Raw genomic sequence first — 111937 nt, 5'->3', positions numbered from 1 at the left:
TCGAGCTGGGAGCGGTAGGGTTCGAGGAGCGGATGCATCGGCCGTGGGGGTGTCGGGTAGCTGACAGAGAAATCGTCGCGTGACGGGCATGATAGCGCTCACTCGCAACCGGCATCGAACATCAGGCGTCAGGAGGAGACACGATGAGAACCTTGGTCGATCAACTCGCGCAGTACGCGGCCTATCATCGCGACGCGCGCAACATCGCGACGCATCTCGTCGGCATTCCGATGATCGTCGTCGCGGTGACCGTGCTGCTGTCGCGGCCGGCGTTCGCCGCGTGGGGCGCGCTTGCGCTCACGCCCGCGGCGCTCGTCGCGCTCGCGGCGGCGATCTTCTATCTGCGGCTCGACCTGCGCTTCGGCGCCGCGATGGCCGTGCTGCTCGCGCTGAGCCTCTGGGCCGGCCGCGCGCTCGCCGCGCAGACGACCGCGCTCTGGCTCGGCGCGGGTCTCGGGCTCTTTTTCGTCGGTTGGGTGATCCAGTTCGTCGGCCATTACTTCGAGGGGCGCAAGCCCGCGTTCGTCGACGATCTGGTCGGGCTCATCGTCGGGCCGCTGTTCGTCGTCGCGGAAGTCGCGTTTTTCGTCGGGCTGCGCGGCGAAGTGCGCGACGAGATCGAGCGGCGCGTCGGGACGGTGCGCGCCGGCGCGCGCAATGCGCGCGTCTGATTCGCGTCGATGGCGACGATCTGCATCTACGGCGCGGGCGCGGTCGGCTGCTACATCGGCGGTCGGCTGCTCGCGGGCGGCGCGGACGTCGCGCTGATCGGCCGCGAGCGGATCGGTGCCGAATTGCGCGCGCACGGTCTTGCGCTGTCCGATTATCGCGGCCGTGACGCGCGCGTGCCGCCTTCCGCGATCGCGTTCTCGACCGTCGATGCCGACGCGGATGCGAACGCCAACGCAGACCTTAGCGCCAGCACCAACACCAGCGCCAGCGCCAACACCAGCACCAACGCCAGCGCCAGCGCCAACACCAGCGCCAGCGCCAGCGCCAACACCAACGTTGCCGCGGCCGCCGAGCTCGTGCTCGTGACGGTGAAATCGGCGGCGACCCCTGCCGTCGCCGCCGCGCTCGCGCGCGTCGTGCGGCCTGGCGCGATCGTCGTCAGCTTCCAGAACGGCGTACGCAACGCGGACGCGCTGCGCGCCGCGCTGCCGGGCGCGACCGTGCTCGCCGGCATGGTGCCGTTCAACGTGATCGCGCGCGGCGCGGGCGGTTTTCATCAAGGTTCGGCGGGCGAGCTGCAAGTCGAGGCCGCGCCCGCGCTGCAACGTTTCGCCGGCGCGTTCGAGCGCGCGGGGCTGCCGCTCGTGCCGCGCGCGGACATGCGCGCCGTCCAGTGGGCGAAGCTGCTGCTCAATCTCAACAACGCGATCAACGCGCTCGCGAACCGGCCGCTGAAGGAAGAGCTTGCCGCGCGCGGCTATCGGCGCTGCCTCGCGCTCGCGCAGACGGAGGCGCTGCGGCTGCTGTCGGCGGCGGGAATCCGCCCGGCGCGGCTCACGCCGCTGCCCGCCGCGTGGGTGCCGCGATTCCTGAGCGTGCCGGACGCGTGGTTCGCGCGGCTTGGCCGGCAGATGCTCGAGATCGATCCGCTCGCGCGCTCGTCGATGTCGGACGACCTGGCCGCGGGGCGGGCGACCGAGGTCGACTGGATCAACGGCGAGATCGTGCATCTTGCGCAGCGGCTCGGGCGCGCGGCGCCCGTCAACGCGCGCCTATGCGCGCTCGTGCACGAGGCTGAGCGGGCGCAGGCGCGGCCGGCGTGGGGCGGTGATGCGCTCTATGCCGACTTGCGCGCGGCGGCGCGGGCGGGGTAGCACGGCTACGGCTGCGGCGCAGGACGGGGCGGTGCGAGGACGCTCGCGCGTGGTGCCGCGCGGTTGTCGGAACGCGGCGCTTCGATTGCGTCGCGCCGCGCGGTTCGATGCGGCGATGACCGGCCGCCCGTGATTCGTTCGATCGCCGGTTCGGCGACGGCCGATAGGGCATCGTCGAAGATCGGATGTTGATCGCCGGCGCAGTCGATTTATCATGCTGGCCGACAGGCGACAGGCGACAGGCGACAGGCGACAGGCGACAGGCGACAGGCGACAGGCGACAGGCGACAGGCGACAGGCGACAGGCGACAGGCGACAGCCGGCAGCCGACAGAGTGGAGGCAACAGCCGGTGCTCAATGGTCGACGGCTTCTGGCTCGTCGGCGGCTATCGCATCACGGCCGTCTCGGGCGGATCTCTTGCCGTTCATGCACGCGACCGAGTGCATCGGCCGGGGCGGCCGACGCCACCAACATCAACGCCAACGCCACTTTCGAAGTCGAAGTCCACATCCGCACCAACGCAATCGACACCAACCGCCGCAACGCGCGGCGAGCCGCGCCCGCGTGCCGAATCTCGTAGTCGCCGCATCGACGCCATCGTCGCCGCGCCTCTCGCCTGCGCGACGTCCGCATGCGCGAAGCGCCCGCGGCGATTACCATGACGCGAGCGCGCGCCCGCGCCCCGCGAGCCGATGCGCAGCCGCCCGCCGAGGAGACGACGATGGACCGCACGACGCTCGACGCGTACGACCGCCACGCGGCCGACTACGCACGCGAATGGGCCGAACAACCCGCGCCCGACGACATGTACGCGCTCCTCGAGCACTACTTCGAACCCGGGTCGACCGTCGACATCGGCTGCGGCGCGGGCCGCGACGTCGCGTGGCTCGCGAGCCGCGGCTTCGATGCATGCGGCTACGACGGCAGCGCGTCGCTCGTCGCCGAAGCGCGGCGCGGCCACCCGGCGCTGCGCTTCGAGCAGGCGCTGCTGCCCGCGCTCGCGGGCGTGCCGTCCGGCGCGTTCCGCAACGTGCTATGCGAGACGGTGATCATGCATCTGCCGAGCCAGGACGTCGACGCCGCGCTCGCGCGGCTCGTCGAGCTGCTCGCGCCGGGCGGCACGCTGTATCTGAGCTGGCGCGTGGCGTCGGACGGCGCGCAGCGCGACGGGCGCGGTCGCCTCTACGCGGTCGTCGAGCCCGCGCGCGTGCACGCGGCGCTCGGCGACGCATGCGACGTGCTGTTCGAACAGGAAAAGGTGAGCGAGTCGTCCGGCAAGTGCGTGCGCCGGCTCGTCGTCAGAAAGCGCGCTCGCGCGGCCGGCTGAACGTCGCGTCGTGCGCGCGAACGGCGCAGCGACGCGCGGCCAGGAGCGAAGCGGCGGCGGGCGAGCGCCCGTCCCGGTCTAGTCGCGGTGCGCGGCCGCTTCCCAGTTGACGTCGACGCACAGCACCTGCATGCCTTGCGCGGCGGGCGTCGCGATCGACGCCGTCACGCACAGGTGCGCTTCGTTGATCGACAGATAGGGCGGCGTGAAGTGCACGCGCCCCGGCACGCGCATCGCCTCGATGAAGTACGGCCGCCGTTCCCAGCTCGCGCCTTCCGAATGCAGCAGCGGGCTGAAGCGCTTTGCGCGTTGCGACGCGTGCACGTGCGGCAGCACGTTGTCGCCGATCTGCCGGCCCGACGCGTCGAGCAGGAAGCAGCGCGCGGCCTCCGGCAGTTCGAGCAGTTCCTTCGACGCTTCGGTCAGGTCGCGGCCTTCGCGCAACAGCGCGCTCGCCTGCAGCAGCGCGGCGACGTACGGCGCGAGGCGCGCGTCCTGCGCGCGCGAACGCTCGGCGACGCGCAGCCGCAGCGCGGCCGACAGCGTATCCATGATCGACGCCGCGACCTGCGGCTGCACCGGCTCGACGCTCGGCCCGGCGAAGTACTGCCCTTGCACGAAATCGACGTCGCATTCGAGCGCGATGAGCGCCTCGCGCTCGGTCGTGATCCCGCCCATCAGCACGAGCTGCCCCGATTCGTGCAGCAGCGACACGAGGCCGGGCAGCACGCGCTCGAGGTGCGAATGCTCGCTCGCCTGCGCGAGGATGCCGCGATCGAGCGTGACGATGTCCGGATGCAGGTGCCAGACGCGGTCGATGTTCGAATGCTTCGCGCCGAAGCCGCCGAGCGCGATCAGAAAGCCCGCCTTGCGCAGCCCGTCGACGATCGCCGCGAAGCGCGGCGTCTCGCCGCCCGCCTGCTCGGGCACTTCGAGCACGACGCGCTGCGCAGGCAGGCCGAGCGCCTTCAGGTTCGCGAGGAGCGCGTCGCCGTAGACGGTGTCCATCAGCGCGGCCGGATGCAGGCTCAGGAAGAGCCATTCGTCGTGGCTGTCGAACGTGTGGAAATTGCCGAGATGCAGCGATTCGGCGAGGCGGCCGAGTTCGAGCAGATCGCCGCGGCGCGCGGCCTGCGTGAACACCTCGTGCGACGGCACCTGGTTGCCGTGCGCGTCGTGCGCGCGCAGCGACGCGTGGTAGCCGATCGCGCGGCGATGCGACACCGAGAACACCGGCTGGAACACGCTGAATACGGTGTAGTCGCCGTACAGCACGGTGCGCCGGTTGCCGTCGTCGCCCGCGATCGGGCGCGGCGACTGGAAGCTGGGGGGATCGATGTCGATCATGCTCATGATTCGGCTGCTTGAGAACCGTCAGTTTACCTACAGAATAGGCGAGCAAGAACTGTGCGCAAAAAGGCGCTCCGGCGTGCCGCAGCATCGCGCGCCGAGCGGGGGGCGTGCACCCGTGTGGTGCGCGGCGCTTCGCGATGGCGCGAAAGCCGGGCGCGCGGCCCCTGGGGCGATTCGCGGCGGCGTCGCGATGGGTCGGTGGACGGGCGGCGACGCGCGTCGCGGCGGGTTGCGCTGCGACAATCGGACGCTCGGATGCGTAACGGCTTGTTCGCTCAGAGGTTCGGACGCTCGGACGCGAACGCGTTCGCGGCGCGCCGAAGCGGCCGCGTACCTTTCGCGGCCGTCGCGCGCGCAAACGCCCGCGCGCCGCGCTCCCCGCCGCTCGTGCGCCGTGCGCCGCCTCCGCCATGCCGGTTGCACGTTCGTCGGTCGCGGCGGCGGCCGCGTTCGCGTCACGCGCGCTCGGACGGGTCGGTCTTGCGCCGAGCGGCGCCGCGCACGTCGGGGGACAGTTGCGCGAAGATCCACGCGGACGCGGCGGTGATGATGCCGACGCAGATGAACGTTGCGTGAAACGCGGGCAGCGAGTGCGTCGGCGTGACGCTTCGCATCATGCCGGTGAATGTCGCGAGGAGCGCGCCCGCGACCGTCACGCCGAGACTCATCGACAGCATCTGCACGAGCGAGAACAGGCTGTTGCCGCTGCTCGCGCCGCCCGTGCCGAGATCCTTCAGCGTGAGCGTGTTCATCGCGGTGAACTGCATCGAGTTGAAGCCGCCGAACAGGGCGAGCTGCGCGATCTTGAGCCAGGCCGGCATCGCGTCGCTCATCAGCGCGAAGCTCGCCATCATCAGCCCGACCATGATCGTGTTCGCGAGCAGCACTTTGCGATAGCCGTGCCGCGTGATGAGCACCGTGATGATCCGCTTCGAGAACATCCCCGCGGCCGCGACGGGCAGCATCATCAGGCCCGCTTCGAACGCGCCGTAGCCGAGGCTCACCTGCAGCAGCAGCGGAATCAGATACGGCATCGCGCCGCTGCCGATGCGCGCGAACAGGTTGCCGAGCAGGCCGACGCTGAACGTGTGGATCTTGAAGAGCTCGAGCGAGAAGATCGGCTGCGGCGCGCGCACCGCGTAGAGGCCATACGCGACGAAGCACGCGAGGCTCAGGATCAGCAGCACGAGCACCATCGCGTGCTGCATGCCGAGGTCGGCGAGGCCGTCGAGCGACATCGAGATCGCGATCATCCCGATCGTCAGCAGCAGATAGCCTTTCAGGTCGAAGCGGCCCGCGGCCGGATTGCGCGCGTCGGGCATCGAGTAGAACGTCGCGATGCAGCCCGCGATGCCGACCGGCACGTTGATGAGGAAGATCCAGTGCCACGATGCGATCTTCACGAGCCAGCCGCCGAGCGTCGGCCCGATCAGCGGGCCGATCAGGCCCGGAATCGCGACGAACGACAGTGCGGGCAAATAGCGCTCGGCGGGAAACGTGCGCAGCACGGCGAGCCGTCCGACGGGCAGCAGCATCGCGCCGCCGATGCCCTGGATCACGCGGAACGCGACGAGGAGCGGCAGCGTGCGCGCGTTCGCGCACAGGAGCGAGCCGAGCGTGAAGATCAGGATCGCGCTGAAGAACACGCGGCGCGTGCCGAGCGTATCGGCAAGCCAGCCGGATACCGGGATCATCACGGCCATCGTCAGCGAGTACGCGATCACGACCGACTGCATCCGCAGCGGCGATTCGCCGAGGCTCGCCGCCATCGACGGCAGCGCGGTGTTGACGATCGTCGCGTCGAGGGTCTGCATGAAGAAGCCGGTGGCGACGAGCCACAGCATCACGGTCAGCGATTTTTCGCTCGGGGAGACGGCGGGCGGGGCTTGGAACATGAAAGCGAGGCGCGGCGGGCGCGTTCGGGGCGGGCAGCCGACATTGTAGGGAAAGCCGGCGATGCGTGCAGTAACGGGGGCGGTGCGCGAGATCGCCGCGCCCGTGGCCTTGCACGAAGACGGCCGCGGGCGCGGCGAAGGGCAGCAGCGCGAGCGCGCGCGCGAGCGGCGGGCGATCGCGCCATGGATCGATCGCGCCGTGCCAGCGCGCCGCGTCGAACGACGGCGCGGCGAAGGGCGCCGCCTGCACGCGCGCGAGCGGGCAGTCCCACAGCAGCGCGGCGGCCTCCTCGAGCGTCGCCGTCGTCGCGAGCGCGATCGCATCGCGGCCGCGATAGTTGAGCGCGCCGTCCGCGATCTGCGTGATCCGCGATTCGAGAACGGGCACGCCCCAGTCGAGCGTGCGCTCGGCGACGCTGCCCGCGCGCTTAGCGTCCGCGCGGCGGCGCGCGAGCAGGCGAACCTCGTTCGCGCCGTAATAGCGGCGCTTGCTCGCGCCGTCGGCGCGCGAGCGCAGCAGGCCGCGGCTCACATATATGCGTAGAGGGTCGTCACGCTGACGCCGAGCAGTCGCGCGGCTTCGATCGCGCTCAAGCGGGGCATGCCGGCAGTTCTTCGTGTCGAAGAGCGCACGTTCGGGCGCGGCGCGCGCCGGCGCTCGCGTGGCGGCCGCGCGCCGCGCATGGATGCGCGCATTCGGGATTGAATGCGCGTGCACGCAATTCTAGACTCGTTTGCATGCACACCACGACGAGGCCGCTGCGATGAATCCCCGGCGCGCATTGACGCATCTGTGGCATCTCGCGGACGGCGATCCGGCCGCGCTCGAACGCGTGGATCTCGACGGCGACGATCCGTGCCTGCCGTCGGCGCATCGAATCGGCGCGCTCGCGGCGGCGTCGATCGCGGCGGCGGGGCTTGCCGCCGCCGAATGCGATCGCTTGCGAACGGGGCGCGCACAGCGGGTTCGCGTGTCGGTGCGGCATGCGCTCGCGGCGTTTCGCAGCGAACGGTATCTGCGCGTCGACGGCCGCGCGCCGCCCGAGCCGAGGCATCCCGTCACCGGTTTCTACGAGACGCGCGACGCGCGCTGGATTCAACTGCACGCGAATTTCCCGCATCACCTGCAAGGCGTGCTCGACGTGCTCGGCTGCGGCGGCGAACGCGCGCAGGTCGCGGCCGCGATTCGCGGTTGGGACGGCGACGCGCTCGATGCCGCGCTCGCCGACGCAGGGTGGTGCGCGGCGCTGATACGGTCTCCCGAAGAATGGCGCGCGCACGAGCAGGCGCGGGCGCTCGCGTGTGAGCCGCTCTTCGAGATCGAACGCACGGGCGACGCGCCGCCGCGGCCGATCGGCGCGGGCGCGGCCGGGCAGCCGCTTTCCGGCGTGCGCGCGCTCGATCTGACGCGAATCATCGCGGGGCCGGTCGCGGGGCGCACGCTCGCCGCGCACGGCGCGCAGACGCTCGTTGTCACCGGCCCGCATCTGCCGAACATTCCCGCGTTCGCGATCGACAACGGTCGCGGCAAGCGCGCGGCGTTCGTGGATCTGCGCGACGCGGCGGGCTGCGCGACGCTCGATGCGCTCGCGTCGCAAGCGGACGTGTTCGTGCAGTCGTACCGGCCCGGCGCGCTCGATGCGCGCGGCTTCGGCGCGCGCGATCTCGCGAGGCGGCATCCGGGCATCGTCTGCGTATCGGTGTGCGCATACGGCTACGGCGGCCCGTGGGCGTCGCGTCGCGGCTTCGACAGTCTCGTGCAGTCGGCGAGCGGCATCGCGTGGGTCGAGCGGCAAGCGGCGGGCGGGCGCGTGCCGAGGCCGTTGCCGTGTCAGGCGCTCGATCACGCGACCGGCTATCTCGCCGCGTTCGGCGCGATGACGGCGCTCGCGCGTCGCGCGCGCGAGGGCGGCAGCTGGCACGTGCGCGTGTCGCTCGCGCAGACGGGGCGATGGCTGCAATCGTTCGGCATCGTCGAGGGCGGCGAGCGCATGCGCGACACGACGCTCGACGACGTTCAGGACTGCCTCGACGACGCGCTCGCGTCGCCGTTCGGCGCGGTGTGCGGGGTGCGGCACGCGGAGACGCTGTCGGCGACGCCGCCGCGCTTTTCGCGCGGGCCCGTGCCGCCCGGCAGCGACGCGCCGCGCTGGCTGCCGTGACGCGTGCTTGCGGCGCGCGGCCTACTTGCGCAGCTCGACGACGAAATCGTAATAATCGTTTCGACAGTAAGTGTCGGTGAGCTCGATTGCGCGCTGATCGTGCGTGAAGCCGATCCGCGTGATGAGAAGGAGCGCGTCGTGCGGCGCGATGCCCATCTGCCGCGCGATCTCGTCGGTCGCGTTGACCGCGCGAAAGTGCTGCAGCGCGCGCACGATCGGCGTGCCGCGCTGTTCGAGATAGCTGTACAGCGAATCGCCGATCGCCTGCGGGTCGGGGACGATCGTTGCGGGAAACGTCGAGTTCTCGACCGCCATCACGATGCCGTCCGCGAGCCGCAGGCGCTTCAGGCGCGTGACCGACGCGGCGGGCGACAGCCCGAGCTGGATCACCTCGTCGCGGTTCGCGGGCTGGATCTCGCGCGAAAGCCACGTCGAGCTCGGCGTGAAGCCGCGGCGCTTGAGCATCTCGCTGAAGCTCGACAGCCGCGACAGCGGATCTTCGTAGCGCGGCTGGATGAAGTTGCCCGCGCCTTGCGTGCGCCGGATCAGCCCTTGCTCGACGAGGAGCGCGATCGCCTTGCGCGCGGTGATCCGCGACACGCCGAGCGACTCCGCGAGCAATCGCTCCGACGGCAGCGCTTCGCCCGCGGCCCAGCGGTTGTCGTGAATCGCGTCGCCCAGCTTGCGGGCGAGTTGCAGGTAGAGCGGCGTGTCGTTGTCGGGGTCGGGGCGCAGGTCGGACCAGCGGTCTTCCGTCGATGGCTTCATGGAGTGGACGTAGAAAACAGTGCGGCCATTCTAAGACATCGCGTGCCGCGGTTATACCCGGTTTTTGCGCCGAACGCCGTCCGAGGCCGCGCGAGTCGCTACACTGACGAATCACTCGCGGGCCGCGCGCGACGCGCACCGCATCCGAACCTGTGACGAGGAACGATATGGCCAGCATGCTCGACACCGTCGCGTTGCCCGGAGGAGAACGCATACCGAAGCTCGGGCAGGGCACCTGGGAAATGGGCGAGCGGCCCGCGACGCGCGCGGCCGAAATCGCCGCGCTGCGCGAAGGCGTCGAGCTCGGGATGACGCTCATCGACACCGCGGAAATGTACGGCGACGGCGCGACCGAGACGCTCGTCGGCGAAGCACTCGCCGGCGCGCGCGATGCGCTGTTCATCGTGAGCAAGGTCCTGCCGCATCACGCGAGCCGCGCGGGCGTTGTCGCCGCGTGCGACGCGAGCCTGAAGCGCCTGCGCACGGATCGCGTCGATCTGTATCTGCTGCACTGGCGCGGCGCGATTCCGCTCGCCGAGACGATCGCGGGCTTCGAGGCGCTGCGCGACGCGGGCAAGATCCGCCACTGGGGCGTCAGCAATTTCGACGTCGACGACATGGAAGCGCTCGCCGCCGAGGCGGGCGGCGGCGTCTGCGCGACGAATCAGATCCTCTACAACCTCGCGCGCCGAGGCCCCGAGTTCGATCTGCTGCCGTGGCTCGCGCGCCGCGAGATGCCGGCGATGGCGTACAGCCCGATCGATCACATGCGCCTTCCGAAGCGCACCGCGCTCGACGACATCGCGCGCGGGCGTGGCGTATCGCCGATGCGCGTCGCGCTCGCGTGGGTGCTTAGGCAACCGAACGTTCTGGCGATTCCGAAGGCAGGCAGCGTCGAGCATGTGCGCGACAATCGCGCGGCGCTCGACCTCGCGCTCGACGAAGAGGAGCTCGAGCGGCTCGACGCGCACTTCAAGCCGCCGCGCGGCAAGCGGCCGCTCGAAATGCTGTAGCCGCGCAGCGCACGTCGCGCAGACGCGATCGATGCGGGCGGGCGGCGGCTCGCGCAGTGCGTGGGCCGCGCGGCGCGCCTGACCGATCGGATCGCCCGCCCGCGGGCGGGTAACGGAAAGCTCGTCCGTTGTTGGACGGGTTTTCGTCTCATGGGCCGCACAGCGCCATGTTCGCCGCCGGGGCATGAGCTGTTTCGACGCGGCAGACATCGAGAACTCGTCGACGACGCATGGGGTGCGGCAGGCGCGACCCAACAGATTCTCTACAACATTGCGCGCGCGGATCGGAAATCGACCTGTCGCCGCGGCTCGTGGTGCGTCGGATGTTATCGATGCCGTATCGTCCGATCGACCACGCGCGCCGCGCCTGCCGAAGCGTTCGTTGCTGGACGAGATTGCGTGGGTGCGCCGCGCGCTCATATGGTGCCCGTCCAGCCTGGCGCGTTCGCGGCCACGACGGCGGCAGTGATCGAGCGCGCGCGCGCGAACCGCGCCGTGCTCGATACCGTATCGGGCGATGACGAATGGCGCGCGGCTCGGCGCGCACCTTCGCCCACTGCGCGGCACGTGCGCTCGCGGCGCTTTGACCTGAGCGCCGCCGCAGGTCAGTGGCCGTTCCCGTGGCCGCCGTTGCCGCCGCCGCCATTGCCATGGCCGCCGCTGCTGCCGCCGTTGCCGTTGCCGCCGGCACTGCTGCCACCGTTGCCATGGCCGCCGTTGCTGCTGCCATTGCCGTTGCCAACGCCGTTGGCACCACCATTGCCGGCGCCACCACTGCCGTTGCCATTGCCGTTGCTGCCGCCGTTGCCATGACCGCCACCGTTGCCGGTGCCGCCGTTGCCGTTGCTGCCGCCGTTGCCGTTACCACCGGCACTGCTGCCACCGTTGCCGTGGCCGCCGTTGCTGCCGCCATTGCCGCCACCGTTACCGGTGCCGCCATTGCCGTTGCTGCCGCCGTTGCCGTTACCACCGGCACTGCTGCCACCGTTGCCATGGCCGCCGTTGCTGCCGCCATTGCCGCCACCGTTACCGGTGCCGCCGTTGCCGTTGCTGCCGCCGTTGCCGTTACCACCGGCATTGCTGCCACCGTTGCCGTGACCGCCGTTGCTGCCGCCATTGCCGCCACCGTTACCGGTGCCGCCGTTGCCGTTGCTGCCGCCGTTGCCGTTACCACCGGCATTGCTGCCACCGTTGCCGTGACCGCCGTTGCTGCCGCCATTGCCGCCACCGTTACCGGTACCGCCATTGCCGTTGCTGCCGCCGTTGCCGTTACCACCGGCACTGCTGCCACCGTTGCCATGGCCGCCGTTGCTGCCGCCATTGCCGCCACCGTTACCGGTGCCGCCATTGCCACCATTGCCGGCACCACCACTGCCATTGCCGTTGCTTCCGCCGTTACCGTGACCACCACCGTTGCTAGCGCCGCCACTACCGTTGCCACCGCCATTGCCGCCGCTACCTTGACTGCCACCGCTATTTCCGCCGCCGTTGCCGTGACCCCCACCGCTGTCGCCGCCGCTACCGCCGCTGTGTCCACCATGGCCACTGCTCGACGTGCCGCCGCTCGAAGTGCCTCCACCCGAAGTACCGCCACTCGAAGTGCCGCCGCCCGAAGCACCGCCGTTCGAGGTGCCGCTGCCCGACGCGCCGCCGCTTGAAGTACCGCCACTCGAAGTACCGCCACCCGAAGTACCGCCACTCGAAGTGCCGCTACCCGAAGTGCCGCCGCCCGAAGCACCGCCGTTCGAGGTGCCGCTGCCCGACGTGCCGCCGCTTGAAGTGCCGCCACCCGAAGCGCCGCCACCCGAAGTGCCGCCGTTCGAGGTGCCGCTGCCCGACGTGCCTCCACCCGAAGTACCGCCACCCGAAGTGCCGCCACCCGAAGCACCGCTACCCGAAGCACCGCTACCCGAAGCACCGCTACCCGAAGCACCGCCGTTCGAGGTGCCGCTGCCCGAAGTGCCTCCACCCGAAGTGCCGCCGCCCGAAGCACCGCCGTTCGAGGTGCCGCCGCCCGCAGCACCACCACCCGACGTACCACCACCCGAATGTCCGCCGCCGGCGTTGCCGATGCCCGATGCGTTGCCCGCGGAGTTACCGCTGCCGCGGCCCGTGCCGGTCGTGCCGCCGGAGGTCGAACCTGTCGTCGCGCCGCCCCCGATGCCAGCCGGCCCGACGGCGCCATCCCCGTTGTTTCCATTGCCGCCGCTTCCACGGCCATTGCCCGGGCTGCCGCCGGTTCCGATTCCGTGCTCGCCGTTGCCCCCCGCGCCGTTGGCGAGATGAAGCACGGATTCGCACGCTGCCGGATCGGCGGAGCAGGGCGACGCCAGTTCCGCCGGCGGCATCGCGACGTCCGCATTGGCGGACACATCCGGCGCGCCGGCCTGCGTCGCGTTTTGCGCAACTGGCAACGGCGCGGAAAGCGGCGCGTCGTCGCGTGACTGCGCGGCGCTCGGCCCCGCGGGCATGATTTCTTGCGCGAGCGCATACGAGCCGCAGCAGTACGCGAATGCGGCCGCCGCCAGCAAGGTCGCGCGATAGCATCGGCCCGCCGCGCGGTACGGCTGTTTCGGCTTGTGCATCATGGGTCTCCCGAAGCGCGCGGTCCGTGTTGCCGCGCGGTTTTATGCGTGTGTTGCCCGGGGGCCGGAAGATGCGTTGTCGTTTCAGTGGCCGATCTCGTCCGGACTGGTGCGAGACCAGCCGGCCGCGTCGATCGGCACGCGGGCCCGCCGTGCGCGCCCCTCACTGCGATAACCGTGCCATCGGCCGCTCACGCCCATCGAGCAAGGCGTGGGCGCTTCGCGAACGCGGCGCTGAAACATCGGAGAAGTTGTTTTGTTTCTGAAATGAAACGTCGGGAGGAAGGTCCGCGCGTGGACGCGTCGGCCGCGCGCCGCGAGCGGCGGCGCAGGATCGATGCGATCCGGCAGGCCAGGAACAGCGCGGCGATCCCCCATCCGATCGCGCCGACCCTCTCGCCGATCGCGTCGAGCGGGTGGCGCTCCGCGCCCGGCGGCGAGAGCGTGTGGGCGAGCAGGGAGGCCGCCTGGATGCCGCCGATCGCGCGTGCGCGCGCCGGGGGGCACGACCGTTGTGCTCGCGTCGTGAAGATGCTCGCGCTGCGGATCGCCCGTCTCCCGGCCGCGCGCGCGGCTCATCGGCACGTCGTCCGTCGAGCCGATCGGCGTCATTGCGGCCATGATCCGCGCGGGAAACGGCGGAATCCGGAAGCGCGGCAGGTCCTGGCTCGCCGGTGTGGCGTCGATCGCAAGGAGGCGGGTTTGGTTACAGAATTGAAACCGAGCCGGCCGGCACGGCGGCCGGATACCTGTTCCGGCTAGTCGAAACGAACCGGAGCCGCGGGCGCGCCAAGCGCGCGAAGAAGCGGGCGAAGAAGCCCGCGGATGCGCATGCGTGCCGGCCGAGTCCGCAGCGTCCGGCGCGCGGCGGGGTTATGCCGCCGCGCGATTCTGCGGGATCGCGCGGTTCAGGCCTGCCAGCCCGAGCGGGAACGTTACGGATATCGTGCGCGGTGCGCTTGCGCCGCCTATATCGCAAAACGTGTTGAAAGGTGTCGAAGCGGTCACGCAGCGCGACCGCGGTCAGCGCCGCGCCGAGCGTGGCGGGGAGACGACGCCTCGTCGCGAGGCGGGCGGCGTGAACGCTCCGCCGTGGCCTCGTCGATGCCCGGGCGGCGCGTGCCGAAAAAAAAGCCCGTCCGTTTCCGGACGGGCTTTCGTTTCATGGGCCGCGCGGCGCGATGCCGCCGCCGCACGGCCTCGCAAGCCGGCCGCTCAGCCGCGGCGGACCTGCTTCGCGTTGATGACCGCTTCCGACACGTTCGCCGGCGTCTCCGCGTAGTGCTTGAACTCCATCGTGTAGGTTGCGCGGCCCTGCGTGGCGGAGCGCAGCGACGTCGAATAGCCGAACATCTCGGCGAGCGGCACCTCGGCGCGCACGAGCTTGCCGCCGCCGCCCGCGATGTCCTCCATGCCCTGCACGATGCCGCGCCGGCTCGACAGGTCGCCCATCACGTTACCCATGAAGTCCTCGGGCGTCTCCACCTCGACGGCCATCATCGGCTCGAGCAGCACCGGCTTCGCGCGGCGCATCGCTTCCTTGAACGCCATCGAGCCGGCCATGCGGAACGCGTTCTCGTTCGAGTCGACGTCGTGGTACGAGCCGAACGTCAGGTGCACCTTCACGTCGACGACCGGATAGCCCGCGAGCACGCCGCTCTTCAGCGTCTCCTCGATGCCCTTGTTGACCGCCGGAATGAACTCGCGCGGAATCACGCCGCCCTTGATCTCGTCGAGGAATTCATAGCCCTTGCCGGGGTTCGGCTCGAGCTTGATCACCGCGTGACCGTACTGGCCGCGGCCGCCCGACTGCTTGACGAACTTGCCCTCGACATCCTCGGCGACGGTGCGCACCGTCTCGCGATACGCGACCTGCGGCTTGCCGACCGTGGCTTCCACGCCGAACTCGCGCTTCATCCGGTCGACGATGATTTCGAGATGCAGCTCGCCCATCCCGGAGATGATCGTCTGGCCGGATTCCTCGTCGGTCTGCACGCGGAACGACGGGTCTTCCTGCGCGAGGCGATTGAGCGCGAGGCCCATCTTTTCCTGGTCGGCCTTGGTCTTCGGCTCGACCGCCTGCGAGATCACCGGCTCGGGGAACTCCATCTTCTCGAGGATGATCGGCTTGCCCGGATCGCACAGCGTGTCGCCGGTCGTCGCTTCCTTCAGGCCGACCGCCGCCGCGATGTCGCCCGCGCGCACTTCCTTGATTTCCTTGCGCTCGTTCGCGTGCATCTGCAGGATTCGGCCGAGCCGTTCCTTCTTGTCCTTCGTCGGGTTCAGCACCGTGTCGCCCGATTCGACGACGCCCGAGTACACGCGAAAGAAGATCAACTGGCCGACGAACGGATCAGTCATGATCTTGAACGCGAGCGCGGAGAACGGCTCGTCGTCGCTCGGATGACGCTCCGCTTCGTGGTCGTCGAGATCGTGGCCGAGGATCGCGGGCACGTCGGCGGGCGACGGCAGATAGTCGATCACCGCGTCGAGCATCGCCTGCACGCCCTTGTTCTTGAACGCGCTGCCGCAGAGCATCGGCACGATCTCGTTGGCGATCGTGCGCTGGCGCAGCGCGGCCTTGATTTCTTCCTCGGTCAGCGAATTGTGGTCGGTCAGGTATTTCTCGAGCAGTTCCTCGCTGGCCTCGGCCGCGGCCTCGACCATCTTCTCGCGCCATTCGTGCGCGAGCTCGACGAGGTTCGCCGGGATGTCCTCGTACGTGAACTTGACGCCCTGGCTTTCGTCGTCCCAGACGATCGCCTTCATCTTCACGAGATCGACGACGCCCTGGAAATGCTCTTCCGCGCCGATCGGAATCTGGATCGGCACGGCGACGCCTTTCAGGCGCTCGCCGATCTGCCGCTGCACGCGGAAGAAGTCCGCGCCGACGCGGTCCATCTTGTTGACGAACGCGATGCGCGGCACCTTGTACTTGTTCGCCTGGCGCCAGACGGTTTCGGACTGCGGCTGCACGCCGCCCACCGAGTCGTAGACCATGCACGCGCCGTCGAGCACGCGCATCGAGCGCTCGACTTCGATCGTGAAGTCGACGTGGCCCGGCGTGTCGATGATGTTGATCCGATGCTCGGGATAATTGCCGGCCATGCCTTTCCAGAACGCCGTCGTCGCCGCGGACGTGATCGTGATGCCGCGCTCCTGCTCCTGCTCCATCCAGTCCATCGTGGCCGCCCCGTCGTGAACCTCGCCGATCTTGTGGCTCACGCCGGTATAGAAGAGGATGCGCTCGGTCGTCGTGGTTTTGCCGGCGTCGATGTGAGCGCTGATACCGATGTTGCGATAGCGCTCGATGGGGGTTTTGCGGGGCACGTGAACCTCCTGATGGTTCTGGACGGAAACGGCCCGGCCGGTGCGGCCGGCGCCGTCGCTCTTGCGAGACTTAAAGCATAGCGCTTGCTCGGGGCTTTTGCAGATGCGGGCGATGCATCGGCAATCAAGTCCCGCGCGTCGGCGAACGCTTGAGCGCCTCGTCCGTGCACGAAAACGGCGCGCGCGAAAAAGCCGGCGCGCGGCCGGCTTTCTGTCGTGGCACGGGCGGAGGCGGGCGGCGCGCGTCGCCCGCGTCGGGCGTCACTGCGGCTGCGGCAGCCCGTCGATTTTCATCCCCTGCTTGATGCCCTTCGCGGCGAACCAGCCGCGGCTCATCTCCAGCGCGTAGACGCCGTTGTTGCGCGGGCAATGGTTGTCGGTCGTCTCGGCCTTCATCTCGTCGATGTCGGTGATCGTGCCGTCCGCGCGGATGAACGCGATCGACAGCGGGATCAGCGTGTTCTTCATCCAGAAGCAATGCACGGCGTTCTCGTTGAACACGAACAGCATCCCTTCGTTCGGCGCGAGCTGCGAGCGGTACATGAGGCCCTGCTCGCGATCGGCGTCGTTCGCCGCCACGGCCGCGTCGATCACGTACATGCCGGCGCGCAGCTTCACGCGCGGGAATTCGCTCGGCTGCTTCGCGCCGGGCGGCAACTGCGCGGTCTGCGCGGCCGCGGCGTGCATGCCGCCCGCGGCGAGCGCGAGCGCGATCGGGAAGGCGGCGGCTCGCACGAATCGGGCGAGCGAAGAGCGCGGGGAAAATCGCACGGCTTGGGCTCCTATCGGGAATTCGAGACCCGCATGGTACGCGAAGCGCGGCGTCGCGCGCAGATCACGTGCACGGTGCGAGGCGGGGGAACGGAGACAAAAAGAAAAAGGCAGATCGCCTCGCGGGGATCTGCCTTGCAACGCCGTAAGAACGGCAACGACTTGTTCTTGACTGCGTCTTACAACTTGCTTACTTAGTTCGAAGCAGCAGCCGGGGCTTCAGCAGCGCTGGCTTCCTTCGCCTTCTTCGCGTGCTTCTTGTGTGCGTGCTTCTTGTGGGCCTTCTTAGCCGGAGCCGAAGCAGCTTCAGCCTTCTCAGCCGGAGCCGAAGCAGCGGCCGGAGCCGAAGCTTGCGCGAAAGCAGCCGTTGCGAAGAGACCAGCGACCAGAGCGGCGATCAGTTTGTTCATGTTGTGTTCCTCAGCTTTAGTTAATTAACCAAATGACCCGGCATAGGAGTCATGTCGTCTAACGTGCCATCCACCTTTCGGTTGACAGACGCATCGAGAAAAATCTCTTCGCGCTGCAGGCGGCCGGTTCGCGCAGGTGTCGCTCGAGCGACGGGACCGCGGTTCGGTCGCCAATGCCGGATAGCTGGGAGTGGCATCTGCGTCGTTTAACGCGTCGGGTTCGAAGTCGGTTGACGCGCGGCGAAACGTGTCACCGCATTGTCATCCAGGCCGCTTTGCGCGCTCCCAGGGCGCGCGGGGCGGCAACTCGCGGGTTTCGCCGGGCGCGAGGCCGAGCGCGAACACGTCGAGCGCGCCGATGCCGACTCGGATGAGGCGCAGCGTCGGAAAGCCGATCGCCGCGGTCATTCGCCGCACCTGGCGGTTCTTGCCCTCGGCGATCTCGAGCTCGATCCAGGTCGTCGGGATCGCGGCGCGAAAGCGGATCGGCGGGGTGCGCGGCCAGAGCGCGTCGGGCGGCGCGACGAAACGCGCGCGGCACGGGCGGGTCACGTAGTCGCCGAGATCGACGCCGCGCTCCAGCGCCGCGATCGCGGCCGCGTCCGGCGCGCCCTCGACCTGCGCCCAGTAGCGTTTGACGAGCTTGTGGCGCGGCTCGGCGATCTTCGCCTGCAGCGCGCCGTCGTCGGTGAGCAGAAGGAGCCCTTCGCTGTCGGCGTCGAGGCGGCCCGCCGGGTAGACGCCGGGCGTCTTCACCCAGTCGCCGAGCGACGCGCGGGTTTCGTGCGGAGAGAACTGGCAGATCGTGCCGAACGGTTTGTTGAGGGCGATGAGGCGCATGGGGCAAGGCTCGCGAGGGGACGGGCGGCGCGACGCGGGCCGCGTTCTATGGCAAATGGCGGAATCTTAATGCATAATACGGAACGGCAAGTCTTTTGTCTTATATAAGACTTGCGCGGGTCCCGCGTACCAGTTTCGCGCCGCCTTCCGCCGCGAGAGCGCTAGAATAGCGGCTCGCCTTTGCGGACGCAGGGCCGGCGCCGCGCACGCCCGACCGCGCACAACCAGATACCCACCAGCCCAGCCATATCACTGGAGTCGATCATGCCGTATCAGCACATCAAGGTTCCGGAAGGCGGTGACAAGATCACCGTCAACAAGGATTTCTCGCTCAACGTTTCCGATCAGCCGATCATCCCTTACATCGAGGGCGACGGCACGGGCTTCGACATCACGCCGGTGATGATCAAGGTCGTCGACGCGGCGGTCGAGAAGGCGTACGGCGGCAAGAAGAAGATCCACTGGATGGAGATCTACGCCGGCGAGAAGGCGACGAAGGTCTACGGTCCGGACGTGTGGCTGCCGGAAGAGACGTTGCAGGTGCTCAAGGAGTACGTCGTGTCGATCAAGGGCCCGCTCACGACTCCGGTCGGCGGCGGCATCCGCTCGCTGAACGTCGCGCTGCGCCAGGAGCTCGACCTGTACGTCTGCCTGCGCCCGATCCAGTACTTCAAGGGCGTGCCTTCGCCGGTGCGCGAGCCGGAGAAGACCAACATGGTCATCTTCCGCGAGAACTCGGAAGACATCTACGCCGGCATCGAGTGGGCGGCGGAATCCGAGCAGGCGAAGAAGGTCATCAAGTTCCTGCAGGAAGAGATGGGCGTGAAGAAGATCCGCTTCCCGGAAACGTCGGGCATCGGCATCAAGCCCGTGTCGAAGGAAGGCACCGAGCGTCTCGTGCGCAAGGCGATCCAGTACGCGATCGACAACGATCGCAAGTCGGTCACGCTCGTCCACAAGGGCAACATCATGAAGTTCACGGAAGGCGCGTTCCGTGACTACGGCTACGCGCTCGCGCAGAAGGAATTCGGCGCCGAGCTGATCGACGGCGGCCCGTGGATGAAGTTCAAGAACCCGAAGACGGGCAACGAGATCGTGATCAAGGATTCGATCGCCGACGCGTTCCTGCAGCAGATCCTGCTGCGTCCGGCCGAGTACGACGTGATCGCCACGCTGAACCTGAACGGCGACTACGTCTCCGACGCGCTTGCCGCGCAAGTCGGCGGCATCGGCATCGCGCCGGGCGCGAACCTGTCGGATTCGGTGGCGATGTTCGAAGCGACGCACGGCACGGCGCCGAAGTACGCGGGCAAGGACTACGTGAACCCGGGTTCGGAAATCCTGTCGGCCGAAATGATGCTGCGCCACCTCGGCTGGACCGAGGCGGCCGACGTCATCATCGCCGCGATGGAGAAGTCGATCCATCAAAAGCGCGTCACGTACGACTTCGCACGCCTGATGGAAGGCGCGACGCAAGTGTCGTGCTCGGGCTTCGGTCAGGTGCTGATCGAAAACATGCAGTAAGCGCGTCGGCTTGGCCGATGTCGAACGACACCCCGGCGGGCCGTGTGCCCGCCGGGGTGTTTCGTTTTGGCGCGGCGCTCGCGCGCAACGCACGTAAGCGCCGCACCATGCGCGCGCCGACTGGTGTATCGTCGGAATTTCCGTTTCGGCGACACAGGAGTCGATCGATGTTGCGCAGACATTTTCTTTCCAGCGCGCTGGCCGCGGCCGTCGCGTCGCTCTTCGCGCGCGGCGCACTTGCGGCCGGCGGCGAGATGCACGACATGGGCGGCATGGAAGGCATGGACGACATGCCGGGCATGTCGCCCGCGCCCGCCCGCGCACCGGGCGCGAAGCCGGCGGCGCAGGCGCTCGCGGCCGCCGACGCGCTGCCTGCCGGCGCGCCGCTTGCCGCGTTGCGCGTGCTCGCGAACGAGAGCCGCGAGCCCGGCGTGTTCCGCGCGACGCTCGTCGCGCAGCCCGTCGCGCGCACGCTGTTGCCGGGCGCCGCGCCGACGACGTTCTGGCAATTCGGCGCGGGCGTGCAGGGGCCGGTGGTCGGCCCGCTCATCGACGTGCGCGAAGGCGACGCGGTCGAGCTTCGCTTCGTCAACCGGCTGCCGCAGCCGTCGACGATTCACTGGCACGGGCTGCCCGTGCCGCCCGACCAGGACGGCAATCCGTCCGATCTCGTCGCGCCGGGCGCGACGCGCGTCTATCGCTTCACGCTGCCGACGGGGAGCGCGGGCACGTACTGGTACCACCCGCATCCGCACATGGCGACGGCCGAGCAGGTGTTTCGCGGGCTCGCGGGGCCGTTCGTCGTGCGCGCGGCCGACGATCCGCTCGCCGGCTGGCCCGAGCGGCATCTGTTCATCTCCGATCTGAAGCTTGCACACGACGGAACGATTGCGCCGAACGACATGATGGACTGGATGAACGGCCGCCAAGGCCAGTTCGTGCTCGTCAACGGTGCGCGACGGCCGCGCATTTCGCTCGCCGGCGACGAGCGCTGGCGCGTATGGAACGCGTGCAGCGCGCGCTATCTGCGCATCGGGTTCGACGACGGCCGATCGTTCGCGCACGTCGGCACCGACGGCGGCCTCTTCGACGCGCCGCGCGACGTGACGTCGCTGCTGCTCGCGCCCGGCGAGCGCGTCGAGCTCGTCGTGCGCGCGGGCGATCGCGCGTCGCGCGCAGTGCTGACGGCGCTCGAGTACGACCGCGGCAAGATGTCGATGTCGGATGCCGCGCACGGCAGCCTGCCGCCCGATCCCGCGCTGCCGCTCGCCGACGTCGCGTTCGAGCCCGGCGCGCCGCGTGCGCTGCCCGCGCATTTGCGCGCGGTGCCCTCGCTCGGCGAGCCGGTCGCGCGCAAGGACGTGTCGTTCGGCGAGCAGATGGACATGAACGCGATGATGCGCTCGCCCGCGCACGGCCGACCGGCCGGCATGCGCTTCATGATCAACGGCGCGACGTTCGAGCCGCACCGCGCGACATTGACGAGCCGGCGCGGCGACGTCGAATTGTGGACGATTCGTAACGAAACCGACATGGATCATCCGTTTCATCTGCACGGCACGCAGTTCCAGGTCGTCGAGCGCGAGATCGACGGAAACAAGACGCCGGAGCCCTATCGCGCGTGGCGCGACACGGTGAACGTTCGGCAGGGCGAGCGCGTGCGGATTCTCACGGCGCAGTTCGAGCGCGGCGAGCGGATGTTCCACTGCCATATTCTCGAGCACGAGGATCTCGGGATGATGGGCGTGCTGAAAGTCGTTTGAAATGCGCGGCGACCGAGTTCGGTCATCGAGCGCACATTCTGTTCGTCGTGGCGCTCGAGCGCGCCGCGGGCGGACGAAAAAAAACCCGGCTGGAAGCCGGGTTTTCTATTTTGATCCAGACGGCCCTCAAGCTGCTTGGATGTTCGACGCTTGCTTGCCCTTCGGGCCTTGCACTACCTCGAAGCTGACCTTTTGGCCTTCCTTCAGGGTCTTGAAGCCCTGCATGTTGATCGCCGAGAAATGTGCAAACAGATCTTCGCCGCCTTCGTCGGGCGTGATGAAGCCGAAGCCCTTCGCGTCATTGAACCATTTGACAATACCAGTTGCCATACCTACTTCCCCTGTCACACAGTCGCTACTTACAACGAGCACGCTCGAAAAGCTAAACGACCGGCAAACGCAGCCGTTCCCCCCTCACAAGCTCACCTCGGCCTCTTCCAATAGTCGTAAAGACAAATTGAAAAAAGTGCCAGCTTGATTGTTGGCGCTCTTTATTAGAGTGTCAAGAGAATTTTTAGACGTATACGGGGACGTTGTAAAGAACCCATTTTCAGGGTTTATCCGGCTTTGCTTTGCAGCATCGGAGCGAGCGAGGCGGCTTGAAAAGTCGCATAATCGTCGCATATACCAGGCTCGAGTGACGCGCGGTCGAGGTCGTCCGCGTTGTGGGATACTCGATCCATGCATGGTGCGCGGGCGGCATGCCGCATGCTTGCATATCGAACGGGAGCCGGCACCGCAGCCGGCTCCCGTTCGATATGAGAGGGACGCTGCCGCACGCGGGGAGCCGGGGAGGGCGCCGGCTGGTCAGTCGGTTAATGACAGGATTGCGGGCCTGTCCGAGTTGTTTAGAATGGGTGTATGGCGATTATCCCGGACAAGCAGGACAGCACCGTCCTGGAACGCAAGGAACAGAAGCTCAAGCCACCTTCGATGTACAAGGTGGTGCTCCTGAACGACGACTTCACGCCAATGGAATTCGTCGTGATGATCGTGCAGGAGTATTTCAAGAAAGATCGCGAAACGGCCACACAGATTATGCTGAAGGTGCATCGCGAAGGGCGGGGGGTTTGTGGGGTCTATACGCGAGACATCGCGTCGACCAAAGTCGAGCAAGTCGTTACTCATGCGCGGCAGGCCGGGCATCCGCTGCAGTGCGTGATGGAGGAAGCATGATTGCCCAGGAATTGGAAGTCAGCCTGCACATGGCGTTCATGGAAGCGCGCCAGGCGCGGCATGAGTTCATTACGGTCGAGCATCTGTTGTTGGCCCTGCTGGATAATCCGACGGCAGCCGAGGTGTTGCGCGCGTGTGCGGCGAACATCGAGGATCTGCGTCAGAACCTGCGCAATTTCATCCACGACAACACGCCGACCGTTCCCGGCACCGACGACGTCGACACGCAGCCGACGCTCGGCTTTCAGCGCGTGATCCAGCGCGCGATCATGCACGTGCAGTCGACGTCGAACGGCAAGAAGGAAGTCACGGGCGCGAACGTGCTGGTCGCGATCTTCGGCGAGAAGGATTCTCACGCGGTCTACTATCTGCAGCAGCAGGGCGTGACGCGCCTCGACGTCGTGAACTTCATTTCGCACGGCATCGCGAAGACGAGCAGCAGCGAATCCGCGAAGCCCGCCGACGCGAACGCGGAGGGCGAGGACGCGAGCACGCAGAAGGAAACGCCGCTTGCGCAGTTCACGCAGAACCTGAACCAGATGGCGAAGGACGGCCGCATCGATCCGCTCATCGGGCGCGAATCCGAAGTCGAGCGCGTCGTGCAGGTGCTCTGCCGCCGCCGCAAGAACAATCCGCTCCTCGTCGGCGAGGCGGGCGTCGGCAAGACGGCGATCGCCGAAGGCCTCGCATATCGGATCACGCGCGGCGAGGTGCCGGACATCCTCGCGAACGCGCAGGTGTATTCGCTCGACATGGGCGCGCTCCTCGCGGGCACGAAGTACCGCGGTGATTTCGAGCAGCGTCTGAAGACGGTGCTGAAGGAGCTCAAGGAGCGTCCGCACGCGATCCTCTTCATCGACGAGATCCATACGCTGATCGGCGCGGGCGCCGCGTCGGGCGGCACGCTCGACGCGTCGAACCTGCTGAAGCCGGCGCTGTCGTCGGGCACGCTCAAGTGCATTGGAGCGACGACGTTCACCGAATATCGCGGCATCTTCGAAAAGGATGCGGCGCTGTCGCGGCGCTTCCAGAAGGTCGACGTGACCGAGCCGACCGTCGAGCAGACGGTCGCGATCCTGCGCGGCCTGAAGTCGCGCTTCGAGGAGCATCACGGCGTCAAGTATTCGTCGGGCGCGCTGTCGGCCGCGGCCGAACTGTCGGCGCGCTTCATCACCGACCGTCATCTGCCCGACAAGGCGATCGACGTGATCGACGAAGCGGGCGCCGCGCAGCGCGTGCTGCCGAAGTCGAAGCAGAAGAAGACGATCGGCAAGAGCGAGATCGAGGAAATCATCTCGAAGATCGCGCGCGTCCCGCCGCAGAGCGTGTCGCAGGACGACCGCAGCAAGCTGCAGACGCTCGATCGCGATCTGAAGAGCGTCGTGTTCGGCCAGGACCCGGCGATCGACGCGCTCGCGGCCGCGATCAAGATGGCGCGCGCGGGCCTCGGCAAGCTCGACAAGCCGATCGGCGCGTTCCTGTTCTCCGGCCCGACGGGCGTCGGCAAGACCGAGGTGGCGCGGCAGCTCGCGTTCACGCTCGGCATCGAGCTGATCCGCTTCGACATGTCGGAATACATGGAGCGCCACGCGGTGAGCCGCTTGATCGGCGCGCCGCCGGGCTACGTCGGGTTCGACCAAGGCGGGCTGCTCACCGAGGCCGTCACGAAGAAGCCGCACTGCGTGCTGCTGCTCGACGAGATCGAGAAGGCGCATCCGGACATCTTCAACGTGCTGCTGCAGGTGATGGATCACGGTACGCTGACCGACAACAACGGCCGCAAGGCGGATTTCCGCAACGTCATCATCATCATGACGACGAACGCGGGCGCGGAGTCGATGCAGAAGGCGACGATCGGCTTCACGACGCGTCGCGAAGTCGGCGACGAGATGGCGGACATCAAGCGCCTGTTCACGCCCGAGTTCCGCAACCGGCTCGACGCGACGATCAGCTTCCGTTCGCTCGATGAGGAAATCATCATGCGCGTGGTCGACAAGTTCCTGATCCAGCTCGAGGAGCAGTTGCACGAGAAGAAGGTCGACGCGCTCTTCACCGACTTGCTGCGCAAGCATCTCGCGAAGCACGGCTTCGATCCGCTGATGGGCGCGCGGCCGATGCAGCGGCTGATCCAGGACACGATCCGGCGCGCGCTCGCCGACGAGCTGCTGTTCGGCAAGCTCGTCAACGGCGGCCACGTGACGGTGGACGTCGACGAGAACGACAAGGTGCAGTTGTCGTTCGACAAGACGGCGACGCCGCCCAGCAAGCCGAACGAAGAGGCGATCGAAGTCGAATAACCGCTCGTCCGAACGCTTCGAACAAACGGCGCGGGATGTTTCCCGCGCCGTTTCGTTTTATTTGCGGCAGGAAAAAAGCACGAAAGCAGGAGTTTGGTTTGACACAACAACAACGAACGTTCGACTCGATCGTCGAGCGCGAAAAGGGCCTGCGGCGCGGGCTTTCGTCGGGGCAGATGGCGATGATCGCAATCGGGGGCGCGATCGGGACAGGGCTCTTTCTGGGCAGCGGCTTCGCAATCGGGCTCGCGGGGCCGGGCGTGCTGGTGTCGTATGCGATCGGCGCGCTGATCGCGCTGCTGCTGATGGGCGCGCTCGCGGAAATGACGGTCGCGCACCCGACGTCAGGTTCGTTCGGCGCATATGCGGAGCATTACGTCGGCCCGCTCGCGGGGTTTCTCGTCCGCTACGCGTACTGGTCGGCCGTCGTGTTCGCGGTCGGCACCGAGGTGAGCGCGATCGCCGTCTTCATGAAGTATTGGTATCCCGGCGTGCCCGGCTGGTATTGGGTCATCGGGTTTTCCGCCGCGCTGGTCGCGGTGAACATGACGAGCGTCACGCTCTACGGCGTCGTCGAATACGTGTTCTCGCTGCTGAAGATCGCTGCGATCGTCGCGTTCATCGCGCTCGGCGCGTACTACGTCGCGACCGCGCCCGCTTCGTCCGGCATCGGCTTCGCAAATTACTCGGCGCACGGCGGCTTCTTCCCGAAAGGCTTCTCGGGCGCGTGGGTCGCGGTGATCGTCGCGATCTTCAGCTATATGAGCATCGAAACCGTCGCGATCGCGGCGGGCGAAGCGCGCGATCCGCAGCGCGCGGTGTCGCAGGCGTTCCGTTCGACGGTGTTCCGCCTCGTGCTGTTCTATCTGCTCACGCTCGCGCTGATGCTCGCGATCGTGCCGTGGACGCAGGCGGGCACCGACGAGAGCCCGTTCGTCAAGGTGATGGCCGCGACGAACGTGCCGTATGCGGCGGGCGTCATCAACTTCGTCGTGCTCGTCGCCGCGCTCTCCGCGATGAACAGCCAGCTCTACGTGACGACGCGGATGATGTTCAGCCTGTCGCGCGCGCGGCTTGCGCCGGCGATGTTCGGGCGCGTCGGCGCGAACGGCGTGCCGCTCGCGGCGCTCGTGGTGTCGTCGAGCGGCGTCGCGGTCGCGGCCGTGCTGGTCGCGCTGTATCCGGACACCGCGTTCACGCTGCTGATGGCGATCGCGATGTTCGGCGCGTTGTTCACGTGGCTGATGATCTTCGTTACGCACCTGTACTTTCGCGCGCGTTATCGGGGCCCGGCGCCCGCGTTTCGGATGCGGCTGCATCCGGTGGGCAGCCTGCTCGGCGCGGCGCTCGTCGGCGCGGTGCTCGTGACGACGGCATTTACGCGGGAGTTCAGAATGACGATGATGATCGGCATTGCGTTCGTCGCGCTGCTGACGCTCGCGTATCGGCTGCATTACCGTGCGCGGCACGCTCGCTGACGCGACGCGAAGCGCACGGACGGCGCAATAGCGCGACGCCGGGACCGGGATACGGCGGCGCGGCGTCATGGTGGCGTGGCGGCGTGGCGGCGTGGTGGCGTGGCGGCGGCGCTTGCCGCGTTGCACTTCTGGCGAGAGACGACATGCCGACGAAAGGGAAGACGGGCGAAGCAAGCGATGCCGGTCGCGCGGCGGCCGCCGCGTTCGCGCGTGCGGCAAAGCGCGTCGCGCTGGGGGCGCTCGTGAGTGCCTCGCTCGTCCAGCCGCTGGGCGTCGCGTTTGCATCGGCGTTGCGCGCGTCGTCGAGCAACGCGGCGGTGCCGCTCCTCGACACGACGCCGTGGCTGGCGAGCGTGCAGGCGCCGAAGGCCCCGTTCTTCACGCGCGAGTCGGACGCTGAGGGCGTGTCGTTTCACTTCAGGAACAGCGGCCGCTCCGTGCCGAAAGGCGGTGAGGTGATCGTCAGCGAATCGCCGAACGGTGACATGTGGCTCGGCGCAATGGTGCACGCGACGTACATCGACGACTCGGGCGTCGCGACGTCCGGCTGGCTCGTGCGCTCGCATTTGCGGCAGGTGAGGACGCCGGTGCGCCAGTCCGCGTGGGACGGCCACTGGCGCAGCAGCGCGGGCGCGCGCCGGCTGATCGCGCACGGCGATCGCGTCAGCTATTCGTTCGCGGGCGCGGGCGGCGCGCAGCCGCGCGTCGAGATGCTGATGCGGATGCGGCGCGTGTCGGACGCCGAAGCGACGCTGTCGCGGATGCAGGCGTCGGACGGCATGTGCGATCTCGATGTACGGCGCCTCGGCGATTACCTCGTCGTGACCGCGCGAGATTGTTTCATCCCAGGCGTGAATCCCGAAGGAATCCTGCGCAGACGGCAGTGACGAGCGCGTGCGGCGTACGCGCGCCCGTCAGACGGATGTTCGCGCACCGCGTATACGGGTTAACGCTCTCTTAAGCGAACGTTCCTTAGCATTCGAGTCTCGTGCCGCATCGCGGCGATTGATCTGTTTCGAATTCCTTCGAGAGGCTCGCATGAACAAACTCCCTGCGATCACGCTCGCGTTCTGGGTGATGAAGATCTGCGCGACGACGCTCGGCGAAACCGGCGGCGATTTGCTGTCGATGACGCTCAACGTCGGCTATGCGTATAGTTCGCTGATCCTGTTCTCGTTCTTCATCGTCACGCTCGCCGCGCAACTCGCGACGACGCGCTACCGCCCCGCGATCTACTGGGCGGTGATCGTCGCGACGAGCACGGCCGGCACGACGATGTCCGACTTCATGGACCGCACGCTCGGCCTCGGTTATGCGGCCGGCTCCGGCATTCTGATCGCGATCCTGCTGACGATCTTCGCGGTGTGGCGGCTGCAGGGCGAATCGCTCGCCGTCACCGAGATCCGCACGCGCAAGGTCGAGTTGCTCTACTGGATCGCGATCCTGTTCTCGAACACGCTCGGCACGGCGCTCGGCGATTTTCTCGCCGACAGCTCGGGCCTCGGTTTCGCGGGCGGCGCGTTCCTGATCGGCGGCCTGCTCGCGGTGATCGTGCTCGCCGCGTATTTCACGAACGTATCGAAGGTGTTCCTGTTCTGGGCGGCGTTCGTGCTGACGCGTCCGTTCGGCGCGACGGTCGGCGATCTGCTGACGAAGCCCGTCGCGAAGGGCGGCCTCGGGTTCGGCACTGTCGGCTCGTCGGCGATTCTCGCGGGCGTGCTGATCGCGCTGGTCGTCTATGCGGTGTTCGCCGAAGCGAAGCAGGCGAAGGAGGCGACAGGCGCGCGGCAGTCGCAGCTTGGCTGGAAAGCGCCGGCGCTCGAGGAGTGAGCGGCGCTCAAGCGGCAGTGGAGTAAATGGCGGGAAGCAAGCGCGTGCGGGGGCGGCAACGCCCCCGCACGCGTTTTGTCGTTGCGGCTTCAGCCGCGGCCGGTACTGCCGAAGCCGCCCGCGCCGCGCTCGCTTTGCGCGAAATCGTCGACGAGGTTGAACGTCGCCTGCACGACCGGCACGATCACGAGCTGCGCGAGGCGCTCGAACGGATTCAGCACGAACTCGGTTTGGCCGCGGTTCCACGTCGAGATCATCAGTTCGCCCTGATAGTCGGAATCGATGAGGCCGACGAGGTTGCCGAGCACGATCCCGTGCTTGTGGCCGAGGCCCGAGCGCGGCAGGATCAGCGCCGCATGGCCCGGATCGGCGAGGTGGATCGCGAGGCCCGTCGGCACGAGCGCCGTGTCGCCCGGTTTCAGCGTGACGGGCGCGTCGAGGCAGGCGCGCAGGTCGAGGCCCGCGCTGCCCGTCGTCGCGTATTTCGGCAGGTAATCGCGCATGCGCGCGTCGAGAATCTTCAGGTCGAGTTTCATGCGGCGAAAATCGGTGACGGAGGTAGAGAGAGCACGGCCGCGCGAGGCGGCCGCGGCGATGCGTCAGATGAGGCTTGTATCGGGCAGCCGCTTCGCGATCTCGGCGACGAGCGTATGCGCGAGCGTCATCTTGTCGGCGCGCGGCAGGCGCGTCGTGCCGCCGGCTTCGAACAGCACGACTTCGTTGTCGTCGAGGCCGAACGTGAGCGGCCCGAGATTGCCGATCAGGAGCGGCACGTTCTTGCGCACGCGCTTTTCTTCGCCGTGCACGTCGAGATCGCCGCTCTCCGCCGCGAAGCCGACGCAGTAGGGCGCATCGGGCAGCGCCGCGACGGTCGCGAGGATGTCCGGGTTCTCGACGAACGTGAGCGCCGGCATCTTGTGGTCGGCGGTCTTCTTGATCTTGTGCTCGGCCGGCTGCGCGGCGCGCCAGTCGGCGACCGCGGCGACCGCGACGAACACGTCGGCGTCCGGCACCGCGTTCATCACCGCGTCGTACATCTGCTGCGCGGTCTGCACGTCCTCGCGGTACACGCCCCACGGCGTGGGCAGATGGACGGGGCCCGCGACGAGATGCACGTCGGCGCCCGCTTGCTGCGCGGCGCGCGCGATCGCGAAGCCCATCTTGCCGCTCGAGCGGTTCGTGAGGCCCCGCACCGGATCGAGTGGCTCGAACGTCGGGCCGGCCGTGATCAGCACGCGGCGGTGCGCGAGCACCTTCGACTGGAAGTGCGACACGATCGCCTCGTAGATCGCCTCGGGCTCGAGCATCCGTCCGTCGCCGACTTCGCCGCACGCCTGCGCGCCCGAATCGGGGCCGAGCACCGCGACGCCGTCGTGGCGCAATTGCGCGACGTTGCGCTGCGTCGCCGGGTTCTGCCACATCTGGCGGTTCATCGCGGGCACGACGAGGAGCGGGCAGTCGCGCGCGATGCACAGCGTCGACAGCAGATCGTCGGCGAAGCCGTGCGCGAGCTTCGCGAGGAAATCGGTCGACGCGGGCGCGATCACGATCGCGTCGGCTTCGCGCGACAGATCGATGTGCGCCATGTTGTTCGGCATCCGCGCGTCCCACTGGCTCGAATAGACGGGGCGGCCGGACAGCGCCTGCATCGTGACGGGGGTGATGAACTGCGTCGCGGCGTCGGTCATCACGACCTGCACGGTCGCGCCCGCCTTCGTCAGAAGGCGCGTGAGCTCGGCGATCTTGTAGCAGGCGATGCCGCCCGTCAGGCCGAGGACGAGATGTTTTCCTGCGAGTTCTGCGTGTGCCAACTGAGGCCTCCGAAAGCACGTGGGGCCGGCGAGCGCCGGCCCCTGCGCGAAGTGTATGCGCTCAGCGCGCGCCGCGCACGCGACGCAGCTCGTCGTAGATGAGGAGCACCGCGCCCACCGTGATCGCGGAGTCGGCGAGATTGAACGCGGGCCAGTGCCACGCGCCGACGTGGAAATCGAGGAAGTCGATCACGTGACCGTAGATCAGACGGTCGATCACGTTGCCGAGCGCGCCGCCGAGAATCAGCGCGAGCGACAGGCTGAAGAGGCGCTGATGCCCGTGGCGCTTGAGCAGATAGCAGATCACGAGCGTCGCGCCTACGCCGAGGGCCGTGAACGCCCAGCGCTGCCAGCCGCCGGCGGTCGCGAGAAAGCCGAACGCCGCGCCGCGGTTGTAGATCAGCGTCAGGTTGAAGAACGGCGTGATCTGGTGCATCGCGCCGTACGCGAACGTTTTCAGCACGGCGATCTTCGTCAACTGATCGAACAGGATCACGATGAGCGAGATGCCGAGCCACGGCGCGAGCGCGCCGCCCGAGGATTTCGACAGGGTCTTCGCCATTTACGCAGCGCTCCGGGTTTCGCCGTTTTCGAACAGGTTGGAGAAGCAGCGGCCGCAAAGCGTCGGATGATCGGCGTGCGCGCCGACGTCCTCGCGGTAGTGCCAGCAGCGCTCGCACTTCTGGTACGTCGACGTCGCGACGTCGACGCCTTCCTCGCTTTCCGCGTCGACCTTCGCGACCGTCGCCGCCGACGTGATCAGCACGAACTTCAGATCGTCGCCGAGGCTCGCGAGCGCGTCGTAGCGCGCGCCCGACGCGCGCACTTCGACTTGCGCCTGCAGCGACGAGCCGATGCGGTTCGCGGTGCGCGCTTCCTCGAGCGCCTTCGTCACGTTGCCGCGCACGTCGCGCAGCAGCGACCACTTCGCGACGAGCGCGTCGGCGTTCGCGATTTCCGGATACGCGTAGTAGGTCTCGGTGAAGATCGTGTCGCTTTGCGGCTGGAACACGCGCCACGCTTCCTCGGCCGTAAACGACAGGAACGGCGCGAGCACGCGCAGCAGGCCCTGCGTCACGTGGTAGAGCGCCGTTTGCGCGGAGCGGCGCGCGTTCGAAGCCGGCGCGCTCGTGTACAGGCGGTCCTTCAGCACGTCGAGATAGAAGCCGCCGAGATCTTCGGAGCAGAACGTCTGCAGCTTCGCGACGACCGGGTGGAACTCGTACTTCTCGTAGTGCGCGAGCAGCTCGGTCTGCAACCGCGCGGCGAACGCGACCGCGTAGCGGTCGATCTCGAGCCATTCGCTCGCGGGCAGCGCGTCCTTCGCGAAATCGAAATCCGACAGGTTCGCGAGCAGAAAGCGCAGCGTGTTGCGAACCCGGCGATAGCCTTCCGTCACGCGCTTCAGAATCTCCTCGGAGATCGCGAGCTCGCCCGAATAGTCGGTCGACGCGATCCACAGGCGGATGATTTCCGCGCCGAGGCGGTTCGCGACTTCGTGCGGATCGATGCCGTTGCCGAGCGACTTGCTCATCTTGCGGCCTTCGCCGTCGACGGTGAAGCCGTGCGTGAGCAGGCCCTTGTACGGCGCGCGGCCGTCGAGCATCGACGCGGTCAACAGCGACGAATGGAACCAGCCGCGGTGCTGGTCCGAGCCTTCGAGGTAGAGATCGGCCGGGAACTGCAGTTGATCCTTGTGCGAGCCGCGCAGCACGTGCCAGTGCGTCGTGCCGGAGTCGAACCAGACGTCGAGCGTGTCGCGGTTCTTCTCGTAGAGGTTCGCGTCGTCGCCGATCAACTCGCGCGCGTCGAGCGTCTGCCATGCCTCGATGCCCGCCTGCTCGACGCGCTTGGCGACTTCCTCCAGCAGCTCGAGCGTGCGCGGATGCAGCTCGCCCGTTTCCTTGTGGACGAAGAACGCCATCGGCACGCCCCATTGACGCTGGCGCGACAGCGTCCAGTCCGGGCGGTTCTCGATCATGCTGTGCAGGCGCTGCTTGCCCCACGACGGGTAGAACGCGGTCGCGTCGACCGCGTCGAGCGCGGTCTCGCGCAGCGTCTTGCCGCCGTCGGCCGGCTGCGTGTCCATGCCGGCGAACCACTGCGACGTCGCGCGATAGATGATCGGCGTCTTGTGTCGCCAGCAGTGCATGTAGCTGTGCGAGTAGTGCTCGTTGCGCAGGAGCGAGCCGGCCGCCTTCAGCGCGTCGACGATCTTCGGATTCGCGTCCCAGATCGTGAGGCCGCCGAACAGCGGCAGCGATTCGATGTAGCGGCCGTCGCCCATCACCGGGTTGATGATGTCCGAATCGGTCATGCCGTGCGCCTTGCACGACGTGAAATCCTCGACGCCGTATGCGGGCGACGAGTGGACGATGCCCGTGCCGGTGTCGGTCGTCACGTAGTCGCCGAGATAGACGGGCGACGTGCGCTTGTAGCCCGGATGCGCGGCGGCGAGCGGGTGGTGAAAGCGCAGGTTCGCGAGCTTGTCGCCGCGCGCCGTCGCGATCACGTTGCCCGTCAGGCCGAAGTCCTTCATGCACGCCTCGACGCGTTCCTCGGCGAGGATGAGCAGGCCGCGTTCGGTGTCGACGAGCGCGTAGGCGATCTCCGGATGCAGGTTGAGCGCCTGGTTCGCGGGAATGGTCCACGGCGTCGTGGTCCAGATCACGATCCCGCCGTCGGCGCGCGGCAGCGCGGCCAGGCCGAACGCGCGCGCGGTCTTCTCGGGCTCCGCGAACGCGAACAGCACGTCGATCGTCGGATCGGTGCGGTCCTTGTATTCGACTTCCGCCTCGGCGAGCGCCGAGCCGCAGTCGAAGCACCAGTTCACGGGCTTCAGGCCGCGGTACACGTAGCCCTTCTCGATGATCTTGCCGAGCGCGCGGATTTCCTCCGCCTCGTTCAGGAAGTTCATCGTCTTGTACGGATTGCCCCATTCGCCGAGGACGCCGAGACGCTTGAAGCCCGCCTTCTGCTTCTCGATCTGCTCGGTCGCGTACGCGCGCGCCTTCTCCATCACCTCGGCGGCGGGCAGCGACTTGCCGAACTGCTTCTCGATCTGGATCTCGATCGGCATGCCGTGGCAGTCCCAGCCGGGCACGTACGGCGCGTCGAAGCCCGCCATGTTGCGCGACTTCACGACCATGTCCTTCAGGATCTTGTTGACCGCGTGGCCGAGGTGGATGTCGCCGTTCGCGTACGGCGGGCCGTCGTGCAGGATGAATTTCGGGCGGCCCTCGCTCGCCGCGCGGATCTTGTCGTAGACGCCGCGCGCCTCCCAGTCCTTCACCCATTGCGGCTCGCGCTTCGGGAGGTCGCCACGCATCGGGAACGGCGTGTCGAGCAGGTTGACCGGATACTTGGCCTGCGGTTTCGAATCGGCTTTCTTGTTGCTCATGTCGGGATCGCTGTGAAATCTTGGGGACGCTCGTGCGTCGTGAAATCGGTGAGGCGCGGCGCCGGCTTCGGGCGGCGCGGCGGACGGGGGCGCCCGGTGCGGGCGCGGCGTCGATCAGCTAATTCGGTCGGTGGCGGACGTCGCGAAGCCGGTCGCGCGGCTGCCCGGCGCGCGGCCGTGTTCGGCGAAGTACGCGCGCGTGTCGACGACGTCCTGCGCGATCGCGCGCGCGAGTGTCTCGAGGTCGACGAATTTCGCTTCGTCGCGCAGCTTCTTCAGGAACTCGACGCGAACGAGCTTGCCATATGCGTCGCCGTGCCAGTCGAGCAGGTGCACTTCGAGCAGCACGCGGCCGGAATCGTCGATGGTCGGCCGCACGCCTAGGCTCGCGACGCCCGGCAGCGGCTCGGGCCCGATGCCGTGCACCTGGACGACGAAGATGCCCGACAGCGCCGGGCGCTTGTGCGCGATCGGCAGGTTCAGCGTCGGGAAGCCGAGGTCGCGGCCGAGCTTCAGGCCGTGCGTGACGTGGCCGCTGATCGCGTAACCGTGGCCGAGCGCGCGCGCGGCCGCGTCGAGATCGCCCGCCGCGAGCGCGGCGCGCACGCCGGAGCTCGAGATCCGCGCGCCGTCGGCGTCGGCGAGCGTTTCCATCTGCTCGACCTCGAAGCCGAAGCGCTCGCCCGCCGCCTTCAGCGACGCGAAATTGCCCGCGCGCTTCGCGCCGTAGCAGAAGTCGTCGCCGACCATGATCCAGCGCGTGTGCAGCCCGTGGACGAGCGTGCGCTCGACGAACGCCTCGGGCGACTGGCTCGCGAACGTGTGATTGAAATGCTCGACGACCACGCGCTCGACGCCGTGCTCGCGCAGCGCCTCGAGCTTGTCGCGCAGCATCGCGATCCGCGGCGGCGCGCTGGCCGGATTGAAGAATTCGCGCGGGTGCGGCTCGAACGTCATCACGCACACGGGCAGCCCGCGCGCGTCCGCCGCCGCGCGCACGCGCGCGAGCAGGGCCTGGTGGCCGCGATGGACACCGTCGAAGTTGCCGATCGTCAACGCGCACGGGGCGCGGCTTTCGGCGTTGGGCAGGCCGCGGAAAACTTTCACGATAGCGGTGGCAGCGTGGGGGAAGAGCGGCCGGATGCCGCAAAGCAAAAGATTATAAACGTTCGGGCGGCCAGGCGGCTCAGGATGCCGGAAACGGCAGGGCCGAATGGTAAAATCCGCGGATGAAAAAACTCGTCATCCTGATTTCCGGCCGCGGCAGCAACATGGAGGCCATCGTACGCGCTTGCGCGCGCGAGGGCTGGCCTGCCGAGGTCGCCGCCGTCATTTCCAACCGGCCGGGCGCCGCTGGCCTCGAATTCGCGGCGTCGCACGGCATCGCGACGGCCGTCGTCGACCACCGCGCGTTCGACAGCCGCGACAGCTTCGATGCGGCGCTCGCCGCCGAGATCGACCGCTTCGGCCCCGATCTCGTCGTGCTCGCCGGCTTCATGCGCATTCTGACCCCGGCCTTCGTCGCCCGATACGAGGGCCGGATGCTGAACATCCATCCGTCGCTGCTGCCGAGCTTCAAGGGCATCCATACGCACCAGCAGGCGCTCGACGCGGGCGTCGCGCTGCACGGCGCCTCCGTCCACTTCGTGATTCCGGAGCTCGACAGCGGCGCGATCGTCGCGCAGGCGGCCGTGCCCGTCGTCGCGGGCGACGACGCCGCCGCGCTCGCCGCGCGCGTGCTCGCGGCCGAGCACGCGCTGTATCCGCGCGCGGTGCGCTGGTTCGTCGAAGGGAAGCTGCGCCTCGAAGCGGGGCGCGCCGTCGTCGCGCCGGACGAGGCGCGCTGGCTGTTCGCGGATGCAATCGACATGTCGACGAGCGAGGGCGTATGAAGCTGCACGGATTCCTGATTGGCCAGACCGAGGCGCTTCTCGCCGAAGTCCTGAAATTCGCCGGCCCGGCCGACGTCACGACGAGCCGTTTCTTCCGCGCGCATCCGAAGCTCGGCCACGCCGAGCGCGGCGTGATCGCCGAGGCGGTGTTCGCGGTGCTGCGGCGGAAGATGGAGTACGCGCACCTCGCCGAGAGCGGCACGGGCGCGCCGGCGCGGCGGCTCGCGCTGCTCGGGCTGATGCAGACGGCCGGCCGCTCGGCGCTCAAGCCGTTCGTGTCGGCCGCCGAATGGGCGTGGCTCGACCACGTCGCGAAGATCGATCCGGCGAGCCTGCCGCTGCGCGTGCGCACGAACCTGCCGGACTGGATTCATCAGGCGCTTGCCGAGCGCATGGGCGCCGACGAGCTCGCGCAGTTCGCGGCCGCCGTCAACTATCCGGCGCCGCTCGATCTGCGCGCGAACGCGCAGAAGGCGACGCGCGACCAGGTGATCGACGGCCTGCGCGTGGCCGGGATCGACGCGGGCGCGACGCCGTTCGCGCCGTTCGGCGTGCGCGTCGTCGGCAAGCCGGCGCTCACGAAGCTCAAGCTGTTCGAAGAGGGACAGATCGAAGTGCAGGACGAGGGCAGCCAGTTGCTGTGCTCGCTCGTCGCGCCGCGGCGCGGCGAGATGGTCGTCGATTTCTGCGCGGGCGCGGGCGGCAAGACGCTCGCGCTCGGCGCGATGATGCGCTCGACGGGCCGCCTGTACGCGTTCGACGTGTCCGAGAAGCGCCTCGCGAAGCTCAAGCCGCGCCTCGCGAGGAGCGGCCTGTCGAACGTGAACCCGGTGCTCATCGACAGCGAGCACGACGCGAAGATCAAGCGGCTCGCGGGCAAGATCGACCGCGTGCTCGTCGACGCGCCGTGCAGCGGCCTCGGCACGCTGCGCCGCAATCCCGACCTCAAGTGGCGCCAGTCGCGCGAGACGATCGCCGAGCTCGCGCCGAAGCAGGCGTCGATTCTCGCGAGCGCCGCGCGCCTCGTGAAGAAGGGCGGCCGGCTCGTCTACGCGACCTGCAGCGTGCTCGAGGCGGAGAACGAGACGATCGTGGCCGAGTTTCTCGCCGCGCATCCGGCGTTCGCGCTCGTGCCGGCGAGCCGCGTGCTCGCCGAGCAGCGGATTTCGCTCGACACGGGCGACTACCTGTCGCTCTGGCCGCACCGCCACGCGACCGACGGCTTCTTCGCCGCGGTCCTCGAGCGGCGCGCGCAGTAACGGGCGGGCTCGCGCATGGTCACGAATCACCTGACGCGGCGGCTCGCCGCCGTCGCGCACGACTTCGGCCAGCCTGCGATGATCTGGCAGGCGGCCGCGTTTCTTGGCTCGCTCGCGCTCGCGTGGCTCGTCGCGCGCTATGTGCGCGGGCGGATCGACGCGCGCCGCCGCTCGGCCGGCCGCTCGCCCGGGCCGGGCGCGCTCAGCCTGAACCGCGCGCTGTTTCCGCTCGTCGGGGGCGCGTTCATGTGGCTCGCGGAGACGGCGTTCGACGAGCTGATGCCGACGTCGCTGCTGCAGCTCGCGCTCGTGCCGCTGTTCGGCATCGGTCTCATCTACATCCTGTTCTTCGTCGCGCGCCGCGTGTTCGCTCGCGACGGCCACACGCACGCGTGGCTGTCGATCGTCGAGAAGATCGCGTCGATCGTCGTGTGGATCGCGATGGCGCTCACGGTGCTCGGCATCCAGCACGACGTGCTCGTCTGGCTCGACAGCGTCCAGTTCCGCGTCGCGAACGCGCGCCTCACGCTGTTGTCCGTGGTGTCGGGCGCGCTGTGGGTTTGCGTGACGCTCGTCGTCGCGATGTGGCTCGGCTCGGTGCTCGAAGAGCGGCTGATGCGCGCGCGCTCGCTCGACGCGAACCTGCGCGTCGTGCTCGCGCGCGTCGGGCGCGCGCTGCTCATCTTCGCGGCGGTGCTGATCGGCCTGTCGCTCGTCGGGATCGACGTGACGGTGCTCGGCGTGTTCGGCGGCGCGCTCGGCGTCGGGCTCGGCTTCGGCCTGCAGAAGATCGCGAGCAACTACGTGTCGGGCTTCATCATCCTGCTCGACCGGTCGCTCAGGCTCGGCGACGCGATCAACGTGGGCGGCCTGCAGGGCGTCGTCACGCAGATCCGCACGCGCTACACGGTCGTGCGCGGCCTCGACGGCAACGAGACGCTGATCCCGAACGAGAAGCTCATCACCGACGTCGTGCAGAACCAGTCGTCGTACCTGACGCGCGGTTACGCGAAGGTCGCGGTCCAGATCGCATACACGTCGGACGTCGAGCACGCGATGTCGCTTCTCGCCGACGCGGCGAAGGGCATCGACCGCGTGCTCGAGGAGCCGGCGCCGACGCCTTATCTCGTCGGCTTCGGCGCGGACGGCATCGATCTCGAGCTCGGCTTCTGGATCGCCGACTCGGCGAAGGGAACGGCGAGCGTGCGCTCGATGGTGAACCGGAACATCTGGCGGCTTTTTGTCGCACACGGGATCTCGATCCCGTTCCCGCAACGGGAGGTGCGCGTGATCGGGCTGCCGGACGGAATCGCGCCCGCGGCCGGCGCGGAAGGCTTCGCGGCAGATCGGCCGCGGCAGGACGCGTAGCCGCGCGGGGCGCCGTCGCGCCCCGCGCAGCCCGAAAATGCCCGCCCGCGTATTGCGGCGCCGCAAAAAATATTCATTTTTTACAAAGACTTGGAACGGATACAGTAAAATTCCGTCCTATCACGCGGTATGCTTTCATTTTCTTGACGCGGATCATTTGAGCCGGCGTCCTTACTTTCACAGGTAACTGCCTTGTTGAATTCCCTGCTCGATTTCTTTTCCAACGGGCTTCTGCGTTTCTCGTGGTGGCAGATCGTGCTGTTCACGCTCGCCGTCACGCACGTGACGATCGTCGGCGTGACCGTCTATCTGCACCGCTGCCAGGCGCACCGCGCGCTCGACCTGCATCCGATCATGAGCCACTTCTTCCGCCTGTGGCTGTGGATGACGACGGGCATGCTGACGGGCCAGTGGGCGGCGATCCACCGCAAGCACCACGCGAAGTGCGAGACCGAGGAAGATCCGCACAGCCCGCAGACGCGCGGCATCTGGAAGGTGCTGCTCGAAGGCGCCGAGCTGTATCGCGCGGAAGCGAAGAACGAGGAGACGATGCGCAAGTACGGCCACGGCACGCCGAACGATTGGCTCGAGCGCAATCTCTACTCGAAGTACCCGATTCTCGGCGTGAGCCTGATGATGGTGATCGACGTCGCGCTGTTCGGTTTGGTCGGCCTCACCGTGTGGGCGGTCCAGATGGTGTGGATTCCGTTCTGGGCGGCGGGCGTCGTCAACGGCCTCGGCCACTTCTGGGGCTATCGCAACTTCAACGCGGCCGACGCGAGCACGAACCTGTTCCCGTGGGGCATCGTGATCGGCGGCGAGGAACTGCACAACAACCACCATACGTTCGCCACGTCGGCGAAGCTGTCGAACAAGTGGTACGAGTTCGACATCGGCTGGATGTACATCCGCATCATGTCGGCGTTCGGGCTCGCGAAGGTGAAGAAGATCGCGCCGACGCCGCGCCTCGCCGCGCGCAAGACGGTGCTCGACCAGGAAACGCTGCAGGCCGTGCTGTCGAACCGCTACGAAGTGATGGCGCGTTACGCGAAGACGCTCAAGCGCGCGTACAAGCAGGAGCTCGCGCACCTGAAGGAGCTCGGCGCACGCGAGAAGTATCAGCTGATGCGCGGCGCGCGCAAGTGGTTCCACAAGGAAGAGGCGGGCCTCGACGAGCCGCAGAAGCGGATGCTGCCGGAGATCTTCGCGAACAGCCAGAAGCTGCATACGTTCTTCGAGCTGCGCACGGAACTTGCCGCGATCTGGGAGCGTTCGAACGCGTCGCGCGAACAGCTGCTCGCGCAGCTGCAGGACTGGTGCCATCGCGCCGAGCAAAGCGGCATCAAGGCGCTGCAAGAGTTCGCGACGCGCCTGCGCCGCTACGCCTGAGTCGTTCGCGCCGAAATCGATTAGAATTTCAGGACGTCACAAACCCCGCGCTGGCGGGGTTTTTTCTTTTGGGCGCGCCGTTCGACGACGGCGGCCGATCAGCAGGGCTGAGCTTTGCACAGAACCGGAACAAGCGCTGAGGCGATAACGCCGGTCGATAGGAGATGAGGATGCAATCGGCGATCAAACCCGTCGAGTACGACCGCCCGCTCGCGGCAGGGGTGGCCTGCGGCGTAGGCGAGGCGTGGGCGAAGGTGCCCGAGCCGCTCGCCGCCGGCGAGCGCGACGCGCTGAAGGCGCGGATCAAGGCGTTGCTCGAACGCGAGAAGGCCGTGCTGGTCGCGCACTATTATGTCGACGCGGATCTGCAGGAACTCGCGGACGAGACGGGCGGCTGCGTCGCCGATTCGCTCGAGATGGCCCGCTTCGGGCGCGATCACGACGCGCGCACGCTCGTCGTGGCCGGCGTGCGCTTCATGGGCGAAACCGCGAAGATCCTGAGCCCGGACAAGCGCGTGCTGATGCCCGACCTCGACGCGACGTGCTCGCTCGATCTCGGCTGCCCGGTCGACGAATTCTCGCGGTTCTGCGACGCGCATCCGGACCGCACGGTCGTCGTCTATGCGAACACGAGCGCCGCGGTGAAGGCGCGCGCCGACTGGATGGTCACGTCGTCGATCGGCCTCGAGATCGTCGCCGATCTGCATGCGCGCGGCGAGAAGATCATCTGGGCGCCGGACCGGCACCTGGGCGGCTACATCCAGAAGAAGACGGGCGCGGACATGCTGATGTGGCAGGGCTCGTGCCTCGTGCACGACGAATTCAAGGGCATCGAGCTCGATCTGCTGCGCCGCGAGTATCCGGACGCGAAGATTCTCGTGCATCCCGAATCGCCGGAGAACGTCGTCGCGCTCGCGGACGTCGTCGGTTCGACGACGCAGCTGATCGACGCGGCCGTGAAGCTCGACGCGCAGCGCTTCATCGTCGCGACCGATCTCGGCATTCTGCACAAGATGCGGCTCGCGGCGCCGGGCAAGACCTTCATCGAGGCGCCGACGGCCGGTAACAGCGCAACGTGCAAGAGCTGTGCGCACTGCCCGTGGATGGCGATGAACGCGCTGTCGAACCTGGCCGAGGTGCTCGAGCGCGGCCACAACGAGATCTTCGTCGATGCCGCGATCGCCGAGCGCGCGCGCGTGCCGATCGACCGGATGCTCGATTTCGCCGCGCGACGCAAGCAGCGCGTGCAGGCGAGCGGCGACCTGCAGCGCGACCAGTCGCTCTTCGCGAACGTGGGGGCGGCATGACGAACGACGCAGTGTCGCCGCTCTTCGCGGAAATCTCGCGCGAATACGGCGCCGCATTCGACGCGGCGATCGCACGCAACGTGGCCGACACGCTCGCCGAGGACGTCGGCAGTGGCGATCAGACCGGGCGTCTCGTGCCGGACGGCGCGCCGCGCCGCGCGCGCGTGATCGTGCGCGAGGAGGCCGTGCTGTGCGGCGTGCCGTGGTTCGTTGCGGTGATGCGCGCGGTCGATTCGTCGATAGAAATCGACTGGCGGTATCGCGAAGGCGACCGGATGGCGGCGGATTCGACCGTCTGCGAACTGCGCGGCCCCGCGCGCTCGCTGCTGACGGCCGAGCGCAACGCGCTCAATTTCCTGCAACTGCTGTCGGGCGTCGCGACCGCGACGCGCCGCTACGTCGACCGGATCGCGGATACGCGCACGCGCATTCTCGACACGCGCAAGACGCTGCCGGGCCTGCGGCTCGCGCAGAAATACGCGGTGCGCGTCGGCGGCGGCGCGAACCAGCGGCTCGCGCTCTACGCGGGCATCCTGATCAAGGAGAATCACATCGCGGCGGCGGGCGGCGTCGGCGAGGCGCTCGACGCGGCGTTCGCGCTGAACGCCGACGTGCCGGTGCAGATCGAGGTCGAGACGCTCGATCAACTGCGCACGGCGCTCGCGCACGGCGCGCAGTCGGTGCTGCTCGACAACTTCACGCTCGACATGATGCGCGACGCGGTGCGCGTTACCGAAGGCCGTGCGGTGCTCGAGGTGTCGGGCGGCGTGAACTTCGACACGGTGCGCGCGATCGCGGAGACGGGCGTCGACCGGATCTCGATCGGCGCGTTGACGAAGGACGTGCGCGCAACCGACTACTCGATGCGCATCGTCGAATGACGTGATGGCGGCGCGCGTCCGGCTCGCCGGACGTGCGGCTCGGCCGAGGAAAAAGGCTGCCGGCGCATTGCGCGCCGGCGGCCTTTTTTTGTCGCGCCGGTTTCGAGGCGCTTCGTGGCGCGCGGCAGGCCGTTGGGCCGTTATTTCGGCACGCGCCGCGGCGGGGTGAGCACGGTCGGCAGCGCCTTGGGCAGCGCGTGCGGCCAGTCGCGGCTGTAGTGCAGCCCGCGGCTTTCGTGGCGCGCCCGCGCGCTGTCGACGATCAGCGACGCAACGTCGACGAGATTACGCAGCTCGAGCAGATCGCGGCTCACGCGGAAGTGCGCGTAGTACTCGTGGATCTCGTCGCGCAACAGCTTCAGGCGATGCTGAGCGCGCTCGAGGCGCTTGTCGGTGCGCACGATGCCGACGTAGTTCCACATCAGGCGGCGCAGTTCGTCCCAGTTGTGCGCAACGACCACTTCCTCGTCCGCATCGGCGACGCGACTCTCGTCCCACGCGGGCAGCGGGCCGTGCGTCGCCGAATCGTAGCCGGCGCTTTCGATCGCGTCGGCGGTCGCGCGGCCGATCACGAGGCATTCGAGGAGCGAATTGCTCGCGAGGCGATTCGCGCCGTGCAGGCCGGTGTAGGACGTTTCGCCGACGGCGTACAGGCCGGCGATGTCGGTGCGTCCGGCCAGGTCCGTGACGACGCCGCCGCACGTGTAATGCGCGGCCGGCACGACCGGGATCGGCTCCTTCGAGATGTCGATGCCGAACTCGAGGCAACGCGCGAAGATCGTCGGGAAGTGCTCGCGCAGGAACGCTTCGGGCTGGTGGCTGATGTCGAGATACACGCAGTCGATTCCGCGCTTCTTGATCTCGAAGTCGATCGCGCGCGCGACGATGTCGCGCGGCGCGAGTTCCTCGCGCGAATCGTGCGCGGGCATGAAGCGGGTGCCGTCCGGCAGCTTCAGGAGGCCGCCTTCGCCGCGCACCGCCTCGGAAATGAGGAACGACTTCGCGTACGGATGGAACAGGCACGTCGGATGGAACTGGATGAACTCCATGTTCGCGACCCGGGCGCCCGCGCGCCACGCCATCGCGATGCCGTCGCCCGTCGCGGTGTCGGGGTTCGTCGTGTACAGATAGACTTTGCCGGCGCCGCCCGTCGCGAGCACCGTGTGCGGCGCCTCGATCGTCATCGTCTGTCCGGTGCTCACGTCGAGCGCGTAAAGGCCGACGCAGCGCCGGCCCGGCAGGCCGGGCAGCCCGAGGCGATCGGACGTGATGAGATCGATCGCGTGGTGATCCTCGAAGAACGTGATGTTCGGGTGCGCGCGGGCGCGCTCGGACAGCGTCGCGAGCACCGCGTGGCCCGTCGCGTCGGCCGCGTGGATGATGCGGCGATGGCTGTGGCCGCCTTCGCGGGTCAGATGGAAGCCGAGCTCCGCGGCGTCGTCCTTCGTGAACGGCACGCCTTGCGAGATCAGCCATTCGATCGCTTCGCGGCCGTGCTCGACGATGTAGCGCGTGGCCGCCTCGTCGCACAAGCCGCCGCCCGCGATCAACGTGTCGTTCACGTGGTTCTCGACGCTGTCCGCCGAATCGAGCACCGCGGCGATGCCGCCTTGCGCGTAGTCGCTCGCGCCCTCCATCAACGAGCGTTTCGCGATCAGCGCGACGCGCCGCGTTTGCGCGAGATTGAGCGCGACCGACAAGCCGGCGAGGCCGCTGCCCACGATCGCCACATCGAAATTCATCTGCATCTCCGTTTCTTGCGCGTTTCGTCTTATCTTTTCCGCCATGCGCAATGCGGGCGGAAAGGGCAGAGCATACCGCGCCGAAGAAGCGGGTGTGCGCGCGCCAATGCAAAAAGCCCCGCAATCGCGGGGCTTTTCGTCATCGTCAGGCTCTTTGAAACCGGAGAATTACTTGATCTTGGTTTCTTTGTACGCCACGTGCTTGCGGGCGACGGGATCGAACTTCATGATCTCCATCTTTTCCGGCATGTTGCGTTTGTTCTTCGTGGTCGTATAGAAGTGACCCGTGCCAGCGGTCGACTCGAGCTTGATCTTGTCGCGTGCGCCTTTCGCCATGTTCGTGCTCCTTGGACTTAGGCTTCGCCGCGTGCGCGCAGATCAGCGAGCACGGAATCGATGCCGTTCTTGTCGATCAGGCGCAGGCCGGCGTTCGAGACGCGCAGACGCACCCAACGGTTTTCGCTTTCCACCCAGAACCGGCGGTTTTGCAGATTCGGCAGGAAGCGACGCTTCGTCTTGTTGTTGGCGTGGGAAACGTTGTTGCCGCTCATCGGCGCTTTCCCAGTTACTTGGCATACGCGTGCCATGAGAGCACTCCTAATACGCTGAATTCGGGTTCGATCGCCGTGACGGTTCTCTTCCTCGCATGGCCGCGTGAACTTCGGCCGTGCCGGGAAAAGCGCCTCCGATCCGTGGTTGTTGGCCTGACGACCAAGCCCACGAGACCGCTTCAGCGGCTTCAGAACTGGTTGGAAAAAAGACAGACGACGATTCTAACAGAAAAACTTCAGGAAAATCAAACCCAATTTCGCGGGCGGATGTCGCGCGTCGGCGGGCCCCGGCTGCGCGGGGGCCCGGCGCGTGCGGCGCGCGCCAGCGGCGGCGCGCTAGATCCAGCCCGCCTGTGCGAACGAAAACGTGTCGCTCGCGCCGACGACGAAGTGGTCGATCAGCTGCACGTCGACGAGCGCGAGCGCGTCGCGCAGCACGCGCGTCAGGCGCCTGTCGGCGGCGCTCGGCCGCACCGCGCCCGACGGATGATTGTGCGCGACGATGAGCGCCGCCGCATTCAGCGCCAGCGCGCGCCGCACGATTTCGCGCGGATAGACGGCCATGCGCGTGAGCGACCCGTGCGCGGTTTCCTCCGATTGCAGCAGCCGATGCCGCGCGTCGAGAAAAAGGCAGACGAACACTTCGTGCGGCCGCGTGCCGATCAGGAGCCGCAGGTAGTCCTCGACCGCGCCCGGCGAATCGACGAGCGGCCGCTCGCGGGCCCTCTCGGCGAGCGCGCGGCGCGCCAGCTCGACTACCGCGACGAGGATCGCGGTGCGTGCGGGGCCGATCCCGCGCAGGCCCTTGAAATCGTCGAGCAGCGCGCGCAGCGAGCCAAAGCGCGCGAGCAGCGTGCGCGCGAGCGCGAACACGTCGTGGCCGGGCAGCCCCGAGCCGAGGAGGAGCGCGACGAGCTCCGAGTCGGACAGCGCGGCGGGCCCGCGCGCGAGCAGGCGCTCGCGCGGCAGGTCGCGGCCGCGGCGCGCCGCAGGGACGCTCGCGGCGGGCGCGGCGGGAGGGCCTGCCGGCGCGACGGGAAGCGCGACGGGCGGCTCGCGCGCCGGCTTGCCGTCGATGTCCTCGCGGGCGATGAGAATCTCGTACTGCATGCTGCCGACCTCCAATATCCTGCGTCCTCGCAAGGCGAATCGCGTCCGCATTCCGCTTCGGCCGCCGAGGTGACTTACAATATGGGCTTTGCGCCGCGCAGCCCGCCGTTTTCGGGCGCCGATTGAACGAGTACCACATGAGCCTCATCGACCTTGCAGAAGTGAAGCCCGGTTCGCACGTCACGCTTCATTACCGGCTCGCCCTTGCCGACGGCGCCGACATCGTCAACACCTTCTCCGACAAGCCCGCCACGCTCCTTCTCGGCGCGGGGCAGCTTGCGCCGTCGCTGGAGGAAATTCTGATCGGCCTGAAGGCGGGCCACCATTCGACCTTCCGGCTAGCGCCCGAACAAGCGTTCGGGCCGCGCAATCCGGACATGATCCAGCGCGTGTCGCTCGCGACGCTGCGCGAGAACGGCATGGTCGGCGAGGATTTCGCGCCGGGCGACCTGATCGAGTTCAACGCGCCGGACGGCGGCCGCTACGCGGGCGTGCTCAAGGAGATCGGCGAGACGTCCGCGCTCTTCGATTTCAATCATCCGCTCGCGGGCCAGGCGCTCACGTTCGAAGTGAAAATCATCGGGATTCTGTAATCATGAGCACCACCGATACGCTGTCCGGACGGGTCGCCGCGGCCGACGCCGAGATTCTGCTCGCCCAGCCGCGCGGCTTCTGCGCGGGCGTCGATCGCGCGATCGAGATCGTCGAGCGCGCGATCGCGATGCACGGCGCGCCGATCTACGTGCGCCACGAGATCGTGCACAACAAGTACGTCGTCGAGGATCTGAAGAAGAAGGGCGCGATTTTCGTCGAGGAACTCGAGGAAGTGCCGTCCGGCAACACGGTGATCTTCAGCGCGCACGGCGTGTCGAAGGCGGTGCGCGACGAGGCGGCCGTGCGCGGGCTGCGCATCTACGACGCGACGTGCCCGCTCGTCACGAAAGTGCACGTCGAGGTCGCGAAGATGCGCCAGGAAGGCGTCGACATCGTGATGATCGGCCACAAGGGGCATCCGGAGGTCGAAGGCACGATGGGCCAGGTCGAGCGTGGGATGCATCTCGTCGAGAGCGTCGAGGACGTGCACAAGCTCGAGCTGCCCGATCCGGAGCGCGTCGCGCTCGTCACGCAGACGACGCTGTCGGTCGACGACGCGGCCGAGATCATCGGCGCGCTGAAGGCGAAGTTCCCCGCGATTCGCGAGCCGAAGAAGCAGGACATCTGCTACGCGACGCAGAACCGTCAGGATGCGGTGAAGTTCATGGCGCCGCAGTGCGACGTCGTGATCGTCGTCGGCAGCCCGAATAGCTCGAATTCGAGCCGCTTGCGCGAGGTGGCCGAGAAGCGCGGCGTCGCCGCCTACATGGTGGACGCGCCCGAGCAGATCGATCCGGCCTGGGTCGCAGGCAAGCGGCGGATCGGCGTGACGGCGGGCGCGTCGGCGCCCGAGGTGCTGGCGCAGGCGGTGATCGCGCGCTTGCGCGAGCTCGGCGTGACCAACGTGCGGGCGCTCGACGGCATCGAGGAGAACGTGTCGTTCCCGCTGCCGCGCGGCTTGAACCTGTCGCCCGCCACCTGATCGCCGGTTTCGACTGCCGTTGGATTGCAAAAAGCGCGCCTTAGGGCGCGCTTTTGTTTTGGGCGTATTTTCTTCGGGAGCAACCATTCGGCACCGATACGGTGCAACTGAGTTGCAATATCATTCGAAATCGTGTGCTCAAAAAAGGTTGCAATGCAGGAAAACCCTGTCGAATCAGGAATATTGGTCGTCCTATAAATAGAGTTACAATGCGCCCGTTTTCAGGCCTGGTGGCCTTTGAAACATGGTTTTGGCAAGGCGCTGGAGACCTTATTCGATGCATCTGGAGTTGGTTTACGCCGGGCCCGTCGACGCTGCGGTTGCGCTCTTCGCAGCGGCCGCCGACGGACGCGACGGCGGAGCGGCGGCGCAGGCCGCGGCGGCTCCCGCCGCTTCCCCGAGCGACGTCCTCGTCGTCGGGGCCGGGCGTCCTGCGGCGAATTTCGTCGCGGTGCCGACTCAGATCAAGCGTGCGCGCGCCGACGTCGTTGCATCCGTCGGCATTGGCGCGCCGGGCGACCTGGTCGCGCGACGCACGGCAGCCGTTCGCGCGGCGCCGGCGTTCCGGCGTGCGCCGATCGCAAGCGGCGCAGTGCGCGCGACCGCCGACACCACGAGGCGCGCCAACCCGAGCGAAGCTTTCGACGTGCCGCAGCCGATGCCGGTGCCCGCCCCCGAGGCGATGGCCGGTGTCGTGCGCGGTCGCGTCGGAGGCGCGAAGGCTGGCGCATGGACGCTCTACGACTTCAAGGAGGCCAAGCACACCGTCCTCAAGTCGTGAACTACAGACGGGACTCGCGACGGCACCGAGGCTTCAGTGCGGTGCCGTTTTTGTATCCGTCCCGGCAAGACGCGCGGTCGCACAGTCCGCTTCGTCCGCGCCGGGCCGACATCACCTTACCGGTATTGATTTAGTACCCGCAGTGTCGTTGAGATGGCGCGATTCCATCGCTTATCCGCGTGGCGGAGCGCTCATCCAGCAGCACGGGCCAAGGAGCTTTAAATGGATATTTTCGTCCAGCAGATCCTCAACGGACTGGTGCTCGGCAGTGTCTACGCCATCATCGCGTTGGGCTACACGATGGTGTACGGCATTCTCGGCATCATCAACTTCGCGCACGGCGACGTGTTGATGGTGGGCGCGATGGTCGCGCTTTCCGCGATCACGGTGCTGCAGAATCACTTCCCCGAGCTGGGCCACGCCGCCACGCTGACGATCGGGCTCGTGATCGCCGCGGCCGTCTGCGCGTGCGTCGGCTTCACGATCGAGCGCGTCGCGTACCGGCCGCTGCGCCGCGCGCCGCGTCTCGCGCCGCTCATCACCGCGATCGGCGTGTCGATCCTGCTGCAGACGGCCGCGATGATGATCTGGTCGCGCAATCCGCTGCCGTTCCCGCAGCTTCTGCCGACCGATCCGATCAACGTGATCAAGGCGGGCGAGAACAATCCGGGCGCGGTGATTTCGATGACCGAGATCACGATCATCATCGTCGCGTTCCTCGTGATGGCCGGTTTGCTGCTCCTCGTGCACAAGACGAAGCTCGGCCGCGCGATGCGCGCGATCGCCGAGAACCCGAACACGGCGAGCCTGATGGGCGTGAACCCGAACTTCGTGATTTCGGCGACGTTCATGATCGGCTCGGCGCTCGCGGCGCTCGCGGGCGTGATGATCGCGTCCGAATACGGCAACGTGCACTTCTACATGGGCTTCATCCCCGGCATGAAGGCGTTCACGGCCGCGGTGCTGGGCGGGATCGGCAACCTGGGCGGCGCGATGGTGGGCGGCGTGCTGCTCGGCCTCATCGAGCAGTTGGGCGCCGGCTACATCGGCAATCTGACGGGCGGGGTGTTCGGCAGCAATTACCAGGACGTGTTCGCGTTCATCGTGCTCATCATCGTGCTCGTGTTCCGGCCGTCGGGCCTGTTGGGCGAACGTGTCGCCGATCGCGCGTAAGGAGAACAACATGACATCCATTCAACCGATCGAATCGTCGGCTTCGCTCGTCGAGGAGCGTCATCCCGCGAAGACAGCCACCATCGGCATTCTGACCGCGGCGTTCGTGATCGCGGCGCCGCTGCTCATCGGCGCGGCGGGCGGCAACTACTGGGTGCGCGTGCTCGACTTCGCGATGCTGTACGTGATGCTCGCGCTCGGCCTGAACGTGGTGGTCGGCTTCGCCGGCCTGCTGGACTTGGGCTACATCGCGTTCTACGCGGTGGGCGCGTACACCGCGGCGCTCCTGAGCTCGCCGCACCTGACGTCGCACTTCGACTGGATCGCTCAGCTGGTGCCGGGCGGCCTGCACGTGCCGTTCCTCCTGATTGTGCCGATCGCGATGGCGCTCGCGGCGCTCTTCGGCATCCTGCTCGGCGCGCCGACGCTGCGCCTGCGCGGCGACTACCTCGCGATCGTCACGCTCGGCTTCGGCGAAATCGTCCGGATCTTCATGAACAACCTCGACCGCCCGGTCAACGTGACGAACGGGCCGCAGGGGATCACCGGCATCGATCCCGTCAGGGTCGCGGGCTTCAACCTGTCGCAGACGCACGAGATCTTCGGCTTCTCGCTGCCGTCGGTCTACATGTACTACTACCTGTTCGTGCTCTGCGCGCTGCTCGTGATCTGGGTCTGCACGCGCCTGCAGCATTCGCGGATCGGCCGCGCATGGGCCGCGATCCGCGAAGACGAGATCGCCGCGAAGGCGATGGGCATCAACACCCGCAACGTGAAACTGCTCGCGTTCGCGATGGGCGCGTCGTTCGGCGGCCTGTCGGGGGCGATGTTCGGCGCGTTCCAGGGTTTCGTGTCGCCGGAGTCGTTCACGTTCTGGGAATCGGTCGTGGTGCTCGCGTGCGTCGTGCTGGGCGGCATGGGCCACATTCCGGGCGTGATCCTCGGCGCGGTGCTGCTCGCCGTGTTCCCCGAATTCCTGCGCTCGACGATGAGCCCGCTGCAGCACATGCTGTTCGGCCACGACATCGTCGATACCGAAGTGATCCGCCAGGCGCTGTACGGCCTCGCGATGGTGATCATCATGCTGTACCGCTCGGAAGGCCTGTGGCCCGCGCCGAAGCATGAGGACCGAATCGCGAAACTGGCGAAGCGCGGCGGCAAGAAGCCGGTGCGCGCCTAAACGACGTGGGACCGGCGTCGGGCGCTGAAGCGCCAGCGCCGGTCGACACAGGAGAAAAGGTAATGAGCGAACAAATTCGACTGTCCGTCAAAGGCGTGAACAAGCGCTTCGGCGGCCTGCAGGCGCTGTCCGACGTCGGCCTCGAGATCAAGGAGGGGCAGATCTACGGCCTGATCGGCCCGAACGGCGCGGGCAAGACCACGTTCTTCAACGTGATCACGGGGCTCTACACGCCCGATTCCGGCGAGTTCCGGCTCGACGGCGAAACGTACACGCCGACCGCGGTCCACCAGGTCGCGAAGGCGGGCATCGCGCGCACGTTCCAGAACATTCGCCTCTTCGGCGGGATGACCGCGCTCGAGAACGTGATGGTCGGGCGCCACGTGCGCACGAAGCACGGGCTTCTCGGCGCCGTGTTCCAGACGCCCGCGGAGCGCAAGGAAGAGCGCGAGATCAAGGAGCGCGCGATCGAGCTGCTCGACTACGTCGGCGTGCTGCAGTACGCCGACTACACCGCGCGCAACCTGTCGTACGGCCACCAGCGCCGGCTGGAGATCGCGCGCGCGCTCGCGACCGATCCGAAGCTGCTCGCGCTCGACGAGCCGGCGGCCGGGATGAACGCGACCGAGAAGGTCGAGCTCACGCGTCTGCTCGACAAGATCCGTTCGGACGGACGGACGATTCTCCTGATCGAGCACGACGTGAAGCTCGTGATGGGGCTGTGCAACCGGATGACGGTGCTCGATTACGGCAAGGTGATCGCCGAAGGTCTGCCGCATGACGTGCAGAAGAACCCGAAGGTGATTGAGGCATATCTCGGCGCAGGGGTGCACTGATGGCATCGGCAATGTTGAAAATCAAGGGCTTGCAGGTCAACTACGGCGGCATCCAGGCCGTCAAGGGCGTTGACATGGAAGTCCGCCAGGGCGAGCTCGTCACGCTGATCGGCGCGAACGGCGCGGGCAAGACGACGACGATGAAGGCGATCACGGGCCTCAAGCCGTACTCGGCGGGCGACATCGAGTACGACGGCCATTCGATCAAGGGCGTGCCGCCGCACGAGCTCCTGAAGCGCGGCCTCGCGATGGTGCCGGAAGGCCGCGGGATCTTCGCGCGGATGTCGATCGTCGAGAACATGCAGATGGGCGCGTACCTGCGCAACGACAAGGACGGGATCAAGAAGGACGTCGACCGGATGTTCGGCTTCTTTCCGCGCCTGAAGGAGCGGGCGACGCAGCTCGCGGGCACGCTGTCGGGCGGCGAGCAGCAGATGCTCGCGATGGCGCGCGCGATTCTGTCGAAGCCGAAGCTGCTGCTGCTCGACGAGCCGTCGATGGGCCTGTCGCCGATCATGGTCGAGAAGATCTTCGAAGTCGTGCGGACGATCTCGAAAGAAGGCATCACGGTGCTGCTCGTCGAGCAGAACGCGCGCCTCGCGCTGCAGGCGGCCGACCGCGGCTACGTGATGGATTCGGGCACGGTGACGATGGAAGGCGACGCGAAGCAGATGCTCGACGATCCGAAGGTGCGCGCCGCGTATCTGGGCGAGTAAGCGTGACCGATGCCGGCCGCGCGCGGGGCGTGCGGCGCGGTGCTCGAAAAGCCGTCACGGTTCGCCGTGGCGGCTTTTTCTTTTGGTTTTGGGTTCGTATCCGGATGGTTCGGTGCGCCGGCTCGGCGTGCGCATGGCGGCGGCCGCGCTGCGCGCGACGGGATGACTGCCGCGCGTAGCCATCGACAAAGCACGCGGCACGGATGCCGCGCCTTCGCGTCGACTTCGAAGCGCGCTGTTTCGCGCTCGCCGATCGGCCTATCGAAAACCGACACGCAGCTCGGGCACAATGTGCGTGCCACCATCGAACGGAGACGCGCATGAGCCTCGATTACGGTTTCGTGAAAGCGAAGATCAAAGCGGTTGCGGGCCTGAAGGCGGCGGGGCGCGCGAACGAGACGCAGTATCACGTCCATCTGACGCTCGCGCTGCCCGGCGGCGATTGGGACGTCGCGATCAACGTCGGCACCAACGACGCGGACGACTTGCTCAAGTACAAGCTCGTCTACGATTTTCATCATCCCGTCACGCAGACGCTCGCCGCAGCCGCGGAAGGTTACACCGGCCTGACGAACGACAGCGCGCTGCCGGCGCTAGACTACGTGCGCAGCGACATCCTGAGCGAAACGGGCGCGTGGCGCATGAGCGACGTGATGGACGGCACCGAGCACCCGGAGCCGATTCCGTCGGTGCTGCGGCTCGTCGACGCCGCGCACCGGCAGAACCTCGATCTGTACGTGTTCGGGCGCACGTACGTCGAAGGCAACGGCATTCACGACACGCACATGAACCAGGGGTCGGCCGGCCCGCATTTCCTGCATCAGCTGGGCGACGACGCGAACGATCACAACGACGTGTGGCAGGACGGCGCGCTCCTCGTCGATCTCGGCGGCGCGCAGTGGGCCGCGTACTTCGCGGCGTTCGAACAGCAGGCCGTGCCGACGGACAGCCTCGGCAATCCGCTGCCGGGCGCGGGGCCGATTTCGTAGCGAGACACGAGCGGCGGTGCGCCGCGTGGGCTGGGGGCGCGGCGTGCGCACGAGCCGGCGCGCCGATGCGCGGCGGCTCGCATCGGCTCTAAACGGCCGGAACGGGGTTGGCCAGCGCGGGCGAACTGGGGCGCGGGCGAACCGGCGTGAGCGACGGTCCATGCTGCGCGATGCGCGGCGGCCGAAGGCGGGCGACGCATGCCGCGCGGGCTGGCGGCGCGCGGCCATCGCTTGCGACGTCAGTCCGCCGCGAGCCGCTTGCCGAACGAGATCCGCTCTTCCGCGCGGTAACCGAGCGCTTCGTAGAACCGGCACGCGCCGTCGTTGCCCGGCAGCACCTGCAGGTTCACTTTCGGGCAGCCGCGCGCGGCGAGCGCCGCCTCCGCATGCGCGAGCAGCGCGCGGCCGACGCCGAGCCGCCGCGCGCCGGGCTCGACGGCGAGCGAATACAGCCAGCCGCGATGGCCGTCGTAGCCGGCCATCACGGTTCCGACGACGCGCTCGCCGGCGATCGCGACGAAGAACAGCTCGGGCTGCGTCGCGAGCTTGAGCTCGATCGCGCGCTGCGGATCGCGGTGCGGCGTGCTCGCGTCCGAGTACGACGGAAACGCGTCGCGCCATACGGCGAGCACGGCGCTGGCGTCGCCGCGCTCGAACGTTCGGATCGCGACGCTCTCCGCGACGGTTCCGGTCGACATGGCGATCAGAGCGAGTCGAGCACCGAACGCAGCATCGCCATCATCTGGTCGATCTCGTCGTTCGTCACGTCGAGGGCCGGCATGAAGCGCAGCAGGTTCGGGCGCGCGGCGTTCAGCAGCAGGCCGTCCGGCTGCATCTCGCGCGCCTTCTCGACGATCTGCGGGCCGATGTCCTTGCCGAGCAGGAGCGCGCGCAGCAGGCCTTCGCCACGCTCGCCTTCGAAGCCGCGCTCCTCCGACAGCTCGAGCAGCCTGCGCTTCAGGTATTCGCCGCGCGCGCGCACGCCTTCGAGGAAGCCCGGCGCGACGAGCTGCGAGATCACCGCATGGCCCGCCGCGGTCATCAGCGGGTTGCCGTTGTAGGTGCCGCCCTGGTCGCCTGCCTCGAACACCGCGACGTCGGCCTTCGACAGCAGCGCGGCGAGCGGCACGCCGCCGCCGATGCCCTTGCCGAGCGTCATGATGTCCGGCTCGACGCCGGCGAGCTCGTACGCGAACAGCGTGCCCGCGCGGCCGCAGCCGCTTTGCACTTCGTCGACGATGAGGAGGAGGCCGTGCTGCTTCGTCAGCGCGCGCAGCTGCTGCATGAATTCGCGCGACGCCGGGATCACGCCGCCTTCGCCCTGGATCGGCTCGAGCATCACGGCGACGGTCTTGTCGTTGATCAGCCTCTCGACCGAGTTGATGTCGTTGATCTCGGCCTTCGGGAAGCCCGGCACCTGCGGCGCATAGATCGTGTCCCAGCCCGCCTTGCCGCTCGCCGACATCGTCGCGAGCGTGCGCCCGTGGAAGCTGTGGTCGAACGTGATGATCTCGTACGCGCCGTTCCTGAACTTGCGGCCCCATTTGCGCGCGAGCTTGATCGCGCCTTCGTTCGCTTCGGCGCCGCTGTTCGCGAAGAACACCTTGTCGAACACGCTGTGCTGCGTGAGCAGGCCCGCGAGCTTCGCCATCGGCTCGTTGTAGAACGCCGGCGACGGGTTCAGCAGCTTCTCAGCCTGGGCCTGCAGCGCCTGGACGAGCCCGTCGTTGCAATGGCCGAGACAGTTGACCGCCCAACCCTGGATGAAATCCAGATAGCGCTTGCCGGTGTGGTCGTAGAGCCATGAACCCTTGCCGTGCGTGAACACGATGTCGGGGCGGTTCGTGATGTACATCAGCGAGTCGATCGGGTAGTCGTTCAGCGGCATGGCGGCAGGCTCCAGGGTGCGGTCGGCGAAAAGGCAATAAAAAAAGCCACGGTACGCCGTGGCTTGGTGGTTCGAACAGCTTGTGCGTAACGGGGAAGCGGTTACGCGCGAGTCCGTGACGAGCCGGCGGCATCCGTGCGGAGCGGCGAGCGGCGACGTCGGAGAGCGGACTGGGAGCGGTTCATGTGCGCAAGCATAAGGCATCACTCGGCCCCAAGTAAACCGCTGCGACGCGACAATTCGATGTCGCGGCGGTTCTCTCCGGGGGCCGCGCGGCGCTCAGACCGTGTGCGCGAGGTCCGCGGCGCTCGTAAACGAGTCCGCGTAGAACTCGTCGGCGGACAGGCCGTGGTGCTGCGTGAAGTCGCGCTGCGCGGATTCGACCATCACCGGCGCGCCGCACGCGTACACCTGGTAGCCGGACAGATCGGGCAGATCCTCGATCACCGCGCGGTGCACGAAGCCCGTGCGGCCCGTCCACGCGTCGCTCGCGTCCGGCTCGGAGAGCACCGGCACGAACTTGAAGTTCGGGATCTCCTTCGCCCATTGCTCGGCGATGTCGAGCAGATACAGATCCTTCTTGCGGCGCGCGCCCCAGTAGAGCGTCATCGGGCGCTCGAGCTTCGCGTGATGCGCGTGCTCGATGATCGCCTTGATCGGCGCGAAGCCCGTGCCGGACGCGAGCAGCACGATCGGCTTGTCCGAATCCTCGCGCAGGAAGAACGTGCCGAGCGGGCCTTCGAAGCGCAGGATGTCGCGCTCCTTCATCGCACCGAACACGTGATCGGTGAACTTGCCGCCCGGCATGTGGCGGATGTGCAGCTCGATCGGGCCTTCCTCGTGCGGCGCGGTCGCCATCGAGTAGCTGCGGCGCGCGCCGTCCTTGAGGATGAACTCGATGTACTGGCCGGCGAGATACAGCAGGCGCTCGTTCGCGGGCAGTTGCAGCTTCAGCACGATCACGTCGTCCGCGCGGCGCTCGAGCGCCGCGACGCGGCACGGCAGCTTCTTCACCTGGACGCCGTCGACGCCCGCGATCTCGCGCACGTCGACTTCGAGGTCGCTCTGCGGCTTCGAGCAGCACAGGAGCGCGAGGCCGCGCGTGCGCTCGTCGTTCGACAGCGCCGACGCGGAGTGCGGCCCCTGCTCGAACTGGCCTTGCACGACCGTGCCCTTGCACGAGCCGCACGCGCCGTTCTTGCAGCCGTAGGGCAAATGGACGTTCTGACGCAGCGCCGCCGCGAGCACGGTTTCGTCGGCCTCGACCTGGAACTGCCGGCCGCTTTGCTTGAGGGTTACGTTAAAAGCCATAAGTCGTTGAGAACAAAAAGTGGGGACCGTGCAACGCGCGCACGGCGGCTACAATGCATTCCTACGGATCAATCGATACACCATGATTGCGACACGAATCCTGCGCCGGCCGCGCGTATTGATCGTCGGCTGCGGCGACGTCGGCATGCGCTGCGCCGCTCAGCTGCGCGCGCGGCGCCAGAACCTGCGCCTCGTCGCGCTGACGAGCCGGCGCTCGCGCTGCGCCGAACTGCGGGCGGCGGGCGTCGTGCCCGTCGTCGGCGATCTGGACGAGCGCGCGACGCTCAAGCGGATCGCGCGCGTCGCGCACGTCGTGCTGCATCTCGCGCCGCCTCAGGCCACCGGCGATGCCGATCGCAGGACGCAGGCGCTCGTCGCCGCGCTCGCGTCGCCGCGGCGGCCGTCGCGTCAGCTCGCGCCGGCGTACGGCAGGCTGCGCGCGGGGCGGGCCGCTGCCAGATCGGCTCGGCCGCCTTTTCGGGCAGCGCGTATTGTAACCGACGCCCTGTCGCGTCCCGTCGTCGTCTACGCGAGCACGAGCGGCGTTTACGGCGATTGCGGCGGCGCGCGGGTTGACGAAACGCGTGCCGTGCGGCCTGCGAATCCGCGCGCGCGACGGCGCGTGTCGGCCGAACGCCAACTGCGCCGCGCGACCGCGCGCGGCGCGCTGTCCGCGCGCATCGTGCGGATTCCGGGCATCTACGCGGCAAACCGGCTGCCGCTCGCGCGGCTCGAGAAGGGCACGCCGGCCCTCGTCGAGGCCGACGACGTCTACACCAACCATATCCATGCCGACGATCTCGCGTCGATCCTGTTGCGCGCCGCCGCGCGCGGCAAGCCTGCGCGGGTCGTCCACGCGAGCGACGACACCGAGCTGAAGATGGGGGATTACTTCGAGCGAGTCGCGCGCGCGTTCGGCATGCGCAGCCCGCCTCGCATCACGCGCGCCGAAGCCGAACGGCAACTCGAGCCGATGCTGCTGTCGTTCATGCGCGAGTCGCGGCGGCTCGCGAACGCGAGGATGAAGCGCGAATTGCGCGTCGCGCTGCGCTATCCGAGCGTCGACGACTTTCTGCGCACGGTCGCCGCGCCGCGCGCGATCATCAAGTGATCGCCGGCAACGCCTCGATCAGCAGGAAGCACAGCAGCGCGCCGATCAGCGCACCGATCAGACTCGGATGATATTTGCGCTTCAGGTGCATCGCGGTGAGCAGCCCGCCGATGATGATCGCGCCGAGCCCGGCGAACGCCAGGATCACGGACGAAATTTCGATCGGATTGTTGATGGTCATGATGTCCCCCCAAACCTGGAACGTATTGTGGTTTTGTATCGAGTATAGCGGGGCTTGATGACGTTGCCATGCTGCAACGCGGCATGGCTCGGATGGCCGAACGGCGGCCGTTCGGGCTTACCCTGACAGGGTTTTCGCTGTGTCGCGCAACGCGGCCAGGTCGTGCTCGCCGAGCCAGCGCCACGCGCCTTCGGCGAGATCCGCCGGCAGCGCGAAGCCGCCGATGCGCGCGCGGTGCAGCGCCTCGACGCGGTTGCTCGCCGCCGCGACCATTCGTTTAACTTGGTGATATTTCCCTTCGGCGACCGTCAGTTCGAGGAGTCGTTCTCCTCGGGCCGTCGCGGCGAGCGCCGCGAGCGGCTGCGATTCGCCGTGCAGCAGCACGCCCGCGCGCAGCGCGTCGAGCTGTGCGTCGTCGAGCGGGTGGCGCACCGTCGCGATATAAGTCTTCGGCACCTTGCGCTTCGGCGACGTGTACGCGTGGACGAACTGGCCGTCGTCGGACAGCAGCAGCAGGCCGGTCGTGTCCTGGTCGAGGCGGCCGACGCACTGGACGCCGCGCTCGGCGAACTGCGGCGGCAGCAGGCTGAAGACGCTCGCATGATGTTGCGGCTCGCGCGAGCATTCGTAACCCGCCGGCTTGTTGAGGACGACGTACGCGCGCGCGTGGTACGGCCACGCGACGCCGTCGACTTCGAACACGAGCCGGGCGGTGTCGAACCGCGCGTGCGCGTCGGTGCACGCCGCGCCGGCGACGGCGACGCGTCCCGCTTCGACGAGCGCGCGGCACTGGCGGCGCGAACCGAAGCCTTGCGTGAACAGAATGCTTTCGAGATTCATGGCGCGCGCATTGTACCAAGCGCATCGGACGCGGATCGGGCAAACGGCGCGCGGCGCGCTCGGGCGCAAGCGGGCGCGAGGGCTGGTAAGCTCGGGGCCCCGCGGCCGCGCCTCGCGCGACCGCCATTCCTCGTTCGAACGAAGGCAAACTATGACCATGACAATGACTTCCGCCGCGCGGCGCGGCCTCGCCGCCGCGTTCGCACTCGCGCTGTCGAGCGTCGCGTTCGCGCACGCGAAACCCGAAAAGACCGATCCGCCCGCGAACGCGGCGGTCGCCACGCCGCAGGCCGTGTCGATCGACTTCACCGAGACGCTCGAGCCGGCGTTCAGCTCGATCGTCGTCGTCGACGCGGCGGGCGCGCCGGCCCAGGCCGCGAAGGCGGTCGTCGACGCGACCGATCGCAAGCGCATGTCGGTCGCGCTCAAGCCGCTGCAAGCGGGCGCGTACACGGTGAAGTGGGTGGCGGTCGCAACCGACGGCCACCGCACGCAGGGCGGCTACAGGTTCACCGTGAAATAAGCCGGCCGCCCGGCGATGCACCGCCGCGGCGTTCGCACGCGCGGCGGCATGGGGCGCATTCGGATGTTCCCGATCCGCCGTCCGGAATCGTCCGGCAGCGCTTCGTTTTCGCGGAAGCGGTCAATTTGATTCGATCTGCTCGGTCGTCGTCTTGCCGGATCGATTCAATGACGCTCGATTTTGAAAATATGCCGTCTCGTTCAAGGCGAATCACGCAAAGCGAGCGAAGTTCGCTCGAAAGAATCGCTCGCGCATTACGCATGCCGACGAACGTGACGACCGCCGCCGCGACGCGAAGAACGATCGCACGATGCGGCTCACCGCCCCGACGGCGCGTGGCAAGCCTCTTCATCCTTTCCGTCGCCGAATGTCTCGCGGCCGAACGCCGTCGTGCCGCGCGCGCGGCGGGGCGTGCGGCGGCGGGGCGCAACGAAGCGCAGCTGCCGCGACGCGCTCAGCGCAGCCGCGTGACGACGGCGCGTGCGCCGAGCGCCGGCGCATCGCCGCGATCGCCGACGACGCGCGGTCCGATCCGTATCCGCTCTTTCAGGAAGTCGAGCATCGCGTGCACGCGCTTCGGCAGATGCTCGCTCGGCCCGACGAACACAGCGTTGATCACTTCCTCGTCGCCGGGATTGAACGCTTCGAGCACCGGCACGAGGCGCCCGGCGTCGACGTCCGCGCAGACGTGAGAGCGCGCGAGCCGCGCGAGCCCGAGCCCGCAGAGGGCCGCGTCGCGGATGCTCTCGCCGTCGCCGAGCAGCAGGCTGCCGCCGGACGGCAGCAGGCGCTGGCCGTCCGCGACGACGAACGGCCATGCCTTCGCGTTGCCGCTCAGGCCGATGCGGTTGTGGCGATCGAGATCGTCGGGCGTCTCGGGTGCGCCGTTGCGCTCGAAATACGCGGGCGAGCCGACGACGACCATCCGGCTGCCGCCGAGCTTGCGCGTCACGAGCCGCGAATCGTCGAGCGCGCCCGCGCGGATCGCGATGTCGCTGCGGTCGTCGAGCAGATCGACCACCGTGTCCGACAGCACGATGTCGAGCGTGATGTCCGGATAGCGGCGCTGGAACTCCGGCAACAGCGGCAACAGATGATGCTTGCCGAACGGCACGTGCGAATTGATCCGCAGGCGTCCCTGCGCAATCGCGCCGCGCGTCGCTTCGCGCTCGGCGTCGGCGATGTCCTCGAGGATGCGCACGCACCGCTCGTAAAACGCGGCGCCTTCGGGCGTGAGTTGCAGCTTGCGCGTCGTGCGGTTCACGAGGCGCACGCCGAGCCTCGTCTCGAGCCGTTGAATGAACTTGCTGATCGCCGACGGCGTCATGTCGAGCCGTCGTCCCGCCGCTGAAAATCCGCACGACTCGATTACCTGAACGAAGACGGCCATCTCGGAGAAACGATTGACCTCGCGCATGGAATGGACGATTTGACGAGCTTTTAAATGGACGAATCCTAGTATATCCGCGACTTGTTTTCGCATTCGCGGGATTTTCTTATTTTCATCTTCGTCGATTTTCATCGGTACGTTGCCGATCGTTTATCCCGCCTCGCGCGCTTCGTATCGGCGATTCGTTGCCGAGGCGGACGTCTCGAACGACGTGGACGCGCCGATGTGCCGATGCGTCAATTCGCCGGCTCGAAGCGGCGGCGGCGTCCGGTTTCGCGCACCGCGTCGATCAGCGCGGCGCTCGCGGGCGTCGGCCGCTGCGAGAACGCGTAGAAGCGCGCGGCGGGCAGCGCGGGCAGGCCGTCGCCCGGTCCGCATTCGCGCAGGCCGTCGCGCAGCTGACTGCGCGCGACGGCGGTGACGGCGAACCCCGCGAGCGCCGCCGACACGCAGCCCGCCATGCTGGCGCTTTCGAACACGATGCGAAACGGCCGCAGCGCGGCGCCGAGTGCGGCGATCGCCGCTTCGCGGTAGACGCAAGGCTCCGGAAAGAGCGCGAGCGGCAGCGCGTCGGCCGCGTCGAGCGCGGCGTCCGACGCGCACGCCCATACGAGCGGCTCCTCCCACAGCAGTTCGCCGGCTTCGTCGATGCGACGGCAGCGCTTGCCGAACACGACGTCGATGCGGCCCGACGTCTGCTGGCGCAGCAGATCCGCGGTGATGCCGACTTTGAGCTCGATCGCCGCTTGCGGATGCCGGCGGCGAAACGCGTGCAGCACCTGCGGCAGCCACGCGCTCGCGAAATCCTCGGACGCGCCGACGCGCAGCCGCCCGTGCAGCGCCGAGCCGCGCAGCCGCGCGCGCGCTTCGCGTTCCATCGCGACGATGTTGCGTGCGTACGCATAGAGCGTCTCGCCCGCGGGCGTGAGCTCGAGGCGACGCGTCGTGCGGGCGAGCAGCACGACGCCCGCCGCCTGCTCGAGCCGCTTGATGTGCCCGCTGACCGCCGACGGCGTGAGCGCCAGATGCTCGGCGGCGGGCGCGAAGCCGCGACGCTCGACGACTTCGAGGAACGTGCGCAGCAGCACGATGTCGAGCGACATCGACGGCGAATCCGACGGCGTATCCATGCGGGCAACCCATTCAATGCGATATTCGAATAATAGACGATGATTCTTTGTGAATCGTGATGAGCGATCGATCTACGATCGGCGTGACCTGACGATCGACGGAGGCCACGATGCCCGGCTATGCGTTTGCGACGACTCCCTTGCTGGACGTCGCGTATCTCGAATGGAACCCGGGCGGCGCGCGCGCCGCCGTGCTGCTGCACGGCTGGCCGGACAGCCCGGCATGCTGGAAAGCGGTCGCGCCCGCGCTCGCCCGCGCCGGATATCGCGTGCTCGCGCCCGCGCTGCGGGGCTTCGCGCCGACCCGCTTTCGCGACGCGGCGACGCCGCGCAGCGGGCAGCTCGCCGCACTCGGGCGCGATCTGCTCGATTTCGTCGACGCGCTGCGGCTCGAGCGCCCGGTGCTCGTCGGACACGACTGGGGCGCGCGAGCCGCGGCGAACGCATGCGGGCTGCGCGAGCGGACCGCGTCGCATCTCGTGATGCTGTCGGTCGGCTACGGCACGAACGATCCGAATCAGCCGCTGTCGCTGCAGCAGGCGCGCAACTACTGGTATCACTGGTTCATGGCGACGCCGCGCGGGGAGCGGGCGGTGCGCGACGACCGCCGGGCGTTCGCGCGCGCGATGTGGGACACGTGGGCGCCGGCCGGCTGGTACGCGCCGGGCGATTTCAACGAGGCGGCGATCGCGTTCGATGCGCCCGACTGGGCGGGCGTCGTGCTGCATTCGTACCGGCATCGCTGGGGCTTCGCGAGCGGCGATGCCGCCTATGCGGACGACGAAGCGCGGCTGAATCCCGCGCCCGTTTTGTCCGTGCCGACGCTCGTGCTGCACGGCGGCGCGGACACCTGCAATCACCCGGACAGTTCCGCGTCGCGCGAGCGTTTCTTCGCGGGACGCTACGAGCGCGCCGTGCTCGACGGCGTCGGCCATTTTCCGCAGCGGGAGGCGGCGGCGCGGGTTGCACACGCGATCTCGACGTTCTGCGCGGATGCCTGAGCGCGGCGGGGCGACGGCGCGCGACGGTTGATGCGTGGCCGTTTCACGTTGCTTGCTGTCTGTCGTCTGTCGTCTGTCGTCTGTCGACGGTCGACCGTCGACCGTCGAGCGGGCGCGTCAGCTGTCGAGCCGCCTCGTTCAGTCCTCGACCGCGCCCGCATTCAGCCGTCGCTCGGACAACTGACGTCATGACGGCGGCAGCGCGTCGATGCGCGACAGCGCTTCGAGTGTGCCCGCATCGGGCGGGCGCCGGTACGGCACGTCGAGCATGCTCGACAGCGTGCCATTGCGGATGCGGCCGCTCGCGCAACGCGAGCTCGCCGTCGTGCTCGCCCCAGCCTTCGTCGAGTACGCGGTAGCGCCAGCCCGTTCGCCCGCTTTGCCGGGCGCACGCGGACATTTGGGGGAACCCGAAGCGTGCGTTGAGCTTCCGGCGCGGCTGCCGCGACTGCGGCACCTGCGGCGTCGCGCCGCCGAGCGTGCAGACGTCGCCGATGCGTGCGTCGCGCGCGATGATGCCGCGCGTCGACAGGTTCTCGCCGAATGCGCTCGGCCGCGCGAGCACGTCGCGCATGCCGATTCCGGCCGCTCACGACGGCTGGTGATCGAACGCGTAGCGATAACCGCCTTGTCGGGGCCGCCATGATGCTTGCGAGCGGCCTGCTCGTCACCGGCGAATCCCGTTTGGCCGAGCCGAAGCCGATCGCGCGCCGGTTGCTTGTCGATCGCGCTCGCCCGCGGCGTGCACGCGAGCGGTTCAATGGCGGCGATCAGCCGCGCGTCGAGCTTGGCGTTTACGGGTTGCATGCGCGCCGATCCGTTGATGCGCGCCCTGTCTCGCGCAGCGCGTCGAGCGCTGCGGCAAGCTCGCGCGTCCGGTCTTCGTTCGATGGCCGCAGCGGCTCGCGCGGCTCGTCCGCGTCGAAGCCGGCAGCGCTCAACGGGACCAGTTTCGGACGTTTGCGTGCGACGCAAGATTCCCCCGGTGCGCAGACGTCGCGTGCGACGCGTGACGAAGGGATGGGGCGATGGCCGCCGAGCCGGTGACGGGTGGCGCCCGGTGTGGGCGAATCGGAGCGAGCGGGAGTGCGACGGCGCACGCGCGAGCGGCGGCGGGAACGAGTAGCGGCGGGCCCGAATGAAAAAGCCCCGCGCTGCTGGTGTCAGGCGGGGCTCGATGCGGTGGCACGGTGGCGAAAAGCGTGTTCGCCGGCGGCCGGCGCCGCGATGAGCATCGGCGCGCTGCGCGCGATGCTTCGATGTCTGTTTGGTGCCAGGGCCGGAATGAAATTGTTCGCTGTGAGGCCAGTGCTGTAAGGAGATTGCTTGGAGGGTGTTGTGGAGTTGCCCCCGGAGTTGCCCCCGCGCTGCTGGCGCAGCCACTATACGAAGCGATCAAGGTCCATTCTTGCCTCGCCAGACGCGAAATTTTCTGGAGAGTTGGAGATAACGGCTCAACTCGGCTTGTCCGCCTTGTCTGGCGGGGCTTTGGCTATCTCCAAGTGTATCTCCAAGACACCTATTTTTCTGGAGATAAGTTTGGAGATAAGCGTCGAATGCATCGAGCCACGTCGACCAGCTCGCGAATTGCCCCGCCGTCTGGGACGCTGCGCGCAAAGAATCTCCCGTGCCGCCACTCCTCCGCGCGCAGAAACAGAAACGGGCCTTGCGGCCCGTGAAAAGTGATTTTGGTAGATGGGGCGTTACGCCGCGTCGCGCACTCGCATGATCGTCTGGCGGCTCGTGCCGAATTGTCGGGCAAGCGCGGCCACGCTCGCCCCCGCGTCCAGCTCGCGCAGCACGTCCGCCCGCTGTTCGTCCGACAGGGCGGACGGCCGCCCCATCGCCTTGCCTTCCGCCTTAGCGCGAGCGATGCCGGCATGCGTTCGCTCGATCAGCAGATCGCGTTCGAACTCGGCCACGGCGTTCAACACCTGCATCGTCATCCGGCCGGCCGCGCTCGTCAGATCGACGCCGCCCAAGGCGAGACAATGAACCCGGATACCGCGCTCGGCCAAACCCTCGACCGTGGCCCGCACGTCCATTGCATTGCGGCCGAGCCGATCGAGCTTCGTCACGATCAGCACATCGCCTTCTTCCATCCGGTCAAGTAACTTTGCGAAGCCCGGCCGCTGATCGGCGCTCACGCTCCCTGAGATGCTTTCCGACACGACGCGGCGCTTGTCGACCGAGAAGCCGGCCGCCTCGATCTCGCGTAACTGGTTTGCGGTGGTCTGGTCGGACGTGCTGACGCGGGCATAAGCGAAGGTTCGGGACATATCGGGCACTCAATCTGTACGAAATAGATGTCCGAATATAAGCGCCTGTCCAAAATACTTCAACCCTTATTTTTGGACAGGGCGAAAAGGGGTTGTCCGAAAGGGATCGGTTTCGGACATGTGTGTACGTCTAGACCTGATCTTTCAGTCAGCGTCAGGTCAGTTCTGAGATTGCTTGGACGTCATCTCTTCATCAAGGGCAGTGATCGACCCGAAGCGGGCATTCGTCCCTCTCAATAGCGGCCGTTCGTCGCTTGGTTTTCACCACACGCCCGCAGGGCTGTCAGATGCATAATAGTGACAACAATTCGTTGTTATTAAGCACCTCGTCAAGAGGTTACAAACAGAGATCGCACTATGCCGGTAAATGGCGTGACCGAAAAATTCGACCCAGATAAGCTTAAAACCAATGCGCTAACGTCCATCAGACTTGGCGTCGAGGACTTTACGCGTAGCCAGCTTGCGGAGGGTGGCGATCCCGACCGCGCACTGTCAGCATTGCGCAATCTGTTTGCCGGAATACTGCTTTTGTTCAAGTACCGCATTGCGACCGAGGCGGGAAGTCCAGCGGACGGTTACGAGTTGATTTTCAAAACTGGTGAAATTCTTCCGCAGCCTGACGGGGTGGGAGGTTTTGAATGGCAGCCGATGAAGTTCGGCAACACCACGATTGACGTCCCTGACATCAAGAAGCGATTCGAAGCGTTTGGGATAGCGACCGATTGGAAAGTCATCGAGGCTTTGCAAAAGGAGCGTAACAACGTCGAGCATCTTCACCCTCAAAACGCAGCCGGGGTAATCGGAAAATTTCTTTCCGATACGTTTCCTCTTCTGAGCGAATTCATCCAGAAGGAGCTGCAATCTGCGCCCGCAACATTGCTGGGAGAGACTTGGAAAACGATGCTTGAGCATCACGACTTTTACAAGGCGCAAGCTGCGGCCTGCGAAGAAGCTTGGGCAGCGCTCAACGTACCTGATGACCTCTTGCCGGTCGTTCCTGACATGCAATGCGAAGATTGCGGGTCGTCTCTGTTGAAACCGTCGGGCGATGAGGAAGAGAGCAGTGATCTGGAAAGCGGTCAAGTGAATTACGTATGCGTCGGTTGTGCGCATCACGCGCTCATCGTACCGCTGCTCGAAGAGACACTCGTCGAGTTTGTCGGTGGTTACGACCCGTATAGCGGCGAGGAATCACCAACCGGAGAATGTCCGGAATGCCAACACCTTACTTTTGTACATGCCGAAGGCAAGTGCCTTTGGTGTGGAATGAAACTAGATCCAGAAGGTTGCGCACGCTGCGGGAACGCTCTTACGCTAGATGACTATGACAACAGTTTATGCGGATATTGCCAATATCAGGCGGATAAGCATCGTGATGACTGAGATTCGCGACGTGTGGCGGACACCGTTCGCAGAGAACCTTGTCGACGATCTGAAGGCTAATTTCGAAAGGCCGGTTGTGGCCGAACTGAGTCAGATGATCTGACGCTGTCTGCTTGATCTAGTCCAGCCTTATACAGCTCAGCTAATAGAGGCTGAGTATCAGCGACGGTAACACGAGCCAACGGCTATCTTAATTTAGACATAATCGACGGCGAGACCGACAAGGAATGGGCTCGGGGAGGCGATGGTGGCAATGGAAATAGGGCGAATTACCGTCAAAATCAATCGATTCGGCAAATTCTCACTCGATTGAGCCTAGGATACGGGTCAATCCCCTTTGCGGCTTGCAATCAGCGCGACATTGCGCTACTGCCTATCGCCCTCAGCCGCTGACACCACACGGAACGTCACGGAACCAAGCCGCACGACAAGGGATGCAAAGCGTCGTCACGTCACAAGCCGCTTACGCGGCGAGCACCGAAACAGTGCTTTTAGGGGCATACCCCTTTCGTTATAATTACACCCTTGTCGGCACTCAGACGAACGCCTGCGGCCCTTATGGGCTGTACGTTTCGGAGGGAGGATGCGGAAAAGCTTGGGTCAAGCAGACTGCGTCAAGCCGACAGAAGAGGTGCCGGGAGCGTGCTACCAACACAACCCCCGGCAATTTTTTGGGCATGGGAGCCTGTTCCGTGGAGGGAACAACACAGCTATCACATCTTTGTGGAAGATAGTGAAGCACTGTAGTCGATGTGAACAATAAGGTCGGTGGCGCGCCGCGTCAAGTCCTTCGCCGCGCCATGCGTGGAATTTTCATCGCCTACACTTTTTCGATAGTGCTGTAATTGTATACAGTATTGTCGCCCTTTCCTCCATCGGAGCAGGCCGTTTTCTAGGGTGAAAATGGCCTTCAAACTGCTTCGTCTTATCGGCGTCCTCGATACCGTCGGCGTCAAGAAAACAACACTGTATCGCTGGATTCGCGAAGGCAAGTTTCCAGCGCCGGTCCAGTTAGGTGCTCGTAGCGTCGGCTGGCGCGCGACCGACGTCCAGCAATGGGTCGAATCCCGTCAGTCCACACGGGGGCAGGCATGAGCGCGCACGCCCCGCTGATCAGTCGCGGCGGCCCGTATGGTCGCGCGATGGGCGCGGCCGTCACGGCCCGCGACGCCGCGTTCGTGCGTTGCCGCGACGCCCGACTCCGCAAGCTCGCAGGAATCCTCGATGACATCGAGGGCTGCTTCTGGAACCGTGGCGACGACGCCGGGAAGCTCGTAGCGATCGCCGTCACGCTCGCCTCGACGTTCGCGCTCGAAGCCCCGCACCTGACGACAAAGCAACTTGGCACCGCCTGCGAGAAGTTCGTCCAGGCGATCGCCGCTGCTGAACAGGATTCGGCGAACTATCGTCATCGGCAGTATCGACAGCTGCGAAAAGCCTATTGTGCGCTTTACAACGACATCGATGCGCAGTGCACGGACGTGACGCGCCGCTTGGAAGTTAGCGCCCTGTTGCGGGGCGTCGCGCTCGGCCAATCACTGGCGCAGGGCAGTTCGCAACTGGATATCGAACAGCTCAAGCTGGCGACTGCCGTGCTCAAGGGGGAGGCCGCCTGATGCTCGCCCAAAGTCACTTTGTACTCGGCAATACACGGCGAGGGGCGTCGCGATTTGCGTCGTCCAGCATCGCGCGGTATCCTGTGCGCGTCGCTGAGACAACAGCGACCGGGATTTGCAGCCCGACAGTTCCAAGGCGGACGACCGCCGCAGTGCGGTTTTTTTACGTCCGTATGCCTTCGTGCGCCTCTACGATCTACGGGTGGGCGACGGTGGGGAGGCTTCGGCCTGCCGGTTCCCTTGGACGCCGGTCTGCAAACCCTGCCGTCTGCCCGCCCACCCCATTTTGCAGTGGGGAGCGGGTTCAACCCGTCCAAGGAGGTCGCACCATGCGCCAGTCCACGCACGCCCATACCGGGCAATCCCAAGTCATCCAGTCGATCATCCGTTGCGCCTTGCGCGACGCGGCAACCGCCGACACATATCAGTCCGCACTCGACGCAACCGGCGCAGCACTGGCCGCCATCGCGGCGCTCGTCCGTGCAGAGGTGCGGCATGGCTAATCAAGGTCTGTTGCAAGAAGCCTCCATGATCGCCGCATGCGCCGCCGATCAATTCGCCAATCTCGAAGCCTTGTTCGACGCCATTCGTCAGCATCTTGACGAGTTCACCTACGAGCGCTCGCTGGTTGAAATGGGCCGCGACGTGGCGAGCCAGTACTCGGCCAGCATGCGTCACCTGTCGAAGCCGGAGGCGAGCCATGTCTGAGCAACGCATCCGTACCGCCGTTGTCGACGGGTTCGACAATGCCCCGCCGCTCGATACGGGTGCGCCCATCGAGTTGCAATTCGCCGTCGACCTGGGGGCAATCTGCGCCGACGCGTGGCTCGACCTGAAGGGTAACGTGCGCCTGCACGACTATGCCGCGCATCAGGCCGCCGCGTTCACGCGCGGGCTGGAAACGGCCATGCAGGAAGCGGGCGAGGTCGAAGCGCACCGCGTCGCGGTCAGCCGGCAAGCGTTCGCGGCCGGCCTGATGGGGCGCGTGCAGCAGCACCTGTTCGCGGCGCTCGGCCTCGTCACGCGCGAACCGCGCACGACGCACTGAGGGGCGGTCATGGCAAAGACGAACAAGAATGCCGTGCAGCCGCTCGCGTCGGACTTCGTGGCCGAGGTGAACCGGCCGGACCGCAACCGCGTCGGCACGCGGATCAGCGATGCGATGGAACTGCTGGACAGCCTGCATTGGGCGGCCGACAAGGCCATGTCCGATGACGACTACTGGCTTGTGCTGAGCCTGTTCCGTGCGTCCCTGCCGTCGATCGGCGCGGCGCTGGAGGCAGCCAACGACGCCCTTGGCGAGTCGCGGCTCGGTCGCTACGTCTACAGCAACGACGTCACGGCCGGCGGAGCGGTCCTGTCGGTGCCTCGCGCGGCCGGCTGACGCCCCGCCGCTAGGCATCGTCGCATCATTCAATTCTTCGCGCGTCGGGGCGCTGCTACCCGATATGGACTACTAATCGGAAGCCGGCCGACGCGCGTCCAGTGGGAACCTATGAGTAACGCACCCATGTCCGAAATCGAGCGGGCGAGAGTCGCGCTTGGCTATGTTCCGCCCGACGACCGCGACACGTGGCGTCAGGTGGGAATGGCGCTCAAGGCCGAGTTTGGCGAGGAGGGCTTCGCCCTCTGGAACGAATGGAGCCAAGGCGCGCAGAACTACAACGGCAAGGACGCGCGCGATGTGTGGAAGTCGTTCAAGGGCGGCAAGATCACCATCAACACGCTGTTTCACCTTGCCAAGCAAGGCGGCTTCGATCCGCGCGCGCATCGAGCGAAGCCGGTCGATCCAGCGGAGCGCGAGCGGCAGAAAGCCGAGCGCGCGGCCCGCGAAGCGGCCGAGCTGGCCGAACTGACCGAGAAGCAGCAAGCCGCGTCGGCGCTCGCTGAATCGATCTGGTCGGCGGCCGAGCCTGCGCCGGCCGATCATGCGTATCTTGTTCGCAAGCGCATCCCGGTCGACGCGCTGCGCGTCTATCGCGGCGGCTTGTGCATCGGCACGGCCGCGTGCGACGGCGCGCTCGTCATCCCGGCGCAGGACGCGGACGGCAAGCTGTGGACGCTGGAATTCATTCTCACGGACGGCCAGAAACGCTATCTGCCGAACGGTCGCAAGGCGGGCTGCTTCTCGCTGATCGGTGGCCCGTTATCTTTCGCGCCGTCCATACTGCTGATCGGCGAGGGTTACGCCACGTGCGCGACGCTCGCGGCCGCGACCGGCTATCCGGCCGCTGTCGCCTTCGACGCCGGCAACCTGCACGCGGTCGCGACGGCGCTGCGCGGCCAGTATCCGGACGCGCGCATCGTCGTATGTGCCGACGACGACCACACGACGAAGGGCAATCCGGGTGTGACGAAGGCCCGCGCAGCGGCCGAGGCCGTCGCCGGCATCGTCGCCGTGCCCGACTTCGGTCCGAACCGCCCAGCAGCCGGCACCGATTTCAACGACCTGGCGGCGCACGCCGGCCCGGATGCGGTGGCCGCCGCCGTGCGCGCTGCGCTCGCACCGGCCGGCTCGGCGGATGCGGGCAAGCCCAAGGTCGCGCCAGCCGCCGCGAAGCCCGCCAAGCGCCCGAAAACGGCCCGCGCGCAGGACGGCAAGTCGCGGTTCGTCGTTGACGATAAGGGCGTGTGGTTTCACGGCTTCAACAATCAAGGCGATCCGCTGCCGCCGCATTGGGTCAGCACGCGTATCGACGTGATCGCGGAGACGCGCAACGAGATGAACAGCGAGTGGGGCTACCTGCTCGAATTCACGGATCGCGACGGCATCCTGAAACGATGGGCAGTGCCGGCCGGCCTCTTTGCCGGCGACGGCACGGAGCTGCGGCGCATGCTGCTCGATATGGGCGTGAAGCTTGGCGTGACGCAGATCGCCCGCACGCAGATCGCGAACTATGTGCAGATGGCGCAGCCGGACGAGCGCGTGCGCTGCGTGCCGCGCGTCGGCTGGCATCACGGCGCGTTCGTGCTGCCCGATCGCGTCATCGGCACCGGCAAAGAGGCGCTGATCTATCAGGCCGATACGCCGATTCAGAGCCAGTTCAAGGAGCGCGGCACGCTGGACGACTGGCGACGCGAGGTCGCGGCCTACTGCGTCGGCAATAGCCGGCTGCTGTTCTGCGTTGCAACCGCCTTCGCTGGTCCGCTGCTGCACTTCTCCGGGCTTCAGTCGGGCGGCTTCCACCTGCTCGGCACGACATCCAAGGGCAAGTCGACGGGCGGCGTCATCGCCGCATCCGTGTTCGGCTCGCCGGACTACGTGCGGAGCTGGAAGGCGACCGACAACGCGCTTGAAGCCGTCGCCACGCAGCATAGCGATGCGCTGCTGATCCTCGATGAAATCGGGCAGGTCGAGCCGCGCTTGGTCGGCGATGTCATCTACATGCTTGCCAACGAGTCGGGCAAGGCCCGCGCGTCGCGTAGCGGCTCGGCCAAGCCCGTGCTCACGTGGCGGCTGCTGTTCCTGTCGAACGGCGAAAAGAGCGTGTCCGCGCTGATGGCCGAGGGAAACAAGCCGATGAAGGGCGGTATCGAGGTGCGCTTGCCCGCGATCCCGGCCGAGGTGGGCGAAATGGGCGTCGTGGAGAAGCTGCACGGCTTCCCGACGCCGGCCGCACTGGTCGAGCATCTAGAGCGGCACGCCGGCATGCACTACGGCACGGCGGGGCCGGCGTTTATCGAATGGGCGTCGTCGCAGGCCGGCGAGCTGGCCGAGCATCTGCGCGTGCGCGTCGACGAGCTGGTCGGGCAGTGGGTGCCGGACGGTTCGCATTCGCAGGTCGCGCGCGTCGCTAAACGGTTCTGCCTCGTTGCAGTGGCCGGCGAGCTGGCGACGGCGCACGGGCTGACCGGCTGGCCGCAGGGCGAATCGGTCGAGGCTGCGCGTCGCTGCTTCGAAGGCTGGCTCGAACTGCGCGGCGGCACCGGCAATTCGGACGAAGCGGATGCGGTGCGTCAGGTGCTGCACTTCCTCGTCGCACATGGCGACAACCGTTTCGTGTGGATGAACCGGGCGCAGGACGACCATCGACCGAACGCGCCGCACCGTGCGGGCTGGAAACGACTCGTGAAACACGACAAGAGCAGCGTCGCCATTGAGTCGGATCAAGCGTATTACGCCGAGTTCGGCGAGAAGATGAGCGCCGAAGACGCGGAAAGCGTCGAGACGGAATACCTGATCGAATCAACCGTGTTTCGCAAGGAAGTATGCGCCGGCTACGATCATCGGATCGTCGAGAAGGCTTTGATGAAGCGGGGCGTGCTGATGCCGCGCAGCGATGGGCGTCCGTATCGACAAGAACATATCCCCGGCATGACAAAGCGCCTCATGGTGTATCGCGTCCTGCCGTCCATCTTCTCGCTCGAAATCTAAGCTGCACCGCCGCCGTCCGGGAGGGCGGTGGCGGGCATTCCTTTGCGCGGCATTTTTTGCCCGTGCGTCAAAGTTACTTTGAGCGATCCGCTCCAGACGGAACTGGGTGGGCGGTTGCCGCGAATCTTGCAGCACCCGTAACAATCCGGGTGTGTTTATCTCCAGTATCTCCAGCGCTCTCCAAATCGTTTGGAGATGCGAGAAGCCTTACCCCATAAGGCTTTTCGGCCGATTCAGGCGTTTATCTCCAACTCTCCAACTCATTTTGCACTGAGCGGACAGGTATCGACCGTCTGCGTCGACCGCAAAGCCATACGGAGCGCGGATCTCCGGGATTCGAGGGGTGTCGACAATGTGTTTTCGAGGGGGGTGTCCGCGATGCGCCCCGCTCGGGGATTGTTACGCCGGCCGCAAGTGTCAGGGCGGGCGGAAAGCGGGGGACCCTGCGTCTAGGGTAAAGACGCGGGGGCTCACACCCGCGTCCTTTCTCTACTGATGACGGATACAGGGGGGGCACATAATAATAAAGGGACAAATCATCGAAGGACTCGATTGATAGCCCGTGTCGGATTTAGTGGTGGGAAACGCCCGAGAGGGGGTCATACGCGTGGCGGCACGGGTCTATCTTGCCGCCGCGATCGGAATGATTTCTGCCCCGGCCTTGAGCTTGTCGAGGTAGTCCGCCCACTGTTGCATCATCGAACGTCGTGCCTTGATGAATTTTGTTCGGTTGTACGCCCGCCCAAGGCTGTCAGGGACGGTATGCGCTAGTTGGTGCTCGATCACTTCCGGCTTTTCCTCCAACTCTTCATGCAGGATCGTCCGTGCCATTGCCCGGAAGCCGTGACCGGTAATCTCGGTGCGAGTGTCGTAGCCAAGCCGACGAAGGGCTGCATTGATAGCGGCCTCGCTCATCGGCCGACTTCGGTCGCGCGCACCGGGGAACACGTAGACGCCTTCGCCAGTCAGGGCGTGAAGCTCGCGCAAAATCGCAACCGCCTGTGTAGCCAGCGGAACAAGGTGATCTGTTTTCGTTTTGTTGACGAAATAGCGCCACTCGCCCCTGTCGAGCTCGAATTGTGACCACTGCGCCTTGCGTAATTCGCCGGGGCGGACGAACAGCATCGGGGCTAGTCTGAGCGCGCAGAGAACTGGGAAAGTACCCGTGAAGCCGTCGAACGCGCGAAGCATCTCGCCAACTTTCTCGGGCTCGGTGATCGAGGCAAAGTGCGTTGTCTGGGCGGGCGGAATGGCATCTACCAAATCACGAGCTGGATCGGTTTTGCAGTGCCCCTCTTTGATGCCGTAGCGGAATACCCGGCTTATCTCGCTGCGGATGCGATGGGAGGTAAATCTCGCTCCGCGCCCGTCTACGCGCTTCAGTACAACCAGTATCTCCGGGGCGTCGATTTCAGCGATAGGGCGCTTGCCGAGCCACGGGAATACGTCGTTCTCCATGCGGGCGAGCGTCTTGTGATGCTGCGCTGGCTCCACAGTCGTCTTGCGCTCGTCCATCCAGCCGCGGGCGACAACCTCAAACGAATGGGCGGCCGCGAGCAGGCTGGCTCTTTTTTCCGCCTTCTTCGCTTCACCCGGATCGATGCCGGCAGCGAGCTTTTCACGGGCTTCGTCGCGCTTCTTCCGTGCGGCCGCCAATGAAACTTCCGGGTAGACGCCGAGCGAGTAGCGCTTTTCCTTGCCCCCAAACCGGTATTTGAGCCGCCACCACTTGCCCCCGCTCGGGGCGATTTCTAGATAGAGGCCGCCTCCGTCGAACAGGCGCACGGCCTTGTCGGCAGGTTTGGCGTTCCGGATGGCTGTATCGGTTAATGGCACGGGGGCAACTCCTCACGGGTAAGGCAATTTCGGGTGGGTTGCCCCCAATGTTGCCCCCGCTTGCCCCCGGCTGTCTACGCACCACACGGCACTTTGCCGGAATGAAAAAACCCGCGAAGCCTTGTGCTGTCGCGGGTTTCAGGACTTCCGGGAACTTCCCGGAACTAAGTAATGGTGCCCAGGGCCGGAATCGAACCGGCACGCCTTGCGGCGGGGGATTTTGAGTCCCCTGCGTCTACCAATTTCACCACCTGGGCAAACCTGCGCCGCGCATGCGATTGCGCGCGGCGGAAACGCGGATTATCACTGAAATTCCCCATGTGGGCAAGCATCCGGCTGACGGCGTCGCGCAGGTGTGCGGCTCAACGGCTCAACGGCTCAACGGCTCAACGGCTCAGATAGACGAACGCGCCGTGCGTCACGATCCCCATCACGCTCGCGCGCTGGTCGAGCCCGACGTGATCGGCGGCGCTCGTGTTGACGATGCCGTTCGGCACGACGAGCTCGTGCGCGCGTTCGAGCTCGGCGCGCAGCGCCGTGCGGAATGCCGGCGTGCCCGGCTGCGCGGTTTTCTGCGCGCGGCTGACCGCGTCCGCGAGGCGCGGGTAGACGCCCGCCGCGTCGCCCGCGAACTGCGTGACCGTGTCGCGCCCATACTTCGCCTCGTACGCGTCGACGAACGCGAGCGCCGCCTGCTTCGCCGGATGGTCGGCGGGCAGCGTGCGCGCGACGACGACGGGCTGCGTCGGAAACAGCGTGCCTTCGACGTCCTTGCCCCCGAGCCGCAGGAACTCGGGCGTCGCGATCCCGTGCGTCTGGTAGATCGGCCCTTTGTAGCCGCGCTCGATCAGCGTGCGCTGCGGCAGCACGGTCGGCGTGCCCGCGCCCGCGATCAGGATCGCGTCCGGCTTCGCCGCGATCAGCTTCAAGGCCTGGCCCGTCACGCTCGCGTCAGTGCGGTTGTAGCGCTCGGTCGCGACGATCTTCAGCTTGCGCAGCTCGGCCAAGCGCGTGAATTCGTCGAGCCAGCTGTCGCCGTAGCTGTCCGCGAAGCCGATGAAGCCGACCGTCTTCACGCCGTGGCTCGCCATGTGGCGGGTCAGCACGTCGGCCATCGCGCGGTCGCTCTGCGCCATCTTGAACGCCCACACGCGATTGCCCTGCTGCGGCTCGACGATCGATCCGGAGCCGATCAGCGTGATCATCGGCGTCTGCGCGGCGGCGACGGGATCGAGCGCGGCAAGCGCCGCCGGCGTGATGTTCGGCCCGACGACGACGTCGACCTTGTCCTCCGTCACGAGCTTGCGGATGTTGCGCACGGCGATGCCCGGGTCGGACGCGTCGTCGAGCACGATCACCCGCAGCTTCTGTCCGGCGATCGTTTTCGGCCACATCAGGATCGCGTTCTTGCTGGTCTGGCCGATCGTCGCGGCGGGGCCCGTCGTCGACAGATCCACGCCGACCGTCAGATCGGCGCGCGCCGCGGCGCTGACGAGCGCGAGCGCGGCGCACGCGGCCGCGCGGCGCAACAGGCGGGTTGGCTTCATCCCGAAAGTCTCCATGCCGGTTCGAGGCGGCGCGCGAGCGCGAAGCGCCGCCGTGCTTCGCCGCCCGCGCGCCGGGCGTCACAGCTCGTAGGTTTCGGCCTCGCCCTTGAGCGCGGTCTCGACGAGCTTGCGGTTGAGCGTCGGCGACAGCAGCTCGACGAGCGTATAGATGTAGCCGCGCAGATACGCACCCTGCTTGAGCGCGACGCGCGTCACGTTGCTGCCGAACAGGTGCCCGACCGGGATCGCGCGCAGATTGCGGTCGCGCTCCGGATTGAACGCGATGTCCGCCATGATGCCGACGCCGAGCCCGAGCTCGACGTAGGTCTTGATCACGTCGGCGTCGATCGCCTCGAGCACGATGTCGGGCGTGAGGCGGTGCAGCGCGAACGCCTGGTTGATCTTCTTGCGGCCGGCGAACGCGTCGTCGTACGTGATGAGCGGGAATTGCGCGAGATCGTCGAGCGACAGCGTCTTGCGCTCGAGGAGCGGGTGGTCGGCCGGCACGACGGCCGCGTGATGCCACTGGAAGCAGGGCAGCGACACGAGCTCCTTGTAGTCGGCGATCGCCTCCGTCGCGACCGCGAGATCCGCCTGATCGTGGATCACCATTTCGGCGACCTGCGTCGGGCTGCCTTGCAGGATCGACAGGTGGACCTTCGGGAAGCGCTTCTTGAACTCGGCGATCGCGGCGGGCAGCGAATAGCGGGCCTGCGTGTGCGTGGCCGCGATCGTCAGGTTGCCCTGGTCCTGCGCGGCGTAATCTTTTCCGACCCTTTTAAGGCTTTCGACCTCCTGGAGTATCCGCTCGACCGACGCCAGGATGATCCGCCCCGGCTCGGTCAGCGAGCGCACGCGCTTGCCGTGGCGCGTGAAGATTTCGACGCCGAGCTCGTCCTCGAGCTCGATGATGGCCTTCGAGACCCCCGGCTGCGACGTGTACAGCGCCTTCGCGGCTTCCGTGAGGTTGAAATTCTGGCGGACGGCCTCGCGCACGAAACGAAATTGGTGCAGGTTCATTTATAACCCTTCCGCATATCAACAGAATTTTTTAGTCGTTTGAAATATAAAGCGAGTTTATTACGATTGCCCCGTGTTTTTCAAATATGGATATCTGTAATCGTCATTTGCAAATGACCGGCCGGGCGGATGGCCGGCTCGGCGCGGGCGGTGCAGGATTCGGGCGCGGCGTGGCTAGGACGCCGCGCGGTCATATCGAGCAAACCCTGGGGTCCCCGAATGTACCAGTACGATCAGTACGATCAAACGATCGTCGACGAGCGCGTCGCGCAGTACCGCGACCAGGTCCGCCGCCGCTTGTCAGGAGAATTGAGCGAGGACGAGTTCCGTCCGCTACGGCTGCAGAACGGCCTGTACATGCAGCGCCACGCGTACATGCACCGCATCGCGATTCCGTACGGCAATCTCCGTAGCGACCAGCTGCGCGTGCTCGCCCGCATCGCGCGCGAGCACGACCGCGGCTACGGCCACTTCTCGACGCGCTCGAACATCCAGTTCAACTGGGTGACGCTCGAGGACACGCCCGAGATCCTCGCGAAGCTCGCGTCGGTGCAGATGCACGCGATCCAGACGTCGGGCAACTGCATTCGCAACATCACCGCCGACCAGTTCGCGGGCGTGGCGCAGGACGAGGAGATCGATCCGCGTCCGTGGGCCGAGATCCTGCGCCAATGGTCGACGTTTCATCCCGAATTCGCGTGGCTGCCGCGCAAGTTCAAGATCGCGGTGTCCGGCTCGAAGGCCGACCGCGCGGCCGTGCAGATCCACGATCTCGGCGTCTACCTGAAGAGGAACGAGGCGGGCGAAGTGGTCGCGAGCATCCTCGCGGGCGGCGGCCTCGGCCGCACGCCGATCGTCGGCGCGATCATCCGCGAGAACCTGCCGTGGCAGCACCTCATCACGTATTGCGAGGCGGTGCTGCGCGTCTACAACCGCTACGGCCGCCGCGACAACCTGTACAAGGCGCGCATCAAGATCCTCGTGAAGGCGCTGTCGCCCGCGAAGTTCGCGCAGCAGGTCGAAGAGGAGTGGCAGCATCTGAAGGACGGCCCGTCGACGCTCACGCAGGAGGAGCTCGAGCGCGTGTCGCGGTACTTCGAGCCGCCCGTCTACGAGAAGCTCGCCGACACCGACGCGTCGTTCGAGCAGCATCTGCTCGAAAACCGCGCGTTCGCGCGCTGGGTCGAGCGCAACGTCGCGCCGCACAAGGTGCCGGGCTACGCGGCCGTCACGCTGTCGCTGAAGAACCACCGCGTCGCGCCCGGCGACGCGAGCGCCGAGCAGATGGAGCAGGTCGCCGACTGGGCCGACGCGTATTCGTTCGGCGAGCTGCGCGTGTCGCACGAGCAGAACCTGATTCTCGCGAACGTGAAGAAGCGTGACCTGTTCGCGGTGTGGGAGAAGGCGAAGGCGGCCGGTTTCGCGACGCCGAACGTCGGCCTCCTGACCGACATCATCGCCTGCCCGGGCGGCGATTTCTGCTCGCTCGCGAACGCGAAGTCGATTCCGATCGCGCTCGCGATCCAGCAGCGCTTCGACGATCTCGACTACGTGCACGACCTCGGCGACGTGTCGCTCAACATCTCGGGCTGCATGAACTCGTGCGGGCACCACCACGTCGGCAACATCGGCATTCTCGGCGTCGACAAGGACGGCGCCGAGTGGTACCAGGTGTCGCTCGGCGGCGAGCAGGGCACCGGCGCGGGCGGCGCGCGTCTCGGCCGCGTGATCGGCCCGTCGTTCTCCGCGGAGGAAGTGCCGGACGTGATCTCGAAGCTGATCGACACGTTCGTCGAGTCGCGCATCGACGGCGAGCGCTTCATCGACACGTACGATCGCATCGGCATCGCGCCGTTCAAGGAGCGCGTCTACGCGGCGCGCCAGACCGCGCACGCGTAACCCAGCGTAGAGGAATCAGCAGATGGCTTTGATTATCAAGAATCGCGAAGTGGCCGACGACGCCTGGCAAGTCGTGCGCGCGGCCGAAGACGGCGCGCTGCCCGCCGTCGACGCGCTGCCGGCCGGCAAGGTGCTCGTGCCGCTCGCGTTGTGGCAGGCCGGGCGCGACGCGCTCGTCGCCGCGAAGCGCAAGGACGAGCTCGGCGTGTGGCTCGCGCCCGACAGCGAACCCGCCGACCTCGCGCCGGATTTCGACCGCATCGCGGTGATCGGCGTCGAATTCCCGCGTTTCGCGGACGGCCGCGGCTACAGCATCGCGCGCCTGTTGCGCGAGCGCCACGGCTGGACGGGCGAGCTGCGCGCGATCGGCGACGTGCTGCGCGACCAGTTGCTCTACATGTCGCGCTGCGGCTTCGATGCGTTCGCGGTGCGCGCGGACAAGGACATCCGCGACGCGCTGAACGCGTTCGGCGAGTTCTCGCAGCGCTACCAGGGCGCATTCGACGAGCCGGCGCCGCTGTTCCGCCGCCGCGCCGCGGCGGCCGACGCGAAGGTGAGCGCATGAGCGCCGCCGACGCCACGACGCTGCCCCCGGCGCTCGCCGCGAAGATCGAACGGCTCGACGCGCTGCTCGCGCAGATCGCCGAGCGCCATCCGAAGGTGAAGTTCGCGAGCAGCCTCGCGGCGGAAGACATGCTCGTCACGCACGCGATCCTGTCGAAGGGCGTGGCGATCGGCGTCTTCTCGCTGAACACGGGCCGCCTGCATGCGGAGACGCTCGACATGATCGAGCGCGTGCGCGAGCGCTACGGCTACGAGATCGAGCAGTTCCATCCGCGGCAGGACGCGGTCGACGCGTACGTCGCCGACCACGGCCTGAATGCGTTCTACGAGAGCGTCGAGCTGCGCAAGGCGTGCTGCAACATCCGCAAGGTCGAGCCGCTGAACCGCGCGCTCGCGGACGTCGACGCATGGGTAACCGGCCAGCGGCGCGAGCAGTCGGTCACGCGCGCGGAGCTGCACGAGCAAGAGCAGGACGACGCGCGCGGGATCGCGAAGTACAACCCGCTCGCCGACTGGACGGAAAGCGACGTGTGGGCGTACCTTACGGCGTTTGACGTGCCGGTGAACCCGCTGCATGCGCGCGGCTACCCGAGCATCGGCTGCGAGCCGTGCACGCGCGCGATCCGCCCCGGCGAGGACAGCCGCGCGGGCCGCTGGTGGTGGGAGTCGCGCGATACGAAGGAGTGCGGGCTGCACATTTCGATCACGCCGATTCCGGCGAGCGCCGAGGCCGGCGACGCGCACTGAGCACCTTACAAAATACTGATATTGCGCCGCCCGCGACTGCGGGCGGCCCAAACCCGGAAGAGAGAAGGACTGAAATCATGAGCACGACGCTCGAGCAATCCGCCTTTGCCCCGCCCGCCGGTGACGCCGCCCGCATGGGCCATCTCGACTGGCTCGAGGCCGAGTCGATCCACATCCTGCGCGAGCTCGTCGCCGAATGCAGCAAGCCGGCGCTGCTGTTCTCGGGCGGCAAGGATTCGGTCGTCGTGCTGCACCTCGCGCTGAAGGCGTTCGGGCTCGGCGCGAACCGCAAGACGGCGCTGCCGTTCCCGCTCGTGCACATCGACACGGGCCACAACTACGGCGAAGTGATCGACTTCCGCGATCGCCGCGCGCAGGAGATCGGCGCCGAGCTCGTGGTCGGCCACGTCGAGGATTCGATCAAGCGCGGCACCGTCGTGCTGCGCCGCGAAACCGATTCGCGCAACGCCGCGCAGGCCGTCACGCTGCTCGAGACGATCGAGCAGCACGGTTTCACCGCGATGATCGGCGGCGCGCGCCGCGACGAGGAGAAGGCGCGCGCGAAGGAGCGGATCTTCTCGTTCCGCGACGAATTCGGCCAATGGGACCCGAAGGCGCAGCGCCCGGAACTGTGGAGCCTCTACAACGCACGCCTGCATAAGGGCGAGCACCTGCGCGTGTTCCCGATCTCGAACTGGACCGAGCTCGACGTGTGGCAGTACATCGCGCGCGAGAAGCTCGAGCTGCCGTCGATCTACTACGCGCACCAGCGCGAGATCGTGCGCCGCAACGGCCTGCTCGTGCCCGTTACGCCGCTCACGCCGATGCGCGAGGGCGAGACGAGCGAAATCGCTCAAGTGCGCTTCCGCACGGTCGGCGACATTTCGTGCACGTGCCCGGTCGAGAGCGACGCGGACGGCGTCGAGAAGATCATCGCCGAGACGGCCGTGACCGAGATCACCGAGCGCGGCGCGACCCGGATGGACGACCAGACGTCCGAGGCCGCGATGGAGCAGCGCAAGAAGCAGGGCTATTTCTGACGCACGCGAGGACATTCACATCATGAGCATCATCGAGAACAACGAAGACCTCGGCGTGCTGCGCTTCATCACCGCGGGCAGCGTCGATGACGGCAAGAGCACGCTGATCGGCCGCCTGCTGTACGACAGCAAGGCCGTGCTGTCCGACCAGCTTTCCGCGCTGTCGCGCGCGAAGAACAAGCGCACGGTGGGCGACGAGCTCGACCTCGCGCTCCTGACCGACGGGCTGGAAGCCGAGCGCGAGCAGGGCATCACGATCGACGTCGCGTACCGCTATTTCGCGACCGCGAAGCGCAAGTTCATCATCGCCGACACGCCGGGCCACGAGCAGTACACGCGCAACATGGTGACGGGCGCGTCGACGGCGCACGCGGCGATCATCCTGATCGACGCGACGCGCGTGACGTTCGAGGGCGGCCTCGCGCAGTTGCTGCCGCAGACCAAGCGCCACAGCGCGATCGTCAAGCTGCTCGACCTGCAGCACGTGATCGTCGCGATCAACAAGATGGATCTCGTCGACTACAGCGAAACGCGCTTCAACGAAATTCGCGACGCGTACGTGAAGCTCGCGCAGCAGCTCGGCCTGACCGACGTGCGCTTCGTGCCGGTGTCGGCGCTGAAGGGCGACAACATCGTCGCGGCGAGCGAGCGCATGCCGTGGTACGCGGACGAGCCGCTCCTGAACGTGCTCGAGGCGCTGCCCGTCGAGACGCAGGCGCACGACGCGCTGCGCTTCCCGGTGCAGTGGGTCGCGCGCCAGGACGGCAGCTCGGCCGACGATTTCCGCGGCTACATGGGCCGCATCGAAGCGGGCGAGGTGAAGGTGGGCGACGAGATCGTCGTGCTGCCGTCGAACCGCACGGCGACGATCGCCGAGATCGTCGCGCCGGTGCCGGGCGGCACGGCGGGGGTCGAGCGCGCGTTCGCGGGCCAGACGGTGACGATCCGCCTCGCGGAGGACGTCGACGTGTCGCGCGGCGACACGTTCGTGCCGCGCGGCGAGAGCGTGGAGCCGGCGAAGAAGCTCGAAGCGGATCTCTGCTGGTTCGACGACGCGCCGCTTTCGCCGCAACGCAAGTATTTGCTGAAGCAGACGACGAGCACCGTCTTCGCGAAGATCGGCGCGGTCAAGCAGGTGCTCGACGTGCACACGCTGTCGCACGCGACCGACCGCCACGACCTGAAGATGAACGACATCGGCCGCGTCGCGCTGACGCTGCAAAAGCCGATCGTCTGCGACACGTACGACGCGCATCCGGGCACGGGCGCGTTCGTGTTGATCGACGAGGCGACCCATCACACGGTCGCAGCGGGTATGATTCGTGCGTTTTCCGCGTGACGTCGCGCGCCGCATCGGCGGTGCCCGCCGGCACGTGCGCACGAAGGGGATCGATGCAAATGGGTAAGGTGTATCTGATCGGCGCAGGGCCGGGCGCGGCGGACCTCATCACGGTGCGCGGCGCGCGCCTGCTCGCCGGCGCCGACGTCGTGCTGCACGACGCGCTCGTCGAGCCGGCGATGCTCGACTATGCGCCGCGCGCGCGCAAGATCGCGGTCGGCAAGCGCTGCGGGCAGCGCTCGAGCGCGCAGCACTTCATCAACAAGCAGATCGTCGACGCGGCGCGCGAGCACGCGGTCGTCGTGCGGCTGAAGGGCGGCGATCCGATGCTGTTCGGCCGCGCGGACGAGGAGATGCGCGCGCTCGAAGCGGCCGGCATCGATTACGAAGTGGTGCCGGGCATCACCGCGGCGCTCGCGAGCGCCGCCGCGCTCAAGCGTTCGCTGACGCTGCGCGGCGTGGCGCGCAGCGTCGCGTTCGCGACGAAAAGCCGCGCGCCGGGCAGCGACGAGATCCGCGAGCAGGTGAACGCGGATTCGCTCGTCTACTACATGGGTCGCGACAGCGCGCCCGGGATCGCGCAGCAGTTGATCGACGCGGGGCGCGCGCGCGCGACGCCGGTGGCGATCGTCGAGGCGTGCAGCACGCCGCGCGAGCGCACGCTCACGCTTACGCTCGCGGAGATGGCGGCGGGCGCGGCGCAGGCGTGGCTCGATCCGGCGCAGCCGAGCCTGTTGATGATCGGCGACGCATTCGCCGAGCGCGGGCGGCTCGCGGGCGACGCATCGGACGACGATGCGCGCAAGAACGGGATGCGCGACGCGGCCTGATCTCGGTCGCGGCTGCCGCGCGGCAACGATGCGCGATGCGCGATGCGCGATGCGCGATGCGCGATGCGCGATGCGCGATGCGCGATGCGCGATGCGCGATGCGCGATGCGCGATGCGCGATGCGCGTAGACTCGTCTGCCGGGTGCTTCGTTCCGCCCGACGACGCAAGTCTCTGCATGATCCACCCGCTCGCCGGCCACAGGCGAGGCCGCGAAGAAGCCGGCCTCGTCGGCGACGCACAACCGACGACTTCGCCCGGCTACTCGTTCCGATTCGGCGCCATGTCGGCCGCGGCCGACGCCATGCGGGCCGCGGGCCGCGGGCCGCCAGCCGATCAGTTTCGCGAGGAAATCCCACGCCATCAGCAGCGCGCCGATCGTGAACACGACGTCGCCGGGCAGGCGCATCCTGTCGGGATCGTCAGGGGGCGGCGAACGCATCAACGTCCGTCGACGGCGAACGGAACGTCGAGCCGGCATCCGAATCGATTCGGATGCGCGAACGGAGCTTGAGCGGCTTGTCCGCTGTCAAGCGGCGTTGCGGGTATCCGCCATGCGGCGGCTCGGTGATCAGGTTGGCCGGCGCATTGCCGCCACCGTGGCGTCGGTCGCCGCGTCTGAACGGGAAAGGCGGTCAGGGCGCGCGGTCGGCGCTTTGCTGCAGGCAATATCCGACGATCGCATCGAGCACCGCATCGTCCTCGCCGACCGCCGTCGCGTAGCGAATGTCGATTGCCGGATGCGCGGCGCGGCACGCGTCGATCAGTTGCGGCAGATCGCGGCGAACGTGGCCGCCCTGGCCGAAGAACACCGGGATCACGGTGATCGCGCCGCAGCCTTGCGCGGCGAGCTCGGCCGTCGCGGCGACGAGCGACGGCTCCATCAATTCGAGAAACGCGAGCACGACGGGCGCATCGGCGCCGCGCGCCGCGCGCAGCTTCGCCGCGAGGCGCTCGAACGGCTCGGCCCAGCGCGCGTCGCGCGCGCCGTGGCCGAACAGGACGATTCCGTGTTTGTTCATCGTGTTCATCGCGCTCTCCGATGACGACGCATGCGCGCGCTCAGTGCCGGTCGACCCACTTCAGCGCGAAGAGGCCGAGCGCGAGATAGATGCAGCCGGGCAGGGCGGCCGTCAGCGGCGCGGGCCACGTGTTCAGCGTGCCGATGTGCGAGAACAGCGTGTTGAAGAGCTGGAAGCTCATCCCGAGCATGATCCCGCCGAACACCTTCACGCCCACGACGCCCGCGCGCGTGTGCAGATACGCGAACGGCAGCGACAGCACGAGCATCACGAACACCGCGAACGGATACAGCAGCTTGCGCCAAAGCGCGATGTCGTAGCGCTGCGTGTCCTGCTGGTTTTCCTTCAGGTGCTGAATGTAGCGGAACAGGTTGAAGAGCGACATTCGCTCGGGCGACACGAGCAGCACCGACAGGATCTGCGGCGTCAGGTCCGAGCGCAGCGAATACTGCGGCAGCGTGACCTGCTGCGCGCGGTAGACGGGGTTCAGCGCATCGGCCGGCTGGCCGCCGCCGGCGCCCGGCAGGTTCGTGAGCTGCGTGTCGGTGACGTCCGTCAGCAGCCAGTGGCCGGGCGGCTGATAGCGGCCGCTCTTCGCGATCCGCACGTTCTGCAGGTTGAACTTCGAATCGAACTCGTAGATCCGCACGTCGCGGATCGTCGAATCGGGCGACAGCTGGCCGACGTTGACGAAGCGCGTGACGGGCTCGCCGTTGTCGCGCGCGGTCAGCGTGTCCTTCACCCAGACGCCCGACGCGAAGTTCGTCGACACCGACGAGCCGAGCGCCTCGAGCCGCACGCGCTCGGACAATTGATCCGAATACGGGCCGATGAATTCGCCGATCAGATAGGTCGCGATGACGATGGGCACGCCGATCTTCAGGAGCGAGCGCAGCGCCTGGTTCGTCGCGAGGCCGGACACGCGGAAGATCGTGAATTCCGAGTTCGCGGCCATCTGCGCGAACACGTAGATCGAGCTGATCAGCGCCGCGACCGGGATGATTTCGTAGAAGCGCGACGGCGCCTGCAGCGCGACGCGCAGCACCGCGTAGCCGAACTTGTAGTTGCCGTGGCCGACCGAATTCAGCTCGCTGATCAGGTCGAAGAAGAAGAACAGTCCGGAGAACGCGAACAGCACGAAGATGAACGTGACGTAGATCTGCCGCGCGAAGTATCTCTCGTAGAGGCGCATCGGTCAGGCTCCCTGCGAGCGGCCGAGCGAGGCGCGCGAGAACAGTGGCCGGTTGCGCACGCGCAGCCAGAACAGGAACGCGACGACGCCGGCGGCCACGACGTGCAGCCCGACGAGCCCGACGCCGAACGGGATCTTGCCCCGTTCCATTTGCGACTGGACGACATTCAGCAGATTCGAATAGGTGAGGTAGATCAGCACGGCCATCACGAGGTTCACCGTGCGGCCGCGGCGCGGGTTCTGGTACGCGAGCGGGATCGCGAGGATCATCAGGTTGATCGCGATGAGCGGCAGCCCCGCGCGCCACGCGAATTCGGCGAGGTTCTGGTTGGTCGGATTGCGCAGCAGGTCGGGCGTCGAGGTGCCCGTCGTGGTCGGCTGGCTGACGATCTGCTTGCTCTGGATCTTCACGCCGTAGCGCTCGAACTCCATGATCTTGAAGTTCGGCTGGCCGGGCACGCCGTCGTAGCGGCGGCCGTCCTCGAGCACGATGAAGCGGTCGCCGTTCTTCATCGTCTCGGTGTGGCCCGTCTGCGACACGACGACGTTCACCTTGCCGTGCTCGGTCGTCGTGACGAACACGTTCTGCACCTTCGCCTGGTCGGGCGACATCTTCTCGATGAAGAACACGCGATTGTTCGCGGCGGACTCGCGGAACTGGCCGGGCGCGAGGAGCGAGACTTCGTCGCGCTGCTGGAAGCGCGCCTTGATGAGCTTGCTCTGCTGGTTCGACCACGGCCAGCCGACGAACGCGAAGAAGGCGATGAGGAGCACGATCGGCGTCGCGAACACGCCGATCGGCTTGATGAGCCGCGTGAGGCTCACGCCGGACGCGAGCCAGACGACCATCTCGGAATCCTTGTACCAGCGCGTGAGCACGAACAGGATCGACACGAACAGCGTGCCGACGAGGATCATCGCGAGATAGCCGATCACGGTGAGGCCGATCAGGACCAGCACGTCCTTCGGGTTCACCTCGCCGGACGCGGCGTAGCCGACGATGCGAATCATCATCGACGTCAGCATGATCGTGAGCAGCACCATGAAGACGGCGCCGGCGGTGTACGCAAGCTCGCGCTGGAGGGAGCGTTCGAAGATCATTATTGATGCGAAGAGGGCGGGAAACAGCGCACGAGTGGGGGGCGCTCACGCCGCACGGGAAAAATAGCGGATAATTGCGGCTTTCATCCTTAGCCCAGATTTTATCCGAGGACAAGCGCGATGGACTTTAGCATAAAAGGCTGTGATTGGAGCAAAGGCGCGGCGAAGGGTTTCCTGACGGGGAAATCCGACTGCATCGTGCTCGGCGTGTTCGAGGCGCAAACCTTGTCCGGCGCGGCGCTCGACATCGACGAAGCGACGAAGGGGCTCGTCTCTCGCGTGATCAAGGCGGGCGACATGGACGGCAAGCTCGGCAAGACCTTGTTTTTGCACGAGGTTTCCGGCATCGGCGCGTCGCGCGTGCTGCTCGTCGGCCTGGGCAAGCAGGATGCTTTCAGCCAGAAAGCCTACAACGACGCAGTCAAGGCCGCGTGGCGCGCGCTCCTCGGCACGAAAGTGGTCCAGATTACTTTCACGCTCGCGCAGCTGCCCGTGCCCGATCGCGCGTCCGACTGGGGCGTGCGCGCGGCGATTCTCGCGCTGCGCAACGAGACGTACAAGTTCACGCAGATGAAGAGCAAGCCGGACGCGAGCGCGCAGCCGCTCAAGCGCGTCGTGTTCAGCGTCGATCCGGCCGCCGACAAGGCGGCGAAGGTCGCCGCGAAGCAGGCCGTCGCGCTCGCGAACGGGATGGACCTGACGCGCGATCTCGGCAACCTGCCGGGCAACGTCTGTACGCCGAGCTATCTCGCGAACACCGCGAAGAAGCTCGCGAAGGACTGGGGCCTGAAGGCCGACGTGCTTGGCCTCAAGCAGATCCAGGCGCTCAAGATGGGCTCGTTCCTGTCGGTCGCGAAGGGCTCGGTCGAGCCGCCGCAATTCATCGTGCTGCAATACCAGGGGGCGGCCGCGAAGGCGGCGCCCGTCGTGCTCGTCGGCAAGGGCATCACGTTCGACTCGGGCGGCATTTCGCTCAAGCCGGGCGAGGGCATGGACGAGATGAAGTACGACATGTGCGGCGCGGGCTCGGTGCTCGGCACGATTCGCGCGGTCGCCGAAATGGGCCTGAAGCTCAACGTCGTCGCGATCGTGCCGACCTGCGAGAACATGCCGGCCGGCAACGCGAACAAGCCGGGCGACATCGTCACGAGCATGAAGGGCCTGACGATCGAGGTGCTCAACACCGACGCGGAAGGCCGCCTCATCCTGTGCGACGCGCTCACGTACGCGGAGCGCTTCAAGCCCGCCGCGGTGATCGACGTCGCGACGCTGACGGGCGCGTGCATCATCGCGCTCGGCCATCACAACACGGGCCTCTTCTCGAAGGACGACGCGCTCGCGGGCGAGCTGCTCGACGCGTCGCGCGAGGCAGGCGATCCGGCGTGGCGCCTGCCGCTCGACGACGAATACCAGGATCAGCTGAAGTCGAACTTCGCGGATCTCGCGAACATCGGCGGGCGTCCGGCCGGCAGCGTGACGGCCGCGTGCTTCCTGTCGCGCTTCGCGGAGAACTACCCGTGGGCGCACCTCGACATCGCCGGCACCGCGTGGAAGAGCGGCGCGGCGAAGGGCGCGACGGGCCGTCCCGTGCCGCTGCTCGCGCAGTTCCTGATCGATCGCGCCGGCGCGTGATGGCGCGGGGTTCGACGATCGGCGCGGCGGGGCGCGGCGAGCGATGACGCGCATCGACTTCCATACCAACGTCGGCGATTCGCTCGCGTACGCGTGCCGGCTGCTGCGCAAGGCGTATCAGGCGGGGCAGCCCGTCGTCGTGTGCGCGGAGCCCGCGCGGCTGCGCGCGCTCGACGAGCGGCTGTGGACGTTCTCGCCGCTCGATTTCATTCCGCATTGCGCGATCGACAACGCGCACGCGGCGACCACGCCGATCGTGCTGACCGCGGATCTCGAGCGCGCGTCGCATCATGGCATCCTGCTGAACCTGGGCGCGGACGTGCCGGCGCAGTTCGCGCGCTTCGAGCGGCTGCTCGAAGTGGTCGGCAACGCGCCCGACGAGCTCGCGGCCGGACGCGAGCGGTACCGGTTCTACCGCGACCGCGGCTACGCGCTCAACAACCACAAGCAGGGCGGCTAGCCCGCGCAGACGGAGGACAACCGTGGTCGAAGCCAACGAATCGTCGATTCCCGTGCTGACCGACGTGCTCGTGCCCGGCAACCCCGCGCTCGCGCGGCCGCCCGTCGCCGGGCGCGTGCAGGCGGACGCGGCGGCCGGTGCAGTGGCCGGTGCGGCGGGCACCGTGGAAGAGGCCCGCGCGGCCGAGCCCGCGGCGCGCGACGCGTCGCCGAGGCTCGTCGACGAGCTGCGCGCGCCGACGCACGTCGAGCCGCCGTTCGTGCCGACGCCGGATGCGCTCGCGGCCGAGCTGCCGACCGCGTATGCGGCGCCCGCGGCGTACGCCGACGAATTGCCAGCCGCGCATTTTGCGGCGGATCTCGCGCCGCCCGCTGCACTGCCGTCGTCGACGCCCGATGCGGCGCGCGCCGCGCCGCCGTATGCCGCGCCGTCGCTCGCCGCGGACCTCGAGGCGCGGCAGATCGCCGAGCGGCTGAAGAGCCGGATGACCAACTATCTGACGGGCGAGGGGCGCGGCCTCATCGAGGCGCGATGCCGCGACGCGTTGCAGGACCATGCGGGCTGGCTCGTCGGCCAGATCGCGCGCGAAGTCGCGCTTGCGCTGGAAACCGAGGTGGCGGGCTGGGTAACGGAGGAAGTCGGCGCGGCGCTCGCCCGTCGCAACGAGCACGGCAACGGCAACGCCGCCGCATGACGGCGGGCCGGGGCGGCTCGTCGGCCGCGCTGCGCCGCACGGGGCGTGAGAGGCGGCGCGCAGGTGACGCGCTGCGTGCGCCGCCATCGCGCAATCATGCGCGAGACGCCGTCGTCGGCGTCTTGTCTTTCCATGCGGCTTACTTGAGCGTCAGTACCCAGTGCGCGAGCGTGCCGGCTTCGGCGCTCGTCAATTGCGTGTTCGCGGGCATCGGCACGCCGCCCCACACGCCGACGCTGCCCTTGACGATCGTCTGCGCGAGATAGCCGGCGGCGTCGCCGCGCGCGGCGTACTTGTCGGCGATCGCGCGGAACGATGGCCCCATCAACGTCTTGTCGATCGCATGGCACGCCATGCAGTTCTTGCGTTGCGCGAGCGCGAGCCCGTCGGACTGCTGCGCATGCGCATTTGCGGCCGCGGCAACGAGCGCGATTGCCATCAGGCGCAAGGTCGTTCTCTTCATGCTGGTCTCCGCCGGCACAGCGTCCGGCTTGGCGGTGCGCGCATTATAAAAGGAAAGGGGGCGCGAGTACGTCGCGCCCCCTTCGTCATCTTGTCGCTTTTTGTGGTTCCGCCGTGGCGGCGCGCGCTCGCGCGTCAGCCCGTCACCGCGCCCTTGTTCGCCGGGCGGGCGAGCGCCGCATACTTCGCGAGCACGCCGCGCGTGTAACGCGGCGCCGGTTGCTTCCATGCGGCGCGGCGGCGCGCCAGCTCGGCGTCGTCGACGTTCAGTTGCAGCAGCAGCTTGTGCGCGTCGATCGTGATCGAATCGCCCTCCTGCACGAGCGCGATCGTGCCGCCGACGAACGCTTCCGGCGCGACGTGGCCGACCACCATCCCCCACGTGCCGCCCGAGAAGCGGCCGTCCGTGATGAGGCCGACCGATTCGCCGAGGCCCTTGCCGATGATCGCCGACGTCGGCGCGAGCATCTCCGGCATCCCCGGGCCGCCCTGCGGGCCGAGGTAGCGCAGCACGACCACGTCGCCCGCGTTGATCTTGTCGTCGAGGATCGCCGCGAGCGCGCTCTGCTCGTCATCGAACACGCGCGCCGGGCCGGTGATGACCGGATTCTTCAGGCCGCTGATCTTCGCGACCGCGCCGTCCTCGGCGAGGTTGCCCTTCAGGATCGCGAGATGGCCTTCCTTGTACAGCGCCTGGTCGATCGGGTAGATCACCTTCTGGTCGGCGCGCGGCGCGCTCGGCACGTCCTTCAGCTCCTCGGCGATCGTGCGGCCCGTGATCGTCGTGCAATCTCCGTGCAGCAGGCCCGCGTCGAGCAGGATCTTCATCACTTGCGGAATGCCGCCCGCCGCGTGCAGGTCGGTCGCGACGTACTGGCCCGACGGCTTCAGGTCGCAGATCACCGGCACGCGTTTGCGGATGCGCTCGAAATCCTCGATCGACCATTCGATCTCGGCCGCGTGCGCGATCGCCAGATAGTGGAGCACCGCGTTCGTCGAGCCGCCGGTGGCCATGATCACCGACACCGCGTTCTCGATCGACTGCTTCGTGATGATGTCGCGCGGCTTCAGGTCGCGCTTCACCGCTTCGACGAGCACGCGCGCCGATTCGGCCGCCGAGTCGACCTTCTCCTGATCGGGATTGGCCATCGTCGACGAATACAGCAGCGACATGCCGAGCGCCTCGAACGACGAGCTCATCGTGTTCGCGGTGTACATGCCGCCGCACGAGCCCGTCGTCGGGCACGCGTTCTTTTCGACCCCTTCGAAATCTTCCTGCGACATGCGCCCGGCGGTGAACTCGCCGACCGCCTCGAACGACGACACGATCGTCAGGTCGCGGCCCTTCCAGTGGCCGGGGCGGATCGTGCCGCCGTACACGTAGATGCCCGGCACGTTGATTCGCGCGAGCGCGATCATGCCGCCCGGCATGTTCTTGTCGCAGCCGCCCACGACGACGACGCCGTCCATCCATTGGCCCTGCACGCAGGTCTCGATGCAGTCGGCGATCACCTCGCGCGACACGAGCGAGTACTTCATCCCTTCGGTGCCCATCGACATGCCGTCCGAGATCGTCGGCGTGCCGAAGATCTGCGGGTTCGCGTCGGCGGCCTTGACGGCCGCGACGGCTGCGTCCGACAGGCGCTGCAGGCCCGCGTTGCACGGCGTGATCGTCGAGTGGCCGTTGGCGATGCCGATCATCGGCTTGTCGAAATCGTCCTTCTGGTAGCCGAGCGCGTAATACATCGAGCGATTCGGCGAACGGGCCACGCCTTGCGTGATGTTCTTCGAGCGGCGGTTGTACGACATGGGGACTCCATCCATCGACTGGTTGACTGTGGGGCGGCGCGCTGCATCGGCGCGGTCCGGCTCAGGTGGGCAAGAATGCAGTTTCTCTTAGAGAATGTCCAATATATTATTCATCACTTATTAGGTCGATTTTCATATTAATCCGTCGGTCGACAAGGACGTGGAGAGCGATGTGACCCCTGATTTACGCCAATGGCGCTATTTCGTCGCCGTCGCCGACGAGCGGCACTTCGGCCGGGCCGCCGAGCGGCTCTCGATGACGCAGCCGCCGCTGTCGCAGGCGATTCGCGCGCTCGAGGACGCGCTCGGCGTCGCGCTGTTCGCGCGCACGAAGCGCTCGGTCGAGTTGACCGCGGTCGGCTCGGCGCTGTTGCCCGACGTGCGACGGCTGATCGTCGCGGCCGACGCGCTGCCGCCTCTCGCGCAGAGCCTCGCGCGCGGCGAGGCGGGGTCGCTCGCGCTCGCGTTCGTGTCGACAGCCGACTACGGGCTGCTGCCGCAGCTGCTGCGCGAGTTCGGCGCGCGCTATCCGCACGTGCGCCTGCAACTGACCGAGGCGACGAGCGACGTGCAGATCGAGGAGCTCGTCGCGGGCCGCATCGACGCGGGGCTCGTGATTCCGCCCGTGCCGCCGCGCCATGCGGCGTCGCTGTCGTATCTGCCGGTGCTGCGCGAGCCGCTCGTCGTCGCGATGCCGGCCGACGCGAGCGAGGCGGCGGGCGACGCGCCCGTGCGGATCGCCGACATCGCGTCGCTGCCGCTCGTCATCTTCCCGCGTCGTTTGGCACCCGGCTTTTATGACATCATTACGGGCTGCTACGGCGCGGCGGGTGTCGCGCCGCGCATCGGCCAGGAGGCGATCCAGATGCAGACGATCGTGAGCCTCGTGTCGGCGGGCATGGGCGTCGCACTGGTGCCGCAATCGCTGCGTAACCTGCGGCGCACGGGCGTCGTCTATCGCGCGCTCGCCGCTCCGGCGCCCGTCGTCGAGACGGGCCTCGTGTGGCGCACGGGCGACGTGAGCCCGGTGCTCGCGGGCTTCATCGACGTCGTGCGCGGCGACGCGCAGCGGGTGTCGCCCTCCGATCCGCCGGCCGGCGTGCCTGGCCGGGCGCGCGCGGGCAGGCTCGCGGCGCGCCCGTGAACGTTCGCGCGGCGCGCCCGTCGAACCGCGGTTGCCGCATGCGCGTCGCCTCGAACGTCGGCGTCGCCGTGCGTGCCGCATCGATTCAGAACCATCAACGCTAACTCATGATCATTCATCCGAATTTCGATCCCGTCGCGATTCACCTCGGCCCGCTCGCCGTGCGCTGGTACGGGCTCATGTATCTCGTCGGCTTCATCCTCGCGATCGTCGTCGGGCGGTTGCGCCTGAAGCTGCCGTACGTCGCCGCGCAAGGCTGGAGCGCGAAGGACATCGACGACATGATGTTCTACGGCGTGCTCGGCGTCGTGCTGGGCGGCCGGCTCGGCTATGTGCTGTTCTACAAGGCCGGCTACTACTTCTCGCATCCGCTCGACATCTTCCGGGTGTGGGAGGGCGGGATGTCGTTCCACGGCGGCTTCCTCGGCGTCACGTTGGCGATGGCGCTGTTCGCGTGGCAGCGCAAGCGCCACTGGCTCGAAGTGACCGACTTCGTCGCGCCGATGGTGCCGACGGGGCTCGCGGCCGGGCGTCTCGGCAATTTCATCAACGGCGAGCTGTGGGGCCGCGTGACGAGCCCCGACGCGCCGTGGGCGATGCTGTTCCCGGGCGCGTCGCGCGACGACGCCGCGTGGCTCGCCGCGCATCAGGATCTCGCGGCGAAGTGGGATCTGAACGAGGTGTTCCTGTCGCACCAGATGCTGCCGCGGCATCCGTCGCAGTTGTACGAAATCGCGCTCGAGGGCATTGCGCTCTTCATCGTGCTGTGGTTCTTCTCGCGCAGGCAGCGGCCGATGGGCGCGATCTCGGCGCTGTTCCTGATCGGGTATGGCCTCGCGCGCTTCACGGTCGAATTCGCGCGCGAGCCGGACGATTTCCTCGGTTTGCTGACGTTCGGGCTGTCGATGGGGCAGTGGCTGTCGCTGCCGATGATCATCGCGGGCGTGCTGATGATGGTCTGGGCGTATCGGCGCGGGGGCGTCGCGAAGACGGCCTGATCGAGCGGCGCCGCGCGGCTGCGTGCGATCGCGCGGCCGCCGGCCCGGCGCGAACGGCGTGGCCGGCGGGCCGCGCTTGCGCGTACGCTGATTGCGGCGCACGGCGCACGGCGCACGGCGCACGGCGGGCACGGCAGACGACGCGCGGCGTACGATGCGCACCGTGCCGATACGCGGAACGCCGGGCCTGCCTTTCACGCGCGCAACGTGCGGCCAGCGCTCGAGATCGTGATCGCGAGCAATCGAACAACCTGCGACATGCGATCGCAAGTTCCGACATGCACGAAGCGCAATAAAAAACGCCGGAGAGAAGCCGGCGTTTCGTCGACGGCGGGCGGCGCGCCACATTGCCGCCCGCGCCGCTTCATTTCACTTCATCTGCACCGAACCGTTCACGTTGACGGTCACGGTCGTCTTGCCGCCTTCGACGGCGATCGGCGCGCTCGCCTTCGCGCTGTCCATCGCGGGCGCGGCCATCGCGAACATCCGCGGATACGGCTGCACGTTGCGGCCGCTGCCGACGTTCACTTCACGGATCGAATAGTTGCTGTAGCCGAACGCGCGCGTCGCTTCCTCGGCGCGCGTGCGGAACGCCTTGATCGCTTCCGACGTGAGCTTTTGCTCGGCCGCGCGCTGCGCTTCGGGCGACAGCGAGAACGCGACGTTGGCCACCTGCATCATCGGGCTCAACTGGCCCGCGAGCTTCGACGCGGCCGCGAAGTCGTGCGACTCGAGCACGACCTCGGTGCGGCCGCGCCACGCGGAGATCTTGCCGTCACGGTCGATGCTCGGCGACACCGAGAATTCGCCCGTGCGCGCGGTGACGCCCGATACGCCGCGCGCCTGCGCGAGCGCCGCGTCCGCGCGCTTGTTCAGCTCGGCGGTCAGCGTGCCCGGATCTTTCGCCTGTTGTTCGTAGAACAGCGTGATGTCGACGACGTCCTGCGGAACATCGGTGCTCGCCTGCGCGGACAGCGACAGCACGCCCGCGGGCGGCTGCATCTGGCCCATGCTTTGCGCGCGCGCCGCGGACGGGGCGAGCGCGAAGGCGATCGGCAGCGCCGCCGCGAGCGTGACGGCAACGGCTAGAGCGGATTTTTTCGTCATTGTTGACTCCTTGAGCGTAAGCGCGCACGCGACATGCGGCGTGCGGGGCGCGGACGGACGCCGCGCTTCTTTCGAAACGCCCGGCGGATGCGGCACTGCATCTGTCGAGCGCCCGTTAGGCTGTCGAAAGCGGGCCGAGGTTCCGGCCGGCGCGGCTTCGCGCGCCGGGTCTGACAATGTTTGACGTGGCCGCCGCGTCACTTCATCAGGCGCTTCGTGATGAAGCGCCATTCTTCGGGCGTGACGGGCGTGATCGACAGCCGGTTGCCCTTCGCGAGCACGCGCATGTCGGCGAGTTCCTCGTGCTCGCGCAATGCGCCGAGGGAAACGAGCGGCGTCTTCTTGACGAAGCGCACGTCGACGAGCACCCAGCGCGGGGATTCCTGAGTCGACTTCGGATCGTGGTACGGACTTTGCGAATCGAATTGCGTCGGATCGGGGTAGGGCGTCGACGTGACTTCCGCGAGCCCCGCGATGCCGGGCTCGGGGCAGCTCGAGTGGTAGAACAGCACGCCGTCGCCGATCCGCATCGTGTCGCGCATGAAGTTGCGCGCCTGATAGTTGCGCACGCCGGTCCACGGCAAGGTTTGGTCGGCGGCGGCGGCGAGGTCGTCGATGCTCGCCTCGTCCGGTTCGGATTTCATCAGCCAGTAGCGCATGGATCGCAACGACTCGACGCAATGAAAAGGCTGCACAAAAGAAAACGGCATCGGGCTTTGCCCGATGCCGTCGAATAGGCCCCCGCCTTGGCCGCTAGGCCGGCATCCTGAACCTGAGGTTCAGAATTGGTCGCAGTTAGCAGCACTTCGGGTACATCAGACAGAGTGACGCGCGCGCCCGTGCTACAAATTTCCGCAACCGTGCACATGGCATTGGTTCAAGGAATATATGACCTTGGCGAACCAGGCAGGGAAGCTGACTTAACTGTTCGAATCACCTTTGAATTCAGCGGCTTGAACGCGATAGATCAAGCAGTGGCCGAACCTGGTGAAGCATTTTACTGCACCTCGTGCTGTGCGAGCACTGCACCGAGTTGTTCATTCATTTGATGCATTGTACGCCGGATTTCTTCCGCAGGGAACGCTTCTCCATGACGCACGCTCTGTTGCAGCCTCAGCAGCTCCGATGCGAGCGACAGCGCGGCCATCACGGCGATGCGATCGGTGCCGCGCACCGAGCTGTTCGCGCGGATCTTCGACATTTCCGCATCGACGCGCGCGACCGCCTCGACGAGCGCCGCTTCGGTTTCGGGCGAGCAGGCGAGGCGATACGCCTGGCCGAGAATCGACACTTCGATCTGCTTGGTGCTCATGCCTGTTCTCCGTGGCTCGCCGTGCCTTCGGCTTCATCGCTTGCCTGCGGCGCGAGCAGGTCGAGCTGGTTTTCCGCATCCGGCACGCTTTTCGTGCGCGGCAATTTTTCGAGAATCGCGTTGAGCTTCACTTGCGCGTCGTCGATCTTCGCCGACAGCGTGTCGCGCTCCGCTGCGAGCGCGTTGCGCTCGTCGCGCAATTGCTCGAGTTCCGAGCGCAGCGTTTGCGCCTGCGTGCGCAATTGCGCGACCTGCTCCTCGAGCGCGAGCCGTTCCGCTTGATGGCGTTGATTCAGCGCGATCAGACGGCCGATGTTTTGAGATAGGGTTTCGAGTTCGTTGAGCATGTGCTGCGTCCTCTAAAGACCCAGCATTTTAGCGCGGAATAAGCGACTTTCCGATATCTGTAACGTTTCTAGACGTAACACCCCTGCTTCTCGCCGCGAAATCTCTTCGTCGTTCGTTGATGTCGATCGTGTCGACGACACGCGGCGCGACGTTTCTTGCGCTGCGTCGTCGCGCTTTCTTGACGCTGCGGCGCGCGCGCTCCTAAACTGGCGCCGCCTCGGTGCTCGCGCGCTTCGCGCGCGGTTAAACGGGAAGCAGGGCGCGACGTCCGCCGGGACCGAGCCAACCTGCGCTGCCCCCGCAACGGTAAGCGATCGCATCGAATCCGATGCAAGCCGCACTCTCGATGCGTCGGCACGGCCGGCTCGGCCGGCCGCCGGCGTGGTGCCACTGCGCGTTTCGCGCGGGAAGGCGAGGCGGTGACGTCGCGAGCCCGGATACCGGCCGCGGCGGGGAGACGGGCGCGCCCGTCTCCGTGATGCAGGGCCTGCGGGGAAGCGGGCCCCGCTGTGGCTCAACAGGATGTCGTTCATGCGTACCCGTTTCGTCCGCGCAGCGCTCGCCGCTCTGTCCGGACTGCCGTGCGTCGCGCTCGCGCAAGGCGCCGCGGCTGCTCAGCCTGCTTCAGCTGATTCTTCCGTTTCTTCTTCATCGTCTGCGATTCCAGCGGACTCCTTGTCGTCCGCGGCTCCGCCGCCTTTCGCATCCGAACCGGCGTCGGCGTCGGCATCGGCATCGGCATCGGCATCGGCATCGACATCGACATCGACATCGACATCGACATCGACATCGACATCGACATCGACATCGACATCGACAGCGACCGCGACAGCGCCTTGGCGTTCGACGCCCGGCGCGCAGCTCGCGCCGATCGTCGTCACCGCGCAGCGCGCGCCGCAGAAGCTTGCCGACGCGATCCCGCAGACGACGCTCTTCGATGCGCAGGACATCGCCGACAGCGGCGCGACCGATCTGCCCGGCCTGCTCGCGCTCGCGCCCGGCGCGCAGATCGTGCGCAACGGCGGGCCCGGCGCGAGCGCGAGCCTTTTCCTGCGCGGCGCGCAGCCGACACAGTCGCTCGTGCTCGTCGACGGCGTGCGCGTCGATTCGGCGAGCCTCGGGCAGGCGCAGATCAGCCAGCTGCCGCTCGACCAGATCGATCGCGTCGAAGTGGTGAACGGCAACGTGTCGTCGCTGTATGGGTCCGGCGCGATCGGCGGCGTCGTGCAGGTGTTCACGAAGACGGGCGGCGATCATCCGCCGCGCTTCGATTTCTCGGCGGGCTACGGCAGCTATCACACGCAGACGCAAAGCGCGGGCGCATCGGGCCGGCTCGATGCGGACGGCCGGACGACGTTCAGCGTGTCGCTCGCGCGCTTCAAGACGGACGGCTTCTCGTCGCTCGATCCCGCGCTCAAGCCGCAGGCCAATCCGAACGCGAACGGCTATCTGAACGAAAGCGCGTCCGCGTCGCTGCGGCACCGGTTCGACGACAGGTGGGACGCCGGCGTCACGTACTTCCAGGCGAACGGCAAGGCGAGCTTCGACGACGCATACGGCGCGCCGACCGATCTGAACGATCTGTACAGCCGTGTCCAGCAGGTGTCCGCGTTCGCGAACGGCAAGCTCGCCGACTGGTGGACGACGCGCGTGAACGTGTCGAGCGGCAAGGACCGCAGCCAGTCCGCGCTGAACGGCGCATACACCGACCACTTCAATACCGACAACCGCCAGTACACGTGGCAGAACGATTTCGCGATCGCGCGCGGCCACAAGCTTCAGGCGGGCTACGAACGGCTCGACCAGTCGTTCGAATCGAACGTGTTCGCCGCGCCCGAGCGCCACGTGAGTTCCGGCTGGCTCGGCTATACCGGCCGCATCGGCGACAGCCAGTTCCAGGCGAACGTGCGCCGCGATCAATACTCCGATTTCGGCGGCGCGAACAGCTACTATCTCGGCTACGGGCTCGACGTCACCGAGCGCTGGAAGGTGTCCGCGAGCTATTCGAGCGCGTTTCGCGCACCGAGCTTCAACGATCTGTACTATCCGAACGCGGGCAATCCGTCGATCCGGCCCGAGCGCAGCCATTCGGTCGAGGCGGCCGTGCAGTATGCGTCGGATGCGGCGGGCGTCGTGCGCGTGACCGCGTTCCAGACGCGCTACACGAATCTCATCGACTATCGCCCCGGCGCGAGCGGCCCGTACTATGTGGCGCAGAACGTCGGCCGCGCGAAAGTGCAGGGTGTCGAAGGATCGTGGCAGGGGCATGTCGGCAAGACCGACGTGCGCGTTGCGGCGACGCTGCAGAACCCGGTCGACGAAACCGCCGGCCAGGATCTGAACCGGCGCGCGCGGCGCTTCGCGTCGGTGTCGGCGAATCGCTCGCTCGGCGGCTGGCGCGTCGGCGGCGAGTGGCTCGTGAGCGGCCCGCGCGACGATTACGGCAATCGTCTGGGCGGATACGGCATCGTCAATCTGTCCGCGCGCTACGACATCACGAAGTCGTGGTACGTGAGCGCGCGCATCGACAATCTGTTCGACAAGGACTACGAGCTTGCATATGCATACAACACGCCGCGGCGCGGCGCCTATGTCACGCTCGGCTGGCAGCAGCGCTGACGGCCGGCCGCGGCTTCGGCGCAGTCGGTGCCGCGCGCGCCGCTCGCGCCTTCGCGCGCGGGAGGCGGCATGAGAGCCGACGCGCGCGGCGCCGGCATGCACGCCGCGCGCGCGGCCGCGATCTGGGCCGCGCTCGCGCTCGTCGCATGCGCGGCGTTCGTCGCGTCGCTCACGCTCGGCAGCGTGCCGGTGACGCCGCTTGACGCGTTCGCGGCGCTCGCTCATCGCGCGAGCGCCGATCCGCTCGCGGCCGACATCGTCCGCACGCTGCGGCTGCCGCGCGCGCTCGCGGGCTTCGGCTGCGGCGCGCTCCTCGCGCTCGCGGGCGCATTGCTGCAGGTGCTGCTGCGCAATCCGCTCGCCGAGCCTTACGTGCTCGGCGTGTCGGGCGGCGCGGCCGCGTTCGCGCTCGTCGCGATGATCGCGGGCGGCGCATGGTGGATCGTCGACGCGGCGTCGTTCGCGGGCGCGCTCGCGTCGATCGCGTTCGTGCTCGGGCTCGCACGCCGCGAGCTGTGGCGCGGCGAGCCGCGCGACGCATCGCCGCGCCTCTTGCTCACGGGCGTCGTGATCTCGGCGGGCTGGTTCGCGCTCATCACGCTGATGCTCGCGATCGCGCCCGAAGAGCGCTTGCGCGGCATCCTGTTCTGGCTGTCGGGCGACCTGAGCGGCGCGGCGTCGCCGTGGTTCGCGCTGGCGGCGCTCGCGCTCGCCGCGTTCGTCGCGTTGCCGGTCGCGCCGCAATTGAACGTGCTGCTGCGCGGCGACGCGGCGGCGGCCGCGCTCGGCGTGCCGGTCGCGCGGCTGCGTTTGCGCATCTATCTGATCGCGTCGCTCGCGGCGGCCGCGGCCGTCACGACGGCGGGCACGATCGGCTTCGTCGGGCTCGTCGTGCCGCACGCGCTGCGGCTCGCGTTCGGCAACGATCAGCGGATGCTGCTGCCCGCCTCGATGCTCGCGGGCGGCGCGGGCGTGATGGCCGCGGACCTGCTCGCGCGCACGGCGATCGCGCCCGCGCAATTGCCGGTCGGCGTGATGACCGCGCTGATCGGCGTGCCGCTGTTCCTGTGGATGCTGCTGCGGAGGGCTGCGCGATGACGACGCACCGCGCGCCGACGTCGCGCTCGGCCCGCTACGGCACGCTGCGCGTCGTGCTGAAGGCGGGCGCGCGCACGCTGCTCGACGACTTCACGCATACGTTCTATCCGGGCGAGCTGTGGTGCGTCGCCGGGCCGAACGGCGCGGGCAAGACGACGCTGATCACGACGCTCGCGGGGCTCGCGAAGCCCGCGGCGGGCCATGTCGAGGCGGACGGCGTGCCGCTCGCCGACTGGCGGCCCGAAGCGCTCGCGCGGCGGCGCGCGGTGATGGCGCAGACGCTTTACGACGCGTTCAGCGCGAGCGTGTTCGACACTGTGCTGCTTGGCCGCTTTCCGCATCTGACAGGCTGGGGCTGGGAGCGCCCCGACGATCGCGCGGCCGCGCACGCGGCGCTCGCGCGGCTCGGGCTCGAATCGTTCGCCGCGCGCGACGTGCTGTCGCTGTCGGGCGGCGAGCGGCAGCGCGTCGCGCTCGCGGCCGCGCTGTGCCAGGACGCGCCGCTGCTGCTGCTCGACGAACCGCTCGCGCACCTGGACCTGCATCATCAGATCGACTGTCTCGTCGCGCTCGCCGACTGGCTGCGCGCGGGCGAACGCACGGCGATCTTCTCGTGCCACGACCTGAATCTCGCGCGCCGCTTCGCGACGCACGCGCTGCTGCTCGACGGCAACGGCGCCGCGCACGCGGGCCCGGTGCGCGACGTGCTGACGCCCGAGCTCGCGAGCCGCGCGTTCGGCTATCCGCTCGTGCTGATCGAGCGCGACGGCCACGAGGCGCTCGTGCCCGCATGGCCCGGCGCGCCCGGCCGCATCATCTGACCGACGCGCATCGCGCGACCCATTCCACCCACGAGGCGAACCGATGACCTCCACCTACTCCCTGCCGCACATCGCCCCGCTCGACGACGCCGCGCTGCGCGCGACGCTCACGCGCACGATCGATCACAAGACGAAGCCGCCCGGCAGTCTCGGCCGCCTCGAAGCGCTCGCGCTGCAGCTCGGCCTGATCCAGCGCACCGCCGCGCCGAGCGTCGCGCGTCCCGTCATGATCGTGTTCGCGGGCGACCACGGGATCGCGGCCGAAGGCGTGAGCCCGTATCCGCAGGCGGTGACCGCGCAGATGGTCGCGAACTTCGTGGCGGGGGGCGCCGCGATCAACGCGTTTTCGGGCGTCGCGGGCCTCGCGCTCGAGATCGTCGACGCGGGCGTTGCGTCGCCGCTGCCCGAATCGCCGCAACTGGTCGGCGCGGCGATCGCGCGCGGCACGCGCAACTTCGCGCACGAGCGCGCGATGTCGCGCGACGAAGCGCTCGCCGCGCTCGCCGCGGGCGCCGCGCGCGTGCGGCATCACGCGGCGCTCGGCACCAACGTGATCGGCTTCGGCGAGATGGGGATCGCGAACACGTCGGCGGCCGCGTGCGTGATGAGCCGCCTGCTGAACGTGCCGATCGACGCGTGCGTCGGCCGCGGCACGGGGCTCGACGACGCGGGGCTCGCGCACAAGCGCGCGGTGCTCGGGCGCGCGCTCGCGCGGCACGCGGACGCGATCGAGCCGCTCGACGTGCTCGCGACGTTCGGCGGCTTCGAGATCGCGATGATGGCGGGTGCGTTCATCGAGGCGGCGCGCGCGCGAATGGCGATTCTCGTCGACGGCTTCATCGCGACCTCCGCGCTCCTCGTCGCCGACGCGCTCGCGCCCGCGGTGCGCGAATACTGCGTGTTCTCGCACGTGTCGAACGAAGCGGGGCATCGGCGCATGCTCGAGCATTTCGGCGGCGAGCCGCTGCTCGCGCTCGATCTGCGTCTCGGCGAGGGCACGGGCGCCGCGCTCGCGCTGCCGCTCGTGCGCGCGGCGGCGGCGTTCGTCAACGAGATGGCGAGCTTCGAGTCGGCGGGCGTCGCGAACCGCGATGCGTGACGCGCGATGAATCCGCTCGCCGAACTGCGCTACTTCGTCGTCGCGCTCGGGTATTTCACGCGCGTGCCGGTGCCGCGCGCGATCAGCGGCGCGGCCGTCGATCTCGCGCATGCGGCGCGTTACTTTCCGCTCGTCGGCGTGTGCGTCGGCGCGCTCGCGGCGGCCGTGCATCTCGCCGCGTCGCGCGTGTGGCCGACGGGCGTCGCTGCGCTCCTGTCGATCGCGGCGACGCTCGTCGCGACGGGCGCGCTGCACGAGGACGGCCTCGCCGACAGTTGCGACGCGTTCGGCGGCGGCTACACGCGCGACGACGTGCTGCGGATCATGCGCGATTCGCGGATCGGCACGTTCGGCGCGGCGGCGCTCGTGATCGCGCTCGCGCTGAAATGGCAGGCGCTCGCCGCGATGCCGCCCGCGCGCGCCGCGTGGACGATGATCGCCGCGCATGCGGCGAGCCGCACGCTCGCCGCGAGCCTGCTCGTCACGCTCGACTACGCGCGCGCCGAAGGCAAGGCGCAGCCGGTCGCCCATCGGATGCGCGCGAGCGCGTTGATGTTCGCGGCCGCGCTCGGTCTGCCGTGGCTGTTCTGGCCCGACTGGCGCGCGGGCGCGCTCGCGCTCGCGGTGACGCTCGCGTTGCGCGCGTGCATCGCGCGTTATCTCGACAGGCGCATCGGCGGCTACACCGGCGATTGTCTCGGCTTCGCGCAGCAGGCGTTCGAGCTCGCGATCTATCTGGTGATGCTCGGATGGATCTCGTCCTGATTCGCCATCCGGCTGTCGCCGTCGAAGCGGGCGTTTGCTACGGCAGCAGCGACGTGCCGCTCGCGGCCGACGCGGCGACGGGCGCGGCCGACGTGCTGCGCCGGCTCCGCGTGCTCGGCGCGCTCGGCGCGCTCGGCGCGGGCGCGGCGGGCAACGTGTGGTCGAGCCCGCTCGCGCGCTGCGCCGACGTCGCGCGCGTGCTCGCGCGAGAGGCCGGCGCGCCGCTCGAATGCGACGTGCGGCTGCGCGAGATCGATTTCGGCGCGTGGGAGCTGAAGCGCTGGGATGCGATCGGGCGCGACGCGCTCGATCGATGGAGCGCGGATCTGATGCATGCGCGCGAGCACGGCGGGGAGAGCGCCGCGCAGTTCGTCGCGCGCGTGCGGCCGGCGCTGGCGACGCTCGCGGATGCGGCGCGCGCGAGCTGGGCCGTCACGCATGCGGGCGTGATGCGCGCGCTGGCGTCGCACGCGCTCGATGCGCCGCTCGAAGCGATGCTCGCGCGGCCGATCGCGATGGGCGGCGTCGTGTGGCTGCGACGCGTCGGCCACGCGGGCGGCTGGCGGCTCGTGCATTGGGACGAGTGACGCGTGCGTGAGCGCGCGCCGCGCTTCGTGTTCGCAGTGGGCCAATGAGGCGCTCGACGCTTGCCGGGGCGACGGCGAGCGCATCGGTTCGGATTGGCGGATTCGACGCGGCCACGATGCGCCTGCGTTCCAGTCATGGAGAGAAGGCGGCATGCGCTTGCTGAATTGCCGGCAGACGTCGCTGCTCATCAGGAATGCCGCCCACGAAATCGCGAACACGGCGAAGAAGATTCAGTACAAACGGCGCTGCGCCATGGCAGCGCCGCGATCGGTCGCGAGCGGCGTCGTGCGGCGCATTGCTGCGTTCAGGCGTCGACGAACGACGTCGCGCGCGTGCGCAGGCGGATTGCGGCCGCCGTTATGGTCCGGCCTGCATGCTTGCGTGCGCAACGAGTTGCGCATGCGCTCGTATCCGGGCGACGCAGCGTGCGTCGCGCCGCGTCACGGCCTCGGCCGCCGCGCGCGCGCGACGTCGAGATCCCGGCACAGCGCTTCGGCCCCTTGCGCGATGCGCGGCGCGGGCCGCGTCAGCAGATCGCCGTCGATCGCGAACAGATTGCCCCGCGCGACCGCGGCGAGCTTCGGCCACGCGCGCCAGCGCGAGAAATCGGGCAGCGCGTCGCGCGTCGCGGTCGCGCCGGCCGCCGTCGTCACGATCGCTTCCGGATTCGCGGCGAGCACCGCTTCTTCGGTGACGGACGGCGCGACCGGCTTCAGTTGCGCGAACACGTTGCGTCCGCCGCACAGCGCGATCACGTCGCTGACGATGTGGTCGCCGTTCAGCGTGATGAGCGGCTTGTCCCACGCCTGGAAGAACACCGTAACGGGCGGCCGGTTCGCGTAACGCGCGCGCAGCTGCGCGATCCGCTGCCGGTACGCGTCGGCCGCCGCCGCCGCGCGCTCGCGCGTGCCGAGCAGCGCGCCCAGCTTGTCGAGCGACGCCGCGACGTCGTCGAGGTGCCGCGGCTCGCTGAAGTAGAGCGGGATGCCGAGCGCGCGCAGCCGCTCGGTCTCGCGCTCGGCGTTGCCGTGGCGCCAGACGACGATCAGATCCGGCTTGAGCGCCGCGATCCGCTCGAGATCGAGCGCCTTGTTCGAGCCGACGCGCGGAAGCGCCTTCGCGGCGGGCGGGTAGTCGCTGTACGACACCGCGCCGACGAGCTTCGCGCCGCCGCCCGCCGCATAGATGAGCTCGGTCACGTGCGGCGCGAGGCTGACGACTCGTTGCGCGGGCGCGGCGAGCGTGATCGTGTGGCCGGCGTCGTCGGTGACGGCGATGCTCGCGTGCGCGGCGGTGACGCAGAGCGCGCTCGCGCACGCGACGGCGATACGAAGGACAGGGGCGAGCTTGGGCATCGATTTATTGCGCCGCTCCGGCGGCGTTCGTCAACGTGGCCGGCAGCGCCGGCACGCAATCGGCGAGCGCGTGTTCGAGCCGCCGCCATTCGTTCTCGAGAGCGGGCAGCCCGATCCGCACGCTCGGCGCGTGCGCGAAGTAGCGCGTCCAGATGCCGCGCGCGGCGAGCGCCTCGTGCAGCGCATGCGCGCGCGGATCGGCGGTCCAGCTGAACAGCGGCGTCGCGTGCGCGACGAAGCCGTTCGCGCGCAGCAGCGCGGCGAGGCGCGCGCCGTCGTGAGCGAGCCGCTCGCGCGTCGCGCGCTGCCATGCGTCGTCCGCGAATGCGGCGAGCACTGCGTGGCGCGCCGGGCCGCTGACGGTCCACGCGCCGAGCGCGTCGCGCAGCCGCTCCAGCAGCGCGGGCGCGGCGAGCGCGAAGCCCGCGCGCACGCCCGCGAGACCGAAGAACTTGCCGACCGAGCGCAGCACGACGAGGCCGTCGCGATGCGTATGCGCGGCGAGCGACGCGCCCGCGTGCGCGTCGGCGTCCGCGAACGCCTCGTCGACGACGAGCGCGCCGCCGCGCGCGACGAGCTGTGCGTGCCACCGCAGCAGCCGCGCGCGATCGATGCGCTCGGCGGTCGGATTGTTCGGATTCGCGACGATCGCGTAGGTGAGCGCCGCGGGCAGCGCGTCGCTGCCGCAGTCGAGCGGCGCGCCCGCGTGGCCGTGACGCGCGAACGAGGGCGCGTACTCGCTGTATGCGAGCGGCGCGACGCCGACCGTGCCGCGCTCGAACAGCGCGGGCAGCGCGCGGATCGCCGCCTGGCTCCCCGCGACGGGCAGCACGTGCGCGGCGCTCGGCGCGCCGTAGTGGCGCGCCGCGTGCTCGGCGAGCACGCCGTCGTCCTCGGGCAGCCGGCGCCATGCGTCGGCGGGCACGGGCGGCACCGGATAGCCGTGCGGATTGATGCCCGTCGAAAGATCGAGCCACGCGTCGCGCGGGATGCCGTAGCGGAGCGCGGCTTCGTGCAGGTTGCCGCCGTGCGTGATCGCCGGTGCGTCAGCCATGGTGCGTTGCAATGGTGAGCGCCGCGCCCGCGATCAGCAGCGCGAGCCAGAGAATCATCGTGCGCGCGACGAGCGACAGCGCGGCCGCGACGTGCACGGGCGCCGCGGGCTCGCCCGCGCCGAGCACCGGGCGATCCTCGAGCGCGCCGTGATAGACGGCGGGGCCGCCGATCACGACGTTCAGGCTGCCTGCGCCCGCCGCCATCACGGGGCCGGCGTTCGGGCTGTCCCAGTGGCGCGCCTGCGCGCGCCAGCAGCGCCACGCGTTCGCGGTGTCGCCGAGCAGCGCGTAGCTCGCGGCGGTGAGGCGCGCGGGCGCCCAGTTGAGCGCGTCGTCGATGCGCGCGGCCGCCCAGCCGAAGCGCGCGAAGCGCGGCGTCCGGTAGCCCCACATCGCGTCGAGCGTGTTCGCGAGCCGGAACAGCAGCGCGCCGGGGCCGCCCGCGATCACGAACCAGAAGAGCGCGCCGAAGATCGCGTCGTTGCCGTTCTCGAGCGCCGATTCGACCGCCGCGCGCGCGAGCGCGGCTTCGTCGGCGGCGCTCGTGTCGCGCGACACGATGCGCGAGGTCAGCGTGCGCGCGGCCGGAAGATCGCGGCGCAGCAGCGCGGCGGCGATCGGCGCGATGTGCTCGGCGAGGCTGCGCGCGCCGAGCGCGAACCACAGCAGCGCGACGTGCAGCGCGGCGGCGAGCGGCCACGGCAGCGCCGCGACGAGCCATGCGGCGAGCGCGACGGGCGGCGCGACGGCGGCGAGCCACGCGGCGAGGCCGGCGAGCCGGCCGCGTCGCCCGGTATTGAGTGCGCGCTCGAGCTGCGCGGCGAGCCGCCCGAATGCGACGAGCGGATGCGCGGTGCGCGGCTCGCCGACGAGCTTGTCGACGATGCAGCCGGCGACCGCGAGGATGGCGACGGCGGGCAGCGACAGCATCAGCATCGCGATTCGCCCTCGTGCTTGATCGTGACGGGCAGGCCGGCCACGCACAGCGTGACGCGTGTCGCGAGCGCCGCGACGCGCTGATTGACGCGGCCGAGCGTATCGACGAAGCGGCGCGTTTGCGCGCCGAGTGGCACGACGCCGAAGCCGATCTCGTTGCTGACGACGATCATCTGCGCGCGGCTCGCGCGCAGCGCCGCTTCGAGCTCGGCGACGCGCGCGTCGCACAGCGCGTCGTCGACGCCCGGGCCGTCGGCGGGGCAGAGCAGGTTCGTGAGCCAGAGCGTGAGGCAATCGACGAGCACGCAGGCGCGCGGGTCGTCGAGCTGCGCGATCGCGCGCGCGAGCTCGACGGGCGCTTCCACGAGCGCCCAGTCGGCCGGCCGGCGCGCGCGATGATGCGCGACGCGCTCGGCGAATTCGTCGTCGGCGACGCGGGCGGTGGCGATATACGTGACGGGCCGGCCGCCGGCGGCGGCGAGCCGTTCGGCGTGCGCGCTCTTGCCCGAGCGCGCGCCGCCGAGAACGAAGGTGAGATCGCGCGGAGTCATCGCGTGATTGTAACGGGCCGCGCGATAATGCGGCCTTCGCCATTCGTCGCGCGCCTCGCTTACGATGACCGCCAACGCCAACGCCAACGCCAACGCCAACGCCAACGCCAACGCCAACGCCAACGCCAACGCCGCCCGTCCGCGCGGCGCGCTGATGATTCAGGGCACGACGTCCGACGCGGGCAAGAGCACGCTCGTCGCGGGGCTCTGCCGGCTTGCGCGCCGCGCGGGCGTGCGCGTCGCGCCGTTCAAGCCGCAGAACATGGCGCTCAACAGCGCGGTGACGGCGGACGGCGGCGAGATCGGCCGCGCGCAGGCGCTGCAGGCGCTCGCGGCGGGCATCGACGCGCATACCGATCTGAACCCCGTGCTGCTGAAGCCGACGGGCGACCGCGGCGCGCAGGTGATCGTCCACGGCAAGGCGCGCGCGAATCTGAACGCGCGCGCCTATCACGACTACAAGCCGGTCGCGATGCGGGCGGTGCTCGAATCGTACGGCCGGCTGCGCGCCGCGTACGACGCGGTGATCGTCGAAGGGGCGGGCAGCCCCGCCGAGATCAATCTGCGCGAAGGCGACATCGCGAACATGGGGTTTGCCGAGGCGGTCGACTGTCCGGTCGTGCTCGTCGCCGACATCGATCGCGGCGGCGTGTTCGCGCATCTCGTCGGCACGCTCGCGTGCCTGTCGGACAGCGAGCGCGCGCGCGTGCGCGGCTTCGTGATCAACCGCTTTCGCGGCGATTCCGCGCTGCTCGAGCCGGGGCTGCGCTGGCTCGAAGCGCAGACGGGCAAGCCCGTGCTCGGCGTGCTGCCGTACCTGCACGGGCTCACGCTCGACGCGGAAGACATGCTGCCCGCGAGCGCGCGCACGTCGGCGTCGCGGCGCGACGCGGGCGTGCTGCGGGTGGTCGTGCCCGCGTTGCCGCGGATCAGCAACCACACCGATTTCGACGCGCTGCGCGTGCATCCGCGCATCGATTTTACGTACTGGAAGAGCGGGCCCGTGCCCGACGCCGATCTGCTGATCCTGCCCGGCTCGAAGAACGTGCTCGCCGATCTCGCATGGCTGCGCGACGCGGGCTGGGACGCGCGGATCAAGCGCCATTTGCGCTACGGCGGCAAGGTGATCGGCGTCTGCGGCGGCATGCAGATGCTCGGCCGCGCGCTCGATGATCCGCACGGGGTGGAAGGCGCGGCGGGCGCGGCGAGCGCGGGCCTTGGCCTGCTCGACTACGCGACGACGCTCACGCCGCGGAAGACGCTCGTCAACGCGACGGGGCGGCTCGCGTTCGCGGGCGGCGCGCGCGTGTCCGGCTACGAGATCCACATGGGGCAAACGCATGGGCCGGCGCTCGCGTCGCCGGCGCTCGTGCTCGCGGGGGCGGACGGCGAGCGGCCGGACGGCGCGGTGTCGGCGGACGGGCAGATCCTCGCGACCTACCTGCACGGGCTCTTCGACACGCCCGACGCGTGCGCGGCGCTGCTCGAATGGGCGGGGCTCGGCGGCGCGGAGCCGGTCGACTATCCGGCGTTGCGCGAGGCGTCGCTCGAGCGGCTTGCGGACACGCTCGCGGCGCACCTCGATCTCGATCGCGTGTTTGCGGCGTTCGCGTGATGTCGGCGGCGGCTCGTCGGATTGCCTCGTCGTACCCTTGGCGTCATTAATTCCAAATAGGAAATAATATAAGTCTGATCGGCTGTTTTTTGCCGAATTTGGTTCGAATAAAGTGCATTCCATCCAAACTTCGACGAAAGGGAACCCCAACATGGATTCGAACCGTTTGAACGATGTCGGCGCGGCGTTGCTGCGCGTCGCGCTCGGCGTGCTGTACCTCGCGCACGTCGCGCAGAAGGTCTTCGTGTTCACGCTGCCCGGCACCGCGCAGTTCTTCGCGTCGCTCGGCCTGCCGGGCTGGCTCGCCTACGTGACGACGGTCGTCGAGCTCGTCGGCGGCCTCGCGCTTTTCGCCGGCGTGCGGGTGCGGCTCGCGTCGCTCGTGCTGCTGCCGTTCATGCTCGGCGCGACGATGACGCACTTGCCGAATGGCTGGAGCTTCGCCGCGCCGCACGGCGGCTGGGAATATCCGGCGTTCTGGGCGCTCACGCTCGTCGTCCAGGCGCTGCTCGGGGCCGGCGCGTTCGCGCTCGGCGGCGCGCGCGGCTTGGCCGGCAGGGCCGCGTAAGCGGCGTTCCGGCTGCTGCGGCCGCCCGTTCGCGGCGGTTTGGGGCGGCCGTCCGCGCCGGGGGCCGTGGCGGCGCGGCGAGCGTCGTTTGGGCCGCGCGAGCGCCGCTTCGCCGTCGTCCGTTCGCCCAAGTGCGGACGAACCCGTTTCGGTGCAGGCGCATTTGCCGATATCATCGCTCCCTGTATCCGCATTTTTCGCGGCGCGGCGCCTGTGCCAGGCGTCGCGCCGCGCGGCTTCTTCGGGGGAATTCATGACGGTGATCGTGGTGGCGAATCCGAAGGGCGGCGTCGGCAAGAGCACGCTGTCCACCAATCTGGCTGGGTATTTCGCGGCGCAGGGCGCATGGGCCGCGCTCGCCGATCTCGACCGGCAGCAGTCCGCGCACGCGTGGCTCGATCTGCGGCCGGCCGCGCTGCCCGCGATCGAGACCTGGGCGCTCGATCCCGATTCGCCGTCGAAGCCGCCGCGCGGTCTCGAATACGCGATCGTCGATACGCCGGCCGGCCTGCACGGCAACCGGATGAACGTCGCGCTCGAGTTTGCCGACAAGGTGATCGTGCCGCTGCAGCCGTCGATGTTCGATATCCTCGCGACCCAGCAATTCCTCCAGCGCCTCGCGAGCGAGAAGGCCGTGAAGAAGGGCGCGATCAAGGTGGGGATCGTCGGGATGCGGGTCGACGCGCGCACGCGTTCGGCCGAGCAGTTGCACCGCTTCGTCGAGGGGCTCGATCTGCCGGTGCTCGGCTATCTGCGCGACACGCAGAACTACGTGCAGCTCGCCGCGCACGGCCTCACGCTGTGGGACGTCGCGAAAAGCCGCGTCGAGAAGGATCTCGAGCAGTGGGAGCCGATCGTCGAGTGGGCGTTGAAGGCGTAGCGTGCCGGCGGCGGTGGCGCGCCGGGAGCGGCGGCTGACGGCGTCGTCGCACGCGGCTTGCGCGCGTCGCGCGTTCGCGGCGGCATCTCGAGGCAACATCTCGAGGCGACATACCGGGCCGAGACGGGCGATCGGCCCGTATTCGATAGTCGGGGAAAGGGCGGCCGGAATGGCGGGGGCGTTGCATGTCGCGTGCCGCATCTCGCATGTCGGATGCGTTGCCGAGCCGCTTCGTGCACGCGCCGGCATCGGCTTCGCGCAAACCGTCCGTGTCGAAACACCGGCGGCGTCGGCAGCAATCGCGAGTGCCGGCACCATGGAAGTCGCGCGAAGCGCCGCACCGGGATTTCGGCGCGACACGCCTCGATTGCGCCGCCGTGCGCCGCGCCCCGGATTCGTCATACCAGCGGCGCGGCCCGTGCGATACCGCCTACGCCGCCATACCGTCACCGGCTACACGGCTACACGGCCTACGCCGCCTGACACCGCCTGATACGGTCCGAAACGGCCAGAAACGGCCAGAAACGGCCAGAAACGGCCAGAAACGGCCAGAAACGGCCCGATATCGCCCGATACCGCCCGCGCAGCCGCCCGGACGCGGTTCAGGTCCAGTTCTGCGTCGGCACGTGATCGCGGCTGCCCTTGATCTTGTTGTCGTCGCCGACGAACACGAGATTGGGCTTCCAGCCGGCCTTCAGCTCTGCCTCGTCGATCATCGCGAACGCGGCGATGATCACGAGGTCGCCGAGCTGCGCGCGGCGCGCGGCCGAGCCGTTCAGCGAGATCATTCCGCTGCCGCGCTCGCCCTTGATCGCGTACGTCGAGAAGCGCTCGCCGTTGTTGATGTTCCAGATGTCGATCCGCTCGTTCTCGACGATGTTCGCGGCTTCGAGCAGATCCTCGTCGATCGCGCACGAGCCTTCGTAATGCAGCTCGCAGTGCGTGACCGCCGCGCGGTGGATCTTCGATTTCAGCATGTGGCGCTGCATGATGGGCTCCCTTGGTGCTACCAGACGAAGAGCGGCCGGCTGCGTGGCCGGCCGTCAGATTTCCAGATTGTCGATGAGGCGCGTCGGGCCGAGTTTCGCGGCCGTGAGCACGACGAGCGGCTCGCCCGCCTCGGTTTGCGCCGCCGTCGGCGCGACGAGGTTCGCGCGCCGGCGGATCGACACGTAGTCGGGCTTCCAGCCGCGCGCGGCGAGGTGGGTGAGCGCGCGTTTCTCGATCGCCGCGAGGTCGCGCTCGCCGCCCAGCACCGCGTCGCGCACCCGCGCGAGCGTCTTCGCGAGCTCGGGCGCCTCCGCGCGCTCGGCCTCGCTCAGATAGCGGTTGCGCGACGACAGCGCGAGGCCGTCGGCGTCGCGCACGGTTTCGGCGGCGACGATGTCGACGGGCAGCGCGAGCTGCTGGCACATCCGGCGCACGATCATCAACTGCTGATAGTCCTTCTTGCCGAACACGGCGACGCGCGGCTGCACGCACGCCATCAGCTTCGTGACGACCGTGCACACGCCGGTGAAGAAGCCCGGGCGAAACTCGCCTTCGAGGATGTCGCCGAGATCGTGCGGCGGCTGCACGCGGTATTCCTGCGGCTCGGGGTACATGCCCTGCTCGGTCGGCGCGAACAGCACGTAGACGTTTTCCTTCTGCAGCTTCTCGATGTCTTCCTGCAGCGTGCGCGGGTACTTGTCGAAGTCCTCGTTCGGGCCGAACTGGAGCCGGTTCACGAAGATGCTCGCGACGACCGGGTCGCCGTGCTGGCGCGCGAGCCGCATCAGCGACAGGTGGCCTTCGTGCAGGTTGCCCATCGTCGGCACGAACGCCGTGCGGTTCTGGCCGCGCAACTGGTCGCGCAGTTCCTGGATCGAGCTGATGACTTTCATGAGTGGGCGGTTCCTCGCGCGGCGGGCGCGTTGGCCGCGCGGAGGCGGCGTGGTCGGGATCGTCGTGGCCGGAACGCCGCGCAGGGCGTCGAGCGTCGGCGATTGTAGAGGATTTGCCGCTTTAGCGCATCGATAAAAGCACGATCGTTCACTTTAATCGGCGAACACGGGGCGCGGGCGCGTGGATCAAATGGGGGAAGCCGAATTGGCGGCGGCGGTGCGGCTTCGCCAAGGTCGGCGGCGGAATCGAATTCGCGCATCCGCAGACGCGGAACCCACGCATCCGCCGTACGCCGGCGCGCGTCACCGCTTCGACGGCCTGCACGGCATTGATCTTCACGCGTCGTCACGTATCGTTACATGTCGGCGTGCGGTTGGCCGCCGTTACACGTGACGCCTGGAATCGTCGGATGAAATGGCGCGGCGCGCGCGCCGGCACGCGCGAACACGGTTGATTTCGCGCCATGTCCGCGCGCGCGACGAACCGAAGCGACGACGCGAAAGAAGAGGGGGGTGCACGGCAAGCGCACGTGCGCCCGGCCGCGGCGTTTGCGCGCAGCGCCGGGCGCCGCGCGAAACGCGCTCAAGCCGGCAGATAAGCGAGCCGCACGTAGATCGGCGCGAACGGTTCGGCCTGCGTGATTTCGACGAGCGATTCGCGCGCG

General features: G+C 67.9%; 105 protein-coding genes, 1 tRNA gene, 1 other RNA gene, 4 pseudogenes and 1 riboswitch (2 of these 112 running past the window's edge). Of the genes and pseudogenes, 59 read left to right on the top strand and 52 right to left on the bottom strand.

The features are described 5' to 3' along the window. Window positions 1-38, bottom strand: a pseudogene (locus WT60_RS15800) (Crp/Fnr family transcriptional regulator); its annotated part reaches 664 nt to the left of the window's first position; the annotation flags it as partial. Between the two features lie 105 nt (window positions 39-143). Between WT60_RS15800 and WT60_RS15795 the strand changes: the two are divergent. From WT60_RS15795 to WT60_RS15785, 3 genes are all read left to right on the top strand, one after another. Then, window positions 144-671, top strand: a complete 528-nt coding sequence (locus WT60_RS15795; protein ID WP_038752067.1) for an Mpo1-like protein — start codon at window positions 144-146, stop codon at window positions 669-671. A 9-nt stretch (window positions 672-680) separates the two neighbouring features. Then, a complete protein-coding gene (locus WT60_RS15790; RefSeq protein WP_060356350.1) occupies window positions 681-1826 on the top strand; it encodes a 2-dehydropantoate 2-reductase in 1146 nt (381 codons plus the stop codon). Window positions 1827-2548: 722 nt separating this feature from the next. Then, complete coding sequence (locus WT60_RS15785; RefSeq protein ID WP_060356355.1) at window positions 2549-3154, top strand: class I SAM-dependent methyltransferase; 606 nt, start codon at window positions 2549-2551, stop codon at window positions 3152-3154. Window positions 3155-3232: 78 nt separating this feature from the next. Here WT60_RS15785 and WT60_RS15780 read toward each other — a convergent pair whose 3' ends face one another. The 3 genes and pseudogenes from WT60_RS15780 to WT60_RS15770 form a co-directional block, all read right to left on the bottom strand. After that, window positions 3233-4507, bottom strand: a complete 1275-nt coding sequence (locus tag WT60_RS15780) for an EAL domain-containing protein (RefSeq protein ID WP_059581473.1) — start codon at window positions 4505-4507, stop codon at window positions 3233-3235. Window positions 4508-4962: 455 nt separating this feature from the next. Further along, complete coding sequence (mdtD, locus tag WT60_RS15775) at window positions 4963-6402, bottom strand: multidrug transporter subunit MdtD (protein WP_038752059.1); 1440 nt, start codon at window positions 6400-6402, stop codon at window positions 4963-4965. Between the two features lie 127 nt (window positions 6403-6529). Beyond that, a pseudogene (locus WT60_RS15770) lies at window positions 6530-7005 on the bottom strand (MerR family DNA-binding transcriptional regulator); the annotation flags it as partial. A 161-nt stretch (window positions 7006-7166) separates the two neighbouring features. On the opposite strand from WT60_RS15770, the gene WT60_RS15765 reads away from it, so the two are divergent. Next, window positions 7167-8564 carry a CoA transferase gene (locus WT60_RS15765; RefSeq protein WP_059669690.1) on the top strand — a complete coding sequence of 466 codons (1398 nt, stop codon included), beginning with the start codon at window positions 7167-7169 and terminating at the stop codon, window positions 8562-8564. Window positions 8565-8585: 21 nt separating this feature from the next. On the opposite strand, the gene WT60_RS15760 is transcribed toward WT60_RS15765, so the two are convergent. Further along, window positions 8586-9332 carry a GntR family transcriptional regulator gene (locus WT60_RS15760; RefSeq protein ID WP_038752055.1) on the bottom strand — a complete coding sequence of 249 codons (747 nt, stop codon included), beginning with the start codon at window positions 9330-9332 and terminating at the stop codon, window positions 8586-8588. A 167-nt stretch (window positions 9333-9499) separates the two neighbouring features. Between WT60_RS15760 and WT60_RS15755 the strand changes: the two genes are divergently transcribed. Next, the gene (locus WT60_RS15755) at window positions 9500-10345 is read left to right on the top strand and encodes an aldo/keto reductase (RefSeq protein ID WP_060356348.1); all 846 of its coding nucleotides are present in this window, start codon (window positions 9500-9502) and stop codon (window positions 10343-10345) included. A 605-nt stretch (window positions 10346-10950) separates the two neighbouring features. Here WT60_RS15755 and WT60_RS15750 read toward each other — a convergent pair. Next, window positions 10951-12930 carry a hypothetical protein gene (locus tag WT60_RS15750; protein WP_100185347.1) on the bottom strand — a complete coding sequence of 660 codons (1980 nt, stop codon included), beginning with the start codon at window positions 12928-12930 and terminating at the stop codon, window positions 10951-10953. Between the two features lie 294 nt (window positions 12931-13224). On the opposite strand from WT60_RS15750, the gene WT60_RS35200 reads away from it, so the two are divergent. Beyond that, on the top strand, window positions 13225-13692 hold the full coding sequence (locus tag WT60_RS35200) for a hypothetical protein (RefSeq protein WP_236860828.1): 468 nt from the start codon (window positions 13225-13227) through the stop codon (window positions 13690-13692). A 453-nt stretch (window positions 13693-14145) separates the two neighbouring features. Here WT60_RS35200 and fusA read toward each other — a convergent pair whose 3' ends face one another. The 4 genes from fusA to WT60_RS15720 all read right to left on the bottom strand — a co-directional run bounded on the left by fusA (window position 14146) and on the right by WT60_RS15720 (window position 18281). Continuing rightward, window positions 14146-16260: an elongation factor G gene (gene fusA / locus WT60_RS15735; protein ID WP_059581496.1), complete on the bottom strand. Its 2115-nt coding sequence runs from the start codon at window positions 16258-16260 to the stop codon at window positions 14146-14148. A gap of 261 nt (window positions 16261-16521) precedes the next feature. Then, window positions 16522-17031, bottom strand: a complete 510-nt coding sequence (locus WT60_RS15730) for a DUF192 domain-containing protein (RefSeq protein ID WP_038745294.1) — start codon at window positions 17029-17031, stop codon at window positions 16522-16524. 194 nt (window positions 17032-17225) lie between these two features. After that, on the bottom strand, window positions 17226-17441 hold the full coding sequence (locus tag WT60_RS15725; RefSeq protein WP_081463944.1) for a hypothetical protein: 216 nt from the start codon (window positions 17439-17441) through the stop codon (window positions 17226-17228). Between the two features lie 261 nt (window positions 17442-17702). Then, window positions 17703-18281 carry a pseudouridine synthase gene (locus tag WT60_RS15720; protein WP_059643570.1) on the bottom strand — a complete coding sequence of 193 codons (579 nt, stop codon included), beginning with the start codon at window positions 18279-18281 and terminating at the stop codon, window positions 17703-17705. A gap of 264 nt (window positions 18282-18545) precedes the next feature. On the opposite strand from WT60_RS15720, the gene icd reads away from it, so the two are divergent. Next, window positions 18546-19805 carry an NADP-dependent isocitrate dehydrogenase gene (gene icd / locus WT60_RS15715; protein ID WP_038745290.1) on the top strand — a complete coding sequence of 420 codons (1260 nt, stop codon included), beginning with the start codon at window positions 18546-18548 and terminating at the stop codon, window positions 19803-19805. A gap of 167 nt (window positions 19806-19972) precedes the next feature. After that, the gene (locus WT60_RS15705; protein WP_060356718.1) at window positions 19973-21568 is read left to right on the top strand and encodes a multicopper oxidase family protein; all 1596 of its coding nucleotides are present in this window, start codon (window positions 19973-19975) and stop codon (window positions 21566-21568) included. 126 nt (window positions 21569-21694) lie between these two features. Here WT60_RS15705 and WT60_RS15700 read toward each other — a convergent pair whose 3' ends face one another. Beyond that, window positions 21695-21898 carry a cold-shock protein gene (locus WT60_RS15700; RefSeq protein WP_004196460.1) on the bottom strand — a complete coding sequence of 68 codons (204 nt, stop codon included), beginning with the start codon at window positions 21896-21898 and terminating at the stop codon, window positions 21695-21697. 531 nt (window positions 21899-22429) lie between these two features. Between WT60_RS15700 and clpS the strand changes: the two genes are divergently transcribed. The 5 genes from clpS to WT60_RS15675 all read left to right on the top strand — a co-directional run bounded on the left by clpS (window position 22430) and on the right by WT60_RS15675 (window position 28349). Next, the gene (clpS, locus tag WT60_RS15695; protein ID WP_009892611.1) at window positions 22430-22744 is read left to right on the top strand and encodes an ATP-dependent Clp protease adapter ClpS; all 315 of its coding nucleotides are present in this window, start codon (window positions 22430-22432) and stop codon (window positions 22742-22744) included. Next, window positions 22741-25041, top strand: coding sequence for an ATP-dependent Clp protease ATP-binding subunit ClpA (gene clpA / locus WT60_RS15690; RefSeq protein ID WP_038745286.1), 2301 nt, complete (start codon window positions 22741-22743; stop codon window positions 25039-25041). Before clpS ends, clpA begins: the two co-directional genes overlap by 4 nt. 98 nt (window positions 25042-25139) lie before the next feature. After that, a complete protein-coding gene (locus WT60_RS15685; protein ID WP_038745284.1) occupies window positions 25140-26519 on the top strand; it encodes an amino acid permease in 1380 nt (459 codons plus the stop codon). Window positions 26520-26662: 143 nt separating this feature from the next. After that, entirely contained in the window at window positions 26663-27406 is a 744-nt protein-coding gene (locus WT60_RS15680) for a hypothetical protein (protein WP_059669670.1), read from the top strand. Between the two features lie 151 nt (window positions 27407-27557). After that, window positions 27558-28349, top strand: coding sequence for a hypothetical protein (locus WT60_RS15675; protein WP_059581507.1), 792 nt, complete (start codon window positions 27558-27560; stop codon window positions 28347-28349). An 89-nt stretch (window positions 28350-28438) separates the two neighbouring features. On the opposite strand, the gene dut is transcribed toward WT60_RS15675, so the two are convergent. The 5 genes from dut to WT60_RS15650 form a co-directional block, all read right to left on the bottom strand. Continuing rightward, window positions 28439-28885: a dUTP diphosphatase gene (gene dut / locus WT60_RS15670; RefSeq protein WP_038745278.1), complete on the bottom strand. Its 447-nt coding sequence runs from the start codon at window positions 28883-28885 to the stop codon at window positions 28439-28441. Window positions 28886-28948: 63 nt separating this feature from the next. After that, window positions 28949-30160, bottom strand: a complete 1212-nt coding sequence (gene coaBC, locus WT60_RS15665) for a bifunctional phosphopantothenoylcysteine decarboxylase/phosphopantothenate--cysteine ligase CoaBC (RefSeq protein WP_059574831.1) — start codon at window positions 30158-30160, stop codon at window positions 28949-28951. 61 nt (window positions 30161-30221) lie between these two features. After that, complete coding sequence (gene lspA / locus WT60_RS15660) at window positions 30222-30722, bottom strand: signal peptidase II (protein ID WP_059574829.1); 501 nt, start codon at window positions 30720-30722, stop codon at window positions 30222-30224. Then, window positions 30723-33560, bottom strand: a complete 2838-nt coding sequence (gene ileS, locus WT60_RS15655) for an isoleucine--tRNA ligase (protein ID WP_059643581.1) — start codon at window positions 33558-33560, stop codon at window positions 30723-30725. Between the two features lie 114 nt (window positions 33561-33674). After that, on the bottom strand, window positions 33675-34667 hold the full coding sequence (locus WT60_RS15650) for a bifunctional riboflavin kinase/FAD synthetase (protein ID WP_038745270.1): 993 nt from the start codon (window positions 34665-34667) through the stop codon (window positions 33675-33677). 122 nt (window positions 34668-34789) lie between these two features. On the opposite strand from WT60_RS15650, the gene purN reads away from it, so the two are divergent. From purN to nadC, 6 genes are all read left to right on the top strand, one after another. After that, window positions 34790-35452 carry a phosphoribosylglycinamide formyltransferase gene (gene purN / locus WT60_RS15645; RefSeq protein ID WP_059669667.1) on the top strand — a complete coding sequence of 221 codons (663 nt, stop codon included), beginning with the start codon at window positions 34790-34792 and terminating at the stop codon, window positions 35450-35452. Beyond that, entirely contained in the window at window positions 35449-36711 is a 1263-nt protein-coding gene (locus tag WT60_RS15640) for an RsmB/NOP family class I SAM-dependent RNA methyltransferase (protein WP_060356717.1), read from the top strand. The genes purN and WT60_RS15640 overlap by 4 nt, the downstream gene beginning before the upstream one ends. Before the next feature lie 15 nt (window positions 36712-36726). After that, window positions 36727-38079, top strand: coding sequence for a mechanosensitive ion channel domain-containing protein (locus WT60_RS15635; RefSeq protein ID WP_038745264.1), 1353 nt, complete (start codon window positions 36727-36729; stop codon window positions 38077-38079). Between the two features lie 192 nt (window positions 38080-38271). After that, the gene (locus WT60_RS15630; protein WP_060356716.1) at window positions 38272-39468 is read left to right on the top strand and encodes an acyl-CoA desaturase; all 1197 of its coding nucleotides are present in this window, start codon (window positions 38272-38274) and stop codon (window positions 39466-39468) included. 170 nt (window positions 39469-39638) lie between these two features. Continuing rightward, complete coding sequence (gene nadA, locus WT60_RS15625; RefSeq protein ID WP_060356715.1) at window positions 39639-40775, top strand: quinolinate synthase NadA; 1137 nt, start codon at window positions 39639-39641, stop codon at window positions 40773-40775. After that, the gene (gene nadC / locus WT60_RS15620; RefSeq protein ID WP_059669663.1) at window positions 40772-41656 is read left to right on the top strand and encodes a carboxylating nicotinate-nucleotide diphosphorylase; all 885 of its coding nucleotides are present in this window, start codon (window positions 40772-40774) and stop codon (window positions 41654-41656) included. The genes nadA and nadC overlap by 4 nt, the downstream gene beginning before the upstream one ends. 140 nt (window positions 41657-41796) lie before the next feature. Here the strand turns inward: nadC and nadB are convergent, their stop codons facing one another. From nadB to radC, 4 genes are all read right to left on the bottom strand, one after another. Continuing rightward, window positions 41797-43398: an L-aspartate oxidase gene (gene nadB, locus WT60_RS15615; protein ID WP_038745317.1), complete on the bottom strand. Its 1602-nt coding sequence runs from the start codon at window positions 43396-43398 to the stop codon at window positions 41797-41799. Between the two features lie 168 nt (window positions 43399-43566). Further along, a complete protein-coding gene (gene rpmG / locus WT60_RS15610) occupies window positions 43567-43734 on the bottom strand; it encodes a 50S ribosomal protein L33 (protein ID WP_004185395.1) in 168 nt (55 codons plus the stop codon). 17 nt (window positions 43735-43751) lie between these two features. Further along, window positions 43752-43985: a 50S ribosomal protein L28 gene (rpmB, locus tag WT60_RS15605; protein WP_004186391.1), complete on the bottom strand. Its 234-nt coding sequence runs from the start codon at window positions 43983-43985 to the stop codon at window positions 43752-43754. Between the two features lie 300 nt (window positions 43986-44285). Further along, window positions 44286-45059 carry a DNA repair protein RadC gene (gene radC / locus WT60_RS15600; protein ID WP_060356724.1) on the bottom strand — a complete coding sequence of 258 codons (774 nt, stop codon included), beginning with the start codon at window positions 45057-45059 and terminating at the stop codon, window positions 44286-44288. A gap of 137 nt (window positions 45060-45196) precedes the next feature. Here radC and WT60_RS15595 point away from each other — a divergent pair, with 137 nt between their 5' ends. From WT60_RS15595 to WT60_RS15555, 8 genes are all read left to right on the top strand, one after another. Next, complete coding sequence (locus tag WT60_RS15595; protein WP_038745257.1) at window positions 45197-45652, top strand: peptidylprolyl isomerase; 456 nt, start codon at window positions 45197-45199, stop codon at window positions 45650-45652. Window positions 45653-45654: 2 nt separating this feature from the next. Beyond that, window positions 45655-46635 (top strand): 4-hydroxy-3-methylbut-2-enyl diphosphate reductase, encoded by a 981-nt coding sequence (gene ispH / locus WT60_RS15590; protein WP_038745255.1) that lies wholly within the window; start codon window positions 45655-45657, stop codon window positions 46633-46635. Window positions 46636-46912: 277 nt separating this feature from the next. After that, on the top strand, window positions 46913-47416 hold the full coding sequence (locus WT60_RS15585) for a hypothetical protein (RefSeq protein ID WP_059574820.1): 504 nt from the start codon (window positions 46913-46915) through the stop codon (window positions 47414-47416). Window positions 47417-47638: 222 nt separating this feature from the next. After that, window positions 47639-48589 (top strand): branched-chain amino acid ABC transporter permease, encoded by a 951-nt coding sequence (locus WT60_RS15580; protein WP_038745252.1) that lies wholly within the window; start codon window positions 47639-47641, stop codon window positions 48587-48589. Between the two features lie 10 nt (window positions 48590-48599). After that, a complete protein-coding gene (locus tag WT60_RS15575; RefSeq protein ID WP_038745313.1) occupies window positions 48600-49769 on the top strand; it encodes an ABC transporter ATP-binding protein in 1170 nt (389 codons plus the stop codon). Window positions 49770-49831: 62 nt separating this feature from the next. Continuing rightward, window positions 49832-50605 (top strand): ABC transporter ATP-binding protein, encoded by a 774-nt coding sequence (locus tag WT60_RS15570; protein WP_038745250.1) that lies wholly within the window; start codon window positions 49832-49834, stop codon window positions 50603-50605. Next, window positions 50605-51321 carry an ABC transporter ATP-binding protein gene (locus WT60_RS15565; RefSeq protein WP_038745248.1) on the top strand — a complete coding sequence of 239 codons (717 nt, stop codon included), beginning with the start codon at window positions 50605-50607 and terminating at the stop codon, window positions 51319-51321. The genes WT60_RS15570 and WT60_RS15565 overlap by 1 nt, the downstream gene beginning before the upstream one ends. A 320-nt stretch (window positions 51322-51641) precedes the next feature. Beyond that, window positions 51642-52310 carry a DUF2278 family protein gene (locus tag WT60_RS15555; protein ID WP_038745246.1) on the top strand — a complete coding sequence of 223 codons (669 nt, stop codon included), beginning with the start codon at window positions 51642-51644 and terminating at the stop codon, window positions 52308-52310. Window positions 52311-52549: 239 nt separating this feature from the next. On the opposite strand, the gene WT60_RS15550 is transcribed toward WT60_RS15555, so the two are convergent. The 3 genes from WT60_RS15550 to WT60_RS15540 form a co-directional block, all read right to left on the bottom strand. After that, a complete protein-coding gene (locus WT60_RS15550) occupies window positions 52550-53008 on the bottom strand; it encodes a GNAT family acetyltransferase (RefSeq protein ID WP_059643594.1) in 459 nt (152 codons plus the stop codon). A gap of 5 nt (window positions 53009-53013) precedes the next feature. Next, window positions 53014-54198: an acetylornithine transaminase gene (locus WT60_RS15545; protein ID WP_038745242.1), complete on the bottom strand. Its 1185-nt coding sequence runs from the start codon at window positions 54196-54198 to the stop codon at window positions 53014-53016. 279 nt (window positions 54199-54477) lie between these two features. After that, window positions 54478-55509, bottom strand: a complete 1032-nt coding sequence (locus WT60_RS15540; RefSeq protein ID WP_059574814.1) for a CDP-6-deoxy-delta-3,4-glucoseen reductase — start codon at window positions 55507-55509, stop codon at window positions 54478-54480. A 28-nt stretch (window positions 55510-55537) separates the two neighbouring features. On the opposite strand from WT60_RS15540, the gene WT60_RS15535 reads away from it, so the two are divergent. Continuing rightward, complete coding sequence (locus tag WT60_RS15535; RefSeq protein WP_038745311.1) at window positions 55538-56620, top strand: NAD-dependent epimerase/dehydratase family protein; 1083 nt, start codon at window positions 55538-55540, stop codon at window positions 56618-56620. Here the strand turns inward: WT60_RS15535 and WT60_RS15530 are convergent. After that, window positions 56613-56801: a hypothetical protein gene (locus tag WT60_RS15530; RefSeq protein WP_038745238.1), complete on the bottom strand. Its 189-nt coding sequence runs from the start codon at window positions 56799-56801 to the stop codon at window positions 56613-56615. The two genes, WT60_RS15535 and WT60_RS15530, sit on opposite strands and share 8 nt — an antisense overlap. Window positions 56802-56918: 117 nt before the next feature. Continuing rightward, window positions 56919-57641, bottom strand: coding sequence for a 16S rRNA pseudouridine(516) synthase (locus tag WT60_RS15525; protein WP_060356714.1), 723 nt, complete (start codon window positions 57639-57641; stop codon window positions 56919-56921). 151 nt (window positions 57642-57792) lie between these two features. Here WT60_RS15525 and copC point away from each other — a divergent pair, with 151 nt between their 5' ends. Beyond that, the gene (gene copC / locus WT60_RS15520) at window positions 57793-58164 is read left to right on the top strand and encodes a copper homeostasis periplasmic binding protein CopC (protein WP_060356713.1); all 372 of its coding nucleotides are present in this window, start codon (window positions 57793-57795) and stop codon (window positions 58162-58164) included. On the opposite strand, the gene WT60_RS33735 is transcribed toward copC, so the two are convergent. The 3 genes from WT60_RS33735 to WT60_RS15510 all read right to left on the bottom strand — a co-directional run bounded on the left by WT60_RS33735 (window position 58151) and on the right by WT60_RS15510 (window position 60684). Further along, window positions 58151-58516: a hypothetical protein gene (locus WT60_RS33735; RefSeq protein ID WP_145986804.1), complete on the bottom strand. Its 366-nt coding sequence runs from the start codon at window positions 58514-58516 to the stop codon at window positions 58151-58153. The genes copC and WT60_RS33735 overlap by 14 nt on opposite strands. 102 nt (window positions 58517-58618) lie before the next feature. Beyond that, window positions 58619-59581: a LysR family transcriptional regulator gene (locus WT60_RS15515; RefSeq protein ID WP_059574810.1), complete on the bottom strand. Its 963-nt coding sequence runs from the start codon at window positions 59579-59581 to the stop codon at window positions 58619-58621. Window positions 59582-59790: 209 nt separating this feature from the next. Continuing rightward, window positions 59791-60684 (bottom strand): LysR family transcriptional regulator, encoded by an 894-nt coding sequence (locus WT60_RS15510; protein WP_059669659.1) that lies wholly within the window; start codon window positions 60682-60684, stop codon window positions 59791-59793. Window positions 60685-60794: 110 nt separating this feature from the next. On the opposite strand from WT60_RS15510, the gene WT60_RS15505 reads away from it, so the two are divergent. Further along, window positions 60795-61685 (top strand): alpha/beta hydrolase, encoded by an 891-nt coding sequence (locus tag WT60_RS15505; RefSeq protein WP_060356712.1) that lies wholly within the window; start codon window positions 60795-60797, stop codon window positions 61683-61685. 138 nt (window positions 61686-61823) lie between these two features. Here the strand turns inward: WT60_RS15505 and WT60_RS15500 are convergent. Next, window positions 61824-62492: pseudogene (locus WT60_RS15500) on the bottom strand (MOSC domain-containing protein). Between the two features lie 896 nt (window positions 62493-63388). After that, on the bottom strand, window positions 63389-63964 hold the full coding sequence (locus tag WT60_RS15495; RefSeq protein WP_004522586.1) for a recombinase family protein: 576 nt from the start codon (window positions 63962-63964) through the stop codon (window positions 63389-63391). Between the two features lie 372 nt (window positions 63965-64336). Between WT60_RS15495 and WT60_RS33730 the strand changes: the two genes are divergently transcribed. The 8 genes from WT60_RS33730 to WT60_RS15450 all read left to right on the top strand — a co-directional run bounded on the left by WT60_RS33730 (window position 64337) and on the right by WT60_RS15450 (window position 71338). Next, window positions 64337-65347 (top strand): zinc ribbon domain-containing protein, encoded by a 1011-nt coding sequence (locus WT60_RS33730; RefSeq protein ID WP_145986803.1) that lies wholly within the window; start codon window positions 64337-64339, stop codon window positions 65345-65347. 903 nt (window positions 65348-66250) lie between these two features. Then, the gene (locus WT60_RS15485; protein WP_082759504.1) at window positions 66251-66442 is read left to right on the top strand and encodes an AlpA family phage regulatory protein; all 192 of its coding nucleotides are present in this window, start codon (window positions 66251-66253) and stop codon (window positions 66440-66442) included. Continuing rightward, window positions 66439-66963 (top strand): hypothetical protein, encoded by a 525-nt coding sequence (locus tag WT60_RS15480; protein ID WP_060356710.1) that lies wholly within the window; start codon window positions 66439-66441, stop codon window positions 66961-66963. The genes WT60_RS15485 and WT60_RS15480 overlap by 4 nt, the downstream gene beginning before the upstream one ends. Before the next feature lie 329 nt (window positions 66964-67292). Continuing rightward, complete coding sequence (locus tag WT60_RS15470; RefSeq protein ID WP_082759503.1) at window positions 67293-67466, top strand: hypothetical protein; 174 nt, start codon at window positions 67293-67295, stop codon at window positions 67464-67466. Further along, window positions 67459-67671: a hypothetical protein gene (locus WT60_RS15465; RefSeq protein WP_060356709.1), complete on the top strand. Its 213-nt coding sequence runs from the start codon at window positions 67459-67461 to the stop codon at window positions 67669-67671. Before WT60_RS15470 ends, WT60_RS15465 begins: the two co-directional genes overlap by 8 nt. Beyond that, entirely contained in the window at window positions 67664-68011 is a 348-nt protein-coding gene (locus WT60_RS15460; protein WP_060356708.1) for a hypothetical protein, read from the top strand. Before WT60_RS15465 ends, WT60_RS15460 begins: the two co-directional genes overlap by 8 nt. Before the next feature lie 9 nt (window positions 68012-68020). Then, complete coding sequence (locus WT60_RS15455) at window positions 68021-68347, top strand: hypothetical protein (RefSeq protein WP_060356707.1); 327 nt, start codon at window positions 68021-68023, stop codon at window positions 68345-68347. A 126-nt stretch (window positions 68348-68473) separates the two neighbouring features. Then, window positions 68474-71338, top strand: coding sequence for a DUF927 domain-containing protein (locus WT60_RS15450; RefSeq protein ID WP_060356706.1), 2865 nt, complete (start codon window positions 68474-68476; stop codon window positions 71336-71338). Window positions 71339-71959: 621 nt separating this feature from the next. Here the strand turns inward: WT60_RS15450 and WT60_RS15445 are convergent. The 4 genes from WT60_RS15445 to WT60_RS15430 form a co-directional block, all read right to left on the bottom strand. Then, window positions 71960-73174 (bottom strand): integrase arm-type DNA-binding domain-containing protein, encoded by a 1215-nt coding sequence (locus tag WT60_RS15445; protein WP_060356705.1) that lies wholly within the window; start codon window positions 73172-73174, stop codon window positions 71960-71962. A 172-nt stretch (window positions 73175-73346) separates the two neighbouring features. Beyond that, window positions 73347-73431 (bottom strand) — tRNA-Leu (locus WT60_RS15440). Between the two features lie 129 nt (window positions 73432-73560). Then, entirely contained in the window at window positions 73561-74721 is a 1161-nt protein-coding gene (locus WT60_RS15435; protein WP_059574853.1) for an ABC transporter substrate-binding protein, read from the bottom strand. A gap of 78 nt (window positions 74722-74799) precedes the next feature. Next, on the bottom strand, window positions 74800-75741 hold the full coding sequence (locus tag WT60_RS15430) for a CysB family HTH-type transcriptional regulator (RefSeq protein ID WP_038745226.1): 942 nt from the start codon (window positions 75739-75741) through the stop codon (window positions 74800-74802). A 219-nt stretch (window positions 75742-75960) separates the two neighbouring features. Between WT60_RS15430 and WT60_RS15425 the strand changes: the two genes are divergently transcribed. The 7 genes from WT60_RS15425 to WT60_RS15395 all read left to right on the top strand — a co-directional run bounded on the left by WT60_RS15425 (window position 75961) and on the right by WT60_RS15395 (window position 82672). Beyond that, complete coding sequence (locus tag WT60_RS15425; protein WP_038745224.1) at window positions 75961-77640, top strand: nitrite/sulfite reductase; 1680 nt, start codon at window positions 75961-75963, stop codon at window positions 77638-77640. Window positions 77641-77662: 22 nt separating this feature from the next. Next, window positions 77663-78205, top strand: coding sequence for a DUF934 domain-containing protein (locus tag WT60_RS15420; RefSeq protein ID WP_059574788.1), 543 nt, complete (start codon window positions 77663-77665; stop codon window positions 78203-78205). Next, the gene (locus tag WT60_RS15415) at window positions 78202-78951 is read left to right on the top strand and encodes a phosphoadenylyl-sulfate reductase (protein WP_038745221.1); all 750 of its coding nucleotides are present in this window, start codon (window positions 78202-78204) and stop codon (window positions 78949-78951) included. The genes WT60_RS15420 and WT60_RS15415 overlap by 4 nt, the downstream gene beginning before the upstream one ends. 77 nt (window positions 78952-79028) lie before the next feature. Continuing rightward, window positions 79029-79991, top strand: a complete 963-nt coding sequence (gene cysD, locus WT60_RS15410; protein WP_060356704.1) for a sulfate adenylyltransferase subunit CysD — start codon at window positions 79029-79031, stop codon at window positions 79989-79991. A 22-nt stretch (window positions 79992-80013) separates the two neighbouring features. Then, window positions 80014-81330, top strand: a complete 1317-nt coding sequence (locus WT60_RS15405; protein ID WP_060356703.1) for a GTP-binding protein — start codon at window positions 80014-80016, stop codon at window positions 81328-81330. A gap of 59 nt (window positions 81331-81389) precedes the next feature. Continuing rightward, window positions 81390-82160 carry a uroporphyrinogen-III C-methyltransferase gene (gene cobA / locus WT60_RS15400; protein ID WP_038745307.1) on the top strand — a complete coding sequence of 257 codons (771 nt, stop codon included), beginning with the start codon at window positions 81390-81392 and terminating at the stop codon, window positions 82158-82160. A 176-nt stretch (window positions 82161-82336) separates the two neighbouring features. Further along, window positions 82337-82672, top strand: coding sequence for a hypothetical protein (locus WT60_RS15395; RefSeq protein ID WP_082759501.1), 336 nt, complete (start codon window positions 82337-82339; stop codon window positions 82670-82672). Between the two features lie 121 nt (window positions 82673-82793). Here the strand turns inward: WT60_RS15395 and WT60_RS15390 are convergent, their stop codons facing one another. From WT60_RS15390 to lptF, 3 genes are read right to left on the bottom strand one after another with little or no spacing between them, the layout of a single operon-like run. After that, a complete protein-coding gene (locus tag WT60_RS15390; protein WP_060356723.1) occupies window positions 82794-83180 on the bottom strand; it encodes a CbiX/SirB N-terminal domain-containing protein in 387 nt (128 codons plus the stop codon). 40 nt (window positions 83181-83220) lie between these two features. After that, entirely contained in the window at window positions 83221-84372 is a 1152-nt protein-coding gene (lptG, locus tag WT60_RS15385) for an LPS export ABC transporter permease LptG (RefSeq protein WP_038745215.1), read from the bottom strand. Window positions 84373-84375: 3 nt separating this feature from the next. Continuing rightward, entirely contained in the window at window positions 84376-85473 is a 1098-nt protein-coding gene (gene lptF, locus WT60_RS15380) for an LPS export ABC transporter permease LptF (RefSeq protein ID WP_038745214.1), read from the bottom strand. Window positions 85474-85593: 120 nt separating this feature from the next. On the opposite strand from lptF, the gene WT60_RS15375 reads away from it, so the two are divergent. The 3 genes from WT60_RS15375 to WT60_RS15365 are packed head-to-tail and all read left to right on the top strand — an operon-like array spanning window position 85594 to window position 88259. Beyond that, window positions 85594-87105 carry a leucyl aminopeptidase gene (locus WT60_RS15375; protein ID WP_038745212.1) on the top strand — a complete coding sequence of 504 codons (1512 nt, stop codon included), beginning with the start codon at window positions 85594-85596 and terminating at the stop codon, window positions 87103-87105. 43 nt (window positions 87106-87148) lie between these two features. Next, window positions 87149-87565, top strand: coding sequence for a DNA polymerase III subunit chi (locus WT60_RS15370; RefSeq protein WP_038745210.1), 417 nt, complete (start codon window positions 87149-87151; stop codon window positions 87563-87565). A gap of 22 nt (window positions 87566-87587) precedes the next feature. Next, window positions 87588-88259, top strand: coding sequence for a DUF2486 family protein (locus WT60_RS15365; protein ID WP_059643617.1), 672 nt, complete (start codon window positions 87588-87590; stop codon window positions 88257-88259). 139 nt (window positions 88260-88398) lie between these two features. On the opposite strand, the gene WT60_RS15360 is transcribed toward WT60_RS15365, so the two are convergent. After that, complete coding sequence (locus tag WT60_RS15360) at window positions 88399-88722, bottom strand: c-type cytochrome (protein ID WP_038745303.1); 324 nt, start codon at window positions 88720-88722, stop codon at window positions 88399-88401. A 134-nt stretch (window positions 88723-88856) separates the two neighbouring features. Next, window positions 88857-90530: a dihydroxy-acid dehydratase gene (gene ilvD / locus WT60_RS15355; RefSeq protein ID WP_038745206.1), complete on the bottom strand. Its 1674-nt coding sequence runs from the start codon at window positions 90528-90530 to the stop codon at window positions 88857-88859. Window positions 90531-90702: 172 nt separating this feature from the next. Between ilvD and WT60_RS15345 the strand changes: the two genes are divergently transcribed. Both WT60_RS15345 and lgt read left to right on the top strand, forming a co-directional pair. Continuing rightward, on the top strand, window positions 90703-91674 hold the full coding sequence (locus tag WT60_RS15345) for a LysR substrate-binding domain-containing protein (RefSeq protein WP_060356722.1): 972 nt from the start codon (window positions 90703-90705) through the stop codon (window positions 91672-91674). Between the two features lie 107 nt (window positions 91675-91781). Next, window positions 91782-92672 carry a prolipoprotein diacylglyceryl transferase gene (gene lgt, locus WT60_RS15340; protein WP_038745204.1) on the top strand — a complete coding sequence of 297 codons (891 nt, stop codon included), beginning with the start codon at window positions 91782-91784 and terminating at the stop codon, window positions 92670-92672. A 369-nt stretch (window positions 92673-93041) separates the two neighbouring features. Here lgt and WT60_RS15335 read toward each other — a convergent pair whose 3' ends face one another. From WT60_RS15335 to WT60_RS15315, 5 genes are all read right to left on the bottom strand, one after another. After that, on the bottom strand, window positions 93042-93779 hold the full coding sequence (locus WT60_RS15335; protein ID WP_038745300.1) for an SIMPL domain-containing protein: 738 nt from the start codon (window positions 93777-93779) through the stop codon (window positions 93042-93044). Window positions 93780-93976: 197 nt separating this feature from the next. Then, the gene (locus WT60_RS15330) at window positions 93977-94438 is read right to left on the bottom strand and encodes an EVE domain-containing protein (RefSeq protein WP_038745202.1); all 462 of its coding nucleotides are present in this window, start codon (window positions 94436-94438) and stop codon (window positions 93977-93979) included. Window positions 94439-94513: 75 nt separating this feature from the next. Continuing rightward, window positions 94514-94695, bottom strand: a non-coding RNA gene (gene ssrS, locus WT60_RS15325) — 6S RNA. Window positions 94696-94776: 81 nt separating this feature from the next. Beyond that, entirely contained in the window at window positions 94777-95091 is a 315-nt protein-coding gene (locus WT60_RS15320; RefSeq protein WP_038745200.1) for a cell division protein ZapA, read from the bottom strand. Further along, window positions 95088-95438: a hypothetical protein gene (locus tag WT60_RS15315; protein ID WP_038745198.1), complete on the bottom strand. Its 351-nt coding sequence runs from the start codon at window positions 95436-95438 to the stop codon at window positions 95088-95090. Before WT60_RS15315 ends, WT60_RS15320 begins: the two co-directional genes overlap by 4 nt. A gap of 202 nt (window positions 95439-95640) precedes the next feature. Beyond that, a riboswitch (cobalamin riboswitch) is annotated at window positions 95641-95903 on the top strand. 67 nt (window positions 95904-95970) lie between these two features. On the opposite strand from WT60_RS15315, the gene WT60_RS15310 reads away from it, so the two are divergent. From WT60_RS15310 to cobC, 6 genes are all read left to right on the top strand, one after another. Next, complete coding sequence (locus tag WT60_RS15310) at window positions 95971-98058, top strand: TonB-dependent receptor (protein WP_060356721.1); 2088 nt, start codon at window positions 95971-95973, stop codon at window positions 98056-98058. A 96-nt stretch (window positions 98059-98154) separates the two neighbouring features. Continuing rightward, a complete protein-coding gene (locus WT60_RS15300) occupies window positions 98155-99156 on the top strand; it encodes an iron ABC transporter permease (protein WP_060356720.1) in 1002 nt (333 codons plus the stop codon). Next, window positions 99153-99977, top strand: a complete 825-nt coding sequence (locus WT60_RS15295) for an ABC transporter ATP-binding protein (RefSeq protein WP_038745196.1) — start codon at window positions 99153-99155, stop codon at window positions 99975-99977. Before WT60_RS15300 ends, WT60_RS15295 begins: the two co-directional genes overlap by 4 nt. A 43-nt stretch (window positions 99978-100020) precedes the next feature. Next, entirely contained in the window at window positions 100021-101076 is a 1056-nt protein-coding gene (gene cobT, locus WT60_RS15290; RefSeq protein ID WP_038745194.1) for a nicotinate-nucleotide--dimethylbenzimidazole phosphoribosyltransferase, read from the top strand. A gap of 6 nt (window positions 101077-101082) precedes the next feature. After that, the gene (locus WT60_RS15285; RefSeq protein ID WP_038745192.1) at window positions 101083-101841 is read left to right on the top strand and encodes an adenosylcobinamide-GDP ribazoletransferase; all 759 of its coding nucleotides are present in this window, start codon (window positions 101083-101085) and stop codon (window positions 101839-101841) included. Further along, complete coding sequence (gene cobC, locus WT60_RS15280; protein ID WP_059669655.1) at window positions 101826-102428, top strand: alpha-ribazole phosphatase; 603 nt, start codon at window positions 101826-101828, stop codon at window positions 102426-102428. The genes WT60_RS15285 and cobC overlap by 16 nt, the downstream gene beginning before the upstream one ends. 441 nt (window positions 102429-102869) lie before the next feature. On the opposite strand, the gene WT60_RS15270 is transcribed toward cobC, so the two are convergent. Genes WT60_RS15270 through cobU form a run of 4 tightly spaced genes read right to left on the bottom strand, consistent with a single transcriptional unit; the run spans window position 102870 to window position 106326 of the window. Beyond that, complete coding sequence (locus WT60_RS15270) at window positions 102870-103784, bottom strand: cobalamin-binding protein (RefSeq protein WP_060356701.1); 915 nt, start codon at window positions 103782-103784, stop codon at window positions 102870-102872. Between the two features lie 4 nt (window positions 103785-103788). Then, the gene (gene cobD / locus WT60_RS15265) at window positions 103789-104838 is read right to left on the bottom strand and encodes a threonine-phosphate decarboxylase CobD (RefSeq protein ID WP_060356700.1); all 1050 of its coding nucleotides are present in this window, start codon (window positions 104836-104838) and stop codon (window positions 103789-103791) included. Further along, window positions 104831-105775: an adenosylcobinamide-phosphate synthase CbiB gene (cbiB, locus tag WT60_RS15260; RefSeq protein ID WP_038745184.1), complete on the bottom strand. Its 945-nt coding sequence runs from the start codon at window positions 105773-105775 to the stop codon at window positions 104831-104833. Before cbiB ends, cobD begins: the two co-directional genes overlap by 8 nt. Further along, a complete protein-coding gene (gene cobU / locus WT60_RS15255) occupies window positions 105769-106326 on the bottom strand; it encodes a bifunctional adenosylcobinamide kinase/adenosylcobinamide-phosphate guanylyltransferase (RefSeq protein ID WP_059643832.1) in 558 nt (185 codons plus the stop codon). Before cobU ends, cbiB begins: the two co-directional genes overlap by 7 nt. 27 nt (window positions 106327-106353) lie before the next feature. Here cobU and WT60_RS15250 point away from each other — a divergent pair. The 3 genes and pseudogenes from WT60_RS15250 (at window position 106354) to WT60_RS15240 (ending at window position 109389) form a co-directional block, all read left to right on the top strand. Continuing rightward, window positions 106354-107941 (top strand): annotated as a pseudogene (locus WT60_RS15250) (cobyric acid synthase). Window positions 107942-108092: 151 nt separating this feature from the next. Beyond that, window positions 108093-108509: a DoxX family protein gene (locus WT60_RS15245; protein ID WP_060356698.1), complete on the top strand. Its 417-nt coding sequence runs from the start codon at window positions 108093-108095 to the stop codon at window positions 108507-108509. A gap of 253 nt (window positions 108510-108762) precedes the next feature. Next, window positions 108763-109389: a ParA family protein gene (locus tag WT60_RS15240; protein ID WP_059643643.1), complete on the top strand. Its 627-nt coding sequence runs from the start codon at window positions 108763-108765 to the stop codon at window positions 109387-109389. A 602-nt stretch (window positions 109390-109991) separates the two neighbouring features. Here WT60_RS15240 and panD read toward each other — a convergent pair. From panD to WT60_RS15220, 4 genes are all read right to left on the bottom strand, one after another. Beyond that, the gene (gene panD, locus WT60_RS15235) at window positions 109992-110378 is read right to left on the bottom strand and encodes an aspartate 1-decarboxylase (RefSeq protein WP_059574763.1); all 387 of its coding nucleotides are present in this window, start codon (window positions 110376-110378) and stop codon (window positions 109992-109994) included. A 54-nt stretch (window positions 110379-110432) separates the two neighbouring features. Next, window positions 110433-111272: a pantoate--beta-alanine ligase gene (gene panC, locus WT60_RS15230; protein WP_060356697.1), complete on the bottom strand. Its 840-nt coding sequence runs from the start codon at window positions 111270-111272 to the stop codon at window positions 110433-110435. 148 nt (window positions 111273-111420) lie between these two features. Continuing rightward, entirely contained in the window at window positions 111421-111612 is a 192-nt protein-coding gene (locus tag WT60_RS33725; protein WP_145986802.1) for a hypothetical protein, read from the bottom strand. Window positions 111613-111855: 243 nt separating this feature from the next. Continuing rightward, on the bottom strand, window positions 111856-111937 hold the end of the coding sequence (locus WT60_RS15220; RefSeq protein WP_038745165.1) for a ScpA family protein. Its footprint extends 794 nt past the window's final position; 82 of the gene's 876 nt are visible here — the last part of the coding sequence; the start codon falls outside the window, past its right edge — the gene reads right to left on this strand; its stop codon occupies window positions 111856-111858.

Source organism: Burkholderia sp. MSMB617WGS (assembly GCF_001532025.2).
In the GTDB taxonomy this organism is placed as follows: Bacteria; Pseudomonadota; Gammaproteobacteria; order Burkholderiales; family Burkholderiaceae; genus Burkholderia; species Burkholderia savannae.
The sequence above is the reverse complement of the archived record's forward strand: the minus strand, read 5'-3'. Positions and strand labels throughout refer to the sequence as shown.

Excerpts from the sequence above, each read along its gene's own strand:
- WT60_RS15795 (WP_038752067.1), top strand. The coding sequence starts at position 144 with ATGAGAACCTTGGTCGATCAACTCGCGCAGTACGCGGCCTATCATCGC.
- WT60_RS15790 (WP_060356350.1), top strand. The coding sequence starts at position 681 with ATGGCGACGATCTGCATCTACGGCGCGGGCGCGGTCGGCTGCTACATC.
- WT60_RS15785 (WP_060356355.1), top strand. The coding sequence starts at position 2,549 with ATGGACCGCACGACGCTCGACGCGTACGACCGCCACGCGGCCGACTAC.
- WT60_RS15780 (WP_059581473.1), bottom strand. The coding sequence starts at position 4,507 with ATGAGCATGATCGACATCGATCCCCCCAGCTTCCAGTCGCCGCGCCCG.
- mdtD (WP_038752059.1), bottom strand. The coding sequence starts at position 6,402 with ATGTTCCAAGCCCCGCCCGCCGTCTCCCCGAGCGAAAAATCGCTGACC.
- WT60_RS15765 (WP_059669690.1), top strand. The coding sequence starts at position 7,167 with ATGAATCCCCGGCGCGCATTGACGCATCTGTGGCATCTCGCGGACGGC.
- WT60_RS15760 (WP_038752055.1), bottom strand. The coding sequence starts at position 9,332 with ATGAAGCCATCGACGGAAGACCGCTGGTCCGACCTGCGCCCCGACCCC.
- WT60_RS15755 (WP_060356348.1), top strand. The coding sequence starts at position 9,500 with ATGGCCAGCATGCTCGACACCGTCGCGTTGCCCGGAGGAGAACGCATA.
- WT60_RS15750 (WP_100185347.1), bottom strand. The coding sequence starts at position 12,930 with ATGCACAAGCCGAAACAGCCGTACCGCGCGGCGGGCCGATGCTATCGC.
- WT60_RS15725 (WP_081463944.1), bottom strand. The coding sequence starts at position 17,441 with ATGAACAAACTGATCGCCGCTCTGGTCGCTGGTCTCTTCGCAACGGCT.
- WT60_RS15720 (WP_059643570.1), bottom strand. The coding sequence starts at position 18,281 with ATGCGCCTCATCGCCCTCAACAAACCGTTCGGCACGATCTGCCAGTTC.
- icd (WP_038745290.1), top strand. The coding sequence starts at position 18,546 with ATGCCGTATCAGCACATCAAGGTTCCGGAAGGCGGTGACAAGATCACC.
- WT60_RS15705 (WP_060356718.1), top strand. The coding sequence starts at position 19,973 with ATGTTGCGCAGACATTTTCTTTCCAGCGCGCTGGCCGCGGCCGTCGCG.
- WT60_RS15700 (WP_004196460.1), bottom strand. The coding sequence starts at position 21,898 with ATGGCAACTGGTATTGTCAAATGGTTCAATGACGCGAAGGGCTTCGGC.
- clpS (WP_009892611.1), top strand. The coding sequence starts at position 22,430 with ATGGCGATTATCCCGGACAAGCAGGACAGCACCGTCCTGGAACGCAAG.
- clpA (WP_038745286.1), top strand. The coding sequence starts at position 22,741 with ATGATTGCCCAGGAATTGGAAGTCAGCCTGCACATGGCGTTCATGGAA.
- WT60_RS15680 (WP_059669670.1), top strand. The coding sequence starts at position 26,663 with ATGCCGACGAAAGGGAAGACGGGCGAAGCAAGCGATGCCGGTCGCGCG.
- WT60_RS15675 (WP_059581507.1), top strand. The coding sequence starts at position 27,558 with ATGAACAAACTCCCTGCGATCACGCTCGCGTTCTGGGTGATGAAGATC.
- dut (WP_038745278.1), bottom strand. The coding sequence starts at position 28,885 with ATGAAACTCGACCTGAAGATTCTCGACGCGCGCATGCGCGATTACCTG.
- lspA (WP_059574829.1), bottom strand. The coding sequence starts at position 30,722 with ATGGCGAAGACCCTGTCGAAATCCTCGGGCGGCGCGCTCGCGCCGTGG.
- ileS (WP_059643581.1), bottom strand. The coding sequence starts at position 33,560 with ATGAGCAACAAGAAAGCCGATTCGAAACCGCAGGCCAAGTATCCGGTC.
- purN (WP_059669667.1), top strand. The coding sequence starts at position 34,790 with ATGAAAAAACTCGTCATCCTGATTTCCGGCCGCGGCAGCAACATGGAG.
- WT60_RS15640 (WP_060356717.1), top strand. The coding sequence starts at position 35,449 with ATGAAGCTGCACGGATTCCTGATTGGCCAGACCGAGGCGCTTCTCGCC.
- WT60_RS15635 (WP_038745264.1), top strand. The coding sequence starts at position 36,727 with ATGGTCACGAATCACCTGACGCGGCGGCTCGCCGCCGTCGCGCACGAC.
- nadA (WP_060356715.1), top strand. The coding sequence starts at position 39,639 with ATGCAATCGGCGATCAAACCCGTCGAGTACGACCGCCCGCTCGCGGCA.
- nadC (WP_059669663.1), top strand. The coding sequence starts at position 40,772 with ATGACGAACGACGCAGTGTCGCCGCTCTTCGCGGAAATCTCGCGCGAA.
- nadB (WP_038745317.1), bottom strand. The coding sequence starts at position 43,398 with ATGAATTTCGATGTGGCGATCGTGGGCAGCGGCCTCGCCGGCTTGTCG.
- rpmG (WP_004185395.1), bottom strand. The coding sequence starts at position 43,734 with ATGGCGAAAGGCGCACGCGACAAGATCAAGCTCGAGTCGACCGCTGGC.
- rpmB (WP_004186391.1), bottom strand. The coding sequence starts at position 43,985 with ATGGCACGCGTATGCCAAGTAACTGGGAAAGCGCCGATGAGCGGCAAC.
- radC (WP_060356724.1), bottom strand. The coding sequence starts at position 45,059 with ATGCAGTACGAGATTCTCATCGCCCGCGAGGACATCGACGGCAAGCCG.
- WT60_RS15595 (WP_038745257.1), top strand. The coding sequence starts at position 45,197 with ATGAGCCTCATCGACCTTGCAGAAGTGAAGCCCGGTTCGCACGTCACG.
- ispH (WP_038745255.1), top strand. The coding sequence starts at position 45,655 with ATGAGCACCACCGATACGCTGTCCGGACGGGTCGCCGCGGCCGACGCC.
- WT60_RS15585 (WP_059574820.1), top strand. The coding sequence starts at position 46,913 with ATGCATCTGGAGTTGGTTTACGCCGGGCCCGTCGACGCTGCGGTTGCG.
- WT60_RS15580 (WP_038745252.1), top strand. The coding sequence starts at position 47,639 with ATGGATATTTTCGTCCAGCAGATCCTCAACGGACTGGTGCTCGGCAGT.
- WT60_RS15575 (WP_038745313.1), top strand. The coding sequence starts at position 48,600 with ATGACATCCATTCAACCGATCGAATCGTCGGCTTCGCTCGTCGAGGAG.
- WT60_RS15570 (WP_038745250.1), top strand. The coding sequence starts at position 49,832 with ATGAGCGAACAAATTCGACTGTCCGTCAAAGGCGTGAACAAGCGCTTC.
- WT60_RS15565 (WP_038745248.1), top strand. The coding sequence starts at position 50,605 with ATGGCATCGGCAATGTTGAAAATCAAGGGCTTGCAGGTCAACTACGGC.
- WT60_RS15555 (WP_038745246.1), top strand. The coding sequence starts at position 51,642 with ATGAGCCTCGATTACGGTTTCGTGAAAGCGAAGATCAAAGCGGTTGCG.
- WT60_RS15550 (WP_059643594.1), bottom strand. The coding sequence starts at position 53,008 with ATGTCGACCGGAACCGTCGCGGAGAGCGTCGCGATCCGAACGTTCGAG.
- WT60_RS15545 (WP_038745242.1), bottom strand. The coding sequence starts at position 54,198 with ATGCCGCTGAACGACTACCCGATCGACTCGCTGATGTACATCACGAAC.
- WT60_RS15540 (WP_059574814.1), bottom strand. The coding sequence starts at position 55,509 with ATGGCTTTTAACGTAACCCTCAAGCAAAGCGGCCGGCAGTTCCAGGTC.
- WT60_RS15530 (WP_038745238.1), bottom strand. The coding sequence starts at position 56,801 with ATGACCATCAACAATCCGATCGAAATTTCGTCCGTGATCCTGGCGTTC.
- WT60_RS15525 (WP_060356714.1), bottom strand. The coding sequence starts at position 57,641 with ATGAATCTCGAAAGCATTCTGTTCACGCAAGGCTTCGGTTCGCGCCGC.
- copC (WP_060356713.1), top strand. The coding sequence starts at position 57,793 with ATGACCATGACAATGACTTCCGCCGCGCGGCGCGGCCTCGCCGCCGCG.
- WT60_RS33735 (WP_145986804.1), bottom strand. The coding sequence starts at position 58,516 with ATGAAGAGGCTTGCCACGCGCCGTCGGGGCGGTGAGCCGCATCGTGCG.
- WT60_RS15515 (WP_059574810.1), bottom strand. The coding sequence starts at position 59,581 with ATGCGCGAGGTCAATCGTTTCTCCGAGATGGCCGTCTTCGTTCAGGTA.
- WT60_RS15510 (WP_059669659.1), bottom strand. The coding sequence starts at position 60,684 with ATGGATACGCCGTCGGATTCGCCGTCGATGTCGCTCGACATCGTGCTG.
- WT60_RS15505 (WP_060356712.1), top strand. The coding sequence starts at position 60,795 with ATGCCCGGCTATGCGTTTGCGACGACTCCCTTGCTGGACGTCGCGTAT.
- WT60_RS15495 (WP_004522586.1), bottom strand. The coding sequence starts at position 63,964 with ATGTCCCGAACCTTCGCTTATGCCCGCGTCAGCACGTCCGACCAGACC.
- WT60_RS15485 (WP_082759504.1), top strand. The coding sequence starts at position 66,251 with ATGGCCTTCAAACTGCTTCGTCTTATCGGCGTCCTCGATACCGTCGGC.
- WT60_RS15480 (WP_060356710.1), top strand. The coding sequence starts at position 66,439 with ATGAGCGCGCACGCCCCGCTGATCAGTCGCGGCGGCCCGTATGGTCGC.
- WT60_RS15470 (WP_082759503.1), top strand. The coding sequence starts at position 67,293 with ATGCGCCAGTCCACGCACGCCCATACCGGGCAATCCCAAGTCATCCAG.
- WT60_RS15465 (WP_060356709.1), top strand. The coding sequence starts at position 67,459 with ATGGCTAATCAAGGTCTGTTGCAAGAAGCCTCCATGATCGCCGCATGC.
- WT60_RS15460 (WP_060356708.1), top strand. The coding sequence starts at position 67,664 with ATGTCTGAGCAACGCATCCGTACCGCCGTTGTCGACGGGTTCGACAAT.
- WT60_RS15455 (WP_060356707.1), top strand. The coding sequence starts at position 68,021 with ATGGCAAAGACGAACAAGAATGCCGTGCAGCCGCTCGCGTCGGACTTC.
- WT60_RS15450 (WP_060356706.1), top strand. The coding sequence starts at position 68,474 with ATGTCCGAAATCGAGCGGGCGAGAGTCGCGCTTGGCTATGTTCCGCCC.
- WT60_RS15435 (WP_059574853.1), bottom strand. The coding sequence starts at position 74,721 with ATGAAGCCAACCCGCCTGTTGCGCCGCGCGGCCGCGTGCGCCGCGCTC.
- WT60_RS15430 (WP_038745226.1), bottom strand. The coding sequence starts at position 75,741 with ATGAACCTGCACCAATTTCGTTTCGTGCGCGAGGCCGTCCGCCAGAAT.
- WT60_RS15425 (WP_038745224.1), top strand. The coding sequence starts at position 75,961 with ATGTACCAGTACGATCAGTACGATCAAACGATCGTCGACGAGCGCGTC.
- WT60_RS15420 (WP_059574788.1), top strand. The coding sequence starts at position 77,663 with ATGGCTTTGATTATCAAGAATCGCGAAGTGGCCGACGACGCCTGGCAA.
- WT60_RS15415 (WP_038745221.1), top strand. The coding sequence starts at position 78,202 with ATGAGCGCCGCCGACGCCACGACGCTGCCCCCGGCGCTCGCCGCGAAG.
- cysD (WP_060356704.1), top strand. The coding sequence starts at position 79,029 with ATGAGCACGACGCTCGAGCAATCCGCCTTTGCCCCGCCCGCCGGTGAC.
- WT60_RS15405 (WP_060356703.1), top strand. The coding sequence starts at position 80,014 with ATGAGCATCATCGAGAACAACGAAGACCTCGGCGTGCTGCGCTTCATC.
- cobA (WP_038745307.1), top strand. The coding sequence starts at position 81,390 with ATGGGTAAGGTGTATCTGATCGGCGCAGGGCCGGGCGCGGCGGACCTC.
- WT60_RS15395 (WP_082759501.1), top strand. The coding sequence starts at position 82,337 with ATGATCCACCCGCTCGCCGGCCACAGGCGAGGCCGCGAAGAAGCCGGC.
- WT60_RS15390 (WP_060356723.1), bottom strand. The coding sequence starts at position 83,180 with ATGAACAAACACGGAATCGTCCTGTTCGGCCACGGCGCGCGCGACGCG.
- lptG (WP_038745215.1), bottom strand. The coding sequence starts at position 84,372 with ATGCGCCTCTACGAGAGATACTTCGCGCGGCAGATCTACGTCACGTTC.
- lptF (WP_038745214.1), bottom strand. The coding sequence starts at position 85,473 with ATGATCTTCGAACGCTCCCTCCAGCGCGAGCTTGCGTACACCGCCGGC.
- WT60_RS15375 (WP_038745212.1), top strand. The coding sequence starts at position 85,594 with ATGGACTTTAGCATAAAAGGCTGTGATTGGAGCAAAGGCGCGGCGAAG.
- WT60_RS15370 (WP_038745210.1), top strand. The coding sequence starts at position 87,149 with ATGACGCGCATCGACTTCCATACCAACGTCGGCGATTCGCTCGCGTAC.
- WT60_RS15360 (WP_038745303.1), bottom strand. The coding sequence starts at position 88,722 with ATGAAGAGAACGACCTTGCGCCTGATGGCAATCGCGCTCGTTGCCGCG.
- ilvD (WP_038745206.1), bottom strand. The coding sequence starts at position 90,530 with ATGTCGTACAACCGCCGCTCGAAGAACATCACGCAAGGCGTGGCCCGT.
- lgt (WP_038745204.1), top strand. The coding sequence starts at position 91,782 with ATGATCATTCATCCGAATTTCGATCCCGTCGCGATTCACCTCGGCCCG.
- WT60_RS15335 (WP_038745300.1), bottom strand. The coding sequence starts at position 93,779 with ATGACGAAAAAATCCGCTCTAGCCGTTGCCGTCACGCTCGCGGCGGCG.
- WT60_RS15330 (WP_038745202.1), bottom strand. The coding sequence starts at position 94,438 with ATGCGCTACTGGCTGATGAAATCCGAACCGGACGAGGCGAGCATCGAC.
- WT60_RS15320 (WP_038745200.1), bottom strand. The coding sequence starts at position 95,091 with ATGAGCACCAAGCAGATCGAAGTGTCGATTCTCGGCCAGGCGTATCGC.
- WT60_RS15315 (WP_038745198.1), bottom strand. The coding sequence starts at position 95,438 with ATGCTCAACGAACTCGAAACCCTATCTCAAAACATCGGCCGTCTGATC.
- WT60_RS15310 (WP_060356721.1), top strand. The coding sequence starts at position 95,971 with ATGCGTACCCGTTTCGTCCGCGCAGCGCTCGCCGCTCTGTCCGGACTG.
- WT60_RS15300 (WP_060356720.1), top strand. The coding sequence starts at position 98,155 with ATGCACGCCGCGCGCGCGGCCGCGATCTGGGCCGCGCTCGCGCTCGTC.
- WT60_RS15295 (WP_038745196.1), top strand. The coding sequence starts at position 99,153 with ATGACGACGCACCGCGCGCCGACGTCGCGCTCGGCCCGCTACGGCACG.
- cobT (WP_038745194.1), top strand. The coding sequence starts at position 100,021 with ATGACCTCCACCTACTCCCTGCCGCACATCGCCCCGCTCGACGACGCC.
- WT60_RS15285 (WP_038745192.1), top strand. The coding sequence starts at position 101,083 with ATGAATCCGCTCGCCGAACTGCGCTACTTCGTCGTCGCGCTCGGGTAT.
- cobC (WP_059669655.1), top strand. The coding sequence starts at position 101,826 with ATGGATCTCGTCCTGATTCGCCATCCGGCTGTCGCCGTCGAAGCGGGC.
- WT60_RS15270 (WP_060356701.1), bottom strand. The coding sequence starts at position 103,784 with ATGCCCAAGCTCGCCCCTGTCCTTCGTATCGCCGTCGCGTGCGCGAGC.
- cobD (WP_060356700.1), bottom strand. The coding sequence starts at position 104,838 with ATGGCTGACGCACCGGCGATCACGCACGGCGGCAACCTGCACGAAGCC.
- cbiB (WP_038745184.1), bottom strand. The coding sequence starts at position 105,775 with ATGCTGATGCTGTCGCTGCCCGCCGTCGCCATCCTCGCGGTCGCCGGC.
- cobU (WP_059643832.1), bottom strand. The coding sequence starts at position 106,326 with ATGACTCCGCGCGATCTCACCTTCGTTCTCGGCGGCGCGCGCTCGGGC.
- WT60_RS15245 (WP_060356698.1), top strand. The coding sequence starts at position 108,093 with ATGGATTCGAACCGTTTGAACGATGTCGGCGCGGCGTTGCTGCGCGTC.
- WT60_RS15240 (WP_059643643.1), top strand. The coding sequence starts at position 108,763 with ATGACGGTGATCGTGGTGGCGAATCCGAAGGGCGGCGTCGGCAAGAGC.
- panD (WP_059574763.1), bottom strand. The coding sequence starts at position 110,378 with ATGCAGCGCCACATGCTGAAATCGAAGATCCACCGCGCGGCGGTCACG.
- panC (WP_060356697.1), bottom strand. The coding sequence starts at position 111,272 with ATGAAAGTCATCAGCTCGATCCAGGAACTGCGCGACCAGTTGCGCGGC.